This window comes from Methanolobus sediminis, from assembly GCF_031312595.1.
Taxonomy (GTDB): Archaea; Halobacteriota; Methanosarcinia; order Methanosarcinales; family Methanosarcinaceae; genus Methanolobus; species Methanolobus sediminis.
The window spans coordinates 1,787,817-1,903,159 of the sequence record NZ_CP133592.1 but is presented as its reverse complement, the minus strand read 5'-3'; the positions used below and the strand labels follow the sequence as shown (position 1 = coordinate 1,903,159).

Annotated in this window: 127 protein-coding genes and 1 tRNA gene (2 of these 128 cut by a window edge); 66 read left to right on the top strand and 62 right to left on the bottom strand. The window is 41.5% G+C overall.

The annotated features are described in order from the left end of the window. From RE474_RS09395 to RE474_RS09360, 8 genes are all read right to left on the bottom strand, one after another. Positions 1–858: the 5' portion of a glycosyltransferase family 4 protein gene (locus RE474_RS09395; RefSeq protein WP_309310119.1), read on the bottom strand. The gene continues 333 nt to the left of window position 1, outside the view; only the first 858 of its 1,191 coding nucleotides appear in the window; its start codon is at positions 856–858; the stop codon falls past the left edge of the window. Continuing rightward, positions 855–1,628 carry a class I SAM-dependent methyltransferase gene (locus tag RE474_RS09390; protein WP_309310118.1) on the bottom strand — a complete coding sequence of 258 codons (774 nt, stop codon included), beginning with the start codon at positions 1,626–1,628 and terminating at the stop codon, positions 855–857. Before RE474_RS09390 ends, RE474_RS09395 begins: the two co-directional genes overlap by 4 nt. A gap of 167 nt (positions 1,629–1,795) precedes the next feature. Further along, a complete protein-coding gene (locus RE474_RS09385; protein WP_309310117.1) occupies positions 1,796–3,232 on the bottom strand; it encodes a flippase in 1,437 nt (478 codons plus the stop codon). Positions 3,233–3,340: 108 nt separating this feature from the next. Next, positions 3,341–4,375, bottom strand: coding sequence for a GDP-mannose 4,6-dehydratase (gmd, locus tag RE474_RS09380; protein ID WP_309310116.1), 1,035 nt, complete (start codon positions 4,373–4,375; stop codon positions 3,341–3,343). A gap of 23 nt (positions 4,376–4,398) precedes the next feature. Further along, positions 4,399–5,337: a UDP-glucuronic acid decarboxylase family protein gene (locus tag RE474_RS09375; RefSeq protein WP_309310115.1), complete on the bottom strand. Its 939-nt coding sequence runs from the start codon at positions 5,335–5,337 to the stop codon at positions 4,399–4,401. An 11-nt stretch (positions 5,338–5,348) separates the two neighbouring features. After that, positions 5,349–6,359, bottom strand: coding sequence for a sugar phosphate nucleotidyltransferase (locus RE474_RS09370; protein WP_309310114.1), 1,011 nt, complete (start codon positions 6,357–6,359; stop codon positions 5,349–5,351). A 13-nt stretch (positions 6,360–6,372) separates the two neighbouring features. Then, positions 6,373–7,335 (bottom strand): NAD-dependent epimerase/dehydratase family protein, encoded by a 963-nt coding sequence (locus tag RE474_RS09365; RefSeq protein WP_309310113.1) that lies wholly within the window; start codon positions 7,333–7,335, stop codon positions 6,373–6,375. A 60-nt stretch (positions 7,336–7,395) separates the two neighbouring features. After that, positions 7,396–8,808, bottom strand: coding sequence for a mannose-1-phosphate guanylyltransferase/mannose-6-phosphate isomerase (locus RE474_RS09360; RefSeq protein WP_438861591.1), 1,413 nt, complete (start codon positions 8,806–8,808; stop codon positions 7,396–7,398). A 253-nt stretch (positions 8,809–9,061) separates the two neighbouring features. Here RE474_RS09360 and RE474_RS09355 point away from each other — a divergent pair, with 253 nt between their 5' ends. From RE474_RS09355 to RE474_RS09315, 9 genes are all read left to right on the top strand, one after another. Beyond that, positions 9,062–9,910 carry a sulfide/dihydroorotate dehydrogenase-like FAD/NAD-binding protein gene (locus tag RE474_RS09355; protein WP_309310112.1) on the top strand — a complete coding sequence of 283 codons (849 nt, stop codon included), beginning with the start codon at positions 9,062–9,064 and terminating at the stop codon, positions 9,908–9,910. After that, on the top strand, positions 9,910–11,280 hold the full coding sequence (gene gltA, locus RE474_RS09350; RefSeq protein WP_309310111.1) for an NADPH-dependent glutamate synthase: 1,371 nt from the start codon (positions 9,910–9,912) through the stop codon (positions 11,278–11,280). Before RE474_RS09355 ends, gltA begins: the two co-directional genes overlap by 1 nt. A gap of 143 nt (positions 11,281–11,423) precedes the next feature. Further along, a complete protein-coding gene (locus tag RE474_RS09345; RefSeq protein WP_309310110.1) occupies positions 11,424–13,502 on the top strand; it encodes a phosphoadenosine phosphosulfate reductase domain-containing protein in 2,079 nt (692 codons plus the stop codon). A 124-nt stretch (positions 13,503–13,626) separates the two neighbouring features. Further along, positions 13,627–14,724, top strand: coding sequence for an AI-2E family transporter (locus RE474_RS09340; RefSeq protein ID WP_309310109.1), 1,098 nt, complete (start codon positions 13,627–13,629; stop codon positions 14,722–14,724). Positions 14,725–14,818: 94 nt separating this feature from the next. Continuing rightward, positions 14,819–16,726: a threonine--tRNA ligase gene (locus tag RE474_RS09335; RefSeq protein ID WP_309310108.1), complete on the top strand. Its 1,908-nt coding sequence runs from the start codon at positions 14,819–14,821 to the stop codon at positions 16,724–16,726. Between the two features lie 23 nt (positions 16,727–16,749). Next, the gene (locus tag RE474_RS09330; RefSeq protein ID WP_309310107.1) at positions 16,750–17,052 is read left to right on the top strand and encodes an acylphosphatase; all 303 of its coding nucleotides are present in this window, start codon (positions 16,750–16,752) and stop codon (positions 17,050–17,052) included. A gap of 94 nt (positions 17,053–17,146) precedes the next feature. Next, positions 17,147–17,461 carry an acylphosphatase gene (locus RE474_RS09325; RefSeq protein WP_309310106.1) on the top strand — a complete coding sequence of 105 codons (315 nt, stop codon included), beginning with the start codon at positions 17,147–17,149 and terminating at the stop codon, positions 17,459–17,461. An 83-nt stretch (positions 17,462–17,544) separates the two neighbouring features. Further along, entirely contained in the window at positions 17,545–18,723 is a 1,179-nt protein-coding gene (gene thiI / locus RE474_RS09320; RefSeq protein ID WP_309310105.1) for a tRNA uracil 4-sulfurtransferase ThiI, read from the top strand. A gap of 467 nt (positions 18,724–19,190) precedes the next feature. Next, on the top strand, positions 19,191–21,854 hold the full coding sequence (locus tag RE474_RS09315) for a FlaD/FlaE family flagellar protein (RefSeq protein ID WP_309310104.1): 2,664 nt from the start codon (positions 19,191–19,193) through the stop codon (positions 21,852–21,854). A gap of 100 nt (positions 21,855–21,954) precedes the next feature. Here the strand turns inward: RE474_RS09315 and RE474_RS09310 are convergent, their stop codons facing one another. From RE474_RS09310 to RE474_RS09300, 3 genes are all read right to left on the bottom strand, one after another. Further along, positions 21,955–22,497 carry a hypothetical protein gene (locus RE474_RS09310; protein WP_309310103.1) on the bottom strand — a complete coding sequence of 181 codons (543 nt, stop codon included), beginning with the start codon at positions 22,495–22,497 and terminating at the stop codon, positions 21,955–21,957. Between the two features lie 124 nt (positions 22,498–22,621). Next, complete coding sequence (locus RE474_RS09305; RefSeq protein WP_309310102.1) at positions 22,622–23,107, bottom strand: type IV pilin N-terminal domain-containing protein; 486 nt, start codon at positions 23,105–23,107, stop codon at positions 22,622–22,624. A gap of 26 nt (positions 23,108–23,133) precedes the next feature. Beyond that, positions 23,134–23,340, bottom strand: a complete 207-nt coding sequence (locus RE474_RS09300; RefSeq protein ID WP_091711067.1) for a DUF5371 family protein — start codon at positions 23,338–23,340, stop codon at positions 23,134–23,136. 459 nt (positions 23,341–23,799) lie between these two features. Here RE474_RS09300 and RE474_RS09295 point away from each other — a divergent pair, with 459 nt between their 5' ends. The 3 genes from RE474_RS09295 to RE474_RS09285 are packed head-to-tail and all read left to right on the top strand — an operon-like array spanning position 23,800 to position 26,006. Next, positions 23,800–24,078: an ACT domain-containing protein gene (locus tag RE474_RS09295; RefSeq protein ID WP_309310101.1), complete on the top strand. Its 279-nt coding sequence runs from the start codon at positions 23,800–23,802 to the stop codon at positions 24,076–24,078. Positions 24,079–24,087: 9 nt separating this feature from the next. Beyond that, the gene (locus RE474_RS09290; RefSeq protein WP_309310100.1) at positions 24,088–25,449 is read left to right on the top strand and encodes a PFL family protein; all 1,362 of its coding nucleotides are present in this window, start codon (positions 24,088–24,090) and stop codon (positions 25,447–25,449) included. Positions 25,450–25,493: 44 nt separating this feature from the next. Further along, positions 25,494–26,006: a shikimate kinase gene (locus RE474_RS09285; protein ID WP_309310099.1), complete on the top strand. Its 513-nt coding sequence runs from the start codon at positions 25,494–25,496 to the stop codon at positions 26,004–26,006. 27 nt (positions 26,007–26,033) lie between these two features. Here RE474_RS09285 and RE474_RS09280 read toward each other — a convergent pair whose 3' ends face one another. Next, positions 26,034–26,246 carry a hypothetical protein gene (locus tag RE474_RS09280; protein ID WP_369076077.1) on the bottom strand — a complete coding sequence of 71 codons (213 nt, stop codon included), beginning with the start codon at positions 26,244–26,246 and terminating at the stop codon, positions 26,034–26,036. A gap of 13 nt (positions 26,247–26,259) precedes the next feature. Here RE474_RS09280 and RE474_RS13840 point away from each other — a divergent pair, with 13 nt between their 5' ends. Continuing rightward, positions 26,260–26,376, top strand: coding sequence for a PEF-CTERM sorting domain-containing protein (locus RE474_RS13840; RefSeq protein WP_369076076.1), 117 nt, complete (start codon positions 26,260–26,262; stop codon positions 26,374–26,376). A gap of 63 nt (positions 26,377–26,439) precedes the next feature. On the opposite strand, the gene priL is transcribed toward RE474_RS13840, so the two are convergent. The 4 genes from priL to RE474_RS09260 all read right to left on the bottom strand — a co-directional run bounded on the left by priL (position 26,440) and on the right by RE474_RS09260 (position 29,058). Further along, positions 26,440–27,504 (bottom strand): DNA primase regulatory subunit PriL, encoded by a 1,065-nt coding sequence (gene priL, locus RE474_RS09275; protein WP_309310097.1) that lies wholly within the window; start codon positions 27,502–27,504, stop codon positions 26,440–26,442. Between the two features lie 3 nt (positions 27,505–27,507). Next, a complete protein-coding gene (gene pcn, locus RE474_RS09270; protein ID WP_309310096.1) occupies positions 27,508–28,245 on the bottom strand; it encodes a proliferating cell nuclear antigen (pcna) in 738 nt (245 codons plus the stop codon). A gap of 104 nt (positions 28,246–28,349) precedes the next feature. After that, on the bottom strand, positions 28,350–28,664 hold the full coding sequence (locus RE474_RS09265) for a transcription factor S (protein ID WP_309310095.1): 315 nt from the start codon (positions 28,662–28,664) through the stop codon (positions 28,350–28,352). Next, positions 28,642–29,058, bottom strand: coding sequence for an NUDIX domain-containing protein (locus tag RE474_RS09260; protein ID WP_309310094.1), 417 nt, complete (start codon positions 29,056–29,058; stop codon positions 28,642–28,644). Before RE474_RS09260 ends, RE474_RS09265 begins: the two co-directional genes overlap by 23 nt. A 280-nt stretch (positions 29,059–29,338) precedes the next feature. Here RE474_RS09260 and artA point away from each other — a divergent pair, with 280 nt between their 5' ends. From artA to RE474_RS09240, 4 genes are read left to right on the top strand one after another with little or no spacing between them, the layout of a single operon-like run. After that, entirely contained in the window at positions 29,339–30,154 is an 816-nt protein-coding gene (artA, locus tag RE474_RS09255) for an archaeosortase A (protein ID WP_309310093.1), read from the top strand. Beyond that, entirely contained in the window at positions 30,155–30,763 is a 609-nt protein-coding gene (locus RE474_RS09250; protein ID WP_309310092.1) for a phosphatidylserine decarboxylase, read from the top strand. It begins immediately after the preceding gene. A 5-nt stretch (positions 30,764–30,768) separates the two neighbouring features. After that, on the top strand, positions 30,769–31,476 hold the full coding sequence (locus tag RE474_RS09245; RefSeq protein WP_309310091.1) for an archaetidylserine synthase: 708 nt from the start codon (positions 30,769–30,771) through the stop codon (positions 31,474–31,476). Then, positions 31,451–31,810 (top strand): dihydroneopterin aldolase family protein, encoded by a 360-nt coding sequence (locus RE474_RS09240; RefSeq protein WP_309310090.1) that lies wholly within the window; start codon positions 31,451–31,453, stop codon positions 31,808–31,810. The genes RE474_RS09245 and RE474_RS09240 overlap by 26 nt, the downstream gene beginning before the upstream one ends. A gap of 16 nt (positions 31,811–31,826) precedes the next feature. Here the strand turns inward: RE474_RS09240 and hisC are convergent, their stop codons facing one another. From hisC to RE474_RS09190, 10 genes are all read right to left on the bottom strand, one after another. Then, the gene (gene hisC, locus RE474_RS09235) at positions 31,827–32,924 is read right to left on the bottom strand and encodes a histidinol-phosphate transaminase (RefSeq protein WP_309310089.1); all 1,098 of its coding nucleotides are present in this window, start codon (positions 32,922–32,924) and stop codon (positions 31,827–31,829) included. Beyond that, complete coding sequence (locus RE474_RS09230; protein ID WP_309312236.1) at positions 32,911–34,017, bottom strand: acetylornithine transaminase; 1,107 nt, start codon at positions 34,015–34,017, stop codon at positions 32,911–32,913. Before RE474_RS09230 ends, hisC begins: the two co-directional genes overlap by 14 nt. A 189-nt stretch (positions 34,018–34,206) precedes the next feature. Next, positions 34,207–34,548 (bottom strand): hypothetical protein, encoded by a 342-nt coding sequence (locus tag RE474_RS09225; RefSeq protein ID WP_309310088.1) that lies wholly within the window; start codon positions 34,546–34,548, stop codon positions 34,207–34,209. 45 nt (positions 34,549–34,593) lie between these two features. Continuing rightward, complete coding sequence (locus RE474_RS09220) at positions 34,594–35,424, bottom strand: acyltransferase (protein WP_309310087.1); 831 nt, start codon at positions 35,422–35,424, stop codon at positions 34,594–34,596. 141 nt (positions 35,425–35,565) lie between these two features. Continuing rightward, complete coding sequence (locus RE474_RS09215) at positions 35,566–36,039, bottom strand: PUA domain-containing protein (protein ID WP_309310086.1); 474 nt, start codon at positions 36,037–36,039, stop codon at positions 35,566–35,568. 421 nt (positions 36,040–36,460) lie between these two features. Further along, positions 36,461–37,927, bottom strand: a complete 1,467-nt coding sequence (locus RE474_RS09210; RefSeq protein WP_309310085.1) for an RtcB family protein — start codon at positions 37,925–37,927, stop codon at positions 36,461–36,463. 132 nt (positions 37,928–38,059) lie between these two features. Continuing rightward, complete coding sequence (locus RE474_RS09205) at positions 38,060–38,860, bottom strand: alpha/beta fold hydrolase (protein ID WP_309310084.1); 801 nt, start codon at positions 38,858–38,860, stop codon at positions 38,060–38,062. A gap of 49 nt (positions 38,861–38,909) precedes the next feature. After that, positions 38,910–39,353 (bottom strand): archease, encoded by a 444-nt coding sequence (locus tag RE474_RS09200; protein WP_309310083.1) that lies wholly within the window; start codon positions 39,351–39,353, stop codon positions 38,910–38,912. 72 nt (positions 39,354–39,425) lie between these two features. Continuing rightward, entirely contained in the window at positions 39,426–40,037 is a 612-nt protein-coding gene (gene pgsA, locus RE474_RS09195; protein ID WP_309310082.1) for an archaetidylinositol phosphate synthase, read from the bottom strand. A gap of 112 nt (positions 40,038–40,149) precedes the next feature. Further along, positions 40,150–40,710 (bottom strand): aldolase, encoded by a 561-nt coding sequence (locus RE474_RS09190; protein WP_309310081.1) that lies wholly within the window; start codon positions 40,708–40,710, stop codon positions 40,150–40,152. A 98-nt stretch (positions 40,711–40,808) separates the two neighbouring features. Between RE474_RS09190 and RE474_RS09185 the strand changes: the two genes are divergently transcribed. From RE474_RS09185 to RE474_RS09155, 7 genes are all read left to right on the top strand, one after another. Then, a tRNA-Thr gene (locus tag RE474_RS09185) sits at positions 40,809–40,882 on the top strand. Between the two features lie 114 nt (positions 40,883–40,996). Then, positions 40,997–41,179 carry a hypothetical protein gene (locus RE474_RS09180; RefSeq protein ID WP_309310080.1) on the top strand — a complete coding sequence of 61 codons (183 nt, stop codon included), beginning with the start codon at positions 40,997–40,999 and terminating at the stop codon, positions 41,177–41,179. Between the two features lie 84 nt (positions 41,180–41,263). After that, entirely contained in the window at positions 41,264–41,686 is a 423-nt protein-coding gene (locus tag RE474_RS09175) for a hypothetical protein (RefSeq protein ID WP_309310079.1), read from the top strand. A 14-nt stretch (positions 41,687–41,700) separates the two neighbouring features. Then, a complete protein-coding gene (locus RE474_RS09170; protein WP_309310078.1) occupies positions 41,701–42,933 on the top strand; it encodes a hypothetical protein in 1,233 nt (410 codons plus the stop codon). A gap of 86 nt (positions 42,934–43,019) precedes the next feature. Then, positions 43,020–43,385 (top strand): DUF3795 domain-containing protein, encoded by a 366-nt coding sequence (locus RE474_RS09165; protein WP_309310077.1) that lies wholly within the window; start codon positions 43,020–43,022, stop codon positions 43,383–43,385. Next, positions 43,369–43,677, top strand: a complete 309-nt coding sequence (locus tag RE474_RS09160; protein WP_309310076.1) for a nucleotidyltransferase family protein — start codon at positions 43,369–43,371, stop codon at positions 43,675–43,677. Before RE474_RS09165 ends, RE474_RS09160 begins: the two co-directional genes overlap by 17 nt. An 81-nt stretch (positions 43,678–43,758) precedes the next feature. Continuing rightward, positions 43,759–43,962: a YwbE family protein gene (locus RE474_RS09155; RefSeq protein WP_309310075.1), complete on the top strand. Its 204-nt coding sequence runs from the start codon at positions 43,759–43,761 to the stop codon at positions 43,960–43,962. A 33-nt stretch (positions 43,963–43,995) separates the two neighbouring features. Here RE474_RS09155 and RE474_RS09150 read toward each other — a convergent pair whose 3' ends face one another. Both RE474_RS09150 and RE474_RS09145 read right to left on the bottom strand, forming a co-directional pair. Next, positions 43,996–44,184: a hypothetical protein gene (locus RE474_RS09150; RefSeq protein WP_309310074.1), complete on the bottom strand. Its 189-nt coding sequence runs from the start codon at positions 44,182–44,184 to the stop codon at positions 43,996–43,998. A gap of 144 nt (positions 44,185–44,328) precedes the next feature. Continuing rightward, positions 44,329–44,526 carry a CxxC-x17-CxxC domain-containing protein gene (locus RE474_RS09145; protein ID WP_309310073.1) on the bottom strand — a complete coding sequence of 66 codons (198 nt, stop codon included), beginning with the start codon at positions 44,524–44,526 and terminating at the stop codon, positions 44,329–44,331. A 547-nt stretch (positions 44,527–45,073) separates the two neighbouring features. Here RE474_RS09145 and RE474_RS09140 point away from each other — a divergent pair. The 8 genes from RE474_RS09140 to RE474_RS09105 all read left to right on the top strand — a co-directional run bounded on the left by RE474_RS09140 (position 45,074) and on the right by RE474_RS09105 (position 52,112). Continuing rightward, the gene (locus RE474_RS09140) at positions 45,074–45,469 is read left to right on the top strand and encodes a cupredoxin domain-containing protein (RefSeq protein WP_309310072.1); all 396 of its coding nucleotides are present in this window, start codon (positions 45,074–45,076) and stop codon (positions 45,467–45,469) included. Between the two features lie 69 nt (positions 45,470–45,538). Continuing rightward, positions 45,539–46,354, top strand: a complete 816-nt coding sequence (gene ygiD, locus RE474_RS09135; RefSeq protein WP_309310071.1) for a 4,5-DOPA-extradiol-dioxygenase — start codon at positions 45,539–45,541, stop codon at positions 46,352–46,354. A gap of 131 nt (positions 46,355–46,485) precedes the next feature. Then, entirely contained in the window at positions 46,486–47,286 is an 801-nt protein-coding gene (locus RE474_RS09130) for an ABC transporter ATP-binding protein (protein WP_309310070.1), read from the top strand. A 120-nt stretch (positions 47,287–47,406) separates the two neighbouring features. Beyond that, a complete protein-coding gene (locus RE474_RS09125; protein WP_309310069.1) occupies positions 47,407–47,952 on the top strand; it encodes a hypothetical protein in 546 nt (181 codons plus the stop codon). Positions 47,953–48,114: 162 nt separating this feature from the next. Beyond that, complete coding sequence (locus tag RE474_RS09120) at positions 48,115–49,374, top strand: anhydromevalonate phosphate decarboxylase (protein ID WP_309310068.1); 1,260 nt, start codon at positions 48,115–48,117, stop codon at positions 49,372–49,374. 31 nt (positions 49,375–49,405) lie between these two features. Next, positions 49,406–50,590 carry a phosphomevalonate dehydratase large subunit gene (locus tag RE474_RS09115; RefSeq protein ID WP_309310067.1) on the top strand — a complete coding sequence of 395 codons (1,185 nt, stop codon included), beginning with the start codon at positions 49,406–49,408 and terminating at the stop codon, positions 50,588–50,590. Beyond that, entirely contained in the window at positions 50,580–50,984 is a 405-nt protein-coding gene (locus tag RE474_RS09110) for a phosphomevalonate dehydratase small subunit (RefSeq protein ID WP_438861573.1), read from the top strand. The genes RE474_RS09115 and RE474_RS09110 overlap by 11 nt, the downstream gene beginning before the upstream one ends. A gap of 21 nt (positions 50,985–51,005) precedes the next feature. Further along, positions 51,006–52,112 (top strand): TIGR04013 family B12-binding domain/radical SAM domain-containing protein, encoded by a 1,107-nt coding sequence (locus tag RE474_RS09105; protein WP_309310065.1) that lies wholly within the window; start codon positions 51,006–51,008, stop codon positions 52,110–52,112. 20 nt (positions 52,113–52,132) lie between these two features. Here RE474_RS09105 and RE474_RS09100 read toward each other — a convergent pair whose 3' ends face one another. Then, entirely contained in the window at positions 52,133–52,843 is a 711-nt protein-coding gene (locus tag RE474_RS09100; protein WP_309310064.1) for a YkgJ family cysteine cluster protein, read from the bottom strand. 200 nt (positions 52,844–53,043) lie between these two features. Here RE474_RS09100 and RE474_RS09095 point away from each other — a divergent pair, with 200 nt between their 5' ends. Together RE474_RS09095 and thsA are read left to right on the top strand one after the other, a co-directional pair. Beyond that, a complete protein-coding gene (locus tag RE474_RS09095) occupies positions 53,044–53,217 on the top strand; it encodes a DUF5350 domain-containing protein (RefSeq protein ID WP_023844664.1) in 174 nt (57 codons plus the stop codon). 193 nt (positions 53,218–53,410) lie between these two features. Further along, positions 53,411–55,054, top strand: coding sequence for a thermosome subunit alpha (thsA, locus tag RE474_RS09090; RefSeq protein WP_309310063.1), 1,644 nt, complete (start codon positions 53,411–53,413; stop codon positions 55,052–55,054). A gap of 102 nt (positions 55,055–55,156) precedes the next feature. Here thsA and RE474_RS09085 read toward each other — a convergent pair whose 3' ends face one another. From RE474_RS09085 to RE474_RS09075, 3 genes are all read right to left on the bottom strand, one after another. Then, a complete protein-coding gene (locus tag RE474_RS09085; protein ID WP_309310062.1) occupies positions 55,157–56,269 on the bottom strand; it encodes an ORC1-type DNA replication protein in 1,113 nt (370 codons plus the stop codon). 246 nt (positions 56,270–56,515) lie between these two features. Beyond that, positions 56,516–57,694, bottom strand: coding sequence for a cysteine desulfurase (locus tag RE474_RS09080; protein ID WP_309310061.1), 1,179 nt, complete (start codon positions 57,692–57,694; stop codon positions 56,516–56,518). A 40-nt stretch (positions 57,695–57,734) separates the two neighbouring features. After that, positions 57,735–57,875 (bottom strand): hypothetical protein, encoded by a 141-nt coding sequence (locus RE474_RS09075; protein WP_309310060.1) that lies wholly within the window; start codon positions 57,873–57,875, stop codon positions 57,735–57,737. Between the two features lie 332 nt (positions 57,876–58,207). Between RE474_RS09075 and RE474_RS09070 the strand changes: the two genes are divergently transcribed. Next, on the top strand, positions 58,208–59,485 hold the full coding sequence (locus RE474_RS09070) for a YcaO-related McrA-glycine thioamidation protein (protein ID WP_309310059.1): 1,278 nt from the start codon (positions 58,208–58,210) through the stop codon (positions 59,483–59,485). Between the two features lie 2 nt (positions 59,486–59,487). Continuing rightward, on the top strand, positions 59,488–60,144 hold the full coding sequence (locus RE474_RS09065) for a TfuA-related McrA-glycine thioamidation protein (protein WP_309310058.1): 657 nt from the start codon (positions 59,488–59,490) through the stop codon (positions 60,142–60,144). 8 nt (positions 60,145–60,152) lie between these two features. Here the strand turns inward: RE474_RS09065 and RE474_RS09060 are convergent, their stop codons facing one another. From RE474_RS09060 to RE474_RS09045, 4 genes are all read right to left on the bottom strand, one after another. Next, positions 60,153–60,968 carry a metal ABC transporter permease gene (locus tag RE474_RS09060; protein WP_309310057.1) on the bottom strand — a complete coding sequence of 272 codons (816 nt, stop codon included), beginning with the start codon at positions 60,966–60,968 and terminating at the stop codon, positions 60,153–60,155. A gap of 10 nt (positions 60,969–60,978) precedes the next feature. Beyond that, positions 60,979–61,728, bottom strand: coding sequence for a metal ABC transporter ATP-binding protein (locus tag RE474_RS09055; RefSeq protein WP_309310056.1), 750 nt, complete (start codon positions 61,726–61,728; stop codon positions 60,979–60,981). After that, complete coding sequence (locus RE474_RS09050) at positions 61,729–62,652, bottom strand: metal ABC transporter solute-binding protein, Zn/Mn family (protein WP_309310055.1); 924 nt, start codon at positions 62,650–62,652, stop codon at positions 61,729–61,731. Between the two features lie 132 nt (positions 62,653–62,784). Next, on the bottom strand, positions 62,785–63,207 hold the full coding sequence (locus tag RE474_RS09045; protein WP_309310054.1) for a metal-dependent transcriptional regulator: 423 nt from the start codon (positions 63,205–63,207) through the stop codon (positions 62,785–62,787). A 141-nt stretch (positions 63,208–63,348) separates the two neighbouring features. Between RE474_RS09045 and RE474_RS09040 the strand changes: the two genes are divergently transcribed. Further along, positions 63,349–64,758, top strand: a complete 1,410-nt coding sequence (locus RE474_RS09040; protein WP_309310053.1) for an MBL fold metallo-hydrolase — start codon at positions 63,349–63,351, stop codon at positions 64,756–64,758. 34 nt (positions 64,759–64,792) lie between these two features. Here the strand turns inward: RE474_RS09040 and RE474_RS09035 are convergent, their stop codons facing one another. The 5 genes from RE474_RS09035 to RE474_RS09015 all read right to left on the bottom strand — a co-directional run bounded on the left by RE474_RS09035 (position 64,793) and on the right by RE474_RS09015 (position 67,788). Next, positions 64,793–64,978: a hypothetical protein gene (locus RE474_RS09035; RefSeq protein ID WP_309310052.1), complete on the bottom strand. Its 186-nt coding sequence runs from the start codon at positions 64,976–64,978 to the stop codon at positions 64,793–64,795. 195 nt (positions 64,979–65,173) lie between these two features. Beyond that, positions 65,174–66,067 carry an ATP-binding protein gene (locus RE474_RS09030; RefSeq protein WP_309310051.1) on the bottom strand — a complete coding sequence of 298 codons (894 nt, stop codon included), beginning with the start codon at positions 66,065–66,067 and terminating at the stop codon, positions 65,174–65,176. Next, the gene (locus tag RE474_RS09025; RefSeq protein WP_309310050.1) at positions 66,067–66,945 is read right to left on the bottom strand and encodes an ATP-binding protein; all 879 of its coding nucleotides are present in this window, start codon (positions 66,943–66,945) and stop codon (positions 66,067–66,069) included. Before RE474_RS09025 ends, RE474_RS09030 begins: the two co-directional genes overlap by 1 nt. A gap of 21 nt (positions 66,946–66,966) precedes the next feature. Continuing rightward, on the bottom strand, positions 66,967–67,365 hold the full coding sequence (locus RE474_RS09020; protein ID WP_309310049.1) for a NifB/NifX family molybdenum-iron cluster-binding protein: 399 nt from the start codon (positions 67,363–67,365) through the stop codon (positions 66,967–66,969). A 60-nt stretch (positions 67,366–67,425) separates the two neighbouring features. After that, positions 67,426–67,788 (bottom strand): NifB/NifX family molybdenum-iron cluster-binding protein, encoded by a 363-nt coding sequence (locus RE474_RS09015; protein ID WP_309310048.1) that lies wholly within the window; start codon positions 67,786–67,788, stop codon positions 67,426–67,428. Between the two features lie 178 nt (positions 67,789–67,966). On the opposite strand from RE474_RS09015, the gene RE474_RS09010 reads away from it, so the two are divergent. The 5 genes from RE474_RS09010 to RE474_RS08990 all read left to right on the top strand — a co-directional run bounded on the left by RE474_RS09010 (position 67,967) and on the right by RE474_RS08990 (position 72,712). Beyond that, the gene (locus RE474_RS09010; protein ID WP_309310047.1) at positions 67,967–68,767 is read left to right on the top strand and encodes an undecaprenyl-diphosphate phosphatase; all 801 of its coding nucleotides are present in this window, start codon (positions 67,967–67,969) and stop codon (positions 68,765–68,767) included. A gap of 93 nt (positions 68,768–68,860) precedes the next feature. After that, positions 68,861–69,166, top strand: a complete 306-nt coding sequence (locus RE474_RS09005; protein WP_309310046.1) for a DUF134 domain-containing protein — start codon at positions 68,861–68,863, stop codon at positions 69,164–69,166. A gap of 58 nt (positions 69,167–69,224) precedes the next feature. Further along, positions 69,225–70,058: an Mrp/NBP35 family ATP-binding protein gene (locus tag RE474_RS09000; protein WP_309310045.1), complete on the top strand. Its 834-nt coding sequence runs from the start codon at positions 69,225–69,227 to the stop codon at positions 70,056–70,058. Between the two features lie 111 nt (positions 70,059–70,169). Next, positions 70,170–71,984 (top strand): anaerobic ribonucleoside-triphosphate reductase, encoded by a 1,815-nt coding sequence (gene nrdD / locus RE474_RS08995; protein WP_309310044.1) that lies wholly within the window; start codon positions 70,170–70,172, stop codon positions 71,982–71,984. A gap of 23 nt (positions 71,985–72,007) precedes the next feature. Continuing rightward, positions 72,008–72,712: a prenyltransferase/squalene oxidase repeat-containing protein gene (locus RE474_RS08990; protein ID WP_309310043.1), complete on the top strand. Its 705-nt coding sequence runs from the start codon at positions 72,008–72,010 to the stop codon at positions 72,710–72,712. On the opposite strand, the gene RE474_RS08985 is transcribed toward RE474_RS08990, so the two are convergent. Further along, positions 72,713–74,707 carry a PAS domain S-box protein gene (locus tag RE474_RS08985; RefSeq protein ID WP_309310042.1) on the bottom strand — a complete coding sequence of 665 codons (1,995 nt, stop codon included), beginning with the start codon at positions 74,705–74,707 and terminating at the stop codon, positions 72,713–72,715. Between the two features lie 284 nt (positions 74,708–74,991). Between RE474_RS08985 and RE474_RS08980 the strand changes: the two genes are divergently transcribed. Then, on the top strand, positions 74,992–75,423 hold the full coding sequence (locus RE474_RS08980; protein WP_309310041.1) for a bactofilin family protein: 432 nt from the start codon (positions 74,992–74,994) through the stop codon (positions 75,421–75,423). Between the two features lie 8 nt (positions 75,424–75,431). Here RE474_RS08980 and RE474_RS08975 read toward each other — a convergent pair whose 3' ends face one another. From RE474_RS08975 to RE474_RS08965, 3 genes are all read right to left on the bottom strand, one after another. Then, entirely contained in the window at positions 75,432–76,190 is a 759-nt protein-coding gene (locus RE474_RS08975; protein ID WP_309310040.1) for an ABC transporter ATP-binding protein, read from the bottom strand. After that, positions 76,191–77,018: an ABC transporter permease gene (locus tag RE474_RS08970; RefSeq protein WP_309310039.1), complete on the bottom strand. Its 828-nt coding sequence runs from the start codon at positions 77,016–77,018 to the stop codon at positions 76,191–76,193. It abuts the gene before it with no gap. A gap of 91 nt (positions 77,019–77,109) precedes the next feature. After that, positions 77,110–78,117, bottom strand: a complete 1,008-nt coding sequence (locus RE474_RS08965) for an ABC transporter substrate-binding protein (RefSeq protein ID WP_438861590.1) — start codon at positions 78,115–78,117, stop codon at positions 77,110–77,112. A 167-nt stretch (positions 78,118–78,284) separates the two neighbouring features. On the opposite strand from RE474_RS08965, the gene RE474_RS08960 reads away from it, so the two are divergent. After that, complete coding sequence (locus tag RE474_RS08960; RefSeq protein WP_091708943.1) at positions 78,285–78,806, top strand: helix-turn-helix domain-containing protein; 522 nt, start codon at positions 78,285–78,287, stop codon at positions 78,804–78,806. A 52-nt stretch (positions 78,807–78,858) separates the two neighbouring features. Here RE474_RS08960 and RE474_RS08955 read toward each other — a convergent pair whose 3' ends face one another. The 6 genes from RE474_RS08955 to RE474_RS08930 all read right to left on the bottom strand — a co-directional run bounded on the left by RE474_RS08955 (position 78,859) and on the right by RE474_RS08930 (position 88,263). Beyond that, positions 78,859–82,662: an MA0829/MM1976 family S-layer protein gene (locus RE474_RS08955; RefSeq protein WP_309310037.1), complete on the bottom strand. Its 3,804-nt coding sequence runs from the start codon at positions 82,660–82,662 to the stop codon at positions 78,859–78,861. 67 nt (positions 82,663–82,729) lie between these two features. Next, on the bottom strand, positions 82,730–83,722 hold the full coding sequence (gene thiL, locus RE474_RS08950) for a thiamine-phosphate kinase (RefSeq protein ID WP_309310036.1): 993 nt from the start codon (positions 83,720–83,722) through the stop codon (positions 82,730–82,732). 133 nt (positions 83,723–83,855) lie between these two features. Beyond that, positions 83,856–84,719 (bottom strand): DUF4349 domain-containing protein, encoded by an 864-nt coding sequence (locus RE474_RS08945; RefSeq protein ID WP_309310035.1) that lies wholly within the window; start codon positions 84,717–84,719, stop codon positions 83,856–83,858. Positions 84,720–84,785: 66 nt separating this feature from the next. Then, positions 84,786–85,574, bottom strand: a complete 789-nt coding sequence (locus RE474_RS08940) for an anaerobic ribonucleoside-triphosphate reductase activating protein (protein WP_309310034.1) — start codon at positions 85,572–85,574, stop codon at positions 84,786–84,788. A gap of 10 nt (positions 85,575–85,584) precedes the next feature. Next, positions 85,585–87,876, bottom strand: coding sequence for an anaerobic ribonucleoside-triphosphate reductase (nrdD, locus tag RE474_RS08935; RefSeq protein WP_309312235.1), 2,292 nt, complete (start codon positions 87,874–87,876; stop codon positions 85,585–85,587). 135 nt (positions 87,877–88,011) lie between these two features. After that, entirely contained in the window at positions 88,012–88,263 is a 252-nt protein-coding gene (locus RE474_RS08930; RefSeq protein WP_309310033.1) for a glutaredoxin family protein, read from the bottom strand. A 716-nt stretch (positions 88,264–88,979) separates the two neighbouring features. On the opposite strand from RE474_RS08930, the gene radB reads away from it, so the two are divergent. After that, complete coding sequence (radB, locus tag RE474_RS08925) at positions 88,980–89,645, top strand: DNA repair and recombination protein RadB (protein ID WP_309312234.1); 666 nt, start codon at positions 88,980–88,982, stop codon at positions 89,643–89,645. A gap of 43 nt (positions 89,646–89,688) precedes the next feature. Here the strand turns inward: radB and RE474_RS08920 are convergent, their stop codons facing one another. From RE474_RS08920 to RE474_RS08910, 3 genes are all read right to left on the bottom strand, one after another. Beyond that, on the bottom strand, positions 89,689–90,441 hold the full coding sequence (locus RE474_RS08920) for a tRNA (adenine-N1)-methyltransferase (RefSeq protein WP_309310032.1): 753 nt from the start codon (positions 90,439–90,441) through the stop codon (positions 89,689–89,691). Then, complete coding sequence (locus RE474_RS08915; protein ID WP_309310031.1) at positions 90,441–92,285, bottom strand: HD domain-containing protein; 1,845 nt, start codon at positions 92,283–92,285, stop codon at positions 90,441–90,443. Before RE474_RS08915 ends, RE474_RS08920 begins: the two co-directional genes overlap by 1 nt. 91 nt (positions 92,286–92,376) lie before the next feature. After that, complete coding sequence (locus tag RE474_RS08910) at positions 92,377–92,964, bottom strand: VIT1/CCC1 transporter family protein (RefSeq protein WP_309310030.1); 588 nt, start codon at positions 92,962–92,964, stop codon at positions 92,377–92,379. Positions 92,965–93,154: 190 nt separating this feature from the next. On the opposite strand from RE474_RS08910, the gene RE474_RS08905 reads away from it, so the two are divergent. Then, positions 93,155–94,174: an S-methyl-5-thioribose-1-phosphate isomerase gene (locus RE474_RS08905; protein WP_309310029.1), complete on the top strand. Its 1,020-nt coding sequence runs from the start codon at positions 93,155–93,157 to the stop codon at positions 94,172–94,174. A gap of 127 nt (positions 94,175–94,301) precedes the next feature. Further along, positions 94,302–94,481, top strand: coding sequence for a preprotein translocase subunit Sec61beta (locus RE474_RS08900; protein ID WP_309310028.1), 180 nt, complete (start codon positions 94,302–94,304; stop codon positions 94,479–94,481). Positions 94,482–94,565: 84 nt separating this feature from the next. On the opposite strand, the gene RE474_RS08895 is transcribed toward RE474_RS08900, so the two are convergent. Next, positions 94,566–94,850, bottom strand: coding sequence for a signal recognition particle protein Srp19 (locus RE474_RS08895; RefSeq protein WP_309312233.1), 285 nt, complete (start codon positions 94,848–94,850; stop codon positions 94,566–94,568). A gap of 107 nt (positions 94,851–94,957) precedes the next feature. Here RE474_RS08895 and RE474_RS08890 point away from each other — a divergent pair, with 107 nt between their 5' ends. Then, positions 94,958–95,230, top strand: coding sequence for a hypothetical protein (locus RE474_RS08890; RefSeq protein WP_309310027.1), 273 nt, complete (start codon positions 94,958–94,960; stop codon positions 95,228–95,230). Between the two features lie 42 nt (positions 95,231–95,272). Here RE474_RS08890 and RE474_RS08885 read toward each other — a convergent pair whose 3' ends face one another. Next, a complete protein-coding gene (locus RE474_RS08885; RefSeq protein WP_309310026.1) occupies positions 95,273–95,743 on the bottom strand; it encodes a DUF5806 family protein in 471 nt (156 codons plus the stop codon). A gap of 116 nt (positions 95,744–95,859) precedes the next feature. Here RE474_RS08885 and RE474_RS08880 point away from each other — a divergent pair, with 116 nt between their 5' ends. Beyond that, positions 95,860–96,276, top strand: coding sequence for a universal stress protein (locus RE474_RS08880; RefSeq protein WP_309310025.1), 417 nt, complete (start codon positions 95,860–95,862; stop codon positions 96,274–96,276). A 37-nt stretch (positions 96,277–96,313) separates the two neighbouring features. Here RE474_RS08880 and RE474_RS08875 read toward each other — a convergent pair whose 3' ends face one another. Beyond that, complete coding sequence (locus tag RE474_RS08875) at positions 96,314–97,129, bottom strand: sugar phosphate isomerase/epimerase family protein (RefSeq protein ID WP_309310024.1); 816 nt, start codon at positions 97,127–97,129, stop codon at positions 96,314–96,316. A 91-nt stretch (positions 97,130–97,220) separates the two neighbouring features. On the opposite strand from RE474_RS08875, the gene RE474_RS08870 reads away from it, so the two are divergent. The 11 genes from RE474_RS08870 to RE474_RS08820 all read left to right on the top strand — a co-directional run bounded on the left by RE474_RS08870 (position 97,221) and on the right by RE474_RS08820 (position 104,549). Next, positions 97,221–98,240, top strand: a complete 1,020-nt coding sequence (locus RE474_RS08870; protein WP_309310023.1) for a U32 family peptidase — start codon at positions 97,221–97,223, stop codon at positions 98,238–98,240. Positions 98,241–98,266: 26 nt separating this feature from the next. Further along, positions 98,267–98,653, top strand: a complete 387-nt coding sequence (locus RE474_RS08865; protein ID WP_309310022.1) for a DUF5402 family protein — start codon at positions 98,267–98,269, stop codon at positions 98,651–98,653. A 255-nt stretch (positions 98,654–98,908) separates the two neighbouring features. After that, a complete protein-coding gene (gene mtrE, locus RE474_RS08860; protein WP_309310021.1) occupies positions 98,909–99,823 on the top strand; it encodes a tetrahydromethanopterin S-methyltransferase subunit E in 915 nt (304 codons plus the stop codon). Then, a complete protein-coding gene (gene mtrD, locus RE474_RS08855) occupies positions 99,820–100,539 on the top strand; it encodes a tetrahydromethanopterin S-methyltransferase subunit D (protein WP_309310020.1) in 720 nt (239 codons plus the stop codon). Before mtrE ends, mtrD begins: the two co-directional genes overlap by 4 nt. Further along, positions 100,540–101,349: a tetrahydromethanopterin S-methyltransferase subunit MtrC gene (gene mtrC, locus RE474_RS08850; protein WP_309310019.1), complete on the top strand. Its 810-nt coding sequence runs from the start codon at positions 100,540–100,542 to the stop codon at positions 101,347–101,349. Then, positions 101,346–101,660, top strand: a complete 315-nt coding sequence (locus RE474_RS08845) for a tetrahydromethanopterin S-methyltransferase subunit B (protein ID WP_309310018.1) — start codon at positions 101,346–101,348, stop codon at positions 101,658–101,660. The genes mtrC and RE474_RS08845 overlap by 4 nt, the downstream gene beginning before the upstream one ends. 1 nt (position 101,661) lies before the next feature. Continuing rightward, positions 101,662–102,390 (top strand): tetrahydromethanopterin S-methyltransferase subunit A, encoded by a 729-nt coding sequence (gene mtrA / locus RE474_RS08840; protein WP_309310017.1) that lies wholly within the window; start codon positions 101,662–101,664, stop codon positions 102,388–102,390. A 1-nt stretch (position 102,391) separates the two neighbouring features. Further along, positions 102,392–102,619 carry a tetrahydromethanopterin S-methyltransferase subunit F gene (locus RE474_RS08835; RefSeq protein ID WP_309310016.1) on the top strand — a complete coding sequence of 76 codons (228 nt, stop codon included), beginning with the start codon at positions 102,392–102,394 and terminating at the stop codon, positions 102,617–102,619. A 1-nt stretch (position 102,620) separates the two neighbouring features. Further along, on the top strand, positions 102,621–102,857 hold the full coding sequence (mtrG, locus tag RE474_RS08830) for a tetrahydromethanopterin S-methyltransferase subunit MtrG (protein ID WP_309310015.1): 237 nt from the start codon (positions 102,621–102,623) through the stop codon (positions 102,855–102,857). A gap of 17 nt (positions 102,858–102,874) precedes the next feature. Continuing rightward, on the top strand, positions 102,875–103,831 hold the full coding sequence (mtrH, locus tag RE474_RS08825; RefSeq protein ID WP_309310014.1) for a tetrahydromethanopterin S-methyltransferase subunit H: 957 nt from the start codon (positions 102,875–102,877) through the stop codon (positions 103,829–103,831). Between the two features lie 151 nt (positions 103,832–103,982). Then, the gene (locus RE474_RS08820; RefSeq protein WP_309310013.1) at positions 103,983–104,549 is read left to right on the top strand and encodes a hypothetical protein; all 567 of its coding nucleotides are present in this window, start codon (positions 103,983–103,985) and stop codon (positions 104,547–104,549) included. A gap of 35 nt (positions 104,550–104,584) precedes the next feature. On the opposite strand, the gene RE474_RS08815 is transcribed toward RE474_RS08820, so the two are convergent. The 4 genes from RE474_RS08815 to RE474_RS08800 all read right to left on the bottom strand — a co-directional run bounded on the left by RE474_RS08815 (position 104,585) and on the right by RE474_RS08800 (position 108,693). Further along, positions 104,585–104,863 (bottom strand): DUF1894 domain-containing protein, encoded by a 279-nt coding sequence (locus RE474_RS08815; RefSeq protein ID WP_309310012.1) that lies wholly within the window; start codon positions 104,861–104,863, stop codon positions 104,585–104,587. Positions 104,864–104,878: 15 nt separating this feature from the next. After that, positions 104,879–105,883 (bottom strand): phosphoribosylformylglycinamidine cyclo-ligase, encoded by a 1,005-nt coding sequence (purM, locus tag RE474_RS08810; RefSeq protein ID WP_309310011.1) that lies wholly within the window; start codon positions 105,881–105,883, stop codon positions 104,879–104,881. Beyond that, positions 105,880–107,292: an aspartate kinase gene (locus RE474_RS08805; protein WP_309310010.1), complete on the bottom strand. Its 1,413-nt coding sequence runs from the start codon at positions 107,290–107,292 to the stop codon at positions 105,880–105,882. The genes purM and RE474_RS08805 overlap by 4 nt, the downstream gene beginning before the upstream one ends. Before the next feature lie 111 nt (positions 107,293–107,403). After that, complete coding sequence (locus tag RE474_RS08800) at positions 107,404–108,693, bottom strand: hypothetical protein (protein ID WP_309310009.1); 1,290 nt, start codon at positions 108,691–108,693, stop codon at positions 107,404–107,406. 106 nt (positions 108,694–108,799) lie between these two features. Between RE474_RS08800 and RE474_RS08795 the strand changes: the two genes are divergently transcribed. The 3 genes from RE474_RS08795 (at position 108,800) to RE474_RS08785 (ending at position 111,878) form a co-directional block, all read left to right on the top strand. Beyond that, positions 108,800–110,005 (top strand): cofactor-independent phosphoglycerate mutase, encoded by a 1,206-nt coding sequence (locus RE474_RS08795; protein WP_309310008.1) that lies wholly within the window; start codon positions 108,800–108,802, stop codon positions 110,003–110,005. A 144-nt stretch (positions 110,006–110,149) separates the two neighbouring features. Further along, a complete protein-coding gene (locus RE474_RS08790; RefSeq protein ID WP_309310007.1) occupies positions 110,150–110,611 on the top strand; it encodes an Hsp20/alpha crystallin family protein in 462 nt (153 codons plus the stop codon). A gap of 508 nt (positions 110,612–111,119) precedes the next feature. Next, positions 111,120–111,878 carry a coenzyme F420-0:L-glutamate ligase gene (locus RE474_RS08785; protein ID WP_438861572.1) on the top strand — a complete coding sequence of 253 codons (759 nt, stop codon included), beginning with the start codon at positions 111,120–111,122 and terminating at the stop codon, positions 111,876–111,878. On the opposite strand, the gene RE474_RS08780 is transcribed toward RE474_RS08785, so the two are convergent. After that, the gene (locus RE474_RS08780) at positions 111,864–112,325 is read right to left on the bottom strand and encodes a deoxycytidylate deaminase (RefSeq protein WP_309310006.1); all 462 of its coding nucleotides are present in this window, start codon (positions 112,323–112,325) and stop codon (positions 111,864–111,866) included. The genes RE474_RS08785 and RE474_RS08780 overlap by 15 nt on opposite strands. 114 nt (positions 112,326–112,439) lie before the next feature. Between RE474_RS08780 and RE474_RS08775 the strand changes: the two genes are divergently transcribed. The 3 genes in view from RE474_RS08775 to RE474_RS08765 are tightly spaced (at most 11 nt apart) and all read left to right on the top strand, a layout consistent with a single transcriptional unit that may run on beyond the window. Further along, positions 112,440–113,342: a protein translocase subunit SecF gene (locus RE474_RS08775; RefSeq protein ID WP_309310005.1), complete on the top strand. Its 903-nt coding sequence runs from the start codon at positions 112,440–112,442 to the stop codon at positions 113,340–113,342. Then, entirely contained in the window at positions 113,339–115,036 is a 1,698-nt protein-coding gene (locus RE474_RS08770; protein WP_309310004.1) for a preprotein translocase subunit SecD, read from the top strand. Before RE474_RS08775 ends, RE474_RS08770 begins: the two co-directional genes overlap by 4 nt. A gap of 11 nt (positions 115,037–115,047) precedes the next feature. Further along, positions 115,048–115,343, top strand: partial view of an AAA family ATPase gene (locus RE474_RS08765; RefSeq protein ID WP_309310003.1) — the beginning only. 739 nt of this gene lie beyond the right edge of the window; the window shows 296 of its 1,035 coding nt (coding positions 1–296); its start codon is at positions 115,048–115,050; the stop codon falls past the right edge of the window.

Here is a 115,343-nt window from a genome sequence, read left to right as displayed (position 1 = left end):
TGAAGGGAAAAGAAATAGATCTGCTTCATGATACGCAGCAACAGTCTCTTCTCTTGACAAAAATTTAACTATTATATGTTTATCAGTAAAGTGCAAAAGCTTACAAAAATGGTTTGTTATTTCAGCAAGATGGCAATTGAGAGTGCATCTAACATTAATATCATTGGCAACGATTAATAAAGTAGCATCTTTTATATTCGATTTTTTGAAAATCGTTATGGCTTCCCTGTGTCCCTTTAATCCGGTATGGGATCCAACGTGTAACAATAGAAAGTGATTATGTGGAATTTTAAGTTTAGCTCTTATATCAATATTAACTTTTTTACTAAATTCATCTTCTCCTGCACCATTTGGAATAATTATGCTTTTGTTGTCAACTCCATTTTTTTTGGCAAAGTTGATGTCCCTGTAATCATTTGACAGATAAACACAAGCATCATATTTTTTCAGCCAAATTTTCATTTGTTCATAATACTCTCTATATTCTGAAGAGTATAAACCAGAAAAACCGCAGGGGACAAGAACTTTTTTACTAGGTATTTTGTCCAACATCGGCAACATCAGATCAGTTGTCCATTGCTGTGCAGCATAATTCATTATCACATCAAAATCAGATTCAAGAATAAATTCTTTATATCTTTCAATTTCACCAGAAAAACCTCTTACAGCATTTCCAGATATACTAAAATCTTTAATCTTAACACCGTTAAAAATTGTGAAATCTCTTTCTGGCAATCGTGTTGTTGCAACAGTTACGTCATGTCCTAATTGAGCCAACCTCTCTGAAAGCTGCCTTACCACTTCCTGAGCTCCACCTACGGACGGATGATAAAATTCAACAGTGTGTAATATTTTCATAATATCTTCTTTACATTAGTAGAATTATTGGGGCTATTCTTTTTTTTTGCTATGCATATCATATATGGAGAAAGCCATGAGTTAGGTTTATCAACATATTTATTTATAATACTAAAAACATATGTGATGCATTGAGATAGCACAGGTTTTAAAAAGCTTTGATGGTTTGAATCTATCCAAAAATCCGCTGTTTTGAAATATCCTTGAAAGAGTACTTCCATATCATATTTTTCTAAAATCTGAGTCATTTTATGTAAATCCATAGTTTCAAGCACATGGCGTTCTAAATTATCAGAATCTAACAATTTATGGAGTATATATTGAATTTTTCTATAATTTGGACAGGATATTATCAATGTTCCATCTGGTTTAACAAGTTCAATATGTTTCAGCATAACATCATCCATATTTCTAAAATGTTCTATAAATCCAAATGAACAAACCAAATCGTAGGTAATCCCTGGGTTAAAACTCATAAAATCTTGTTGAAAGAAATCACCAATAGATATGTTGTTATTTTTCAGATGAGGTACTAACTTAGTATTAATATAGGGCGTAGTATCTACGCCGTTAGCAATATATTTAAATTTGCTACATATGTAGATTAAAAAGTTTCCGGGGTAACAACCAATTTCAATACAGGAACCTTGTGGGTTGTGGCGTAGATATTTTTCAAATATCTTTTTAAAAAGTACCTTCTTTTCATCATATTCAAGATTTAAATTGGAATATGATGAATCCCAATATTCTTGATTAACAACATTACTCATTTAAAATCCTCTCTAACTTGGATTTAGTGCTTTAACAATTTTATTCAAATTGTCATGAGGTTTTACCCCAATATAATACTAACGACCATAATAATTTAGTATATATTCTTCTTCAATCACTTTTATTGTACTCGTACAAGTGGCAAGTTTATAATTGAGCTTATGATTTATTTGGTATTTTTTATTAAATTTGTACATATCATGTTGAATTCTCCTAAAATCTTTCTATCAAAATTCAACACCAAAATCCCATAGATACCTCCGCCCACTATAACTGGAACCAGTACCAGCCATATATTAGACAAAGGTACAATCATTCGATATCCACCCACAAACAACGACATCAAAAAAGATGCCTTAAGAATATTCATCAAGCTTTCCGATTCCACTCTTATTGTCAGTATTTTTGATAATACCCACATTGCCAGAACCGCATTTAATCCCATGGTGATAAACGTAGCAATTGCAGCTCCTTCAATACCTATTACAGGTATCAATATTGCATTCAACACAATGTTTGCCACAACTGCCACCATAGTGATTCTTAACAGGTCTTTAAGATGATCCAACGCACTCAGATATGATGTGGAAATGAACTGAAATATATTTACAAGTTGTACAATGAACAATAGCACCATTGTCATATAGCCTCGTCCAAATTCCGCACCGTAGAAATAATACAGGAGTTTATCCCCCAGTAAAACCCCACCTACAAATATTGGTATTGCTAGAACAAGTGAGTATGTAAATGCACGAGAGAGCGAATCTTCTATTAATCCAATCTCTCCAACTATTCCCCAGCGGCTGACCCTTGGCCACAAAGTCACACGAAGTGCATCTGTTGCAAATGTTGCTAGTGCTGTAAACTGTAGTGCTATGCGATACACACCCACGTCTGCATTACTAAGATAATAACCTAACATAATTGTATCTGCAGTAGAATACACAATCATTCCAGCTGATATTAAAAATGTCCACAACGAAAAACTCCACAGACTTTTAACATGTTTCCACTCAAAACGTACAAAACGAAGATCAAAAAAATGCAATTGAACTATAGAGCCTACAAACAATCCAAAAACAAACCCCCCTGCAAGCCCCGAAATACCAAACCCTAAAAAAACGGCGAAGACTTGAAAAAAAATTCGTGAAATGTTATTTATGAATGTAGCTGTGGACTGTATTCCAATCTTGCCACATCCTGCCATGCTGCTTGATACAGCTCCATGCAACAGTGAAACTATCAATGCCAGTATAAGCCAGATAAATATGCCAGAATTGTTGAGTTCTTCAAAACAAGTTCTAAGTACTATAAGAGTTACCAATACCAACATCATAAAAAACGAGCGTAAGACGACGAATGCGCTGAAATAAGTATCTGGTTCTTCACCTTCACTTATGCGCTTGATCGCAGCCCCTCCTAATCCTCCATCTGTCATTAGAGAAATGATACTGAGGTATGCAAGAAATAGGAAGTATTCTCCCAGAACACCTGCTCCAACTGTGCGTGCGAAATAAATTGTGCTTAAAAGACCGACGAAGGTGAATGTAATCTGCCAGACGAAAGAAACTATGGCCTGTCGCTGGATTGAACCTATACTCATTATATGTGAAACAAAGGTGGTTAATTTGAACATGGTTTGTAGGATATCTTTTATGTATGAACTATAGTAATATGAATAAAACCAGTTTAATTGGTATATATGTAGTCTTCAGAATTTCCTTAAATCTTCATCAACCATCATCTTCACCAAATTTCCATACTCAACCTTTGATTCCCATCCTAGCTTATTCTTAGCTTTAGTAGGATCACCTACAAGAATATCTACTTCAGTTGGTCTGTAATATCGTGGATCAATCTCAACCATAGTCTCACCAGTTGCAGCATCCAATCCTACCTCATCAACACCTTTGCCTTTCCATTCAATTTCAATTCCAACTTCCCCAAATGCAAGCTCCACAAACTCTCTTACTGAATGAGTCTTCCCGGTCGCGATTACATAATCATCAGGTTCATCCTGTTGCAGCATCAACCACATGGCTTCCACATAGTCGCCTGCAAACCCCCAATCTCTTTTTGCATCAAGATTTCCTAGATATAATTTCTCTTGAAGACCTTTCTTGATATTGGCCACAGCCATTGTTATCTTTTTTGTAACGAAGGTCTCGCCACGTATGGGGGATTCATGGTTGAACAGTATGCCATTACAAGCAAACATGCCGTAAGCTTCACGATAGTTTATGGTGATCCAGTAGGCATATAATTTAGCTGCTGCATAAGGGCTTCTTGGATAGAATGGTGTTGTTTCACTTTGTGGGATCTCCTGTACCTTTCCATAGAGCTCACTTGTGGAGGCCTGGTAGAATTTCGTCTTCTTTTCCAGACCGAGTATGCGTATAGCTTCCAGGAGCCGGAGAGTTCCTAAGGCATCAGAATTTGCTGTGTATTCCGGGGTTTCGAATGAAACCTGCACATGACTCTGGGCAGCAAGGTTGTAGATCTCATCGGGCTGTGTTTCCTGTATGATCCTTATAAGATTGGTAGAGTCTGTCAGGTCACCATAATGCATGAAGAAGTTCACGTTCCTCTCATGCGGATCCTTGTAAAGATGATCAATGCGTGCAGTATTAAATGAAGATGCCCTCCTTTTGATACCATGCACAATATATCCTTTATTTAAGAGAAATTCTGCAAGATATGCTCCATCCTGACCGGTGATTCCGGTGATCAATGCGATTTTTGTCATTTGGATATCCCCTGATAACTTATTTAGTTTTTATTGGATTCTATGTTCTCAAAATATCTGATAGTCTTCTCTAACCCTTCCCTCAATCCGACCTTTGGTTCCCATTTGAGAACCTCTTTAGCTCTGCTTATATCAGGTCTTCTTACTTTCGGATCATCAACTGGTAAGTCTTTGAATACGATCTTTGATTTGCTTCCAATTATATCAATAACTTCTTCTGCAAACTTCAACACTGTCATTTCGGCAGGATTGCCTATGTTCACAGAATCTGTAAAATCAGACATCATCAGTCTGTATATTCCCTCTATGAGATCGGAAACGTAACAAAAGGACCTTGTCTGGCTTCCATTACCATACACAGTGATATCTTCCTCCTTTAGTGCCTGGTTTATAAAATTCGGGACAACCCTTCCGTCATTTGCACGCATACGTGGCCCATATGTGTTGAATATACGTACGATTCTGGTATCTATGCCGTGATACCTGTGATACGCCATAGTAATAGCTTCAGCATAACGTTTCGCTTCGTCATAGACTCCTCTGGGTCCAATAGGGTTCACATTCCCCCAATAGGTTTCAGGCTGAGGATTGACCTGAGGATCTCCATAAACTTCAGAAGTAGAGGCAATAAGCAATCTTGCACCTTTCTCTTTTGCCAGCCCTAGCATATTATAAGTACCCAGAGCTCCCACTTTTAATGTCTGAATTGGTAATTCGAGATAATCAACTGGGGAAGCAGGACTTGCCAGGTGGAATATATAATCGATCTTATCATCAAAATATATTGGTTTGGTTACATCGTGTTTCAAATAGGTAAATTTATCCGAGTTAATGTGGTCAAGATTCTTTGTATTCCCCGTCACAAGGTTATCTATGCAAACTACCTCATGTCCTTTCTCAAGTAGGAGATCACACAGATGTGATCCTAAAAAACCTGCACCACCGGTTACTATTGACTTCATATTATCACTTTTTAGAACTCTATTGAAGAAGAGTCTCCTATATTTAAGGAGTTATGCTTACCAACCACATGAGCTTCATCCCCAACTATGGATGACTGCAGGTTCACTTTGGATATGCATGCCCTTGACCCGATCACACTGTCTGATATTATGGAATTCTCGACAGTTGTTTCATCAGCAATCGATGCATGTGGTCCGATTACAGAATTAGTAATTTTTACATTGTTTCCTATTGCCACAGGATGTATGATAACAGAATCTACGCTTTCGTAATCATGGCTTATATTTTCTTTTTCGTTCAACAGTACCTGATTCGTTTCAAGGAGAGATGTTGCATGCCCGCAATCATACCAGCTGGATACCTCGAATGTCTTAAGCTTGTTGCCCTGTTGTATCATTTCCTGGAGTGCATCAGTCAGCTGGAATTCTCCGCGTGAGCGTATATTGTCCTGTATCATCCTTTCAAGGATTTCGAACAGGATTTTTGTATCTTTGATGAAGTATACTCCTGCAATTCCAAGATTGGATACTGGTATTTCTGGTTTTTCCTCAAGTTTCCTGATGCAAGGCGAATTCTGCTCAAGCTCAACGATTCCGTATTTTCGGGGTTCATCAACTTCTTTTACTCCTATCGAACCTGCACATTTCTCATTTCCAGTATGTCTTTGATAGAAATCCAGATATCCTGCTTTAAAGATCATATCTCCCAGAGCGATCATGATGTCCGAACCATTCACATATTCACGTGCTATGTATATAGAATGGCCAAGTCCAAGCCTCTTTTCCTGCTCCACATACGTGATGTTAAATATGTTTCTATAGTTTTCGTTGACGTATGAAATTAATTGATCTTTGTGGTATCCAACGATAAGTATGATCTCTTCAGGTTCAAGGTCTATCATTCTATCAAGAATATGTCCTATTATGGGTTTACCTGCAATGTAAACCATGGGTTTTGGTTTTGTGTGAGTGTGGGGAAAAAGCCGTTTTCCAGTACCTGCTGCGGGGATAATTACTTTCATAAATAGTCACTTTTTAGTCATGTATAAATGATTTCACAGTTTCTTTTACACTTCTTTTTGATGAATACTCAGGATTCCATCCCATATTTTTCAACTTATCAATTCCAAGCAACATCCTTGGTACATCGCCTTTCCATCCGCGTTTGCCGCCTGTATATGTGAAGTCGACATTCTGAAGTCCCATTTTCTCTACAACAATCTTCCCAATATCAGTGGTATTTATCGTATCCTCTGAACCAACATTGAATATATTAACAGATTTATTGCTGCTGTTTATAGCAAATATTATTGCCGTGACACATTCATTCACATGAAGATATGATTTAGATTGTCTACCATCACCAAGAATCTCAAGTTGATATGGATTGTCCTTTAGTTTCTGAATGAAATCTACAATGATCCCATGCGTGCTTCTTTCTCCTATAATATTCGCAAACCTAAATATCCAGGATTTGATGTCAAATGTATGTGAATAGGAGGTAATAAGTGCTTCACATGCAAGCTTTGATGCACCATAAAGCGATATTGGTATCAATGGACCATAGTTCTCAGGTGTGGGAATAATCTCTGCTTCACCGTAAACTGTTGATGTGGAAGTGAAAGCAATATTTTGTACATTGTTCTTGCGCATTGCTTCAAGCAGATTGTACGTTGCTGTGATGTTCTGTTCAAAGTGCACTTTTGTGTTAACTACTCCTAGCTTCACATCTGGATTTGCTGCAACATGAAATACAAAATCAATGTCATTACATGCCATGCTTATTTCGTCGGTTGCAAGTAAATCTCCATTTATGAACTCAAAATTAGGATTTCCGGTATGGTGTTCAATAAACTCCATGCGTCCCGAACTCAAGTTATCAAAAACTATGACTTTACACTCTTCTTTCATCAATATGTCCACAATATGACTACCGATGAATCCCGCACCGCCGGTGACAAGTATTTTTTTGTTCTTAAGTTTTGATTCAGTTTGCATTGTAATCTTCTAACGTCTTGATTTTATATAAATGAGGAAATTTGCTAAAGATGCAATCTTTTACTCTCTCCCATAATCATCGTCAAACCTGATAATATCATCCTCTCCTACATAGTCTCCTAGCTGTACCTCAATAATTTCAAGAGGCACTTTTCCTGGGTTAGATAATCTGTGTTTCATTCCTGCCTTGATGAAAGTACTCTCACCCTGTCTCAGGAAATATTGTTCACCATCCACCTGTACGCAAGCCATTCCCTTCACAACTACCCAGTGTTCACTTCTATGGTGATGTAATTGCAAACTCAACTTTTTCTGTGACAGAACAACTATGTTCTTTATCTTGTGCCTTTCAGAATCTTCCAGTATTGTGTATGATCCCCACGGCCTGTACACTGTCTGATGCAATTGTGCACGTTCATCTTTTCTATCTTTGAGTGAAGATACAACATCCTTTACTTTCTGGCTACTCTCTTTTGGGCAGACCAACAATGCGTCAGGAGTGTCCACAACGATTGTATCGTTAATATCAATAAGTGATACTACTTTGCCGTTTTTTGAATGAATTAAGTTGCCGGATGAATTAATTAGTACATTATCGCAATTTAATATGATATTATTGTTCTCATCTTTCTCAAATTCATCATGGATGGCTTTGAAACTGCCAAGGTCACTCCATCGTTCATCAAGCTTTATGACTGCAACCCGATTCGATTTTTCCATTATTCCGTAGTCAATAGAAATTGAGGGGATTTCCTCAAAAAGTTTTCCTATGTCCTCTATTTTATTGAATGCAGCATTGATCTCTGGAGCATATTTTTCAAGTTCTTCGAAAAAAATATCCGTGTCAAACAGGAATATTCCACTGTTCCAGAGGCACCCTTCTTTAATATACTTCTCAGCATTGAATATATCTGGTTTTTCTTTGAACTCCGATACCTTGAATCCATTTCCAATTGGATTTGCTGGTTTAATGTATCCGTAACCTGTATGTGGTGAAGTAGGTACTACTCCGAACGTCAGTAGATATTCAGAGGCAAGTTCCTCTACATTTTTGATAATTTCCATTGCTTTTTTATCCAATATATGGTCGGATGAAAATATGCCTACTGTAGACTTTCCAAAGCGTTGCTTTATCTCATGCATTCCAAAAGTGATTGCAGGAAGCGTGTTCTTTCCAACGGGTTCCAGAAGTATGTTTTCAGGTGGTATTTCATAGCCCAGTTCTTCTATCTGACCTATGACAAAGAATTTCTGCAATTCGTTTGTTACAATGAATATCTCTGTGATGTTTGATATCTCAAGACATCTGAGTACTGTGTCCTGAAATAAGGAGGTATCATTCAATTTCAGAAACTGTTTAGGATACATTTCACGACTAAGTGGCCAGAGGCGTGTTCCTGATCCACCAGCCAGTATCATTGATTTAACAATTATTCCTCCGTATGTGTCTATAAATGATGTGTGCTTGCCCATAAATGGACATACAAATATATAAACGAACTGCATTTATTTTGGAATCGCAATATGTTGCTCTTGAAATCGTTAGAAGTTCAAGGATTTATAGGCAATTCTATCAAACACAAATATTTAATTATTGCATGAATGTTTTTAGCATAAGGTTATTTTTATCATTTTTTAAATCATCTAATATCAATTCTTAAGTACTATTAACTTAATCATACCCCCAAAATCCTATTATTTCTAACATAACATATTACGTGATCACATGTCATATCAAATCATAGAGAAAAAAGAAATAGCATCATCAGTGCATATGATGAAGATCAAAGCACCGGATGTTGCCAAAGCCGCAAAGGCAGGCCAGTTTATCATTTTACGTATTGATGAGACCAGCGAAAGAGTCCCACTGACCATTGCTGATTTTGATGCAAATGAAGGAACAGTTACTATTATCTTCCAGGAAATGGGCAAGACAACAAAGCAGCTTGCAAAGATGTCAGCTTCAGATGAGCTTCAGGATTTTGTAGGTCCACTGGGAACTCCTGCAGATGTCAGGGAACTTGGAACTGTGATCCTTGTAGGTGGTGGAGTAGGAATTGCTCCGGTATATCCACAGGTAAAAGCATACCGTGAGGCAGGCAACAAAGTAATCTCCGTAATCGGTGCAAGGAACGAGAGCCTTCTGATTCTCGAGGATGAGATGAGAGCAGCTTCAAATGAACTCCATGTTGCAACAGATGATGGTTCAAAAGGTCACCACGGTTTTGTTACAGATGTCGTCAAGAATATCCTTGACAGCGGTGAAAAGGTTGCAAGAATCGTGGTCATTGGTCCTCCAATTCTCATGAAGGTAGCAGCAGGTATGACTGAGCCTTATGGCGTTGAGACAATTGTAAGTCTTAATCCTATCATGATCGACGGAACCGGTATGTGTGGCGGATGCAGAGTATCCGTTGGCGGTGAGACAAAGTTCGCATGCGTTGACGGTCCGGAATTCGATGCTCACAAGGTTGACTTCAATTTGCTAATGAGTCGTCTGGCACTATACAGAAGTGAGGAATCAAAGTGTCAGGAGAATCACGATCACAAATGTACCTGCAGGGGTGAGAACTAATGACAGACAGGCAGGCAATGCCATTGCAGGATCCTAAGGAAAGAGCGAAGAACTTCGATGAAGTTGCACTTGGTTACACCGATGAAATGGCTCTTGCAGAAGCTTCCAGGTGCCTTGAATGTAAGAATCCGAAATGTGTAGACGGATGTCCTGTAAATATTGATATTCCCGGATTCATAGCTCACATAAAGGCTGAGGATTTTGACGGTGCTATTGAAACCATTAAACTTACCAATGCGCTTCCTGCCGTATGTGGACGTGTGTGCCCTCAGGAAGTCCAGTGCGAGGAATTGTGCGTACTGGCAAAGAAGGGAAAACCAGTTGCAATTGGCAGACTTGAGCGTTTCTGTGCTGATTACGAAAGAAAGAAAGGTGTAACTCCACCAGTTCGCCCGGAATCAACAGGAAAGAAGGTTGCTGTCATCGGTGCAGGTCCGGCAGGACTTACAGCAGCAGCAGATCTGGCAAAAGAAGGCCACGAAATTACAATATTTGAATCACTTCACGACACTGGTGGTGTGCTGACTTACGGAATTCCAGAATTCAGGCTTCCAAAGGCAATTGTAAAGGAAGAGGTAGAGTACATTAAACAGCTTGGTGTCGATGTCAAGGTTGACTATGTTATCGGTAAGATAAAGACTCTTGATGAGCTCAGGAATGAGTACGATGCTGTTTTCCTTGGAACCGGTGCAGGACTCCCAAAGTTCATGGGCATTGAGGGAGAGAACCTTAATGGTGTTTATTCCGCAAACGAGTTCCTCACAAGAGTTAACCTGATGAAAGCATACCAGTTCCCTGACTATGACACTCCTATCAAGAGAGGTAAGAATGTCATCGTAGTGGGTGGCGGTAATGTTGCTATGGATGCTGCAAGAAGTGCACTCCGTCTTGGTGCAGATGAAGTAAGCATAGTCTATCGCCGTGGTGAGGATGAACTTCCTGCAAGAAAGGAAGAAATAGAGAATGCAAAAGAAGAGGGCATTGTCTTCAGACTTCTGACCAATCCTACAAGGATACTTGAGGGTGAGAACATGACTGTCAATGGCGTGGAATGCATAAAGATGGAACTTGGCGAGCCTGATGAGTCAGGTCGCAGAAGTCCGGTTGCAGTAGAAGGTTCTGAGCATGTGATACCTGCCGACATCGTTATCATTGCCATTGGAACTTCTCCAAACCCGATGATATTCTCCGGTTCAGAGGGACTTGATACTAATTCCAGAGGAACTATTATAGTTGATGAATCCGGCAAGACATCACTTGATAATGTCTATGCAGGTGGCGATGCTGTCACAGGTGCTGCAACAGTCATCAGTGCAATGGGTGCCGGAAAGGTTGCTGCAAAGGCAATCAATGAGTATCTCAGCAACTGAGGCTATTATTTGTAACTCGATTATCCGGTTTTAACCGGATTTTCTTCATTTTTAGCCATTTTTATTCATTTCAGTCATATTCCTGTAATTATCTTCATTTTCAGTTTCTTTCCCGGACAGTTTTTTAAGCTGGTGAGCGCTACATGGTATCAATGAAAAAAGGCAAATCCTCTTCCAGCAGTTCTGGAAAATCCAGCAGACAAAGTAGTTCTGCCGGTAAGTCACACATGAGAAGTGCAGGTTCACTCTCATCCGGATACAGGAAGTCTTCCAGTCATTCACAAAAACAGGATAGAGGAGCAAGCCACAGTAAAAATGTTCAAAAGTATGCCAGTAATGAGAAAGATTACATTTTCTGGTGTCAGAAATGCAATGCACCACTAATAGAAAAGGAATGTAGCATTTGCGGTGGCGATGGTACAAAGATAGATCTGTCACAACCAGCAGATGTGAGGTTTTGTTCCACCCATGAAAGGGAAGTTCTCCACGATGCCCTGATTGCAGAATTCAGAGCTGATCCTCTGGGTGACAGAATAATCCTTCTGAACAAAATACCAGGAGATGACAAGACCGATGAGGTTATTGTTGATGCTTTTGTGTTCGGTATTCTTCGTTTTGACATGCAAAAGCTGGATTATGTATTTGAGCCTTCTGTATTAGGTGCCCACATACTTCTTGAGAGCACAGAAAAGAAAACCGTAATTCTGAAAAAGAACTCCAGACATCTTAATGGTAAGAAGGTCAGTTACGATATGGTTGAATCCATGTCTGATGATATCAGGGTAAATGATATTGTCCTGATAAAGTCAGGTAATCTTACAGGGTTTGGGGTAGCTTTATGCGATGCAAAAAAAGCACCAACTTTTGCTGGCCCTGTGCTAAGGGTCAGAAAAGTAGACTCGCAACACGCCTCATTGAATCAAAAAGTTCCAACCATGGATGATGTGGTGGCTGCAAATGTTCCTCACATACGCAATCTTGGCAGGAATGCAATGAATACCATAAAGGGAATTGCAAACCAGAAAGAGTACAAAGATCTCCCGGTTAATGTCTCATTCAGTGGTGGAAAGGACAGTCTTGTTGTGCTTGATCTTACTGTGAGTGCACTGAAGAATCAGGTTGACAGGGAAATCCATGCGTTTTTCCTCAATACTGGTATCGAGTTTCCTGAAACAGTGGAATTTGCCCGTAACTTCTGCAAAGACAGTAACATTGAGCTAATAGAAAAGAAAGCATCTTCTGATTTTTGGGATAACGTAGAGGCATTCGGTCCTCCTGCAAAGGATTTTCGCTGGTGCTGTAAGATATGTAAACTTGCACCTGCAAACGAAGCAATAGAAGAATGCCTGGCAAAAGCTCCTACATGTATAACAGTTGACGGGAAACGCAGGTATGAGTCGTTCTCAAGGGCACGCATCTCTACTAGTGAGAACAATCCATTTGTACCCGGGCAGCTCAATATTTTCCCAATAAAGGACTGGAAAGCGATAGAGGTCTGGCTTTACATTTACTGGAGAAAACTAGACTATAATCCTCTTTACGATTTAGGTTTTGAAAGAGTTGGCTGTTATCTTTGCCCGGCAGCCCTTTCAGCAGAATACCAGCGTTTGAAGGACTTACACCCCGAGTTACATGAAAAGTGGGAAGGATTCCTTATGCAATGGGCAAAGAAGAACGGTCTGTCAGATCCATTTATAGAACACGGTCTCTGGAGGTGGAAGGAACTTCCCCCCAAGATGGTCAAACTCTGTGAAGAAATGGGTATATCTGCCTGTGCAACGACAGCAGAATCAGAATTCAGTATTAGCATCACATCAGGTATATCTCCATGCAAGGCAGGAGGTTATACTATTGAAGCATCTATCCGTGGTTTTTCCATGAAGAAAACCCAGGACGTAATGAACATAATGGGAGAAAACGTATTTTCAGAGGAGCTTGGTCTTCTCATGGTCCGGGGGAAAACTTCAACGATAAAGATATTCTCGTCAGGTAATGTTGTTGTGAACTCAGATGACAAATCTTCAGCAGATTCAATTTTTGCAGAAACCTCGCGTCAGTTATTGAAAGCTCACAGGTGTACAGGATGTGGGATATGTATCAAAGCCTGTCCTATGAATGCGATTTCAATAGAGAATCGTCATGTATGTATAAATGAAAGCTGCACACATTGCGGTAAATGTACTGATTCCTGTGTTGTTCTAAGATATAAAAACAAGCTGTGATGAATCTTACACAAATTTTTCAATGGTCCGATAAATTCATGTATTGAAATTATAGGGATTATAGGGATGAATTATTAATAGCTTAAATATTATATAAACAAACAAGAATCTTTGAAGGGTAAAAATGGTTAATAACGAAGATGGAATTTCCCGTATTATTGCTGCAAAATGGAAAATAGCTTCCTTCGTAGTAGTTTTGCTTCTTTTTCTCCTGTTTTGCTATATACTATTTCCTCTTGCCGATGGTATTGTGCTTGGTCTTGTATTTGCCTATATAGCACGTCCGATCTTCATGAAACTCAGACGTTTCAGACGGGTAGGTGCTCTCATAGCAACACTATGTATCGTCGTTCCTGTAATATTCATTATTGGATCCGGTATGGTGGAGATATTTCGCCAGATCGTATGGGTATTTGAGAACCAGTCTTATGTAATGAACACAAGTCTTGACATTTTAAGATCCATCGATATCCCCGCCAGATATAGTAATGATGTGCAGCAAATGGTGTGGGACCTCTCCACATCTATCCTTCCATTACTTGGTAGAATAGGACTCATTTCCTATGCCCGTAACCTGATGATGTTCAGTATCAATCTTTTCCTGGCCATATTCCTGTGCTATTTCCTGCTGGCAGATGGCGATGGACTCTACAGGGCCGTATATAAGGTAGTTCCTTCCAGACATGAACAAGATTTTGAATGTTTTGCGTTGCATCTTGATGTGATACTGCAGGGAATTTTTGTAGGAAACGCTTCAGCAGCATTAATTGTCAGTGTCCTGTCTTTGATTGTGTTCTATGCATTTGGTTTAACTCATATACTGGCGCTTTCAGCGCTTATATTCGTGGCATCGGTAATTCCGATGTTTGCGGGTTATATGGTTCTACTTATGCTATCTGTTTATCGATATATGCAACAGGGACTTGAAAGTGCTGCCGTGTTCTTTATTGTTTCATCCATTGTGATTTATGCACCACCAGAACTTGTCCTGCGTCCATATCTTGCAAGTATAAAATCCCAGATCCATCCTTTCCTTATTCTTCTGGCTTTCCTGGGTGGTGGTTTTGTAGGAGGCGTTGCAGGTTTCTTCCTGGCTCCTATAGTACTTGGTGCAGTCATTGCAGCATACCGGGTGTATGTAAATGACAATACTGCTATCTGCTCACAGATGAACATGTCAATCTGCAAGGATGATGCTGAATCCAAAGGCGTAAATGAATAGGATTTTGATACTTCCTTGTTTCTGTTTTTTCATGAATTGAAAAAGGTTAATAAGGATTGGTCTAATAAGGTAGCAGAATCTTAAAGGTGATTTTATGCAGTTATTACTCATTCATTCTGATTATATTGAATATGAAGTGAAAAAGAGCACTCCTGTTGCTGAAAAAATCGAAGATTCCTTTAAACAGGGAAGACTTGAGGAGGCTCTTACAGCTTTCATAGCAGTTGAAAAGGTCGACGAGGCAAATGTGGAAGGTGCCATCTCCAAAGCTGTGGAAGAGATTAAGAGTGTAGCTACACAGGTGAAGGCTGAGAATATTATGGTTTACCCGTATGCTCATCTCAGTTCAGACCTTTCTTCTCCAAAAGCAGGCGTTGCGGTTCTTAAAGGTATCGAAGCTGCACTTTCAGATGATTATACTGTAAAGAGGGCACCATTTGGCTGGTACAAGGCATTCAAGATCAGCTGTAAAGGACATCCACTTTCCGAGCTGTCACGTTCTATTGTTCCAGATGAATCAACTGGTGCAGAGTCTTCAGCCTGCGGTGAAGTGGTAAAGGAGGAAGTTGTCTCTGAAGCACTCAAAGCAGAAAGCACTGCCAAATCTTACTGGCATGTCCTCACACCAGATGGTGGGCTTCATGATGCAGCAACCTTTGATTTCACAGGTCATGATAATCTTGGAAAGTTTGTGGACTATGAGATTTCCAAGAAGAGGGCTGTTGAAAAGGCTCCACCACACGTAGAGCTCATGCGCAGGCTGGAACTGGCAGACTATGAGCCAGGGTCAGATTCCGGTAACATGCGTTACTATCCAAAAGGACGCCTTATGAAATCACTCCTTGAGAACTATGTACTCGAAGAAACTTCAAAGGTTGGTGCAATGGAGGTAGAAACACCTCTGATGTACGATATGAATCACCCAACCCTGAAGAAATATCTTGACAGGTTCCCTGCACGTCAGTATTCAATTGAATCTGACAAGAGGCAGATGTTTTTGAGATTCGCCGCATGTTTCGGTCAGTTCCTTATGAACCACGACATGACCATTTCCTACAAGAACCTGCCACTTAAGATGGTCGAGATGACCAGGTACAGTTTCAGGAAGGAACAGCGTGGTGAACTCGTAGGTCTTAGAAGGCTCAGGGCTTTCACAATGCCAGATATGCACAGTCTTTGTGCCGATATGGAAGGTGCAATAGACCAGTTCGGCAAGCAGTACAACATGTGTATCGCTGTACTTGACAAGATAGGCATCAAGGTAGATGACTTCGAGGTTGCTATCAGGTTTACCAGGGATTTCTATAATGAGAACAAGGATTTCATCACACAACTCGCAAAGACCGTGGACAAACCGGTACTTGTTGAGATGTGGGACACCCGTTTCTTCTATTTCGTGCTTAAGTTCGAGTTCAACTTCGTTGATGCTCTTGCAAAGGCAAGTGCACTCTCAACCGTACAGATAGATGTTGAGAATGCTGAAAGGTATGACATTAATTACATCGACTCAGATGGAAGTGCCAACAGGCCGGTAATTCTTCACTGCTCACCAAGCGGTGCAATAGAGCGCTGTATCTATGGTCTTCTTGAGAAAGAGGCTATGAAGGCTGAAGAAGGTGGAGTTCCAATGCTTCCACTCTGGCTCTCCCCAACTCAGGTAAGAGTTCTCCCAATAGCTGACAAACATATGGATTATGCCATGCAGGTTGCCGATAAACTTAACTGCCGTGTTGATATCGATGACAGAGAAGATACAGTCGGTAAGAAGATACGTGAGGCAGGCCGCGAATGGATCCCATACGTTGTTGTTGTCGGTGACAGCGAAGTTGAGAGCGGAACTGTTAATGTGACCATTCGTGCAGAATCAGAGCCAAAGAAGCCGATGAAGGTTGAAATGACTCTAGAAGAGCTCAATGCAAGGATTGCCGCAGAAACTGAAGGCATGCCATACAAGGGCCTTTGCCTTTCAAAGATGCTTTCACAGAGGCCAAAATTCTTATAAGGCCGTTCTGCAAATTAAAGTGTATGCAGGATAACTTGTCCAACGCAGAGGATATTTCCTCTGCAATAATAGTTGTTACGGGAAGAGTTCAGGGAGTTTATTTCCGCAGGTTCACTGTGGACAACGCACAAAAACTCGGGCTTGTCGGGTTTGCCAGGAACCTGCCTGATGGAAGGGTTGAGGTCTTTGCAGAAGGTAAAACAACCTCTATTCAGAAACTAATTGATTTTCTTCACATAGGTCCGGCTCTTGCAAATGTGGAGGATGTTAGTGTTGAGTGGTCAGAACCTGCAGGCGAGTGTACTGATTTCTCAATAAAGCGCTAGATTTCTCTATTTTCTTCATTTCATCTTTTTTGTTTTATTTCCTTAGATTTTCCTGTTCAAAAATATTATATTCTTACTACTCGTATCTGTCTTCATGTCAGATGAGACAAACTCTGAAAACTTATCCGCTGCAACGATTCTGGTAAAGCTCAGAAGCCCAAAAGGTGATTTTCATGAATATGCATCCAAAATTGCCAGCCAACGATCTTTAAAAGGTTATTCTCAGGATATATCTGATGGCCTGTACAAGGTAGTTGTAGAGGGGGAAAAATCTTCTATACAGGCACTGATAGGGTATATGGAAATGAACAAGACATTTGATAAATCAGATACTGTAGCAGTCGATGATGTTATTGTTTCCTGGTCATCTTATTCTTCAACTTATTCTGACTTTAGCGTCAAGGAATAATTAAGAAATATCATATTCATAAGATGTATTCAATAATTGCCGTTTCCGATTACCTTTAATAGTCTTAAGTTGATTGCTTACCAATGGAAAACATTATCATTGTAAGATATGGCGAACTTGCATTAAAGAGCACAGGTGTTCGTAACTGGTATGAGAAAACCCTTGTAAGGAACATATCTGCGATGCTGGATCATCGTGGCATTCCTTATTCCGGTATTACCCGTGAATGGGGCAGGATATTCGTTAAAAGTGATGATGTAATGGCTGCAAAAGCAGCAGCAGATGTTTTCGGAGTTGTTTCCACATCATTTGCGCAGGTAACTGATGCTACCATAAAAGCAGCAGGGATTTTATGTGCAGAGATTGCCGACGGTTATATCTCAGAAGGGCAGTCCTTTGCAATAAGGTCAAGACGCACAGGCAATCACTCATTCTCATCACGTGATATTGGGATGAAATGTGGGGATGCTGTCTGGCAGATGCTTGAATCAAAAGGATTCACGCCTTCCGTTGATCTCACAAATCCGGACAGGGAAATATTTGTGGAAATGCGTCAGAGCAAGTCTTATGTATTCACAGAGACTGTGGAAGGTGTCGGGGGTCTGCCACTGGGTACCCAGGGAAAGATGATCTCACTTGTATCTGGTGGTATCGATTCACCTGTGGCTACATGGCTGATGATGAAACGTGGGATCGAGGTAATTCCGGTTTACTGTAATAACACTCCTTTCAATGACGATCGTGCACATAACCGTACAATGGATTGTCTCAAAGCTCTTCAGGAATGGTGCCCTGGTCATCCGTTCAAGGTATATGAAGTCCCTCATGGTGCGAATCTTCAGTCTTTCATAGATAATTGTTCCAAGAACAAGACATGTCTGTTGTGTAAACGTACAATGTACAGGATTGCCTTGAAGATCATGAAAAAGGAAGATGCAGCAGGAATTATTACCGGGTCATCTATAGGTCAGGTTGCCTCGCAGACGACTTCCAATATGTATGCCGAACTTTACGGACTTTGTGTCCCTCTGTATCATCCATTGATAGCTTTTGATAAGAATGAGATAATTGACATCGCCAGAAAAATAGGGACTTATGACATCTCTATTCGCGAAGCAGGTGGATGTGGAGCTGTACCTGTACATCCTGAAGTGAAAGCAGCAATGGATTCAATGATTGTTGAGGAAGCTAAGATTCCTATAGAAAATCTTGTGGATGCTTCTGTAGAAAATGCCCGTATATCCAGGATTGGTAACGAGTAGTTATACTATGTAGGATGATTGCACTTTTGCGTTTATTTGTGCGCCTTTTGCACAAATATATTTTTACATATTTTACTTTTAATTACTATATTTTTATTATTATTGATTAACAGCTTAGTGATTTCATCATGCCATCATAATTGTGTTCATTTTTGGAAGTAGTGCAAAATACTTATATACTATTGTTAACAATGCACACTTAGGCGCACAAACTCACAGCAAAGTGAATTTTTAGCACAAATTTCATCCTTTATCTCTCGTCCATTCCCTCAATTATTCCCGTGCGCCTAAACTCTTTTTAGCATCAGTTTACGTTGAATTTCTTATGATATTTTCATTATCATTTGTAATGTTTTAAAATATCTCGAACTTTTCTTTTTTAGCCAAGAGTAACTCTTATATAAATATCCTGCATATAATAATCCCGTAATTATAATAATATCAATACTTCTTATCAGTTGGTTTTTATGAGTGAACTTCCATGGGAGAATAAAAAGATAGCAGAGATTATGTCTTCTGTTGAAGATGAGCAATCTTCTGTGAACGCATCCGGCGAAAAAAAGAAATCTGCACCACCGATTCCCGACATACTGGCAAATGCTTTTGCCGACATACCAATGGAAGAGGCAAAAATAGAGGTATCTGAGGAAAATCCATCCTCAACAAAGGCAGGGGCACTACAAACAGCTTTTCCTTCATTTGGTGATCTTCCTGACCTTTCGGTATTAGGTAGCACTCCTCCAAATGCTCCTTTTTCAGAGGAAAAAGAAGCTCCCCTGGAGATGCCGCCATTTATGAACTCACCACCAAATACAGATGAGTTAGATATAGTCTCACCTTTGGACCAATCATCTGGATCCTCGCCTGTTATGGAAATTCCTGCAAAGAAAAGATCACCTCCTCCATTATTTGAACCTTTTATCAACTCAGACGAACCATCCGGACTATCTTCTCCTGAAATAGGGGAATCCTTACCTTTTGTTCCTGAATCAAATCAGTCCCAATCATTTGCTTCACAGGTACAGACTCCACTGTTTCCAAAGCCTGATCACTTTCCCTCTGCTGGTTCTGTAGAATTCAATCCCTTTGAATCCACTCCTGTCAATGTTCCATCTGCTGATCCTTTTGCTCCTGCAGGTGTCCCTGTAGAATCCAATCCCTTTGAGTCCACTTCTAGGGATGTTCCACCTGGCAATCTTTTTTCTTCCGCTGGTGGTCCGGTAGAATCTAATCCCTTCGCATCTAGTCCTGGTGCTGTTCCTCCAGCTGATCCTTTTGCTTCAGCCGGCAGCCCGGTAGCATCCAATCCTTTTGAACCAACTCCTGGAGTTTTTCAGTCTCAAAATCCATTTGGTGATCAAGTTGCTTCTGATGCAGGGTCATTTGAAAAGAATACACCTTCACAAAAGCTTCCTGTTAAATTGCCAATTGATATGGGTTCATTTAAGAAAAACCTGGAAGGCATCTCTGGCATCACAAGAGGTTTCCTCAAAAATCTGACTAAAGGCAAAAGTCTTATTGAGCGGATGGAAGACATGCGGGGGGAAGTGGATATTGCAGAGTCTTTAAGAGACACTGCCGAATCAAAACCGGAAATTACTTCGAGTGCTTCCCCATTTGATGCTAATCCCTTTGAATCCTCGGAAAATAATGTTGATTCTAGTCCGTTCTCTTCTCCTTTTGCTGAGAACGAAAAGGTTGTTGAGGAAAATGCCAAAGTATCCGTGGATCCTTTCATAGAAAATAAAGATGATGGGACAGTTAGTTCTATACGCCAGGTAACTCCTATTGAGAATCCAATTATGGAAATGAAAGAGGAATATCTACTTGATAGTGATGATTTTGGTAATGATGATTCAATTGGTGCATTTACAATGGCTTCTTTTCCTGATAATATGCCAAAATCTGATAAGCGATTTATATTGGAACATAATCAAGATTCATTATCTGAAGAAACAGAACCTGAAGTTGAAGCTTGTATTGAAAATGAAGTTTCAGATGTGTCTGAAAGTATGAGTGTACAGGAAAAGACGTCTTCCACATCAGGTATGGAACTCTCAAAAAAGGTGTTCACCAAAGAGTTGAAGGAGATAAAGTCAACTACTGATAAGAAGTTTGAAAATCTTGAAGGTGACCTTGGTGGACTGAAAACGAGTCTGAATGATATGAACCTTCAATTCTCCTCTATGCATTCTGAAGTTGAAGATTTTTCAAACCGAATCTCAGAGATTACTGAATCTGTAGCTTCCGCTGTAAATTCAAGTGAAAATATTCTCTCCCAAACCAATTCCCGTTTTGATCTTGTTGACGGTAAAGTTTCACAGGTTGAAACCAGGATTTCTGAATTTGATTCTTCAATCGGTATGTTGAATTCTGATACTGCTTCAATGAAAACTAATATGTCACAAATAGAAGAGAACATATCTGAACTTGTTGGTTCTTATATGGCCCTTCTTGCTCAGTTGCATGAGTCATTGCAGGAGAACGAATCAAAATTTGCGATCCTGACTGAATTGTCATCTAAGATCGATTCATTTGGACCAAGAGTTGAGCTTATCGAAAAGATGCAGGAAGAATCAAGATCTACATCAAAAGAATTTTCACGTTCGATATCATCAATGGTTGATAATCTTGGAAAGGTATCTTCAGAGTTCCAGGAATTCAGGGAAGAATCCGAGCAGAAAAATACTGCTGTTCTGGAAAAGATCGATTCACTCACAGAATATATGGAAAGTGAATTAAAGAAACTTGGTGCAAGAAGTTATAAGGGATTCGGACAGAATGTTCACCTTTCCAATATCGTTAAAAATTCCAGTAACATGAAGCTCTGTATGGAGTGGCTTGAGTTTTTGATGGAACTTGTTGGTCGCAACAACCTTCCTGATATATTGTCGTATTATGAAGAGCTTGGCTGGATCACTGAGAAAGTAAGGATGGAGCTTCTTCATTATGCCGAAGGTATCGATTTCTATATGGAGAAACCTGACTGGAAGCTCACTCCCGATGACCATGTAAAATCTATCTGGTTCATCGAAAGCCTTGCAGGTATGAAAGTTGATAAGAACAGACTTTCTGTAATAGAAAGGGATATCGAGAAAGTTAAGAAAGGTTCTGAGATATACGGAATATAACTATTTTTTGTATATCCGTATAAAAAAGAATATGTTGTAGTATTTTACTACAACTTATTTTATTTGATCAATTTTGATCATACTATTTTTAATTACTATATTACTCTGCCATCTCTAAGGTTGCATAAACCAGGAATACTGCGCTTATAGGTGCAGTAATAAGTACTCCTATTCCAAGAAGTAAAATGCCGATCACGTTGAGTACGAGCGTTATAACATAAACAATAATACTTTCTACCGGGGCAGCTTTCACAATTTCGACACTTTCTGTAATTGCTTCAATTCCACTGTTTGTCCCTTTTATAGCAAGCAATGGCATTGAAAACATGAAGAGTATTCCTACTATGGTGCTGAGTATTGATGCTATCTCTCCAAGCACTCCTGCAATAACCAGATATATGATCATAAATGTCCAGCTTCTGATTATATTATCCTTTTTGAATCCTTCAAAGACATCGCCAATTTCTATTGCTCCTCCTCTTGCACCCTTTACAGCCATCGAGGTAAATCCATAAAACAGAGGTGCCATAGTAACAATAAAAACAGATCCAATTACAGTTATCAAAAGACCAACAATAAATGTAACAATGTTTTCTTTAACCACATTCCATGAATTCTTTAATGATGATTCATAGTCCAACATACCACATCCTGAATATAATTATTTACAATGACGTGTGATTTAGAAAGTATATATAATTATCTATATATGGTTGCAAAATCAAAAAATAAAAAAGATGACGCAAGATGCGTCATTAAGTTTGTGTTTAGAACCTGACGCTCAGGTCAGCAATCATCTGCTGGCTTCCGACATCAATGATGGTTATATCAACAGTCTCGGTTGAATTGCCAATGTTTGCGGCAGCGTTTGTACCAGCTGTTGTGTTTGCAACTGTATAAGTGCCGTTACCATATGTCCCAATGTAGAGACGGTCTCCTGCAGTGAAGTAGTCCTGCACGTCGCCATATATTGCTCCTGTTCCACCAACACTAAACTTGGTAGCTGATGTTGTAAGTGTAACTTCGTCTCCGCCCTGATGTTCAAGCTGAACGATTGAATAATCATTAGCTCCTACCGTTACTTCAGTTGCACTTGCTCTAATACTTGCCTGTGGTGCCTGTTCTGGTGGTCCCATGCCGAATACGAATGCTGCAATAACTGCAGCAAGGATTACAGTGATTGCGACCATCAGGATAACACCGATGACCGGGGATACTGCATCCTCATTTAAGAATTGGTTTGCTTTGCTCATTAGTTGTTCCTCTCTTGTTCAGAAATCTATACTTTTTTCTGCTTTTTTTTCTGGACTACTTTTTCAAGTTTCTTGGTCCACATTTTATCATCGAGGTCGGTGTATTCGCACTCGAGATAATGTTGCACCGCCATACTCAAGGCTTCTTTTGTTGACGACTCATTACATTTCTTCTTTAAAGCCGCCAGTTCATCTTCCGTGAGTACAGTTTGTGCGTGTACAATTTTAACCATTGTATCTCCTGATTGTTTGAATCATCTGATGAACTTAGCCGTTCAAACCATCATCATAATAATCATGATGAAATTTGTATATAAACTTTGTTACCTGCTCAAAAGCGTTTTCAGGGGTTATCTGACTTTTACGTAGGCTATTATATATTTAAGAAAATATATTCTTTTTGGGAATATTATGTGCCTGCATCACTCAAAATTTTCCATCATGTCTGTATTTGACTAACTTTTGTTTGTACAAAGCTGGCAAAGCGCTCAGGATGATTTTTATTTGTTATAGTAATTAAAGAAGATTTAGCCACTGGCAAATATACTTTTTCATTGAATTAATATTGTACTTTTTTCAGGCGATGTTTTTTCACCGGCAAAGTCAAAATAGCATTTCATATATTATGCTACTTTATAATTAGTCAATCACTTTAAACTCCATTCAAAAAACCATATATAGAAGGAAAATTCATGTCATCCAGTCGTTTTATAATTACTGTTATTGGTATCGATAAAGTTGGTATCGTTGCGGGTATCACGCAGACTATGGCAGAGTACAATGTCAATATAGTTGACATAAGCCAGACAATTATGGATGACCTGTTCACCATGATTATGTTAGCGCAAATAACCGAAGAGAACTTTGACCTTTCAGCTTTCCAGCAGGCAATGTCTGAAAAAGGCACTGCCCTGGGTGTGGAAGTTAAGGTTCAGCATGAAGATGCTTTCCGTTTTATGCACAGGATCTGAGGTGCTTCCATGTTAATCCATCCTGAAGAGATCCTTGAAACAATAAAAATGGTAAGTAGTGAGAATCTTGACATAAGGACAGTCACCATGGGTATCAGTCTTCGCGGCTGCAGTCATCCTGATATCGATATTTTCAATGAGAATGTTTATAACCGGATAATGCATTACGCAAAGGATCTTGTAAAGACCACCAATGATATCCAGAACCTTTACGGCATTCCTATTATTAACAAACGTATTTCAGTAACACCAATAGCTATTGTCGCAGAGAGTTGCGATACTACTGATCTGACATCAGTTGCCCGGACTCTTGACCGGGCGGCTGAGGATGCTGGTGTTGACTTCATCGGAGGTTTCAGTGCACTTGTTCAGAAAGGTATGACTCCTGGTGACCTTAATCTTATCAACTCTATCCCACGAGCTCTTGCTAATACTAATAAAGTATGTTCCTCTGTGAATGTAGCAACTACTAAAGCAGGTATTAATATGGATGCTGTTGCCCTGATGGGTAAAGTCATCAAAGAAACTGCAGAGCTGACAAAAGATAATGCCGGTATTGGTTGCGCGAAACTTGTGGTATTTGCAAATGCACCGGAAGATAATCCATTCATGGCAGGTGCTTTCCACGGTGTTGGTGAACCGGATTGTGTAATCAATGTCGGTGTGAGCGGTCCCGGAGTCGTCAATTCCACTGTGCGCTCTCTTCAAGACCCTACATTGGGTGACATTTCAGAGTGCATCAAAAAGACTGCTTTTAAGATCACCAGAATGGGTGAAATGGTGGGACGTGAAGCTGCCCGCAGGCTCAATGTCCAGTTTGGTGTGCTTGACCTATCTCTTGCCCCGACTCCTGCTATAGGTGATAGTGTTGCCGCCATCCTTGAGGCCATGGGTCTGGAAAGCTGTGGTACACACGGTACGACTGCTGCACTGGCACTTTTGAATGATGCTGTTAAAAAAGGAGGAGCTATGGCATCTTCGTCTGTTGGTGGCCTGAGTGGTGCTTTCATTCCAGTCAGTGAGGATGCGGATATGATCAGAGCTGTTCAGCGAGGTTCTCTTACATTGGACAAGCTGGAGGCTATGACAAGTGTATGTTCTGTTGGTCTTGATATGATAGCAGTTCCTGGAGATACTTCATCCTCCACCATATCCGCTATTATTGCAGATGAAATGGCTATCGGTATGATCAATAAAAAGACAACTGCTGTCAGGGTAATCCCAGCTCCGGGCACAAAGGTCGGTGACATGATAGAATTCGGTGGCCTGCTTGGAAGCGCACCGGTAATGCCAGTGCATAATTTCAGTTCCGAACAGTTCATTTCAAGAGGCGGACGCATTCCTGCACCTATACAATCGCTTACTAACTGATCAAACCGTCCATTATTTTTTGTTCAAAGATACGTGATGATAATATGATTATAACTCTCATCGGCATGCCGGGCGCAGGGAAAAGTTCTGCGGGAATGAAACTTGCTTCCTTACTTGGCTATGAGTTTATCGATACGGATAAATTAGTTATCGATAACTCCGGAAAAGATTTGCAGGATATAGTTAATGACCTGGGGGACATAGCATTGCTGAAAGCCGAGGAACAGAGTATCATCAACATGGAGCTGAAGGATAATTGTATCATTGCTACTGGTGGGAGTGTTGTCTACTCAGAAAAAGCAATGAATTTCCTGAAAGGGCACTCCGTTATTGTTTATCTTGATGTTCCTTTTGGAACAATTGTTTACCGCCTGTCAAATCTTGCAACCCGCGGCGTAGTAGGCCTTAAGGAAAAAGGTCTTCGTGGTCTTTATGAAGAGAGGACAGGGCTTTACATGTCTTTTGCGGACTATACTATAAACGTTTCCCGAAACGATAAAGTGATGGGGGTTGTAAAAAAGATAATGAGTGAAGTTATGCCTGAGTCTGACTCCTGATAAATCATCTCATTTATCCTGAGTATTTCACCATATTTTTACACGCTTTGAGCAGGCATCGTAAATATAGTTCCCATTTTCTTTTTGAAGAGTCTTTTCCAGATATTGTTCCAGTATCTTCTTTTGATCATCATTCTTAAGTGAAAAATGGCTTGACAGGTTGTCAACTGCTTCATCAAGTGTTTCATATGCCTCAGTTCTTCCAAGTGTGAAAGTTTCCATATTCGGATGAATTCCCATCTGGTACAGCACATTGAAGAGTACATCACATTTTGGCTCTGTAGAAATCCCTGAGTTCCCAACAATTGCAATCCCTGTCGCAGCAATTATCGGACTTGCATTCTTCATGCAGCGCAGAAAGGACTGTTAAAAAAATAATTAATGGGACAAATTATGTCCTTATTATTCTTTTTTAAAAACCGAATACTAACTTTCACTCATCCGGACTCTTTTCAGGAGCATTATTCCCAGCAGCCTTTTGAGTATCTCTTTTCCTGAACCAGACCTTGCGGCTGTAATAATTGAGAGGATGGCTTATTTTCTTGCACATTTCATCAGGAGCATAGCAATTACCATAAGTCTGCATTGTTGAGCAAGATGGTGGCTTGTAGTGAGTACCTGAAGAACCAGCAATATGCTCGATCTGATACCTGGCCTTTTCGATATCAAAATCAGGCGATGCAGTAAAGAGATTCATAATGTCATCAACGGTCATACCTATAGTTAGCAGGAATGCAGTCATGGCAAATCTCATGGAATGAGCAAGGTTCACACCTGCCTGAGTATTAGCTATAGCTTGTGTAATACACGGAGGGAAAAGATCAGTTTCAACTGATTCAAATTCCGAATCACCAAAAGTGCTCTTTCGTTCCTCAAGCAACTCCCGGATATCTGCAAGATAAGGCTCACATGACTGTACAAGTTCTTCATTCACAGGCATGGGCAGATTGTGTTCAACACGTTCCTTGATAAGTTCCTGTAAAAGACGGGAGAACTCTTCTTTTGAAACGTTCACGTTTCCATGATGAAGCTTGCGATTAACAAGTTTCCATTCAATTGCTTTTAGGGAACTTGCCATTCTAATGTATGAGGTAAAATGCAGCTTAAATCCAGAATCACTTGTATCAGGATACACAGAAAAATCAGATGCAAACTCCTCAAGGAAATCAAGGTTCATTGTCTTCAGGAGTTTGTATGAGGCAACAGCCTCTGCAAGACAGTACCTGCGAATCAGAAAAGGATCATCGATACATGAAACAAGTATTCTTGAAAATGGGTAGGAAAGCAGTTCCAGCAATATCTTCTGTTCATCTGATACAGAAAGAGAAGGCTTGAACAGCTCACCTTCGATCGCCTGCATAACACGTTCTTTTCCACGGATTCGTGCAGATTCCATGGCTCTGGAAGTAACCAGGCGATCAAGGGATATTCCGAGGTTTTTTACATGTGCTGATGCCCCGGAAATGTAAGGATATAGTGCAAAGTCTTTTTCATCCATAGATCAGTCAGACTCGATCCTCGGAGCCAGAAGATAACCGACCTTTCCTGCACCGTTTGCAATCGTGAACCCAATCTTCACAGGGAAGTCCTTTCCAAGCTCTACGGTAACTTCATTAGAACGTGAAGCAGGTTTGACTATATCGGACAGGTAATCCAGTGAGAAAAGTGAACGTGCCTCACCTGATTTCAGGTCAATAAGACTGTCACGCGTCATGTCAAGGCGTACGCGGTCTGTGTCACCTTCAGCTTCCATATAGAAGACATCTTCATCAATACCAAGCAACATGTGGTCACTTATCTTCTCGGCGGCTTTTACAGCCCTCTGGAGATCCTTTCCATTAAGGACAACCTCAGCAGGCAACTCTAGCTGTGGTATCCTTGGTTCTGCCCTGATAGTAGATGGATCAAGCAAGGCAAGAGTATATGAAAGACCACCAAGATGAAGTGACATTTTCTGTGACATCTCATCTAATTCCATGACAACTTTCTCATCCCTGCCTGCAACACTGAAAATATCACTGATCTTTGAGAGGTCCATACCAATCTCGGAATCATCAGCATTGAACTCATCAAAAGCACTTGAGCTAAGCTCAAAACTTACCATAGCCACATTTGCAGGGTCTACAGCCCTTACAACCAGGCCTTCAGGAGAGATCCTGAAACGTGCTTCATCAACAAGAACCGAAAGAGTTTCAATTGCAGTCTTTAAAATATCTGCATCAATAGTTGCCTTGAACATCTGGATTCGCCACCAATAAATTGAATTTTTAGGTCATTATATCTAATAAGTAATATAAGTTTTCTTTTAAATATCCGAAACGAAGAAAAATGTATCAGATATCTTTAGTCGTATTCACGCCAGGTACAGCCACACTTTGTACATTTGAAGAAACGTGTCTCTGATTCATCAGCAGATCTAAGCTGGCGCAACCACCAATATGCAACGTTGTGCCCACATTCCTCACATCTTACAGTGGTTGTAGGAAGACCCTGATCTACATTACCTTCAAGCACAGTGACATCCCTCTTTTCCCTGGATTCTTTTGATACAAGTGCCTCAGAGCCTTGCTGTTTTCCCTTTACAAAACCACATTTTCTGCACTTAAATGAATCACCTGCAGGGAACATCATACTTTTACATTCGGGACAAAATTCCATAAATATCACTTCTCGCATTATCTATTATTAAGTTATGGTCAAAAGCCATTTGCGGTATATCCGAAACATCGAACAAATGTACCGCCTTAGCATCTGAATCGGCTCTGGGTTCACCTTTCCCCAGAGTCAGGTAAACTACGCTCACCGTGTGTCCGCGGGGGTCGCGCGAAGGTTCAGAATATACTCCAAGTAACTTAACTATTTCTATTGTAAGGCCTGTTTCTTCAAGAACCTCACGCACAACAGCCTCTTCTGTTGTCTCACCAATGTCCACAAAACCTCCGGGAAGTGCGAATTTTCCCTGAAAAGGAGCGTTTTTTCGTTCTATCAGTACAATTTGCCTGTTCAATACGATTACTGCATCAACTGTTAATTTCGGGGTTGTGGGGGGCATGATGAACAGAATTTAACTTTTGGGATTAAACTATGGAAGCCATACATATTAAAGGTGCGCTTTAAGTGAACCGTACCAACACCATAATTAGTTGTACATGAAATAACATAGTTATGTATTGTAAGAACTACTTTCAGAGTTAAAGAAAGATATCCTATTAAGTGGCCATTGCTTCGACAAATACTAAAGACAATAGAAGAAAGCAAACATGGGATAGGAACAAAAACTTAATAGACTACATCAAATATATAGGTGCCATACCTATAATAGGTGTACTTGAATGATCGAAAATATTCTATGGATTGCAGTTGCCCTCATGCTTATCGGATCGATTTTGCCGAAAACTGTGGAGGTGCGCAGAGCAGTATCTGCAGCAGGATGGGGATTTTTCTCCATACACTGGTTCTATCAGCCATTGCACTATATCGAAATCAGGGATTACGTAAATGTTGCCTTGGTTATAACAGTCGGAATAACCTGCTTGATCATAGATTATACTATGTTTAGAGAATACAGGAAAAAGAACATCCCTTCACCTGACATTACAACAATGGCTACCAGCGCGACAGCGCTTGGCTGTCTGTTTTACTTCCCTTTTGCACAAATGGAAGTCCTGAATGTAGGAATCATATCCCAGGTCACGGATACCGTACTTCTTACCCTGCATTACCTGAACATCCCAGCTGAACTGGTAGCATGGAACAAAATAACACTTAACGGATACACAGTAGAGATTATACTTGCCTGCACTGCTATTGAGAGTATAGCACTTTTCATAGGCCTCATCGCATCAGTAAACGCACCAATTAAAAGATTGGCAGCAGCATTCATAGCTTCAGTGCCTGTTATATATATATTAAATATACTAAGAGATGCTTTTGTAATTATAGCCTATGGGTACCAGTGGTTCGGTCCTGAAAGCTTTGAAATAGCCCATAATACTATTGCAAAGATAGGATCAGGATTTGCATTATTTGTAATCGCTTACATTGTCATGCGCATACTACCGGAGCTGGTAGACCTGATAGAAGGAATCTGGTTTTTGGTTACCGGATTTGTTCAGAAGCTATTCTATAAAGTAGTAGGAAACCAGTAAATGCTTGCAAAAGGTTCTTTTCCCTGGATACTAACATCCATCACTGTAAGTGTGGTAAGCTTCTTTGCATACCTGCTATACAAAGTTCCATATTCCGGAATGATTGCTGCACTTGGAATATCAGTCACAATATTCTTCTTATTCTTTTTCAGAGACCCCGAAAGAGAAATAAAGGAACACGAGAGCCACATGCTCTCACCTGCAGATGGCAGAGTAGTGGACATAAGAGATCGGAAAATCTGTATTTTTATGAACTTCCAGAATGTTCATGTAAACAGATTGCCAATTACCGGTAAGATACACACTATCGAACATAAAAAAGGTGGATACATCCCTGCATTCTGCAAAGATTCACATCGGAACGAAAGAAGCCATACGCTTATAGAAACAGAGCATGGCCTGGTAGAAGTGATACAGATAGCAGGAACAGTCACACGTAGAATTGTCTCCTATGTGCAGGAAGGAGATCACATGAAACAAGGGCAGCGTTTTGGAATGATACGCTTTGGATCAAGAGTTGATGTTACAATTCCAGAAAATTTTGATATATTAATAAAAAAGGGAGACCGCTTATTTGCCGGTGAAACAGTAATTGCCAGAATAAAATAAAGGAAGTGAACCAGATACTCCATACATTAAAACTACCTGATTTTGTCACTTTACTGAATGCATTGTGTGGAGTTATTGCCATTATAATTGTGCTTGATGGTTTTACTTATCTTGCACCACTGCTCATACTAATTGCTGCAATTGCAGATGGCGCCGATGGTCATCTTGCCCGCAAATTCTCATCCAGTGAAATAGGAGGTAACCTGGATTCACTTGCAGACGTTATTTCATTTGGAGTCGCACCCGTTATAATCACATACTCATATATCACTGGAGCACAAGCACAGTATATTCTGCTTCCTGCAATGTTATTCTATTTCATATGTGGCATACTGAGACTTGCAAGGTTTAACACAATGCATCTGGGTATGAATGCATTTAGCGGTTTACCAATAACTGCCGGAGGCATAGCCGTATCTTCATATCTACTCATTGGCGAGCGATTCTTTGATACATATACTATGGCTTTGCTGGCAATAGTACTCGGTTTTCTCATGATCAGCAACGTGACATACATCAAAGCAAGAAATAAGAATATACTTGTTTCACTCACACTGATATTCGCTGCAACCATTGTTTCATACTTTGTAAATATCGAATACACCCACATTATGGCATCAATACTTTCCGGACTGATGACATTTTACATAATCTCACCTATCATCAAGAAGAACAAAGAGGTACAATATGCAGGAAAACGAAGTAATAACTGACAGGGATAACGTACTTTTTGAAGCAGGTATCAAGCTTGGTGCACTTTATCACCAGTTCACAGGCTCACCGGTCAATCTGGATACAGTCGATAGTCTGGAAAAAGGAATACAGGAAAGTATTTCAGTTCAGCCCTGCGTTGAGAAGATAAGTGTCTCCATCAACAGGGACATGATAAGTTCCAAGCTAAACGGCAAGTACGGCTACTGCGAACTTGAAGGGCGCATGCTGGATGTTCATATCACAGCCATATTCAAAACTGCAAAAGTGGATGTCAGCCTGGCATTTGACACAGAACTTGACTACCCACTTATGAAAATAGAAAAAATATATTGATTTTTGCTAACTAGATTCAGTTAGAACCGGCCTTTGCTTCTTCAAAGGCTGACACTACTTTCTCATTCTGTTCCCGGGTTCCCACGGTCACACGTATCAGTGATTCACCGGCATTTTTGAAAGAGCGACAATCCCTTACAATGATGCCTTTTTTCATAAGAGACTCTGATACATCCTTTGCAATCAATGGTGAAACATCCACAAGGATGAAATTGGCCTGAGATTCATACACCTTAAATGGTATCTTCTCTGTCAGGAACTTACGGCCTTCCACAGTCATTGAGATACTCTCCTTCAGATATTCCGAATCAGAAAGTGCAGCCACTCCTGCCATAACAGCAGGCAGACTGACATTGAAAGGAGTTGCGATCTTCATATACTGGACTTTGAGCCATGCTGGCATCAAACCATATCCGATTCTCAGACCCGCAAGTCCGAATGCCTTTGAGAAGGTTCTGCCGATTACAAGGTTATCGTACTCAAGCACCAGTTTTGAGAGATTGCAGTTCGCAAAATCAACATATGCCTCATCCACAAACACAAGTCCCTTTGTAGATCCAAGAAGAGAACGGACATCATCTTCTGAAGTAAGCATGCCGGTAGGGTTGTTTGGGGAACAGAGGAATACAACTTTTGTCCTGTCAGTAATAGCTTCCTTTATGGCAGCTACATCGAATTCCAGCCCTTCACCGGGAGCTACATGAATCGCAGTCGCTCCGTTTGCACGTGCTGCAATCTCATAATAGGAGAATGTTGGGGTTGGAATTACCACTTCATCCCCAGGCTCGATAAGTATACGCATGAGGTTGTCAAGCAAACCGTCCATGCCCGGACCGGAAGCACATATGTTCTCAATAGGAAGACCTGTGTATACAGAGAGAGCTTCCACAAGCTCGGAAGCATCAGCTGAAGGATATATATTCACTTTTGAAGCAGTAGATACAAGAGCTTCAACTGCCTTAGGAGACGGACCAAGAACATTCTCATTGGAACCCAGCTTTATGATATCCTTTGGATTGATGCCGTATTTCTTTGCAATTTCCTCTATGGATTTTCCAGGAACATATTCTGCAATCGAATTTACAACGCCCTTGATTAGCTCAGGCCTGCTCAAGTACGCCCACCACCCTATCGATCTGCTCTTTTGTGATTACCAGTGGAGGAGCGATACGCAGTACTGTTTCAGAGGTGCAGTTAAGAAGAACACCATTTTTGCGACCGTGTTCCACAAGGTCAGCGCATTTACGGTCAAACTGGACACCAATCATAAGACCCTTTCCACGAACTTCTACAAAGCCCTCGGTGGAAATTTTGCTTAGTTCACTGCGGAAGTATTCACCCATTTCCTTTGAGCGCTGGATGAGATCCTCTTCACGGATAACATCGATTGATGCAAGTGCAGCGGCGCATGCAAGTGGACTGCCTCCGAATGTTGCAGCATGTTCGCCACGGTTGAAGGCTACACCTTCACGGGCAGCGATAGCACCCATTGGGAAACCTCCACCAATTGCTTTGGCCATTGTCATGATGTCTGGTTCAACACCAAAGTGTTCTTTACAGAACCAGGTTCCTGTCCTACCAAACCCGGTCTGGACCTCGTCAAAGATGAGGAGAACTTCATTCTCGTCACATATCTTGCGGACCTCTTTCAGATAATCCGGCGAAGGAACGTTAATGCCGCCTTCTCCCTGTATTGGCTCAACGATAACAGCAGCGGTTTTTGAGGTGATCGAATCGGATACTGCCTGCGCATCATTGAATGGTACAAACTTTTCTTCCTGCACAAGTGGTTTGAACGGAGCGCGGTAAATGTCTTTGTATGTCAGGCTCAGTGCACCCATAGTACGACCGTGGAAGGAGTGTTCCACTGCTATGAAATCGGTCTTTTTGGTTGTTGCCCTTGCAAGTTTCATTGCAGCTTCAACTGCCTCAGTTCCAGAATTACAGAAGAACACACGGTCCATGCCTGTGACATTGACCAGTTGCTCGGCAAGCTCTGCCTGTGGCTGCGTATAATAAAGATTGGAAACGTGAATGAGTTTCTCAGCCTGCTTTTTAATCGCTTCTGTAAGACGTGGGTGGCAGTGACCAATATTGTTCACCGCAATTCCGGCAACACAGTCAACATATTCCCTGCCTTCGATATCATAAACCAGAGAACCTTTGCCGCTTTCAAGGACCACTGGCTGGCGGCCGTATGTCTGCATTACATATTTTGAGTCCTTATCGAATATGGATTTTGACTCAGATGATGATGAAGTATAATCCTGTTGCAAATTAACACCTGTTCACTATAATTATTAGAACCGTTTTTAAATCTGACTATCGCTCAAGAAAAAAACAAAAAGAAAATAAATGTGACCCTGACCAGCCTTCAGCCAGCCGAATGCCACTTCTTAAAGAATGCGTCTGTCAGGTACCTTTATCGCCACGTAGAGATGATAAAGGAAAACAAGCATTGATATCTGGAAAACAAGCAGCATCAAACTTTTAACATTATCAGACTCTGTGCTTCCAGGTATTGAATTTATCGTTACAAGTACCTCTAAAAGATATAGTACAAAACCTACTGTCAGAAAGACAAAATACTTTTTCAGATTGTTAAATGATACATAAATTCGCGAGCGTATGACATCGGGATCGATCTTCATCAGGAGATAAGATGTCAATAGCGCCAGAATCACTATACAAAGACGTATTGCAAGATCCAGAAAATGGAACATTGAACTTAGACTCATAGCCATCCCCTCATATTTTTGTGTAACCCTATACCTTAAAGCCAATCAGACATCCAGTTGCATCAGTTCATTGTCACTCAAAGCATCATCTTCCTCACGCTCAAAGATGATACCACCCGGTGCACGCATCACGCCATCTACACGGGCACTTTCATGTATCTTTATTGACTGCGAGTTGATCTCTCCCAGAATATGTGTTCCGGCAGCAACGTAAACATTGCCCCTGGAAATAATATTTCCGTGAATCACATTATCTGTTCCGAGTTTTACATCCTGAATGGTACGTATGCTTCCATAAAGTGTAGTCTCATTTGCCATATCAAGGGATGTTGCACGTATGTTCCCTACAAGTCTGCACTTGCTTCCGATAATAGCATTTGAAGGAACCCTTATGGAATCCATGGATATCTTGGAACCGTTTGGAATGATCATGGAATTAAGCCCTATGGACTCCTCATCATCCTCAAACAATTCTTCTAATGCCTTTTCAACTTCCTCATCCTTTCCAAGCCTCAGAAGCTCGCTGATATAAAGGAAAAGATAAACTATGACCGGTACGGGATTTCTTACAACTATCCAGCCCTTGGCTTCAAAACCGCCATTGATCTTCACATCGTTACCAATATCCAGATCACCCTTTACCACCAATTTCCCATCGATAGTAACGAATTCCCCGATATAGGCATTCTCATCTGTTTTGACGTTACCGCCAATCTCAGACCAGATATCGATCCGTGTGTCTCCGGTGGTTACCAGATCACCTGTGACGTTGACCCTTTCACCAAGTATTGCTGAATGTGCAATGATACCGTACTTTATTTCAGAGTGATTGCCTGCAATAACATCCCCATCTACGACTATTGTACGCTCTTCCATCCTTGTATTGTCTGGAATTACAAATGTCTTGAATATCTCCTCTTCTATGCTTTCACTCTCCGGTCAGGGATTACTGTATCAAAGGCACTAATGACTTTATTTTCATCGTATTTAATAGAGATAGATTTATAAATAGTTATTCTAAGATTGTGCTATCCCTCGCCTTACATCAACGGCAGGACCACGGTCCATGCGGATTGCTTCAGCAGGTGATAGTAACAATTGCCCTGTTGCAAGGATCTCATCCTTTCCATCTACTAAGATCACCTCATCCCCTGCTCTTAGTTCCGGGTCTACTGCAACTACGTGTTTTGCAAAAGCGGTTTTGCCTGCTGAGACAAATGGAACTGCATCATCACATACCACGACTCTTGATGCAGGCTTTTCAAGTCCCTGATGAAGTGCAGCGGCTCCGTCTATACTGAGTGTGAGCATTCCGTCCTTTGCACGGACTGTTGCCATATGCTTTCCGTTGAACTGGACCTGTCTTACACGTTTTGTCCTGGAAAGCAGGAATGTGACACCGTCAGGAAAAAGGATCTCTCCACAACCCTTACCGAACTGAATATCGGCCATTGTCCTGACTCTAATGAGGTTTTTATCTGCATTGCTCATAGTTGCTAAATAAAGTATAAGTTTTAAAATGATAGCGGTTAAATTGATATCAGATTATCTCTTATTTAAGGAAGTGAACTTTGTTTGCTATATAAATAATGTCAAACAGATTTATATATAATAATGACCAATTATAAGTTGAGGAAACGGGAACTACTGCTTGTAACTGTATTCAAAGGTATAGTAACTGTAACCAAGCAAAACCATTCATCCCCTCAAACATGTCCCCGTTTCCTCGTTGCTCAATTACAGAGCGAGACTTCTTTTATGTTGTTTTACTGACCAGTGTTAACTCTGATTTTCTTTGCTTTAGGACGGATTAAGGTTATGTAATAAAATCAATTTTCAATTTGAAAATCAGAAACAAAACAGAATCTGTTTTGAGAAAAATAAAAAAAGGAAAGTTAAGCCAAAGGTCAGATCAACCTTTGACAACTCCCATTGGAAGTACACGTGCAACTTTTGTAGCAATGCCAAGGTTATGTACGACATCCACTACATCACTGCTGGATTTGTAGACCTCTGGCGCTTCCTCAGCAATCAGTGATGGCTGTGTCGCTCTTACAATAATTCCCTGTGACTTCAGTTCATTCTGGATCTCTTCACCGCGCAGCTCTTTCTTAGCACTGCTTCGACTCATAACCCTTCCTGCACCATGACAGGCGCTGCCGAAAGTAAGTTCCATGGCAGCAGGGCAGCCTTTCAGGACATAGGATGCTGTTCCCATACTTCCAGGAATTATGACCGGTTGTCCAATGTCTTTGTAATCTTCCGGAATCTCAGGATGACCAGCAGGGAATGCGCGTGTTGCACCTTTCCTGTGGACATAGACTTCTTTTTCCTCGCCATCGATCATGTGTTTCTCAAGCTTTGCAACATTGTGAGCAACATCATACACAAGGTCAAGTCCCAGGTCACCATGCTGAGCCTTGAAGAACTCATCAAAGACCTCGCGAGCCCAGTGCATTATCATCTGGCGGTTTACCCATGCATAGTTTGCCGCACATATCATTGCCTTGAAATAATCCTGCGCCTCCTCAGAACTTGCAGGGGCACATGCAAGCTGTTTGTCAGGTAAAGGAATCTTATACTTCTTAGAAGCCTGAGTAAGCTTCTGGAGATGGTCAGTGCATATCTGATGACCTGCTCCACGTGAACCGCAGTGGATCATGAAAGTGATCTGTCCTTCCTTAAGACCGAAAGCCTTTGCAGCTTCCTCGTCATAGACCTTATCCACATACTGCACTTCAAGGAAATGGTTTCCACTTCCAAGGGTTCCTATCTGCGGACGGCCTCTTTTGCGGGCTTTTATACTGACCTTTGATGGATCAGCACCTGGCATCATTCCATTGCTCTCACAATGGCTGAGGTCTCCTTTCATACCATAGCCATTCTTAACAGCCCAGTTCACTCCGTGGATGAATACGTCATCCAGTTCCTCATCAGTAAGCCTCATGCGACTCTTGGAACCAACACCGGAAGGTATCGCTTCGAACAATGAATCGAGAAGTTCAGCAAGTCTTGGACGGACATCATCTTCCATGAGATTGGAGCGAATGAGACGGACTCCGCAGTTGATATCAAAACCCACACCTCCCGGACTTATCACACCTTCATCTTTATCAAAAGCTGCAACTCCGCCAATGGAGAAACCATAACCAAGATGTGCATCCGGCATTGCCATGGAGTATTTCTGGATGCCTGGCAGGGAAGCTACATTTGCGACCTGATCGATGGTTTCAGGTTCCAGAATTTCAAGGAGAGGTTTTGATACGAATATCCTTCCAGGAACATTCATCCCTGGTTTGTAATTACCGGGCACCTCCCATGTATTATCATTTACTTTTGTGAGAATATCGAGAATTGATGTTGTATTTTTATCTGACATATTATTTCCTCTTGTCATTCTTCCTGTCAATCATCTATAATGAAGACTATGCGCTCTAATCGTATGAATATATTGATTCCCAATAATTAATTAATGAACTGGAAATGGGAAACGTCCAGATGTGTATGATTACTAATAACCCTTTGTCATATCCCGTAGAAAATCACTGACGACCTGTATGAAATGTTCAGTTTCATCATAATGTATGCCATGACCACTGTTATCAAATACATGATATCTGGTATTGGGTCTTTTATCAGCTATTGCTTTTATATGATCTGCATTTGTAACATGGGAATGCTTGCCATGCAACAGGAGCATAGGACAATCAGTTTCAAGCAGATCATCCCACCAGTTGCCATTCAGTGACTCCTGTGATACAGGAAGGTTATTTTTGTCAAATCTTAAATGCCATCCGGTCTCATCTTCATACGCACTTTCCAGAAAATAACGAGGGTCATCTATACCAAATGAACGGATATTATCAGAAAGGGCTTCCAGCGTAGGAGCAGTATCAGGGAAGAAACTTGCAAATGACAGATCATCATTGATCTCAGCCCCGATATCCTCGATGATCAAAGAACGTACCTTATCCTTATTCCTTGCTGCATACTGATATGCATTGACTCCGCCAAGAGAATGACCTAAAATTACCATCTGATGTTCGTCGCCTGTTACCTGAGATGAAAACTGCTCTATGTCATGGATGTAGTCTTCACGCCTGTAATGGTCGCTGTCTGCATGATCACTCCAGCCATGACCGCGCTGATCCAGAGCATAGACATGCCAATCCTTTAGAGATTCCGCAACTTTATTGAATGTCCTCGCATTTCCAAAATGCCCATGAAGCAAAAGAAGGACTGGATTGCCATCACCACCATAATCAAGATATGACAGCCTCAGATCATCACTATAAAAATACGAACGTTTCATATTCACCGCTCCAATGCAGTTACAATTCTAACTCTATCCAGATAAACCATTATGTGTCAACTGTTGCCTGGATCATCCAGCCATCATCTGAGTTCTCGATCCTCATGTCGTTATAAGTTGCAGCCTTTACCTCGGTATCAAAGACATGGACTGAAAGATCGATGGTTTCTCCGTAAAGTGTTGCTTTAAGGGAGCATTCTTCATCGCCAACAGTGATCTTATTGACCTTTACACGACCAAACACCATTTCATCTACTTCGAATATGAAAAGTATCTCAGAAAGCCAGTCAAAGAGCAGGCTGTCAAGATCAAAGGATGTAAGTTCAATGTTTACTGAAAGGCTGTTGTTGACAGAAGAGGTTTCAACCATTACGTTAAGCATGGCAAGGGCGGCATTCTCAAACGCCTGCTCAAGGCTTTTCCCATAAGCCCTAAACCTTACATCAGCAGTGTGTTCCAGATACTCGTAGTCGATATCCATCTCAGATGACATGAACCTTTATTGACCTCAGGATAATTAAATTACTTGGTTCTGGGGTTTACTGTTGTATTGTTATATTTTGGATTATTCCAGTTGTTTCCATATGTGAGCTATACGCTGGAAAGCTGTGATATGACTGCCAACTCCGATAATAAGTATCATCCATCCAAGAGATGAGAATCCAAGTACTTCAGCCTGGTAAAAATAGTAGATCACTGAAGACAACATGATAAGGACCAGCCTGTCTGCCCTTCCTATGATTCCGCCATAGTAGCGTCCGAGATGCAGTGCCTGTGCCTGAGTGCCCAGATAGCTTGTGAGAAGGACACCGACAATGGTTATGACACCTATCTGCCAGTCCACATAGCCTCCGAAGAAGATACCGCATATGATGAACACGTCTGAATAACGGTCAATGACATGGTCAAGGAAGTCACCTCTTGCACTTGATGCGTTGAGGTAGCGTGCTACAAGGCCATCCATTGCATCTAATAATGAGTTTAATGCTACCAATAAACCTGCTACGAGAACAAGAAAAGGATTAAAGGCTGACTTGTAGTACAATATGCCTGCAAGTGCTGCAAAGAGGAGTGATATAATTGAGATTGTGTTAGGGGAGATACCCGTCTTTGCGATTCCAACAGCCATTGGCTCCAGTATTTTTGATGCTACCGGTCTTAGAGCATTGAATGTCATGGATATTGTACCAAATGAGCATTTTTATGATTTAACGTTTTCCGGGATTTATAATATTTCAGTATAATTTCAGGCTAATTATAAGACAAAAAGGAGACAAAAAGGCAAAATTTTATGCCCTGGCGTTTTTGGCAAGGTCATACCAGTATTTGATCTTGCATGAATGTTCAACCTGCGTGGTGAGTACATAGGCCTCATCCAGTACTTTTCCTATGGCAAAGGTGCCGTGACTGTAAATTATGGCGGTTTTGTTATGCGCAAGAGCTGAGGCGAGATTATCAGCAAGCTCGTCTGAACCGATACCGCCTTTGACTACAGGCACTTTTCCGAGGAAGTATTGACCCTCGCTGTCGGCAGGTGTTATACTGTCGCCTTCTGCCAGCAGAGAGAGTGTCACTGCAAAAGGGCAATGTGCATGAACGATAGCAAGAGCAGGAGTTTTACTGTAGATAGCACGATGAACGATGGCTTCGGATGAGGCAATCATATCAAGTGGAGATGAGCCGTCGATACGCACCTCTACTACATTGTCCTCCGTTATTTCATCCAGCGCGCAACCGCTGCGTGTAATGAGCATACGGTTGCCAATCCTCACACTGATATTCCCAAAGTGGGATTCTACCAGTCCGTTCTCCACAAGTTTTTTTCCAATCCTTGAAATTTCACGCCACATAGGATATCTCCGTGTAGTCTGCTACCATAAAATTTATCTGCTATTATGGTATGTAAGGGAATGCTTTCCATAAAAAGATGTGGAATGCGCATCATGTTGCCTCAGTGGCTCAGCCCGGCAGAGCGAGTGATTTGTAATCACTAGGTCGCGTGTTCAAATCACGCCTGAGGCTCATTACTCTTATTCTAACATTGGTTTATAATCCATTAGTGGAACTTTTTCTCATGGCCGGATTCTCAAAACGATAAAATAATAAAAGTCTTAATAGAATGGCAGGTGCATGTCAGTGGACGCTAAAGAAATTATTCTGGTGATCGTAGTAATTATAGCTGCTTTTGCCTTAGTAAAAGCTATTCTTAATTTCATGGGAGCTTTTTTCCACCTGGCATTCAGCTTTGTGTATCTTCTAATTGTGTTTGCGGTAGTTGTGCTGGCAATTATGGCTGTGGCGAAGTTGTTGTTTAAGTGATGTTGGGACTTCAGCAAAGCACTATATATTACTGACCATATAATTTCATATAGCTCATTATCTAACGTGGGAGGAGGGAGTAAAATGAGTGATATCATTAATTTTCGTCTGGATATGACAAAAGAAGACCTAAAAACAGAGCAAGAAGTTTCCGGAGATATAGACGAATTTAGTATCGAAACTATCAAACCTATTACGAGTCTACCCGGGGAACCACTGGAAGAAGCACGTTTTGTGGAGCCGATAACCGCACTAGTTGGTACAACTGTCCTTTACCTCGCAAAACGTATGATAGATCATTGGTTTAAACAAAAGGAACAGGGGGTTATGATGGATCTGAGGGAAGTACCACCACTCGTATCCCGCATTGCCGGTATACCAATGGGTTTTCTTGTGATAATCGATAAGAGCGGAAAGGCCACAACTCACAAAGTAGAATATGATAAAGGCGACGATGAGGCATTGAAATCCATGATGGCCACACTAAACCTTGCACTCAACCAATAGAGGATCTAAGCTCAATGAGCAATAATTTTGAATACCTGAGTGGAGCAATTAATATTTCAGCACCACTGCCGGATACTTTGCAGGAAAATGGATTGGACCACTTCTATGAAGATCCGAACAATGCACAATGGGGAGATGTTCTCTGCCGTGTGCTCTATCATGAATCTATCCATTTCTGGCAATTTCTTGCCTCTGGATATATAGCCAACCTGGTTAGTGAAGAATGGAGACGTTTAAATCATTTTGAACAAATGAACGAGATAATTCCTAAAAGTGATTTTTTAAAGAACTTCACCCTTCATTCTGACGATAAACCATTTTCACCTTATGAACTTACTGAATGCTGGGCCCGGTACTGGGATGTTCATACTCGCAGTCCTGCCCGGATAATACAGGAAGAGAAGATTGAAATTGAGAGGTTAGAACCTATTGATAAAAGGTTGATCGGCACATATTCATGGATCGAATATGACACAATAATGCAAAAAGGAGAAGATTCTCATCTCTATGCTCAGCCCTATCAATGGCTTTTGGAAAAATCTTCCGGTAATAGTTATCTTATTGCACTTCTATTTCCAATAATAACCCACGCTTCTTTTGGCAGTCCTGACCCGGTTAGTTTTTTTACCGGTTGTTTTGAGCGGGCAACACAGGCAGATATAACAAAGGAGATAATGGAACATCGCTCTGGCAATATTAATTTTGACTGGATCAATAGCTGGACATTCGCCTGGTATCAGATCGTGTTACCAACACTTGAGGAGAAAAACTTACCCATTTTTACAAGCGGTTTTGATGTGATACAGCGAGGAATATTAGGAACTCATCCAATATACCATCAATATCTTGAAAAAGCACAGGTATTGTGGAAATTTGTGAAGCTGGCAAATATATTCGATGCATCGGACGAAGACAAAAATAATAGAACTGATTACTCCATGGAGCAGATCGAAAATCATGCAATAACAGAAATGGCTGCAAATAATCCCTGGATTATTTTTGCTCTGCCGGGTCAGCCACATTACCGGCATTTATTAGGTCACTACTTGTCGCCGCCAATGATAAACTTCAAGAATTTTACATATTCATCCGACAAAGTTTCCAGCATGTGGGAATCTGGAGATAAAGCGAGTGAATCTCATGTGACTTTTGAATCACAATCAAACGAATTAGAAATTAGAATCAAGCGTTTTCGGGCAGCAGAAAAAGCTCATTCTCTGGGACTGCCACTAAATGCATTCGAATAAACATATTCTTTTTGAGCTTATCAGTAATTTAATTTAATTTAATTTAATATTGGAAAACATAAAACCAGAACAAACTTGAAAATCAAATGTCAAAGATTGATTCAGAAAACATGTCTGTTAAAGAGATTGGCTGTTGCGGTGCCTACTGCAAAACCTGTAAACCATTCAACACCGGAACCTGCAAGGGATGCAAAATAGGTTATGACACCGGTGAAAGAGACCTTAACAAAGCCAGATGCAAAATAAAAGTCTGTTGTATCGGCAAAGGTTACGATAGCTGTGCCGATTGTCCTGAAATTGAAAACTGTTCTGTGATTAATGAGTTCTACGGTAAAAACGGGTACAAATATGGAAAATATCGGCAGGCAATAGAGTTTATCAGGGAAAACGGATATGAGGAGTTTTTGAAGATTGCGAATAACTGGACGAATGCTTATGGTAAATACAAGTAATATTGAAATTGATATGTACATAGAACAACTTCACAAGTTGCTGCCGGAACTGGAAAAAAGATTCGACGTTAGATCTCTTGCAGTATTTAGGCCTTATGTCAAAAATGAACAAGACAAAAAAAGTGACCTTGAATTGCTTGTAGAGTATACTGAAATGCCGGGATTACTTGGCTTTATTGAACTTGAGGATTATCTTTCTGACACATTAGGAATTAAAGTTGGTCTTGTGCTCAAACCTGTCCTGAAGCAAAAGGTTGGAAAAGATATATTGAATGAAATAATACCAATATAAAAGGCATTCGTAGCTGGAATGGACACATTCTGAATTTTCTTTGGTAAACAATCTTATATAATCTCAAACTCTCCTGCCACCATGAATCCCGGAAGTACACGAAAGAACATCAAAATAGGACTTGGTGTTGGAATCGTTCTCAAACATGATCAGAAAACTGGTAAGATAACCAGAGGTGTTGTCAAAAGGATCCTGACAAATTCCTCATCTCATCCACACGGAATAAAAGTCCAGCTGGAAGATGGTAGTGTTGGAAGAGTAAAAGAGATTTATTCCGGTGAATAACTTAAAATGATTTAGTCTTATTTTCATCCGTGATCATTCGTTCTTAGTATAGCATGCAAACATCTTATTGCAGCTCGTACACCTTGAACTGGATTTATATGCTGCTCCAAAATCACCCGGTTTACCGGAAGTAACTGAAACACATACAATGATTTGTCCCAGCGGCACGCCTGCAAGAATATGAGAACCACATCCGGGACATAGGACCTTTTCTAACTTCATACATACATTCCTCCCTAGCTTTGCTTACGGAAAGTGATCGTATAAAAACAAGGATCAAAAAAAGTTGTGTTGACAGATACAAATCGTATCAGATCGATAACAACATAGGTATCTGTCTGGAATATACTGAATTATACAGAATAATTAGTATCTTTTAGGTGGTCTGTGGTTCTGGAAACATTCCCTGCAGTATACAGGTCTGTCACCGGATGGCTTGAAAGGAACTTCAGTCTCCTGTTTGCAGTCAGAGCATATTGCCTTGTGCATTTCTCTTGGACCGTTGTTTGATCTAAATCCGCCACTGCCGCCTCTACTGTTTCCGCCTCTGTTATTGAATGCCATTTTATATTTCTCCTTAATTTGTACATAGTTCGCACAGCAGAACCGAGACTGAGAATTATTGTATGAACAGGCTATCTGTTAAAACCAAATCGCTCATTCCGATACGGCTACTTCTTACTGTCAGCAATTGTTAAAAGAAGCACGCAAAAATAGAGTAACCCTTTATAAATCGTTGAGCAATCGAACTAGCTTTTAGTAGGCACCTATGGTATAAATAACCGATGCTATCAATTTAGAAAGATTCCAATCAATTTGACTGATTGAAAAAAATGCTTTACTGCAACTCAAGCAAATTCATAATTCTATGACAATTACAGGTTGTAGCAATAAAGAAAACACGATCCTCAATTGAACATGAATCCATCATGACTCCCTATTTTCAGAAACTGACCTCACATAATAAAAAGAACAGATAAAACAGTTGGACCAGGAGTTCTATTTGATTACTGCTCCAGATGGATTTGATAGTCTCCCTGAAAATAATTAAAGTAGAATGCTTTGTGAAAAATTATATCAAGGTGAGACCCTAAATGGAAATGGGGTTAATATGAAAAGAAAACTGATTATATTCATACTTCTGGTCGCTGCATCTCTGGCAATGGGATGTACCAGTTACGACAACACAGAACAGCCTGCAGATTTGGCCAATGAAACTACGATAAGTCCGGCTAATGAGACACCTGCCATGACCTCAGAAAGTATGACTGTGGAAGTATCCATCCAGAACTTCGCTTTCAATCCGCAATCAGTCACTATCTCACCGGGTGATATGGTAAAGTGGACAAACTTTGATTCGGTACCTCACACAGTAGAAGGAGCAGATTTCGCATCCGATGCACTCCAAAATGGCGATTCGTTCAGTCATACCTTTACCGAGAACGGAACCTACGACTACAAATGCTCGATCCACCCTTCAATGACAGGGGAAGTCATAGTGCAGTAAAGCAACAGATAAGGTTTGTATAAGCTGGTATATACAAGATAGCCACCAAGCTCATACAAGGAGTACGAAATGAGTGGAAAATTACCTGAAACGGAGAAAATGCCTGTACTTTTTATTGGACATGGTTCTCCAATGAACATCATCCTTGACAATAGTTACACCCGGAGCCTTGTGAAACTAGGCAAAGAACTTCCAAGACCTGAAGCTATTATGGTAATATCGGCTCACTGGATGACCGACGGGACTTTTGTTACCTGCAATGAAAAGCCAAAGACGATCTATGATTTCTATGGTTTTCCACGGAGATTATATGAACTTGATTATCCAGCTCCCGGAGCTCCATCAGAAGCTGAACTTGCATGCAAAACCGTAAGAAAAGTGCCTGTTGAGTGCAGCAACCAGTGGGGACTGGACCATGCGTCTTGGGCTGTTCTCAAACATATGTATCCTGAAGCTGATATTCCAGTATTTGAGATGAGTATTGATTACTCTTTCAATGAATGGCACCCTAAAATGATGCAATATCACTATGACCTTGCATCAGAACTCAAAGAACTTCGGAATCAAGGTGTGCTTATTATTGGCAGCGGTAACATCGTCCATAATCTGGGTCTTATTGATTTCCAGAATGTAGATGCAGAACCCTATGACTGGGCCGTTGAATTGGACGAGAAGGTCAAGGAAAATCTTCTATCCGGTAACCACATAGATCTCATTGAATACCTGAACATGGGTGAAGTTGCCAAACTGGGTGTTCCCACACTGGATCACTACTTGCCGATGATCTATGCAATCGCATTACAGGAAGAAGGCGAAACTCTTGAGTTTACACATGAAGGCTTCCAGCATGCATCTATTTCAATGAGAGGCTTTAAGATCGGATAAAACACTTTCCGGTTGCTGAAAATCAAGTCCATGGAAAAGATTCGATCTCTATACTCAAAAAGATTATTAGTGTTAGTTCATTAAGAGGAAGCGATTATCCCTGGATTTTCACAATACCGGAAGTTGCTCAAATGCCTGAAAAAAATATCCCTGAAACACTTATTGAAATGGAAAATATCATAGTTCGCAAAAACGACAGGATAATTCTTGACTCAATGAATTTCAACATGAGAAAAGGCGAGAATATAGCTATCATCGGACCGAATGGTTCCGGCAAGTCATCTATCATCAAAACAATTATAGGAGACTATCGCCCAATTGCAGACACTGAAGGCATGGTTTTCAGGATCATGGAGAAGGACAGGTGGGTAATCTCTGACCTGAAAAATCTCATGGGAATCGTATCAGGTGACCTTCAACTTGACTATACAAGGGATATCTCAGTTGTAGAAGTGGTGCTTTCCGGTTTTTTCAGCAGCATTGGTATCTATCCTAACATGAAGATCGAACCTTACATGCTGAAAAGAACAGCAGATATCATTGACTTCCTTGAGATAAGACATCTTGCCAGCAAGAACATATCACACCTTTCAACCGGTGAAGCAAGAAGAGTTCTCATCGGAAGAGCACTTGTCCACGACCCCATGATACTTGTCCTGGACGAACCGACAAACAGCCTTGACCTGAAAAGCAAACATGTGTTCAGGGAAACTGTGAGCAAGATTGCCTCTGCCGGAAAGAGCATAATCCTTGTAACCCACGACCTTGAGGATATTGTCCCTGAAATCAACCGTGCCGTTCTTCTGAAAGACGGCAGGATCTTTGCAGATGGAGATATTGAGGATATTCTTACTGCCGAGAAACTGACGGAGTTATTTGGCATTCCGGTTGAGGTTGGTAAGGATAAGGGATATTATCATGCCTGGTGCTGAGAGAGAACCATTTCAAACAGATTATTCAATTGTTACTATCTAAATATCGAAAAAATACAGAATGGACAAATCAAATATTAGATAATTACTAATAGATTTTGAAAGATAATATATCATCTAATGAGTTTAGAATTTACTAACCTTGATTTTTCAATAACTGGCATATTTTTGGTTTTAGCTTTGATAGGATACTTATGTAAAAGTTCATTTGATTTTACATACCATTTAAAAGCATACTCACCTTCTGAAAATAAAACAAGTTTAATTCGTTCTTTAAATCATATGGCATGGGGAATAATTTTTGCCTCCATAATTGCTTATTTTTTAATAATAATGTTCCTTGTTTTAGGTTTAACACTTAAAATTGCTATACCAAATTACATATCATTAATTACTGTAGTCATGACATTCATGTGGGCAGCAGTTGCCATATCTATGATAGCTGGATACTTTATGAATGAAAAACAGTCTGCTTGGACAAATCACATTAAAATAACAACAAAAAATGATAGGATGATTCAAGCCAGAGAGATATATGATGATGACAAAGACTTTTTTTATTACATAAATACTGAAGGAGAATGGTGTTTGATAAGAAAAGAGATTGTAGAGTCTATAAAGTGGGTAAAAACTAAAAAAAACAATTCACATGAAGTTACCAAATAAATATAAGGCTTACAATAACGCGCCTAATCACATAAATTTCAAATCAGCAAATCCACACAATCCTCTTTTAGTATATGCATTCAAATATAATTGGCTCATATGCTAGTCCAAAATGAGATAACTCACTAATATATTACTTACAACTTTTACACGGATGATACCATGAGGGAATTTATCGACCAGCTCAGGAAGAACGGGAAACTTGTTGAGATTACAGAGCCTGTTTCAAAGGTGTTTGATGCACCGCGTATTGCAAAGAAAACACCCGGACCGGTGCTATTCCATGACATCGATGGCAACAAGGCCATCATGAACGTGCTCGGTTCAAGGGATGAACTTGCAACAATGTTCGGTGTGGACAAGGATAAGATCATCAAGAAACTCTCTGAGGTATCACCGGATGGTGAGGTCGTTATTGTAAAAGACTCACCAACAATGGAAGTCATCGAGGATGAAGTTGACCTCACAAAACTCCCCATAATGACACACTTCGAGAAGGATGCAGGACCATATCTTACAGCAGGAGTTGTTGTAACTGAATACGATGGTGTCATGAATGCAGCCATCCACAGGCTCCTTGTAGTCGATAAAACAAGACTTGCAGCACGTCTTGTAGCTCCAAGACACAGCTACGTCATGCACAAGAAAGCATCCGACAAAGGAGAAAAACTCCCTATTGCAATCGTTCTTGGTGCTGATCCTACAGTTACTTTCGCATCAACCACACGTGTACCTGCAGGCAAGGAATTCAACTACGCTGCTGCACTTCGGGGCAGACCTGTGGAACTCTTTGAATGCTCAAACGGAATCAAAGTCCCTCATGCAGAGATAGTTCTTGAAGGTTACATAGACCCGGTCGAGAGAGTCGATGAAGGACCATTCGTGGACATCACAGGAACCTATGACCTTGTGAGAAAGGAACCTGTCATACACATCACAAGAATACTACATCGCAAAGACCCGATCTATCACGGAATCCTTCCTGCAGGCCCTGAACACCTGCTCATGATGGGAGTTCCATACGAACCAAGGATATTCAACGCAGTAAGTGAGGTCACAACCGTCAAGAACGTAGTGCTCACCGAAGGCGGATGCTGCTACCTGCATGCAGTGGTTCAGATAGAGAAACAGACAGAGGGTGACGGAAAGAACGCCATCATGGCAGCATTTGCAGCTCACACAAGCCTGAAGCATGTGGTTGTAGTTGATGATGACATTGACATCTTTGACCTACATGATGTTGAATTTGCCATTGCCACCAGAGTGAAAGGTGACATGGACGTTATGATAATACCAAACGTGAGAGGAAGTTCACTTGACCCACGTGGTGCACCTGACGGAACCACAACCAAAATGGGCATAGATGCAACCAAGGTTCTGAAAGAGGCACAGAACTTTGAACGTGCAAAAATGCCAGAGTGAAAGAGTGAAAATAACAGCATGGTGAAAAAGAATGTATCTTACACCTGAAGAAGAAAAAACACTCGATGGTGAATACGGTCGCAGCCTCCAGAAAGCCATCGAAATCCTTGTAGCACTGGGAGATATCTACGGTGCTGACAAACTTATTCCAGTAAAGAGCGCACAGATAGCCGGAGTATCTTATAAGACAATTGGAGATGCAGGTCTTGAATGGATATCTGACCTTGAAGGGAAAGTGAAGATCCCATCAATTCTCAACCCTGCCGGCATGGATATTGTACGCTGGGATGAAATGGGTATTGACCCTGTTTTTGCAAAGAAGCAGCAGGAAATAATTGAGGCTTACGCAAAACTCGGCATCCAGACAAAGTGCACATGCACCCCATATTACCTTGAAGGATTCAACGTCACACTGGACGACCATATAGCATGGAGTGAATCATCTGCCGTATCTTACGCTAATTCAGTTATCGGTGCAAGGACAAACCGAGAGGGAGGTCCTTCTGCACTCTCCGCTGCACTTGTTGGTAAGACTGCAAACTACGGATATCACCTTGACGAAATGAGAGAACCTGTGGTAGCCGTGGAAGTAGATTGCGAACTTTCAGGCTCTGACTTTGGTGCTCTTGGTTACGTTGTTGGTAAGACTATTGGAAGCAGAGTTCCAATATTCTACATGAAGAATGAGCCTTCAAAAAATGAGATGAAATCTCTTGGTGCAGCACTTGCAGCATCCGGGGCTGTGGCACTCTATCATATAGAAGGTGTCACACCTGAAGCTGTCAGGAACAAGTTTACAAGACCTGATGACATTATTCCTGTTGAGAGAACACAGATAGACGAGGTCTATGAAACTAATAAGGACATACAGTCCAGCGAGATAATCACCGTTGGATGCCCTCACTGTTCTGTTGAGGAACTGGAAGAGATCGCAGGTCTGGTTGAAGGGAAGAAACTGCAAAAAGAGATGTGGGTATGCACTGCAAGGGAAGTTGCTGAAAGGAATCCTGATCTTGTGCAGAGAATTGAGAAAAGCGGTGCAAAGGTCGTATGTGACACCTGCATGGTGGTTTCACCCTCCACGAACAAGTACGCTTCCATGACAGTGAATTCAGGAAAGGCTCTTGCCTATGTTCCAAGCATGTGCAAGGTAGCGGCAAAATATGCGAGCATTGAGGACTGCATAAACGAGGCAGGTGTTGTCGATGAAAATTAAATGCAGGACAATATCCAGAGGCATTGCTGAAGGTGAAGTTCTTCTTACACACGATGCGATATCTTTCCTTGGAAATGTAGACCCTGAGACCGGAGAAATTGTAGAACCCCAACACGAGCTTTACGGACAGTCTATTGCCGGAAAGGTTCTTGTTTTCCCTCATGGAAAAGGTTCAACCGTTGGTTCATACGTAATTTACCAGCTTTTCAAGAACGGTGTTGCCCCTGCTGCAATGATAAACCTTGAATCAGAACCTATCGTAGCTGTAGGTGCAATAATATCTGAAGTACCTCTTGTTGACAGGCTTGAGAAGGACCCTTATGAGTTTCTGAAAAATGGTGACAGGGTTATTGTCAACAGCACAGAAGCTTTTGTTGAGTTAAAAAAAGAATAATCAAAATATAGAGATTAATTCATGGATGTCTGCTTTCGCTGGAATAAGAAGAATACGTACAGTCTTGCTGCACTGGCACCTCTTGTGCCGGAGGCTTTGAAGGTCAAAAAGCCTCACGATGGAGTAATGATATACAGCTTTGCCACCAGGCAGAAAGACCATATATTTAAAGAAGTCAAAAAAGCAGACACTGAATCTATTTTTATTGCAGGTGGCCCTCACCCTTCAGGAGCACCGGAGGAGACACTTGATCATTTTGATTATGTTGTTATGGGTGAGGGCGAGGAAACTTTACCAGAACTTATCGAGGCAATCAAATCAGGAAGAGATGTTTCCACTGTCAAAGGAATAGCCTATAGGAATGATTCCGGAAAAATAATTATCACTGACAAAAGAGAGCCTGTTGACCTTGATATGTATCCGTGCTTTGATCCGGATGTAGTGATGGCACCTCTTGAAATAAGCAGAGGATGCCCATTCAGGTGCAGGTACTGTCAGACACCACGTCTTTTCGGGAACAAAATGAGACATAGAAGTATAGATACCATAGTAAAATATGCAAAATACTATCGTGATCTGAGATTTACGTCTTCAAATGCCATGGCATACGGAAGCGATGGTATTCATCCACGTCTTGACAAGGTTGAAAAACTCCTTACAGCACTGAAAGAAACAGGCGACAGGAATATCTTCTTCGGCACTTTTCCATCAGAAGTTCGCCCGGAATTCATCACGGATGAGTCACTGGAGCTTATCACAAAGTACTGCACAAATACAAAAGTGAGCCTTGGTGCACAATCAGGAAGTGACCGCATCCTGAGAGAGATTCTCAGAGGGCATACAGTTGACGATGTTGTTCATAGTCTTGAACTCTGTTTTGAACATGGAATCACACCAGTTGTGGATTTCATGGTGGGTTTCCCTGATGAAACGGAAGAAGAACAGGATATGAGCCTTGAGCTTATTAAGTGGATCTGCAAAAAGGGAGGAAATGTGCATTCACATTACCTGACACCACTTCCGGGAACTCCTTTTGCGGATGTGAAAACATCACCTGTAAGTAAGCGTTACAAAAAACTGATGGGAAAGCTGGCACTTACAGGCCAGGCTACCGGCACATGGGAATAATCTTTAATTTTTGATTTGATTTATTCCGGGCCCTTGAACTTGTGCTCTATGAATTCACCATTATAATAGACAAATACTGTAATTTCCGCACCTTTGTTGAATTTCCTCATTTCCCGGTCATACACACCCTGAACGTGTTTCAGTTTGTTCTTGTTGAAGTGTTCTTCTGCTTTTTTGAAGAAATCAATAAGCTGGGAAAGGTAACCGGCTTCGTATGATTTTATCTGGTCTGCAATCTCACTGGCTTCTTCATCACTAATCTCAGTATGATAGCAGCCGTGCTGGTTAAGGCCGCTTATCTGCCTCCAGTCTACATTGCCGTTCTCGTCTGGTTCGCGGTGAAGCATATAAGGGTAAAGACTACAAATCGTGGGACGCTGATCATAGATTTTGCATCGCTTATTTTCATTAAGGAAGATGCATGAACCATCTTTTTTTGCTTTTAGCGCATAGCCGGAGACATAAAAACGACCTTGTTGGTCACATAGTTCAAAATATGGTGCAGGCTCCATGCAATTATTATCTATCTGTTTCATTCTGATGGCATCTTCATTTAGAAGGAAAACATGGCCATTGAACTGCCTTGTACAGCAGCGGGCACAAAAATCACATTCAAAACCAACTTCCTGTATAATAGATATGAGCTCTCCAATGGGATAATCATGCACGCCCTGAAGCTCGTCTTTTACTGCTTCCAGCTGTTTCTCGATTGCCGGGATTATTTTGATCAACTCCTGCTAATATGGATGCATAATCTCTGCTGTCTACAAGTAATTTTGCTCTGATTTTCCCGTAAGCTTTAATACCAAGCATTACGTCTAGAAGTAAACTCAACGACTAGAATTATATATCTAGGTTAAACTAAAAATAACTTAAAATTAACAATTAATTTACCAATAATTTACAAATAATAATTCAAGAGGATTTTATCATGGGTAAAACAGGCAGCATTGAATGGTCAAAAGTAAAGGGACGTAAAGGAAGAACAATTAAGGTACCAAAGTGCAGGGAAGGAAAGGCTCATCCGGGACCAGCACAGAGATACACATCATCTGGTGCTAAGAGGAGATTCCTCAGCAGATCACCAAAATCAATTGTAAGATGAGTTTCTCACTTACAACAATCTTTTTTTCTTTATTTTTCATTAATCTGATATCTTTTTTTCAATTGTAAGTAGCTTATTCTTTCTTCGTGAAGAACTTATCCAATGCGATACGTTTATATAGAACTACAAACATTAAAAAACGACTTGAAAGTAAATGTCATTCTAATTTCATAACATAGGAGGATAGACAATTATGGCAGGACAGATGGCTGGACAGCCAATTTTCATATTAAGAGAAGGAAGCCAGAGAACCAGAGGCAGAGAAGCACAGAGCAACAACATCATGGCTGCTAAGGCAGTCGCTGAAGCTGTCAGAACAACACTTGGTCCAAAAGGAATGGACAAGATGCTTGTAGACAGTCTCGGAGATGTAGTAATCACAAACGACGGTGCAACCATCCTTAAGGAAATGGACATCGAGCACCCAGCAGCAAAGATGATCGTCGAAGTATCCAAGACCCAGGACGACGAGGTCGGAGACGGAACAACAACAGCTGCTGTAATTGCCGGCGAACTCCTCAAGAAGGCAGAAGAGCTTATCGAGCAGGATGTACACCCAACAATCATCGCATCCGGTTACAGAATGGCTTCAGAGAAAGCAGGCGAGATCATCAGGGCACTCGCAAAATCAGTAACCAGAGAGAACAGGGACATCCTCATCAACATTTCCGGAACAGCAATGACCGGAAAGGGTGCAGAAGCAACAAAGGAAGTCCTTACAAACATCACTGTTGACGCTATCACAAGCATTGTTGATGAAGACAACAAGGTCGACATGGACAATATCAAGGTAGAGAAAAAGGTCGGTGCACGTATCGAAGAGTCAGAGCTCATCAAGGGCATGATCATCGACAAGGAACGTGTGCACACCAACATGCCAAAGAAGGTAGTAAACGCAAAGATCGCACTCATCAACACAGCAATCGAACTTAAAGACACAGAAGTCGATGCTGAGATCTCAATCACATCCCCTGAGATGCTCCAGTCCTTCCTTGACCAGGAAGAAAAGATGATCAAAGACCTCGTTGAGAAGGTAACCAGCAGTGGCGCAAACGTCGTATTCTGCCAGAAGGGAATCGATGACATGGCACAGCACTACCTTGCAAAGGCAGGCGTATTCGCTATCAGACGTGTAAAGAAGAGCGACATGCAGAAACTCGCAAGAGCAACTGGTGGAAAACTCATCACAAACGTTGACGAGATCTCAGAAGCTGACATGGGTACAGCAGAACTTGTAGAAGAGAAGAAGATTGGCGGCGACCCAATGACCTTCGTAACAGGCTGTGACAATCCAAAGGCAGTTTCAATCCTCCTCCGTGGCGGAACAGAGCATGTAATCGACAACATAGAGAGAGCACTCAACGACTCCCTCAGAGTAGTTGGTGTAGCAATCGAAGACGAGAAGCTTGTAGCTGGTGGCGGATCACCTGAAGTAGAGGTCGCACTCAGACTCCAGGAATACGCAGCAACACTCAGCGGCAGAGAGCAGCTTGCAGTCAAGGCATTCGCAGAGGCTCTTGAAGTAATTCCAAGAACCCTTGCAGAGAACGCAGGTCTTGACCCAATAGACATGCTCATGGAGCTCCGTGCACACCACGAGAAGGGTGTAAAGACAGCAGGTCTCAACGTCTACGAAGGAAAGGTAATCGACATGTGGGAAGCAGGCGTAGTAGAGCCACTCAGAGTAAAGACTCAGGCAATCAACGCAGCAGCAGAATCCGCAGTCATGATCCTCAGGATCGACGATATCATTGCATCCAGACAGGGCCCATCAGGACCTTCTGCAGAAGACATGGTTCCAAACCTCCCACCAGGAATGGGCGGAATGGACATGTAAATATCCTGAGAAAAGGAATAAACAAACAAACTCATTTGCGCAGGTTCTTATGAATTCTGCGCAAAACCGCTTTTTTTAAATAATTAATAATTAAAAAATCAATTACTCAAGACATTTGAGTATATCTTCCGAATCATAAGCAGGAGCTACATACCTGGTTCTACCACGCATGCCCTTGCCTGAAAAATCAGCATCAATAAGCCTGGAGATGTGCATTTTTTCGATTAGCTCATAAAAACGAGTGTAACCAAGACCGGTAATCTCATGGAATGATTTGTAAAGCTCACCTGTTGGAAGACTGCTGTCCTTTGCGATCAGACCCAGTAATATCTTCTCATGATCTGAAAGGGACTTGATATTGCGACACAGATGCAGGAGTCTTGAAGCTTCATAGGCTTTGTCAACATCTTCAACAGATACAGTCTTACTTGCCCTTCTCTCTGCATTAAGACCTGAACGTTTCAAAAGGTCAATACCAATCCTCAAATCCCCTGTCCTGTCCACGTAAGTGACAACCATATCCAGTGCTTCATCAGAAACAACATCCTTGAAAAAGGCATGTTTCACACGACTGGATATAATGTCAGCGATTTCAGATATTTCATATCTTGGGAATGCAATTTCTTCCGGCAGGAATACTGAGCCCACACGTGGATCGAAACTGTAAGGAATACCAACATCACTGATGATGGCTATTACAGAAATTCTTGCTCCGGGATACTGCTCATGTGCTCTTAAAAGTGAGTACATAACCTCATCTGCATGTCCTTCCGGAAAAAGGTAGTTGATATCATCCAAGGCTACAACAAGCGTCTTATTTGAATCAAGCAGGTACTTAATTACTTTCTCGAAAAGTCTCCTGAATGAAATGCCTGATGATGGAGGAGTGATATGAACCAGTTGCTCATATATTCTGGATACAACCGCAAAACGGGTAGAATCCATCTGACAATTCACTTTTACAAAAGCAACATTATCAGTATATTCCTTCACCTCGTTGAAGACTTTCATCACAGCAGTTGTCTTTCCGGTACCAGGTGGACCTTTTACGAGACAATTTACCGGACGCATACCTCTTAAAGCAGGTTTAAGGCTAAAACGAAGAGCCTGCATCTGGGAATCCCTGTGTGCAAAATGCTCCGGCAGGTAATCAAATTCAAGAACCTCACCGTTGCTGAAAATTGTTTCATCCCACAAAAGCATGTCTTTGCTCAATTGAAGTCCCCTCTTGCCAGATAATTAGTCCTCATTACTCATAACCATTATTAATTGCCGTCATTAATTGTCTATTATTAACTGCCATTTTTCATAATAAGATAATATTATGTGTTTTAAGAATACTACTTTTCAAGACTAATATAATTATTTGCGCATAATAACCTTTTGCTTTTGTCTTGTTATAAATCAGATACAGCAAGGAATTAGAAGTATGACAAAACCAGCATTGATAATGCACATATATCATACAAGTGCAGTGATATCTGATACAGTCTTCACAAGAGATTCAAGCTCATCTTCTGTATTGTACAATCCAAATGATGCTCTCACAGTACCATTGACGCCAAGATTAGACACTCCCGGCATTGCGCAGTGGTAACCGCTTCTGACACATATTCCTTTGGTCTGGTCAAGTATCATTGCAACATCGTGTGCATTCATACCAATGACATTGAATGGAACAACACCTGCACGCTTTTCCGGGCCATAGACATCAACACCTTCAATATCATTAAGGCGTGAAGCTGCTTCTCTGGCAAGCTCAGATTCATGTTTTTGTATAGAATCGATACCCAGTTCCGCAACATATTCTACTGCACGCCCAAGGCCAATTACACCGGGAATATTTGGAGTTCCTGCCTCAAACTTTGAGGGACTTGGCTCCATCTTGAAGGTTTCCCTTGTAACAGAGCTCACCATTCCACCACCAAGGAACAATGGTTCAATTTCATCTGGTTCTTTGATGTACAAAACACCTGTTCCTTGCGGACCAAGCAAACCCTTATGTCCCGGACATACAAAGAAATCAGGGTCCAGAGATTTCATATCAATTGACAGATTCCCCGCGGACTGTGAACCATCCACAAGTATCTTCACACCTGCCTGTTTTGCCATTTTAGCTATCTTTTCAACATCCTGTATAGAACCGAATACATTTGAAACATGATTCACAGCTATAAGCCGGGTATTGTCTTTAATAGCAGTGCGAATGTCTTCCGGGTCGACGACACCTGTGATATCAGTATCGACAACTGTCACTTCAACACCGATTTCCTTCAGGCGCATCCATGGAAGCAGATTGGAATGATGTTCTACAAGTGTAACGATAACATGGTCCCCTTTTTTCCATGGGAAACCACGGGAAACAGTATTCATGCTTTCCGTTGCATTCTTTGTAAAGATCGTTTTGTCAGCATCAATGTTAAGGAAGGATGCCACAGATTCCCTTGCATCTTCATAATGATTGGTTGTTTCCCTTGCAAGCCTGTGGGCCCCCCGACCGTGGTTTGCAGCATACTTGAAAAAATAGTCCTGCATTGCATAAACAGCCTGAACCGGGGTCTGGGTAGTGGCTGCGTTGTCAAGATAGATAACTTCTTTCAATACGGGAAAATCTTCCCTGACACTGAGAACATCATACATAGCAAGCACTATGCAGAGAAAATAAAAATAGTTTTGCAGGCTATTTTGCCTGCACACCGCCTACCATGAAGCGATAAAGCTCCATATCCTCAGCGGAGAGTTTGTCTTTTGATATTCCGTCTATTACTGCATGGCAGTCTCTGGAAATATCAGTCTTTCTATATTTTTTCGTGTCTCTCATATTTTACCTCCTGTCTCTCATTTTAATATTGCATTGTTGGAACTCGGCATACTGCTAATTTGTATACACATCCCAACAATATTTATACACTTTTTGCGTGTTAAACACTATTGTTGTTGCGCATAATATAAATACCTTTTGAAATTGAATTTTGAAGCTGCGGTTAAAAAAATAACAATCGTATACAATATAAAAGAGAACAGTTTGTACTAATTAATAGATGGAAACTGCACACATTAGATATTATCAGTCAGTATTACTACGAACACACCATACAGAATAAAGTCATCTTGTCGTAAAAGATATAATACATGCAGAGACTCTCGATAATCATGCCAGAGATAAACATCGACAGATCACTTAGCTTCATGGAAGGTACCCAGCGGGTGCTTGATGAAACCAGCACCCTTGAGAAAACAAAAGATAACCTCAAAAGCATAGGTGTTACCAGAATAGCCAGCATTACTGATCTGGACAGACTTGGCATACCTGTTTTTTCCTCAATAAGACCAAGTGCAGCAGAAGGCGCTATCTCAGTATATTCCGGCAAAGGAAGCACTGAGACACAGGCAAGGATATCATCCATGATGGAAGGTTTTGAGCGTTGTCTTGCTGAAAAAAGTGGTATTAACGAAAACGTGAAGGACGAAATACAATCAATTCACATAGTAGATAGTTACGAAAACATCACCAAAGAGAATCATGCAGTAAACCCACCATCTCTGCTCATAGCCGAAAACTACAACCCAAATGCATTGATCGAATGGGTACAGGGATGGGATCTTTTGAAAAATGAAGAGACCTTTGTTCCTGCTAATTCAATATATCACCCTTATGAAGCACCCGGAAGGACATTAAAACTTTTCAGAAGCAATACCAACGGACTTGCTGCAGGCAATACCGTTGAAGAAGCAATATTCCATGGGTTGCTTGAAGTTATTGAAAGGGACGCGCTCAGCATTGCAGAATTTAACAGGAACCCGGGAAAAGAAATCATCCTGACAGAAGAAGACGGAAAGAACTATGAAATTCTTCGTAAGTTCACAGATAATGAAGTTGACGTCAAACTCTGGGCTTTACCTCATGACACCGAGATTACAACAGTGGTTGCAACTACAGATGATATAAGACTCAAAGATGCTGCACTTCTTGTAATGGGAGCCGGTGCACACCTTAATCCTGAAATTGCAGTAAGGAGAGCGTTAACTGAAGCTGCACAGTCAAGAGTAGTGCAGATACACGGTGCACGTGAAGATACCGAGCGTGAAAAGTTTGTCAGGGAAATCGGATACGACAGGATAAAACGCATGAACATATACTGGTACGAGGACGGGGAAAAAACATCCATGTCCGAACTGAAGGACCTGTCAAAAACCACACCTGCTGAAAGCATTGATGTTATTATCGAGCAGCTCAAAAAAGTAACCGATTCCACAGTTGTCGTAGACCTCTCACGTGAAAGTATCGCCGTTCCGGTTGTAAGAGTAGTGATCCCGACCTTCGAGATGTACACTCTTGACAGGGAACGTGTTGGAAAAAGAGCAAAATCCAGCCCCAGAAAGAAAATGGCTCCACAGGAAAGACCCTGGAGAAAAGGACGCAGAAGATGAGTATGAAATCTAAAGTCCTTATATTCGCAGGTTCAAGTATCAGCCATGAAGATGCATCAAAAATCCTTGATGCCACATACTGGCCACCAATATCCAGAGGAGACATCGGCAAAGCTGCCAGCGAAGGATACAAAATTATAGGCATAATAGACGGCATCTTTTTTAGCAGGGCAGCTGCAGCCCATAAAGAAATAATAAACGTAATGAAAGAGGGAGTTACTGTTATCGGGGGCTGCAGCATGGGAGCTCTGAGGGCATCTGAACTTGATGTTCATGGAATGGAGGGTGTCGGGACGATTTACGAGTGGTACAGGGATGGAGTTATCGAAGATGATGACGAGGTTGCTGTTGCTACAAACCCGGACACATTCGAAGCGGTTTCAAGTCCCATGGTCAATATCAGAGAAACATTGAAAGCTGCGAACTCAGCAGGCATAATTGATGATGAGCAGTGCAGGCTCATAATCCAACTTGCAAAAAATACACATTACACGGAAAGAAGCTATTTTGGAATTTCAAGAACGGCAGAAAAAGAAGGAATTATATCAAAAGAAAAGGCTGAAAGCCTCTTTCAATTCTGCAAAGAAAATGAACGTGACATCAAAAGAGAAGATGCCATTCTTGTCCTTGAAAAGATAAAAGAGATCATTTCAGAATGATCATATTTTCATGATGCTATTTTTGGTTTAAGGCCGTCATAAAGGAAATGGAGTATATAGACTGTTGACATTGCCAGGATTATCGTTGCACCGGACGGAGCATCAAAAATATATGACAGATAGAGTCCTGCCAGACTGAAGATTACTCCGAAGATGATTGAAAGGTACATCATTTTTCCAAGGTTATTGGTATAGTGCCTGCTAAGTGATGCCGGCATTGTCAGAAGTGCGATTATCAGGATAATACCAACTACTTTTATCAGAAGTACTACTGTGAGTGCGATGAGACAAAGAAGAAGCAGGTAAAGTTTCTCTGCTGACAGTCCTGAAACCTTTGTGAATTCCTCATCAAAACAAAGTGACATGAAATGTTTATAATAAGCATATACCACGAATATAATTACGGCATCAAGTCCCAGCATGAGATATATATCAGACATTGGAACTGTAAGGATATTACCAAAAAGATAGGTCATTAGATCCGGTGCATAGCCCGGGGTCCAGTAGATCAGAATAATACCAATGGCCATTCCAAGAGACCACAAAATTCCTATTGCAGTATCTTCGGCCACTTTTGTACGTTTGCTTACAAGACCCATTACTATTGCAGAAAAAAGACTGAACGGTATCAGACCGAATAGCGGATTAATTCCAAGGAAATATCCAATACCTATTCCACCGAATGATGCATGTGTGATACCACCGCTGATGAAAACTATTTTTTTCACGACTACATAAACGCCGATTATACCGCATGCGATGCTGGCAAGAATAGCGGCCAGAATTGCATTCCTCATGAAGTCATACTGGAGTATTTCAAGCATAGTTTTCACCTCAGTGCTCTTTCAGTACCCTGTGTGGCACACCATGTGCAATCAGTTCTACAGGACACTGATATGATACTTCCAGATCATGCGGACTTATTTCTTTATCATCGTGATAATGGAACTTCCTGTTCAGACAGCCAATCTTATCTACATAAACTGAAACTGCACTGATATCGTGAGTAACCATTACAATGGCAATCTCTGATTTCAGTTTATTGAGAAGCTCATAGAACTCCTTCTGCATTCTGGAATCTATACCAGTGGACGGTTCATCTAGTATTAACAGTTTCGGTTTCGTAACAAGGGAACGGGCAATGAAAACCCTCTGTTTCTGACCGCCTGATAGCTCACCGATCTGCCTGTCTTTAAAATCAAGCATACCTACCGTTTTAAGAGCTTCAAGAGCTGCATTACGATCTTCTTCATTATATCGTTGCAAAGGACGTTTATGACTCAGACGCCCCATCAGGACAACATCCCATACAGTTACGGGAAAATCAAGATTGGAAGAATGATATTGGGGGACATAACCCACATACCTCCTGGTTTTTGCAGGCTTGCCACCCAATAAGCTAACTGAACCTTTATCAGGTTTGATCAATCCAAGAATGACTTTCAGCAGAGTGCTTTTTCCTCCACCGTTGGGACCTATGATAGCCAGAAAATCTTTATCCTGTACGGTCAGGTTCACTGACTCAAGAACCCTTACACCATCATAACTTACCCATACATCCTTAAGATCGATCACATTTTCCATTTAAGCCAGTCCTTTTTCAAACGCTTCTGCTACTTTTGCAAGGTTATCTATATAATCTTTTGCCAGCGGATCGAGCTCTACTACCTCTCCGCCAATCTCATTTGCTATAGCATCCGCACTTACTGTACTAAAACCTGACTGCACGAAAATAACCTTGATACCTTTCTCATTTGCCAGGTCGATCACAGACTGCATATCCTTTACACTTGGTTCTTTACCTTCTATCTCTACAGATACCTCAGTTAATCCATAATGATTGGCAAAGTAACCCCATGCAGGATGGTAGACCATGAAACTGCTTCCTTCTTTTCCTGCAAGTGCGGTCTGTATCTGCTCATCAAGTGCATTAAGCTCTGCAAGATATGCATTCTTGTTTGCAAGATAAGTTTCCTGATTATCAGGATCGATTTTCACAAGCCCCTGATAAATGTTCTCCACCATTATTTCCACATTAGCAGGAGAGGTCCATATGTGCGGATCGAGACCACCTTCTTCCCCATCGTCGTGCTCTTCACCTTCATGCTCATGGGCATCCATTTCAAGGAGAGTGATACCTTCTGAACAATTTATAATCTGCATATCAGGGTTCAGGTCTGCAAGCTTGCTCATCATAGTATCTTCCACTGTGATACCGGAACCGACCATTGCATACATTTTTGCTTTGCTAAGAGCGGTTAGCTGGCTTGGAGTAGGCTCATAAGAGTGAGGATCAGCACCTGGAGGAACCATTACAACAACTTCAACATTGTCACCTGCAATTTTTTCAACAAATTCCTGTTGAGGAAGAATGGTCACACCTACAATTAGTGTACCTGAATCAGTACCTGAATTAGCACTCGAAGAGCTTTGTTCATCTACACAACCGGCTGTCAGGACGACACCCATTAAAATAAATGCACTTATTAACATTGATATTTTTTTCATTTTAATAAACCACCTTACAATGATATTGAATTACGCATATCTTTGAAGTATCCCCAAAATGTTTGCATATACTCCAAAAATTAGAAAGATTACCTTGCTTCAACCATTCGAATAAAAACCACACCAAGCGAATTAATGGAAATTACATGAAGAATGTTTGATCTTCCCACAAACGCTTACAGTAGGATGCCCCATTGCACCACAGATAGTGTCGATAGCATCCTTTGAAACAAAAGCCTCAAAGCGGGATACTTCAGCACATGCATCTTCCGAAGAAAGACCATAATGACTCAACATCAGACTCAGTATATTGTGCCGGTTCACAAAGAATTCTGCAAATTCCCTGCCCACCTCGGTAAGACGAACCCCCCTATAAGGAACGTGATCCACATACCCTGATTCCGAAAGATCATTGATTGTCTTTGTAGACGTAGAAGGATCAACATTCAGTTCTGTAGAAATATCTGTAGTCTTTACCAGATCACCCTTTTTAAGGAGGAATTTCAGATATTCCACTTTTTTTGGAGATAGCTCCAGACCTGTAATTTCCTGCATGCTTATCCATAATATCGAAGAGATATATATGCTTTTTGAAAATTAGTCAAAAATAACTCATACTTTTTGCACTTATACCAAACATTAACACAGCATAAAATACTAAAGTAAAACTGCCAGATAAACAGAGGGGAGTTAAAAATGTTAATACAACAGATATTTACCGAAAAAATAGCCCATAGCTCTTACATACTGGCAGGTGACAAAACCTGTGCGATAATTGATCCAAGAAGAGATATTAATATTTATCTGGAAATTACAAGAGAACTGGGAGTGAAAATTACACATATCCTTGAAACACACCTGCATGCAGATTTTATTTCAGGGCACATAGACCTCGCAAAGAGAACAGGGGCGCCAATATACGCGCCTGGAAAAGCAAACTGTGATTTTGAACATACTGCCCTTTCAGAAGGAGATTCTGTTGATATAGAGGATATCAGACTCAACATAATAGAAACTCCGGGCCATACACCGGAACATATATCCTACGTAGTTACGGATACAAGCAGAGGAAAAAAGCCCATAGCTGTTTTTTGTGGTGATACGATGTTTGTAGGAGATGTAGGAAGACCTGACCTGTTTCCCGGAAAAGCTGAACAACTTGCTTCAAAATTATATGACACACTAAATGGAAAATTACTGAACCTACCTGAATTCTGCGAAATATATCCCGCACACGGTGCTGGTTCACTTTGCGGAAGAGCAATGGCATCAAAGAGAAGCAGCACAATGGGATACGAAAGAAAATACAACTACGCACTCTTAATAGATGATAGGAAAGAATTCATAGAATCACTTACAAATAACATGCCTTCTGCACCAGATCATTTTAGCAGGTGCACAGAGATAAACCGTAAAGGACCTGAATTGCTAAAGGAACTGCACATTCCCGAAGCTCTGAACAATGCCACTTTCAAGAATAAAATGAAAGATGCAATAGTTCTTGATGTCCGCAGTTTTGAATCATTTGGAGGACAACATATCCCGGATTCCTATAATATAGATATTAATTCAAATTTCCCGACCTATGCAGGATGGCTACTTTCACCTGATAAAAATATACTGCTGGTTTCAGAAAACTATTCACAGGCTTTCGATGCATGCCAGCAGCTGCACCGCGTAGGACTTGACAAGGTAGAAGGGTATCTTGAAGAAGGATTGTACGGATGGGTTACCGAAGGATTCGCTGCAAAGCATGTTCCTCAGATATCAGCACCAGAGCTTAATGACAGAGTACACAAAGGAAGGAAAACAACGATAGTAGATGTCAGGGAAGCTTCCGAATATGAAGATTACCATATAGAAGGAGCGGTGAACATCCCCGTTCATGAATTAAGAGGAAGATATAATGAACTTGACCCTGAAGCTGAAACTGTCCTTATATGCGGTTCCGGACAGAGATCGGGAATGGGATGCAGCCTGCTACTCCAACATGGTTTTCAAAAAGTAATGAATGCTGCAGGAGGAATGAGAGGCTATGCAGCAGCAGGATTTGGACAGGAATGCCCCATGTGTGTTCTTCCGTGGGCACCTTTTAAGAATAAATAATTGCCTTTCCTGAAAGACATATCTTATTTTAGCTTCAGCTAAAAGGCATGCTGTTGTAAGTGAAGAGTTCCCTTACCATATACACGAAATGCATAATTTCGTCCATTGAAAGCAATAGCAATATCAGGATCAGCAGAGCTATGATAAGCTCGGAGTAATCAGGAAGAGACTGTACAATATGGGCAAAGGAGCCCATGTTTCCATTTGCAGAGTGGGCCATTATTTTCACCTAAATAAAACTGTGACAATATGGAATAAAAATATATCGAGAATTTATCATGGTTTATTATGATAATAAATACATGGCTAAAAATAGAACAGTTGCTCAAAATACCGAAAAATAAAGGGAGAACAATGAGAAGATGAAAAACACACAATACAGATTAATGAAAATCGTTATTTCTGACTTATGATATCACAATAATTCAACAAGACCTTCTTTTTCCTGAACCAGAAGATTTTCAAGTTTACCCCAGACTGACCTGATCCCTTCTGAGAATTTCCCACCAGAATATTCAACTACAGATCTTCCTTCCACCATTGCTTCAATAACAATATTGTCATACGGAAGCATTCCTATAACAGGAATATAATTGATTTTACAGTATTCACCGATAGAAACTGAAAGCCTGTCGTTGATATCGCGTTTGTTTATGCAGACTGCAACAGGTATTCTGAAATGTCGTGCCACCTGCACAACCCTTTCAAGGTCATGAATGCCTGATTTTGTAGGTTCTGTGACCACAAGTACCATATCAGCACCTGTGATAGCAGCTATGACAGCGCATCCTGTTCCCGGCGGACCATCGATTATTATCAGATCCTTTCCACTTTGTTCTGCGAGCTCAGAAGCACGACGTCGCACATCAGAGACAAGTTTGCCACTGGCCTCTTCACCAGCACCAAGTTTTGCATGAACCAGCGGACCAAATCTGGTGTTTGAACAATAGTATTCACCTGCCTTCTTTGCGATCATGCTGACAGCATTTGCAGGACAGACATATTCACATACGCCACATCCCTCACATTTGTATACATCTACCACTTTGCCAGAGCCTATTGCAGCGAACCTGCAGGAAGAAACACAAATTCCACAATCTGTACACAATTCCTTGTCAATAGTGGCAACATCCAGGCCATAGAAATCATGAATCTCAAATATTTCAGGTTGTAATATCAGATGCATGTCGGCAGCATCCACATCACAATCTGCAATCACTGCATTTTCTGCAAGGGCGGCAAACGATGAAGTGAAAGTAGTCTTGCCGGTTCCGCCTTTCCCACTGATCACGGTCAACTGCTTTACCATTAATTCCTCACTCCGGAATAAGAGTCTTGTAATGTGTTTTCCGATGAAATGGAACAAATCTCATGATACATTGCCCTGAAATTTTCTTTCCACTGCGGCATACGCTGCACAAAAGGAATTCCTTGCGAATAGAGAACTGCTATTTTCCGATCATATGGAATTTTCATAAGGATTGGAATATTCTCAGAATAACAATATTTCTCTACGCCATTATATCCAGAGCCATGCCGATTAATGATAACGCCGAATGGAACTTTCAGTTGCCTTACAACTTCTACAGCAAGTACAAGATCGTTGAGTCCGAAAGGCGTGGGCTCAGTTACAAGCACACAGTAATCCATTTCCCCGACAGTTGCTATTACAGGACATGCAGTCCCGGGAGGAGAGTCGACGACAACAACCGCCTTTTCATCGATGTGTGCCTGTAACCGCCTTATAACAGGAGTCGCCATTGGTTCACCAATTCCAAGGGTTCCCTGGAAAAAACTTATTCCTGAACCGGCGTGCACCCCTTTTTCAATTATCCCAATTGGCCTTTTTATTTCTGATATAGCATTTTCAGGACAGACGATCTGACATCCTCCGCAGCCGTGGCAGAGTTTTGGAAAGATCATAACACGTTGAGGAAGTTTTGCTATTGCATTATAACAACAGAATTCTGCACAGCTTCCGCAAAGACTGCATTTTTCAGAATCGATTTCTGGAATAGCAATACTGACATCTTCCTGTTTATCAAGATCTAAACCAAGAAAAAGATTGCAATTGGGCTCTTCAACATCACAGTCAAAGAGCTGGGTATTGCCGATCGCAAGAGCAAAGTTCACAGCAACTGTAGTCTTCCCTGTACCACCTTTGCCACTTGCGATAGCTATTTTCATGAACTGTACACCTATTGTAGTTTAGTGGCAGTGACCGTGCTCATGGTTGTGGTCGTGGTCATGACCGTGACCTGCACAGGAGTTATCCTGAGTTGCCTTTGAAAGCTTGCTTGCTTCCCATGCAGCAACAGCATCCTGAATGCTACCTGTTGCACCGATAAATACATCGATACCATACTGCTCGAACATCATGACAGCTTTTCTTCCAAGTCCACCGCAGAGCATTATATCGACATTTTCGTTTGCCATGATCTCAGGAGGAAGTCCTGTACCACCGTTGTGCTCGCTTGTATTTGATATTACTGTAGATTCCCTGGTTTCTGTATCATACAATGTGTAGTAAGGTACTTTTCCAAAGTGCTGACCGACAGTGTCTTCCATTCCGTTTTGTCCCATTGAAGGTATACATAATTTCATCATTCACACCTCTTTTGATATGATTATTTGATCATCGATCAATTAAAATTGTAAACATATGGCTCAATTTCCAGGCTTCCCACCGGAATTCGGAGCATCGATACTCTCCAATGATCCTGATTTGTAAGCTTCAATTGCCTCTTTCACAGAACCACCGGAGATTATCTTCATCTCAATGTTCTCGGATTCCAGTAATGAGAATGCGTTCGGACCTACACTACCTGTTATCAGTACGTTGATACCTTTACCGATAACTTGCTGGGCTGCCTGGACACCTGCACCCCCTGATGCGGAGCCCTGATCATTTCCAATGGACTGAAATTCCATGGTCTCAGAGTCTACTACCAGAAAGTTTTTGCATCTGCCAAAATGATGATCAACAGAGGCATCCAGATCAGAACCTTTTGCTGTAACACATATTTTCATTGATGAACTCCTGAAAACAAATAGATGATTATTACACACATACGAGACAAAATATAAAAGCTTTACTGGAATTGTTTATATATTTACTCACAAATGAGCTATAAAAGAATATTTAAAAGAAAAAAAACACAAGTATAACCATCCCTTATATATACAAAAAAAGTAAAATTGGGACTGGATGTTAACAATTTTAGAAGCAATCGTACTAGGAATTGTGCAGGGGTTAGCAGAATGGCTCCCCATTAGCAGTGAAGGCATGACCACACTTGTAATGTTGAACTTTTTTGGAAAGACACTTTCGGACGCCCTCCCTATAGCTATATGGCTGCACACCGGGACATTGCTCTCTGCAATCGTATATTTCAGAAAAGACATCCTCAGGATTATCGCAGATATCCCGCAATATGTTAAAAGCAGGGATATCGAAGAGAAGAAAAGCAGCATCATCACATTCTTATTAATAACAACTGCAATAACCGGAATTATCGGACTTCCATTAATACTCTTTGCAACAAATGGTAATGATTTTTCCGGCAGGCTAGCAACCGCGATCATTGGAGGATTGCTTATATTCACCGGTCTGCTCCAGATGTCTGCAGCAAAGAGGACTATTCACAGGGAAACGACAGGTATCGTGGATGCGGTAATTGTTGGTATCACACAGGGATTTTCAGCTCTGCCGGGCGTCAGCCGTTCAGGGATCACGGTTTCAACCCTGATTCTGCGAAACATTGAACCAGCACAGGCACTGAGACTTAGTTTCCTTATGAGCATACCTGCAGTACTGGCTGCAAATGTTGGAATGGAAGCCATGGGACTGCTGGACATCACCGCAAATTCAATAGTTGCTTTGATCTTTGCTTTTGTTACCGGAATACTTACTATTGACCTCTTCATAAAAGCGGCCAAAAAGATAGATTTTTCAAAGTTCTGTATTGCATTGGGACTTCTCAGTATCCTGGCATATTTTGTAGGATAAACTTACATAAGCAGAATATCGCACAAAAGAGATTAAATATATATCTTTTTCTGCCAAGATATAAATAAGAAATCAAGTATTGAGTGCATAACAATGACTTGCAGAGGAAGACCCAAATCACCCAGAAGAATAGAGTGCTCCCCTGATGTATTATATTTTAAACCACGAGGAGTGCCACTAAAAGAACTTGAAACCGTTACTCTTGCCATTGAAGAGCTGGAAGCCCTGCGTCTTGCAGATCTTGAAGGATTGCAGCAGGAAGAAGCAGCTATCAGCATGGGCATTTCAAGGCGGGCATTCTGGCAGGATCTTCAGAATGCAAGGAGAAAAGTGGCTTCTGCACTTATCGAAGGCAAAGCCATTGAAATAACTGGCAAAGATTCCCCGGACACGGAATAGTTGCCAGACCGTTATTTGTTGTCCACAATTACCATATCTAAATCATGAAGGAGATCATATGACACAGAATATCCAGAGTACAGAGGACCTTTTAAAAAAGCCTGAGGTTCCAAAGCTTGTCAGGAACATGAGAGCCATTAAAAAGAAGATAATGGTCATGAGCGGCAAAGGCGGAGTAGGAAAAAGTACTGTTGCTGCAAACCTGGCTGCAAGGCTTGCTGAACGCGGACACAAGGTCGGACTTCTTGACGCGGACATCCACGGACCAAGCATCCCGAAGATGTTCGGTATCGAGGATACAAGACCTGAGGTCGATGAGAACGGTATCGTACCTATCAGCGTCACAGAGAACCTTGTTGTAATGTCTGTGGCACTTCTTCTAGAGGATAAGGATGCACCTGTCATATGGAGAGGACCTGCAAAGATGGCAGCTATCAAACAGTTCCTTGAAGATGTATCATGGGGCAAACTCGATTACCTTATCGTTGACCTGCCACCTGGAACCGGTGACGAACCACTGAGTATCGCACAGCTCATCGAGAAGATGGAAGGTGCTGTTGTTGTAACAACCCCACAGGATGTTGCTCTTGTAAGTGTCAGGAAATCCATCAAATTCGCAGAGATCCTTAAAGTACCTGTAATCGGTATCGTAGAGAACATGGCAGGAATAATCTGCCCACACTGTGACGAAAAGATAGAGATTTTCGGAAGAGGTGGAGTTGAGAAGGCAGCCACAGATTTCAATGTAAATATTCTTGGCGAACTTCCAATGGACCCAAAGATAGCAGAGATCGAGGACAGCGGGAAAGTCCACACCGACATCAACGAAGAAATGCTCTGGGGCAAGGAATTCGCTGCTATTGTTGATTCTGTCGAGAATTTCAAGAAATAAAACCACAGGAAGATTATTCTTCCTTTGATTCTTTTTTATTCGTTAATTAGTTATATATCCAGAATCTGATACCTCAATCAGTATTTATACTAAAAACACAGACTTTTCTTTATGGGAACGGGGAGCCATGAGAATATTGACAGGCTTGACTTCATAAACCCAATAGAACTCGTAGAAGATGTCCTGCTGGACAGAAGCTGGCTGCTAAAGGAAAACTCAAACACACGCCTGAGTCCGTCTGTTGTAGACCTGCACATTGCGTCCCAGATTAAGAAACAATACGCTCTGGAGAAACTCTACTCACCGGAAAGTGCCAAGGCACACAGAGAAGGACTTATTCATATCCATGACCTGCAAAATCCTTTCAAACCATATTGTAACGGAATCGATGCAAGGATATTCCTGAAGGACGGACTGAGATTTCCAGATACAACCAGCCTTCCTGCAAAGCGTTTCCAGTCTGCACTCTATCATTCAATGTCCTTTATGCTGCACTCACAACAATTCTTCGCAGGAGCACAGGCAATAGACATGCTGAACTGGATGCTTGCACCACATCTACATCACGATAACATCACTGAAGAACAGCTCAGGCAAATGATACAGGGATTCATGTTCCAGATGAACCAGTCCAACCGCCCGGGAGCACAGAGTGCCTTCACAAACATTGGACTGCGAATTACATGCCCTTCCCTCATTGCAGACCAGAAAGTAATCTTCGATGGAAAGGAACTTGATGATACATATTCCTCATTTGAGGAAGAAGCAAGAACAATCTATAGAGCATTTATGAAGGTTGCCACAGAAGGTGATGGACAGGGATTGCCATTCACTTTCCCATTGATGACAACTGCAATTACCAGAGACCTTGATCCTGATGATCCTCTTTGGAAACTTACAATGCAGGCAACTGCCTCAACCGGAGCCCCATATTTCCTGAATCTGAAAGCGAACTATCTTTCCGACGAGACCGTGCACGCAATGTGCTGCCGACTCTTTGCCAGACATACCGGAGGGATATGGAGTGCCGGAGGAATGGGAAATGGTTCCAATAAAGTTGTTTCAATAAACCTCCCCGGTGTCGCCCTTAAGGCTAAAGAGACGGATGATTTCTTTACAGAACTGGACAAAGTCCTGGAAATAAGCAGGCTGGCGCTTGTTGAAGGAAATGAGATTATCAATAAATCTCTCCATGTATGGAAAATACTTCCATGGCTTCTGAAATCAACTGATGACGGAATGCCTTATTATGAATTTGAGAAAAGACACCTGACATTTGGTGTTGTCGGACTGAACGAGTGTCTCATGAACCTTACCGGCGAAGGGATCATTGAGAAAAAGAAAGAAGGTATCGAAATAATACGCTACATGGCAGACAGGATACAGGAATTTGCCATTGAGGACAACATCGAATACACTCTGGAACAGACACCTGCAGAGAGCACTGCCTACCGTTTTGCACTGATGGATAAAGAACGGTACAGGGAAAGGGCAAACGTACAGGGAAACAATGAAATCCCGTATTACACTAATTCTACACATGTACCTTACAAAACTGAGACATCTCTTGTCAACCGCATAGCAACGGAAGCAGAGTTTCATCCATATTTTACAGGCGGTACAATATGCCACATCTGGATGGGAGAAAGTTTCCCTGACACTGACGGGCTTTCAGAATTCATTAACCGGCTAACAGAGACAGAACTTGCATACTTCTGTTTCTCACCGGATTTTTCCATATGTGAAAACGGTCACAACTCCAGAGGACTACAGGAAAAGTGTCCATATTGCCATGCAGAAATCATTGATCATATATCCAGAGTCACAGGTTACTACGGACATGTGAACAACTGGAATCCCGGAAAGGTCATGGAATACAAAGAACGCCGCAGGTACAGGATGCAGTGCACGCAGAAAGATAAATAAATCCGCAGGCCGTCTGGAAGATTATGATTTTTAAGAGTGAAGCATCGTTCAAGTGGCTTTATTCGCAGGAGATTACGAAAGTAAAAGACCTTGCACGCGTGACACAGGCAAGTTATCTCTGGAATGAGGTTAATAATTTCACAGAACAGCTTATCGGCCTGCGCACAGGAAACTCCTGGAATAATGATTTGAGAGATACTTCACGTGCTGCATCTGTTCTTGCGCTGACTGGAACCATGTTTCCTGAAACTGGCAAATGGATCCTTGAAAAGCAAAACAATGGTTCCTGGAATGAGGACGTCTATGACAGCACATATGCTCTTGCAGCACTCGCAGATCTTGGCTTCTTCAATCCTCAAGGATGCTGGTGGCTTATTGAGAATTATAGGGAAAAATGGGAACATCCCGGAACAACAGCCCTTGTAATCACAGCCCTGATAAAACAGGGAAAAACTGGCAACACAAACGAATATGATATATTCATTGAAGAGAAAGCTAAGTGGATTATCTCACGGAAAGAAAAGAACAATTCCTGGAAAACACCTGCAACCAGCAACCTTGTTATCCAGTCACTGATGCTTGCAGGACATAAAGATGAAGTCAGTGAATCTGTGGAATGGATACTTGACCAGATGAATGACAATGGTTGGTGGGGAAAAGATGTCGGAGACATCAATACAACTTCTCTGTCGCTTATCTCACTATACGAATACATGAACAGTCAGTAATCACTTGGTTGGAAGAAGTACATGAATAGTGGTGCCTGAATTTTCCTTACTCTCAGCCCATATGGAACCATTGTGAGCTTCTATAATCTTTTTACATATGTACAGTCCAAGCCCATTGCCACCATATTTACGTGTTGACGAACCATCAACCTGATAAAATCTGTTGAAGATATTAGGCAGTTTCTCTTCGGAGATACCTATACCTTCATCATTTATTTTGATATGGATCTTGTTATCATCCTGAAGTATACCTGTTATTTTGATCTTACCACCATCATGCATGAATTTAACAGAATTATCTAAAATGTTAATAAATACTTCTTCCAGATAATCAAGATCACCATTTATCAATGGAACGTCACAGGGAATAGATTTTTCCACAACATGCTTCTTACGTTTGATCTCAGAATCCCTGTTATACAATGCAGAATCAATAACCTCGCATATCCTCAGAGGCAAGAATGTATATTGTACATTGCCACCCTCGGTAATACTGACATACAATAATGAATCGATCAGCCTTCTGAGCCTCTCTGAACTGAACATTATCTTTTCGACTGCATCTTTCTGCTTCTGAGTAAGTTCTCCCATAGCTCCTTCATACATCAGCTCACTGTATCCTTTGATAGGAATAAGTGGCGTCTTTAACTCATGTCTTAGGTTGGAAATGAACTCATCCTTCATACGATCAAGAGATTTCAATTCCACATTTGCCCTTGCAAGATCTTCTGCATATTGATTAAGGGCTTTTTCTGCAGCCTTGCGCTCAGTGAAATCCTCAACAACACAGACCCCACCCATGAATTTACCTTCATCAGATATTACCGGACTGAACTCTGCTTTTATAGGAATCACTTTGTCTGAAAAAGGAGACTTAAAGTCATCCTCATATCTGGCAGGAATGCCTGCAAGGACCTGTTTTATAGCTTTCTTGATATCATTTTCATCGCTAAAAGAATTAATTATATTAAACCCGATGACCTTTGATATCACCTGCTCTTCAGGAACTCCAAGAATTCGGACAAGAATCTCATTACACTGAGTGATAACTCCATTCTCATTGAAGTGGAAAATACCAAGAGGCGATTTTTCGAACATCAGGCGATATTTGTTCTTTGCAATACTTGTGAGCCTCTCTTTCATTTTCCTCTGTGAAATATCATTGATGATAGCTCCATGGAAAATATCGCCTTTATATCGGGTAGTTGTAACGGCCAATTCAAGAGGGAATTCAGTGTTGTCCTTGCGCAGACCGGTAACTTCAATGATCTTACCAACGACAGGAGATTTTCCTATGGAGATAATTTCATCCCAGCCTTCATGTGCCTTACGATAACGTTTTGGCATAACCGTATTGATGTTTTTCCCGATAATTTCATCTTTGCTAAAACCAAAAAGAAGGGTTGCCTTGCGATTCCAGAAAGTGATCTCACCGGACTGATCAGAAAAAACAAGTGCATAGGGAATTGAATCAAGATGTTTGAATAATTTTTCAATATCGTTTAGCATTTCATTTTCAAAATCGTTTTTATTCTGGATATTCGCAAATGAAAGAAGCACTGCTTTTTTAGAAGAATCCGTATCCTTTAGAAGACTGACATTGATAAGAAACGTTGATATCATGTTATTTGAAGCTTTAATCAGAAGTTCAGTAGAAAATGGAAATTCCGCTTCATCTGTATTTTTCAGGAAAAAAGAAGATAAGAAAGATGTAGCAAATTCCTTTTCTTCATCGGGGATACATAATTCGATGAAGTCTTCATTTGATGTTCCCTTTTCAAGGCCAAAATGTTCTTGAGCCTTTGTATTTGCCAGGATGATGCAATTGTTTTCATCAACTATCATAATTAGCTGGTCGACCATATCATAAAATGCCTGTGATTGATCAATATCGGAAAAAGAGATTTCACTTACCCGTAACAAAGATGTCTCTATGTCGGATGAATGACCATTATTGCCATTCTCGAAATCAAGCATTTCTTTGTTTACAACCATCTATACACCTTTGTATCCGACAAACAAACTGTGGAAACTACATCAACAGGTTTCAGATACCATATAATTGTATTGAGTATATAATATATAATAGTTAGTATCCATTGTCTATTGTATATAAGTGCTAATAAAATATAGGAACTCATTCCACATATATTGCATACATAGATATTCACACCAGATAAACTATAAGAAAAGAAAAAACAGACAGGATAAAGAATACCTGTATTCAGAAGAGCATTTATAATCTGAAAAAACTATTGGAGTATATATGGTGACCTTAGATGAGTGAAAATCCAATAAAATATCATGAGGACTCTAACACTTACATTACCCGAAAAAACAGCTATTTTGAAAAGGACATCAATGTAGACGGGAACCTTATAGTCGGACAGGGTTCCAATTTCTGGAAAGACATCAATGTAAAAGGAGTACTGAAACTTGGAAAAGGTACTTTTGTTAAAGGCAATGTCAGAGCAGATGAAGCTATTATAGGTGCCAGGTCTGAGATAAACGGGAACGTTGAAGTGGATGGCGATCTTAAGATATTTGATTCTGTAAAAATAGAGGGATCAGCGATTGCCGGAGATGATATGCACGTACGCCCCGGATCAAAGATAGGATTTGCAAAAGCCAGCAGCACAATAGAACTCGTAGGTAAGGTCAGCATCAAAGAAATTGAGTCTGGAACTAAGGTAATTGTGCGTTCTGAGTGAACGCATCATCAATGCCCTTGTTCTTTCAGAAGAGATTTCAGTATATGGTCACGAAGCCTGTTTGCTTCGGGACTTGTCCTGTCCCTTGGCCTTGGAAGGTCAACATTGATTATTTCCTTGATCTTTCCCGGACGGGCACTCATCATCACTATTTTATCTGCAAGGAAAACTGCTTCATCAACACTATGTGTGACAAAAAGAATGGTGATATTCTTTTTCTGCCATATTTCCAGTAATTCCTGCTGGAGTATGTTACGTGTCTGGGCATCCAGTGCACCAAAAGGTTCGTCCATTAAAAGTACTGCAGGTTCGTTGGCAAGTGCCCTTGCAATTGCAACCCTCTGTTTCATACCACCTGAAAGTTCGTATGGATAACTATCCCTGAACTGCTGAAGGCCAACAAGATCGAGATACATTTCACCTTTGGCAATAGCATCTTTCTTTTTTATGCCACTCATCTGCGGACCGAATATGATGTTATCGATAACAGTTTTCCACGGGAAAAGTGAGTATTCCTGGAAAACCATGCCCCTGTCAGGGCCAGGCGAATCTATCTTGGAACCATCCAGATAAATTTCACCACTATCAGGCTTATCAAGACCGGAAATTATCCTTAACAATGTGGTTTTACCACAGCCGGAAGGACCGATAAAACATACAAAATCCTTGTCATCAACTTCAAGGCTTACATTATCCAGCGCCAGTGTAGATTTATCTTCGTCCTTAGTGAACTTGCGGGATACATTGGTTACTTTTACACCGCCCATTCAGATCACCACACCTTTGCGCCATTTAAGGAGCTTACCATCGATATAGTATCTCAGCAACCTGTCAATGAAGAGTCCAAGGAAACCAAGTATCAGCATATAAACAAGTACAAATTCCATTCTGTGAAGATCGTAAAAATGCCACATCTGATAACCAAGGCCGTTCCTGCTGACTCCAAACATCTCGGCAGCAACAAGACACATCCATCCGACACCCATTGCTATTCTAATTCCAGCCGCAATGGAAGGAAGAGCTGAAGGAAGGGCTACGTACCGTATGAGTTCAAGATTGGTGTTACAACCCAATACTTTTGCTGCTTCCACATACACTCTGGATACGCTTTTAAAACCTGTAAAAGTATTGATCATAATAGGGAAAACTGCACCGATAAATATCAGAAAACCTGCTGCAAAGGGATTCAGACCAATCCATATTATGGCAAAAGGAATCCATGCCAGAGGCGGAATCGGACGTATTATCTCTACAATAGGGTCAACCATACGGTCAATTGTACGGAACCAGCCCATTATCATGCCTATTGGAATCCCTATAATAAGGGCTGAAACAAGACCTATACTAAAGTGCATCATACTAAACAGAAAATCAACCACTAACATTGGAAGCTGCAATTTAAGACCCATTATAGCCAGACTTGAGTCTCTGGACATAATTTCAACCAATGCACCAGCCACATCCGTGAAACTTGGCAGATATAACTTATTTCCTACAAAATAGACTGCTATAATTTGCCAGAGAACTATCGCAGAAAATATAGAGATGATTTCTACACTTTTCTCTTTCAGTACTTGGATGTGTTTTTTCACCATGGGTCCTCCGATAGTTGGAGATAATAAGACTCCGAACAAAGATAGAAATGTCTACTTATTATTTAAGTTAGTATCAAAAAAGAAAAAAAGATTATTGATCTAGAGCATCATAGAAGCTCAGATCAAATATGTCATCCTGCGTGAGTGGTGTGCTTATGTATCCAAGTTCATACTGAACCTGTGCATAATCAACTGTTGAATTGACTATAAGGTTTGGATCAGCTACCCAGGAACCATCCCAATCTGCAATTGATTTGTTTACCAGCTCAACATCCCAGTCCTGATCATCAGCAAATATCTGTGCTGCTTCACCAAGGTTCTCTGAGTTGTATTCAGTTGCACGGACATGGGTTGCAACTATCTGCTGCACAATATCAGGATGATTTCTTATGAGGTCGCCACTTACAGCAACCACACAGCATGCATGATCCTGAAGCATTTCACCTGATGATACAACTGACCTGCCAGTACCTTCACTTTCGATCATTGTTGGTGAGGGGTGAGGAAGGAATACTGCATCTACCTGACCTGCTGAGATAGCTGTCATTGCATCCCCTGGACCCATGCCCTTGATCTCAACATCTGTATCAGGGTCAATTCCATTCTCTTTCAACCAGTTCCTTAACAGAGTATCCTGAATGGTTCCAGCAGGGAATGTTGCTATAGTAAGTCCTCTGAGATCTTCCGGACTCTCATATGGAAGGTCTGTTCTTAGTACCAGGTCTGAACCCTGTATCTGAACAGCAGCCACGATCTTTGCATCAAGACCGTTTGCAAGAGCAGCGATAACAGGAGCTGCACCTACATATGCAACATCGATCTCACCTGCAAGCATAGCCTGCATTTCAGGTGCACCAGTTGGGAAAACATTGTCATTGATTGAAACTATTCCATAAGGCTCAAGGTCTTCAAGCCACCAGCCTTTTTCCCTGGCAGTAAGATAGGCTATCTGATGAGTACTTGGCTGATAACCAAATGTTAATTCAGTAATATTATCTGCCTGCTCTTCTTCCTGATCAGCTGTGTCCTCTGCGCATCCTGATACGAATACAGCAAGAACAAGTGCAATCACAAGAAATAAAGTAGAAGCTAATTTAATTGTCTTTGTGTGATTCACATTACCACCTGTAATAATATTAGATAATTTGTTTGCATGATCCTATATATTATATATATTTCTACAATCCAGAAAGTTTATATCCTTATAAGGATAATTATATTTATAAATTAACCTTTGGGGGCTATTTGTGTATGAGGAGATAAAAGATGAGCACTGTAGAAAAAATAATAGATGCTGTTTTTGAATCTGATGAAGATTTCAGACGAATCCTTTCTACTACTATAAAAGAAGACCTGAACATGAATATGGCAGAGTTTGCAGAGCAGGCAGGTGTACCTGCCAGTACTCTCTATAAGATCATGTCCGGAAAAAGAGAACCTAATGTCAAGACACTAAGACAAATAATTAAAACGGTAAAAAGACTGGAAGGTTCTGAAAAGGGAGAATTCATTGCGGTGATTGCTGCAAGACCGGTGCTGGACAATATCAGTGAAACTAAAAGAAAGATATGCGGAAACCTTTGTACTATCAGAGAGTATTCTGCAACTTCCATGGAAGAAGCCATTATTGCTGCCGTACGTGCAGAAAGAGATGGAGCAAAAGCACTTGTGTGTGCACCCATAGTCAGCCCTACAGTGGAAAAAATACTGAGAATACCTGTTGCAACCATCATGCCAAAGAATAGTCTTTTTGAGGCTATCGAGCTTGTGGCCAAGAAGATAAGTTGATTTTGATAAAGAATAAAAATTAGAATAAAAAAAGGTAAAAAGAGTTTATCGGTTATTTCCCGATCAACTCTTTGATTGCTGCTACTGCTTCTGCAGCCTTTGCCTGTGCTATTTCTACTGTCCATCCACCTGCTGTGAACAGATATGCAACTCCACCAATTGCTGCAAGACCAATTGCTCCGAGAACATACCATATCGTGCCTGATTTCTCAAAGACCTCATATGTTGTTGTAAGATCTCCAAGCTGTACTTCATAAGTACCAGGTTCTTCTTCTTCGTGGGTAAACTCAACTGTTGTAGAATTACCAACTGAAAGTGTTATTGTCTGGGAATCTACTATTACGTCATCAACCTTGAGCTCAACATTATAGGAACCTTCTGCTGTACCTGTGTTGGTGACATCAGCGGTAATTGTTGCTTTCTGTCCCTGTTTGATCTCAAGAGGGCTTATTTCCAGATTGCTGAATTCAAACTCTGCAGCAAGTTCATTGACCTTAAGATCAAGTTCGGCATCATTCATACCGGACTTTGTAGCTTCAATTGAGTGAGTACCCGCTTCTGTTGCTGTGTAAGTTACAGTACCATCGCTGTCAGTCGTGCCAATGGATTTTCCGTCAAATGTGACAGTTACTCCAGAAATTTCATCGCCGCCGATTGCCTGCAAGACATAGATGGTAATAGAATTACCCACATAAACCTTATCAGGTGAGACCTCGATGCTCATCTTCCTGGTTTCATCATCAGGATCAATTACCTCAAGATCTTCAGAAGCAGATGTGTAACCATCCTTTTCGGCAGTTATCTCTAGAGTACCAATCTCATCTGCGTCATAATCAATTGTACCTTCATCATCAGTGGTTCCGATAGTAGTTCCTTCCACCTTAACAGTGGCATCTGCTATTCTTGAACCGCGTGAAGTTACGGTGATTGTTACCTCATCGCCTTCTGACACAGTAGAGTCACTAAGGCTAATGGTCAGTGCCTGGGAAGCAGCGGTTGTAACTTCAACATATGGATAGTATCTTAGAGTACCTGAGTCAGCTACCCTTATACCAACTTCTCCCATGAGAGTGATATCCTTGTCTTTTGAAAGACTGATTGAATCCTCATTCTTCATGACAATGGAATCTTCACTATAACTGGTAACCTCCATCTCGCCATAAGTATCTCCATCTTCCAGACTGATATAATCTTCTGATATCTGGAAAATACCCTCTACGAAGACAGCGTTTGATTCGCTACCGGCAAATACCTCGTTGAAGTGTATTATTATGATAGGCACATCATCTGCATCACCAAGGTCTTTCTCATAGACATAATCATCGTTCGCAGATACGATTTCAGTATCTACTTCATCTCCGTCCTGATACAGTTCAATAAGTACACTGTCACCACTAGTGTCGACTTCAATTATATCCAGAGTATAACCTTCCTCAAGGATCAATGAGGAACCGGAATAAACTGATGCTTTATCATCGTCGTCAAGCAGAACTTCCGAGAGCTGGCCGTTGGACATGAGGCTTACGTCATCAACACCATCGACATCTGTATCATCTGTATAACCTGCGAAGTATTTCTCGGCCATAAATCCGATTACCTGGAATTCTCCCCAGTCTGAGTGTTCAAACTCAACAGGCTTAGGCACACTAGTGTAAACAAGGTCACCATCGTCAATTGTTCTGCCGGATATAGCTGTCAGTTCAAGTTTCTCAGTTTGTATACCCTCATCAATATCATAGTAGAAACCTTCAAAGTTAAGAGGCGTCCATGTGAGAAGCTCATCTTCTTCTGCAACTGTACCACGGAGTTCGTATGTACCTGGGTCAGACATGTCAACATATGGAGCAAATCTGAGATCATCGTTGTCAGCAACTATGAGATTGATACTGCCCATAAGATTAATTGTCTTGCCTTTTGAAAGTGAAACTGTCCCATCGTTTTCCATTTCAATGAGGTCGTCACTTATGGATGTGATTTCCATCTCGCCATAGGATTCACCGTCTTCAAGTTCAACATAATCATCTGATATTTGGAAGACACCTTGGATGAAGACAGCATTTGATTCAGTACCACTGAATACATCATCGATGTGAACAATTATCAATGCTACATCATCTGCATCGCCAAGATCGGTCTCATATACATAGTCATCTCCACTGGAAATTACTGCACTATCAAGTTCATCGCCATCTTGTGTGAGGGTTACATAAACACTGTCTCCATTGACGTCAACTTCAACGACATTCAGTTCATAACCTTCCTCAAGTATAAGTGAAGAACCAGAATAAACAGACTCTTTGTCATCATCATCAAGAAGAACCTTTGAGAGCTGACCTGCAGACATAAGACTTACTTCATCGACACCATCGATATCTGTATCATCAGTGTATCCTGCGAAGTATTTCTCTGCCATAAATCCAATAACCTGATATGAACCCCAATCCGAGTTTTCAAAGTCGGTTTCTACCGGACTTGTCTGGTAAACAATGTCACCGTCACCAAGTGAACGGTCTATGTTATAGATGGTCATGCTCTCAGAACTGAAACCTGATTCAAGGTCATAGAAGAAACCTGAGAAAGACTTTGCATCCCAGATATATTTATCTGCTGATTGATTGGCATTCTCATCCCATATCCTGTCACCTGTGTAGTAGGTCTGGGAATACACAGTAATTGTCGTAGTTGTAGAATCAGAACCATCAGCGTTGGTTGCGGTCAGAGTGACATCATAAGTGCCTACAGAATCAAAGGTATGGACTGGATTCTGAACTGTTGAATTAGCGCTACCATCATCAAAGTCCCATTCCCAAGATGTCGGATCATTATCTGAAGTGTCATTGAACTGAACTGTAAGAGGAACTTCACCTTCATCATCTGTTACATTTGTTGTGAATGAAGCATCTGGAGCAGAAGAGGAAGCAGATGTAGTAAAGCTGTCTATCGTGGAATTGGAGAATAAACTTGAGTCACTTGAATTATAAGCAAAAACACTATAATAATAAGTAGTGCCTGAACTTAGACCGGAAAGAGTTTCACTATAGCTAGATAAACCGCTGAAAATAGCACTGGAAGAACCTAAAGAGGGAGTGGTTCCATATTCGATCTGAGTATCTGCATCACTTTGGTTCACATCATAACTAATCACTGCACTGTCCGAAGAGATGCTACTAGAACCTACATTAGAGAGGACAGGAGCACTGTCAGTACTGGCAGCAGTAGTAGTAAAGCTGTCTATCGTGGAATTGGAGAATAAACTTGAGTCACTTGAATTATAAGCAAAAACACTATAATAATAAGTAGTGCCTGAACTTAGACTGGAAAGAGTTTGACTATAGCTAGATAAACCACTGTAAATAGCACTGGAAGAACCTAAAGAGGGAGTGGTTCCATATTCGATCTGAGTATCTGCATCACTTTGGTTCACATCATAACTAATCACTGCACTGTCCGAAGAGATGCTACTAGAACCTACATTAGAGAGGGCAGGAGCACTGTCAGTACTGGCAGCAGTAGTAGTAAAGCTGTCTATCGTGGAATTGGAAAATTCACCTGGATTACTTGAATTGTAAGCAAAAACACTATAATAATAAGTAGTGCCTGAACTTAGACCGGAAAGAGTTTCACTATAGCTAGATAGACCACTGTAAATAGCACTGGAAGAACCTAAAGAGGGAGTGGTTCCATATTCGATTTGAGTATCTGCATCACTTTGGTTCACATCATAACTGATTACAGCACTGTCCAAAGAGATGCTACTAGAACCTACATTAGAAAGAGTAGGAGCAGAACCTAATGCCAGTCCTGTGAATATTATTAGGGATAATCCAAATAAAATTAATTTAAGCTTATTTCGCATTCTAAACCTTCCTTAAATCGTAAATTGAACTGTATTATTAAATATCGTAAACTAATCCTGCCTAATCTTAATTCCCCAATTGTAGATAACCTTTTCGATTTATCGTCAGGTTTTCTCCGTTATGGCACCTAAGTGTAGTACCAACTTCCCGGTCAACTACTTCTCCTATAACATTTAAATAACATGCGCTTTGAGCAGCTTCCAGCATATCAGGGGAAACTGTGCAAAGTAGCTCAAAATCACCACCTGTATAAAGTGCAAAATCAGTAATAACAGAGCGTTCTGAACTTATAAAATCTACGATTTCCTGCTGTATAGGAAGAGATTTCTCATCTATTTTGAAACCCACTTTATTAAGGTCTGCGAGGTCATGAAGCGACATTGCCAGTCCGTCACTGGTATCCATCATACTGGTCACGGCACCTGTACGGGAGAGTTCCTGAGCTTCATTAACCCGTGGAACTGGTTCAAGAAGAGTATTCATAAGACTATCCGGAATATCAATATCATTTTCAAGGGCATGCAACGCAGCTCCTGCTGAACCTGCAAAACCAGTTACACATATAATATCGCCGGGTTTTGCACCTCTTCGGGTCAGAAGTTCCGATTTGCTTACTTTTCCAAGGGCTGTACCGGTGATCGTAAGTTCATCGTGAGTATCGATATCGCCACCTATAACTGAAGTCCCACAGAACTTTGCACAATCGTTCATTCCCCTTGAAATTTCATCAACAAATGAGAGTTCAGTATCCTTAGAAAAACCCATGGCTGATAGAAAACCTATTGGCCTGGCACCCATTGACGCAACATCACTGAAATTAACCGCAGCAGACATCCACCCAATCTGCCACGGAGTCATGCAAAGAGGAAAATCAGTCTTGCGGTGCAACATATCTGTTGTTATCACCATATACTCATTTTCAGAAATATCAACAACAGCACAATCATCAGGCCCTGCACCCAATGGAACATCAGGGTTATAGACTGAACCGAAAATACCGGATAAACGACTTATAAGAGGACGTTCACCCAGTTCGGATACGGAAATAGGATCATTCATAGTTATCTGCTATTTTAATGTGCTATATATAATTACTTGACAGAGAAGCATTGGTAACTAAAGCCTAATACTAAAAGCTGAAAATTAATTTTGCTGGCAGTTCAATGCCAGCTTAAAAAATCCAACTAAAAACCTATCTTCTCATTCTTCTCCTGATTAACACACCAGCTCCGCCAAAGAAAATCAAAACGATTACAAGTGGCAGAAGATAACCGACAAGGATTATCAGTGCATTGACAATTGATATGAAACCGTTAACAGATTCAGATATTGCATCCCTGATACCCCATGAATGAGTTATTGGCCTTGGTTCTGTTACACGGATATTGATGGTTGAAAACTCAACACGATCATCAAGATAATTCAGCCTTCCTGTAAGGCTTTCAATATCACCACGAACCCTTTCAAGTTCCTTTTCAACTGCCAGAACATCCTCAACAGTTTCAGTCATATTGAGAATCTCCTGAAGACGGGTTTCCTGTCTTTGAAGATTATCCAGACGTGCACTTACATCAATATACTCTTCCGTAACATCCTGTGCACTTACACTTTTACTTGTTACTTCACCCAGTTCACCTACATTCTCAAGGAAAGAGGAGGATTCAGATTCTGGGATCCTGACAGTAATATAGCCTTCCTTGCCTTCATTGGAATCATAATATGAATCATATATAGAGGAACTGGAAACATATCCACCTGATGCTTCTACCATTTCAGAGATATCATCAACACCTTTTGCAGCATCGCTGACCTGTATGGTCATGTCCACAGTGGCTATTGTTTTTCGATCCACAGAAGCAGTTGAAGTTCCGCCATAATCAGCGTATCCGGATTCATCCAGAACGGCATTCCTTGCATACGAATCATCATACTCTTCAACCGTCATGTAATCAGCAGACTGTATAGAGGATTCTTTATAGCTGCTCACACAGCCGGATATAAAAGTAGCTGCCAGTAAAATGATTAGTACAGCAATGCTAACAAATTTTGCTTTCATTTAATCACACCTTTTTAAAGTATAATTAAATGATTAACAGGAAAGTATTAAAAAATTGTTTAAACTTCAAATCGATTCGAAGTTAAGCTTCTCATTGCCTTTCTCTTTTGTCCTGATGTAGATATTATCCAAAAATTCATGGGCAACATGAGCCAAGTCAAGAAGTTCATCACGAACTAGAGGCTTTCTGTCCCTGAGAGATTCAAGCAGGGCCCTGTCAGCAAATCCCTGCTGGAGCACATAGACAACATCTCTTCTGCCAGTAAGTTCATTGATGGAACGTGCAATGTTGTGCACATCATCCGAACTTCCCATGAAGTCACGGATAATGGTCGTCCTCAATTCAAGTTCTATACCATTATTCAGAACCAGATTGATAGATCGGGATACTTTATCTACTGCTACCTTTGGGTCAATATGCATATCAGTAAAATCCCTACACCCTATTGCTTTAGCATAACTTTCAGCATTATCCAGCGGAGCTTTCACATCGATGAAGAATTTGTCCACAAGCCCTTCACCCATAAGTTCGGCCATTACGTGAGGATAATGGCCATTGGTATGAATGCCGACGAGCAGACCAATCTTTTTTGCATATTTTGCAAGATGGATCACAGCATCCTTCTGCATCAGTGGTTCTCCACCTGAGAAAACCACACTGCTGACAAAAGGCCGTGACTTCTTCATCTCTGCTTCAAGTATGGAAGCTTCCACCATGTTGCTTTCAAAAAGAAGCTCATGGTTCTGGCAATAAGGACATCTGTAAGGACATCCACGTAAAAAGAAGACGATTGACACCTTTCCGTGCCAATCTACAGTAGATATGGGAACAGTGTTCCCATAATTTACTTTCATATACTTAGCTTCAAATCATGTCTGAGGAGCTGTAGCGCATCCTGTCAACAAGTTCCTGCCTCTTACCATTGTTCCAGCCACTTACTGCCTGCACATATCCGGTTACCCTGGACATCTGCTCGACATTGGTGGAACCACAGTTCTCACATGTGCACTTAAGACCGGACATCATGTGGAAGTCATTAAGACACACAGTCATATCCTTGGTGAAAGCAAAGTAACCAATCTGAGTGTTCTTTGCAATGTTCATTGCAAACTCCTTGAGTCCCTTTGCATCAGGTGAACCTTCACCCATCCAGATGTGACAGATGTTTCCACCATCGACTATCGGGAAGAACACATGCTCAAGGTTTATCCTGTCAATAAGTGAGATGTTGGCACCTGGTGGTACGTGTGTACCGTTGGTGTAGTAGACAGGCAGATCTGTTGTTTTTCTTAGATTCGCAAGAGCAGCTTCCTTGTCACCCTTTACAACTTCAAGGACACAGTCCCTGTACTCATCATGAAGCATGTCGGATACTGAGAATCTCTGACCTGTTGTTTCAGCAGGTGTACGTGCAAGAGCGATCTCAAGACCATATTTCTGGCTGAGCTCATGTGCATACATTTCCATCTCGGTCATTACCCTGATGGCAAACTTGAATGCATCCCTGGATTCATGCAACTGTGAACCGGTGTGGTACTGGACCATTTCATTGATACCTACAACACCGATGGTGCATACAAGTGAATCAATGTCCACTGCAACGCATCCTTTCTCACCTGTTACAGGGTCCTTTGGCCTCTGTGTTGCAAATGGCATCCTGTTGTTCTCAATGATGTTCTCCATCCAGTTACGCTTTGTCTTAAAGAGCTGAATACACTGATCCATTAGTAGTTTGAGGTCAGCAAACAGAGCAGAATCATCCCCGCCTGCCCTGTATGCCGCTCTTGGACAGTTAAGAGATACTACCTGCCAGGAACCCATTGAGAAATGTTTTCCATCCTTGAACAGGAGCTTATCGTCAAAACTGTCATCTGCATCAGCATTTGCTGAGAACTGGTATGCACAGCACTGATAACAGGATATGCCCTCACCTGCACCTCTGTATTCTGGTAACTGATTATCGAAATATGGAGTTCCGAACTTTGCTGCAAGTTCGAAGGTCATGTCATAGAGTTCTTCGTATGTTGGCAGCTCAGGATGTGCCTTGTTGAAGAATTCATCCTCTTCCATAAAGTCAGGTTCAATTGAGATCTCAGGCTTAGGGAAGTTGAAAGGTTTGCCCCAGTTATCACCCTCGATCATTACGTCCATAAGTGCCTTGAATGCAAGACGGACCTCACGCTCAAACTCTCCATAGGTGCGTTCCTGAGTACCATTCTCACCATTGTGGACACGTCCCTTGTAAACAGCAGGCTTGTCCTTCCAGAGCTTTGGCACACCAGGGGAAAGCTGGACTGAGGAGAATACTACCTGCCCACCGCGGGCTACCATCATCTGGGTCATCTCATACACGAACATCTGCATGAGCTGTTTTACATCACTGTAAGTCTTGCCCTCAAGGTAGGGAGCAAGGAATGTAAGGAAATTGTAGAATCCCTGACCACCTGCGAAGTTTGTCTGGGCACTTCCCAGGGCCTTCACTGCATGGAGGATTGCAACCTCTGCCTTCATTGCAGGACCGGCTACACTTGCCTTGGCACCTGAGCCATCCGGCATAAGACCGTAGTAGAAGAAATACCTGAGGTCCCAGTCCTGACAGAAAGCACGGGTTCCAAGGTATTCAAGATCATGAATGTGAATGTCACCGTTAAGGTGCAGGTCAGCAAGCTTTGGTGGCAAAAGTAACAGATACTGTTCCTTTGATATCTTGTCTGCCTTCTTCTTGTGAGATGTTTCAGCGTTTTCCTGGAGGTTTGCGTTATCGTTTGCCTCAAAACCGCTTCCAAGGTCTATCTCACATGCATCGTATACAGGAGTACCTATCCTTGTGGAGATGTTCCTCCATTCAACATGGCCCCTCTGGAGAAGTTCCATGTTGACGATTTCTCTGATAAGCGGACCTGAAAGGAATTTGAGATCAAGACTTCTGATACGGCGCTCTACATCCTTTGCAATTTCAAGTGCCTCATCCTTTTCGATGCCAGGCTTGCCGTGGAATCTTTCAGCAAGCTTTGTTTCCTTTAACAACTGGTTCACAATTATACTGCGATCCCATTCCACCATATGCCCGGCGGTAGTACGTACCTTTGGCATTATGGATATATCATGACCATCGAGCGTCTTCTGTATAGCATGCTGTTTTGTGAGTGTTGTCATACTGGTATCTGTCCTCTCATCTTCCTCTGCGCGAACCTGCATGTCAGTTCCCAACTCTGCATTTTCAAGTTCGACCTTGTCCTTAATATTAGTAGCACATACGTCCATCATTCCCACCTTTTATTTTGATTGCACTTAGAGTATGCTGCCCAATGCTTCCAGGTTCACGTCAGGACCACTGAACAGTTCCTTATGAGTTAAAAACTCATCGCCGATCTGGAGTACCGGGGCAGTCATGGTGAAAACACCATTGAATTTTAGTTCGGTCAAAGCTTCAGGAGTAGACATATCTGCTGTTGCGAATTCAACTCCTTTAGATTTAAGTACCTTTTTTAATTGCTCGCATTTCGGGCAAGTCTGTGTTGTATATATAACCACTTCAACCATTTTCTCGCGTCCCTAGATTGTATATAAATAAACTATTATATTAGTCCCATTCTGGAGAGGAACAACAATGCCAGATTGAAAAACGCATTCATCAGACATTGCAGTTGTTAAAACCCCTGTTTCCAGAAGGTAAATTATACAAATGGCTTTTAGCTTAATAATGGTTTTTCAAACTGCATTTGAATATACATTGAAGTATATCACACCATGTTCGTTATCAAATATGAATCATAGATTAGACAGATATGATAATAACAATGAAACATACACGATTATCATAGAGCTACCCAAGGAGAAATAAGCTATTTTAAGAAACATTTGCAAACAGATTTGCTAGAGTCATGAATAACGAGAGCCATACCGAAGGTTCCGGCGAAGCCGGCGTTTTCCAATCAGAAGAAAAACAATATGCATAATACTCGAAGATATTTTCTTTGCAGGCCTTTGTAGCATTCTAATCATTACCATAATTACATTTTGAATTATACCCATACCACATTATTGTAATGTGCCGCCTTTGGCGGATGGTAACTTTGGTTTTAAATCCTCATTGTTTTATGGAAATCAAAAATATCAATGTTTGTGCACCCATATCAACCGGAGTTCTACAGAGGTTAAAAAAGAAAAAGACATAAAAGAAAAATGCACTACCAGTGCCAAAAGATGTATATTATAAACCCCATTATAGCAGATAATCCTGGTAAAGAGGTGTAAAGATAACTGAGCAACTAAGTTCCGGCTGCAAGCCTATTGATAATCTTTTATGCGGAGGATTTGAAGCAGGCGTAGTCACACAGATATTCGGAGAACCGGGAAGTGGAAAGACAAATCTGTGTCTTCAGCTTGCAGTGGAATGTGTCAAAAAAGGAAAAAAAGCTATCTACATAGATACTGAAGCCATCTCGCCAGACAGGTTCAGGCAGATCGCCGGAGAGAATGCTAAAGAGATAGCTCAGCAGATAATTATCTTTGAACCTCACAATTTTGAAGAACAATATGCAGCCGTAAAAGAGATAGAGAAACTCATATCAGACAAAGTAGGGCTGATACTCATAGACTCTGCAACCGCTTTTTACAGGTTTGAACTTGACCAGGAAGAATCCGGCATAAGGACAAGAAGAGAGCTTGCAAACCAGATAGGACTTATACATGCTATCGCACGCAAACACAGAATAGTTGCCGTTATGACAAATCAGGTCTACAGCGACATGGCAGGTGGTGTTAGACCCATAGGCGGCAGCGGGATCGAGCATATATCTAAAACCATCATCCAGCTTGAAAAAACCGGAGATGGAAAAAGACGTGCAAAACTCTGGAAACACCGCTCACTCCCGGAAGGTGGCACCTGTGAATTTACCATCACCAATGAAGGTGTGAGGTAATTTCAAAAAAAAGCTCGAAAAAAATATATTTTAAAAAAAGAATTCAGGCTCTTGCTATTGTTATAAAGCCTGTATGACCTACTTTTGATGTTGAAGGGCGAGTTCCTCTTGAAGAAAATGAGATCTCACGTTCAGTGAACTCCATAGTCATAACCTCGTCAAAGCCCTCTGCGTCAAGTGCATCACGTATTTCCTTTGTCTGTTCGAAGAACGGAGAATAAGTTGCAATGAATCCACCCGGATAGAGTACCTTCTTTACATTGGGAATAACGTCCTTGGTGTTCTGCGTATCAAGAGTTATAACGTCGAACTTTTCATCGATGTTCTTAATCTCATCGACAATATTGCCACAGCGAAGTTCTACATTATCAAGGCCAGCACTCTGCACATTCTTAGCTGCAACCTTCATGAATTCCTCATTCACCTCATATGTTACAACCCTTTTTGCAATCGAACCAAGGTACATTGTAAGAATTCCTGAGCCTGTGCCTGCATCAAGAACAACATCATTTTTATTAAGACCGGTGTAAGCAATGATCATGCCAATATCCTTTGGCATCATAGGAGCGCCGGTTCTTTTTGCATGCCTGAAGAAATCCGGCATCTTAGGACGCTGAATTGTGAATTCCTGACCCATGTGAGATACAACTGTATCCCCTGGTTCTTTATCAACAAGAGATGACAGCTCAATTATTCCAAAATTCGTATGCAGCTGATCATCGGAAACTTTCGCAATGAACTCTTTGACCCTATCCCTATGGGAAGTCTTCAGCAAAACCAACTCGCCTGTTAACATTATTTTACACCTATGGAACGTTTTTTAGCTACATACCTGTTTGAAGGGATAGTAACTATATCCCTTTTGATAGAATGTTTGACCATTGAAAGATGAGACATCATTTCTTCAAATTCCGGACGATATGCATCTGCAAGTGTGCCTGCATATTCAACCCCTTCCCATGTAAGCACATATTCATAACTCTGCCGGAACCTTCCATCTTTTTCATAATAACGAAGATCCTCATCAACTATACCCATGGCAACCAGGACCTGAATATCCTCAAAGACCTTTTCAGAATACGGGAAACCATACCTTTCATGGAATGAATAATCAAAGAGATTCTTGAGTCTAGCGAAAGTACCAAGTTCACGGATAGTACGGTAGAGCCATGTTATGTGCCTCAGACGAGGAACTGAAACAAATCCCGGTTTTTCATCCACAAAAATACTGTGCACAGCATAGAATAACAGGATTATACCCTCAATTGGAAGATAATGATCTTCTCTTGTATAATGCAGAAGTCTTGGTGAAAGGTCATCAACAACCCTGCGAAGTTCTGAGAGTACATCAGGTGAATCTTTATCCATGACAACATCAGGATGGGAAAATGCAGTAAGTGAGAGCTGGCGTGATATTGCACGGACAAGACCATTAGCGAGTGCGGATTCATCATAGAAGAAGCCATCTTCATCATCCATTGCAACACGCATGCTTTTTGGAACACCTGATGCAACAGTCAGATCCACAAGTACATCGCCAAGTTCCTTTGCAAGCCTTGTTTCAAGTCTCTTTGTAGCCACACCATGCCGGGCAATTGTTGAAAGTGACATCCTTGTGGATGGCCTGAGTATCTTCTGGCTGAGCCTTGCAACTGGTTCATACAACCTGCCTTCACGGAGATTATCAAGCAAAGACAGGGATTTTTCAGATGCATTTGACCTTATGAAATTGAGCAGGTCGTTGTCATTGTACTCTGTGAAAAAGCGGATAATTTCATTCTTTGCCGCATCTGCCCCGGATTTGTTTTTGAATTGTTCAAGGGTATCCTCAAGTGCATATAGAAGCATCACCCTTGCAGCCTGGGTTTTTGGATTGTGAATGATTGCAGTATAGTGGTGTGCACGGGATATGAGCATGGATTCTGCGGCAGTCAATGCCATATCGTTGCCATAGCTTGAACCGTCCGTACTTCCAAGGACGATATTTTCATCCTTTATTATTAGACTACTGATTATCTGGTCTACATCGATAAGTCCGAAGGACACGCCAGTATGATAGGAGTCACGCAGCAGGAAATCTATCCGGTCAGCATCCACATCACCTGCAATTACCTGTGCCAGATATGGTTTTGATATGGAACGTGAATCTCCGGTTGCTATCTTTGAGATCTCATCAAAAAAGTCGAACGCATCTATTCCAAATTCAGATTCCACATAGCCTGCAAGGTAATTATCCTGTGGCAATATCCTTGAAATAATATCTCTGGAAAAAGCTTCGTGTTTTATGAACTTCTTTCCTTCGATCACCGGCTGCAACTGAGGGTTACGTTTGAGTACATTCTCCACAGCGTGTGAGAATGCAGAATGACCTACGTCGTGCAGAAGTCCTGCAAGTCTTATTTTGCGAATATCTTCATCTTCAAGTGAAAGGGAACGCCCTATGACAGATGCCATGTGCATAGTACCGATACTATGCTCAAAACGGGTATGATTGGCACCGGGATATACGTGATCCACAAGACCTAGCTGCTGTATATTTCTGAGCCTCTGGACATGCTTTGTGTTCAGCACCATCTGCTCGAACTCATCGAGTATGATAGTCTTGTGTACCGGGTCGTGGATTATCAGGGGTTTTCGCATTTGCTGATAATATGAATAGAGAGTATATAAATGAAAGGCAAAACAAAGAGAAAGAGAAGATCGGACAAAATACCCACAAAAAATGAGAACATTACCCGCCGATTACCACAGTTACAACAGCGATAGTCATACCAACAACAGCAGTGATAAATCCTGACCTTAACCTGTCCTTTGGGCTTTGTTCATATGTCCTGAAGTAACCGGTCACAAAAAGCAGGATTATTCCGAGCCAGTTGGATATCGCAAGAGCACGATACATATCCGGCACTACAAAAAAAGGAGAGAGGACCATTAGCCCGGCCAGAGTGGAGACAAGTAGGGTTCCTGCCACAATATCGAATGCATCTCTTGGACGCACGAATTCTTTCCTTCCGGCAGCAGACAGATAGGATATCAGGTCAAGATACAGATCCTGCCTTTTACTTTCATCAATGTTGCTGAGTATCGTATTGGACAACTGGTCATGTATCATCGATATTGCAGCCTCAGTGTCAAGACGGGACTTGCACAGGTCAATTATCTCATTCTCCATTTTGAGATTATACCTGCGTTCCCATACATAGAAAAGTCCATCTGCCAGTCCCCAGGCAATACAGCAAAAAAGTGCGGAGTACACTACGGGCATGTACGAGGTAACGGAGGCATCTGAAAAAGTTCTCAGTACACTTGTAAATGTCATTGCAAGTATTACTGCATAAATAGCTTCAGCGCCTGCCCAATACCTGCCGATGTAGTTTGAAAGACCCGTATATACTCACCTCGTTAATGGGTTAACCTGATGTAAACTACTTTTATTTATATAGGTATGGATAACTGAAGTTAACCTTTACATTTTTATCCCGGTTCTGACATTTAGAGAGACAGATACCATGAGAACCATAGACTGGAATGATGACTCTAATTCAATTGTAATGATAGACCAGACACTTCTCCCAATGGAGTACAAGGTCATTGAATGCAAAACGCTTGCTTCCCTTTGTGAAGCAATAAAGTCCCTGCGTGTGCGGGGAGCTCCGGCACTTGGAGCTGCCGGTGCCTATGGTATCGCACTTGCCGCAACCCTGAGCAGTGCAAGTGACATGGATGCACTCATAAGAGATCTGAATGTAGCTGCAAAAACCATCAAAGCAACAAGACCCACAGCAGTTAACCTTGCATGGGGAGTTGACAGGACAATGGGTGCAATCTCAGATGCATACGACCTCAGCGGTATCAAGGATGTAGTGCTGGCTGAAGCTAAGAACATCGCTGACGAGGATGTTGAGACTAACAAGAAACTTGGAAAACACGGAGCGAAATTGCTTGAAGATGGTGACACGGTAATGACACACTGTAATGCAGGCAAGATGGCATGTGTTGACTGGGGAACTGCACTTGGAGTTATCCGTTCTGCTGTCGAGGCAGGTAAAGACATCAAAGTAATCGCATGCGAGACAAGGCCACTGAATCAGGGTGGTAGAATTACAACATGGGAACTCATGCAGGACAATATTGATGTTACACTCATTTCTGACTCAATGTCAGGACATGTAATGAGCAAAGGCATGGTGGACAAAGTGATTGTCGGAGCTGACAGGATAACAGGAGATGCAGTGTTCAACAAAATAGGAACTTACACACACTCAGTCCTTGCAAGAGAACATGAGATCCCATTCTTTGTTGCAGCACCAATATCAACCTTTGACCCGAACAACTGGGAAGACACTGTCACCATCGAGCAGAGAGATGCAAATGAACTGCGTTTCTTTAAGGATGTTCAGATAGCACCTGCTGATGTGAAGGTTTACAACCCGGCATTTGATGCAACACCTATGGAAAATGTGACTGCGGTGATTACAGAGAAGGGAGTATTCTACCCGCCATTTTTGCTGGATGAACTTCTGGCATGAATGCGCAATCTTTTAAATCATTAATGACATGAGAGGGTCAGGTAAATTAATAATAACCACCATAAATGGTTAATATAAAGTTTATATATTACTCACTAAATAATCATTAACACTAAATGGAGATATTATGGCAAAAAAGAAATCCAGTGGTAATGGCTTGATGTCATCTGCCGGTCTTATGAGATATTACGAAGCTGACAAGAAAGCAATACATGTAGACCCTAAAACAGTGGTTGCAGTCGGTATTGTTATCGGTCTTGCTATTCTTATACTTGATGCGAACTTTGGAATGTGGCCAATAGCATAAGCATAAACTGCTGTTGCTAACGCAACAGCTATATTATATCCTTTTTTTGCAAATTAAATTGGAATTAAAAAATAGCGGATGCTATCAGGAACGCATTTCCTTGATAGCTGCGCATATCCTTCTGCAGTGATGAGTTTTGGGTGCAGTGTTATCAATAAGTACTCTGCCCTTTGCTTCCCACCAGCTTTTAGGATAGGCTTTGTCTGCTTCAACTTCAGGATTCAACCCAAGCTTTGCTGCAGCCTGGTTTATCTCAGTAATTGTAGGGGACTGTACAGAGGTCTTTCTGGAAACAATGCGACCATCTTTTCTTGATTTGGTCTTATCGATGTATGCCGGCCAGATGACCAGTTTACCCCTGTCTTTCATCATCATGGACTTTAGAATACAACTCATTCGATTTAAATTTGCCCTGAGAAAACACAACATTCTCAAAATGGATAAGACTTAAGTATACAGAATGCTGCCTTGTACCCATGATAGATGTACCAAGAGAAATAAAAGTTGAAACTGAAGTTGAGGATTTTATCCGCAAGGCAAAGAAAGACTACAGACTTTGCACAACCTGTGGAGGGCCTGCTATTGTTCCTGCTGAAATGAGCATGCCAAAAGATTCCGACATAAAACTCAAAATGGGTGAGAATACCCTGCATGTATCCAAAGTACAGGCAAGGTATATCAGGCAGATTGAAATGAGAATGCTGCTTGGATATCTCAATTACTGTGACAGGAATGGAATCGAACCCTGATTGCGTGATTCTGATCACTATTTTTTGATCTTGTTTGTATGTTCAGTAATAAGCCTCATCCAGAGATTCATTGATATTTCTAAGCACCTCGGCAACGAGCATCTGAACCTCAGTTGCATGCTCTTCCGGGACTTCACTGCCCTCGGTATCCATTAGTTTTTTGATATCCTTCACCATCTGATGGATGATCTGCAGCATTTCTTCCTGAGTGATAAGACCTGCATAATATGCGTAAAAGAATGTCGTACCGCTGCGCTGGACTTTTTTCTTGAACGAAGCACGTGCGTTTGAGACTTCCTGCCTGGAATATTGCTCATCCATAAATGGAACGAGTTCCGGGAGGTTCTCGCCTATCCAGGTCATTTCTGAGTGATTGGAGAGATTCTTGAAGTCTGCACACATCCTGGAGATTACCCATTCACGTGCTGTCAGATGAGTAGTTTCTTTTAAAAAACGAGTTACATCGGAGTAACTTTTGTTATCCATTTTTTTGAATTTCTGATACTTGTTCATCACCATTCACCCGTACAAGAACTTATCTGCAGACTACAAATACACGGTATTGCAGCCAGTGTATTACACAATGATTCCAACATATTTAATTATAACCTATACAATTCAGTTTTTGAATGAAACTACTCATCCCGACCGATGGTTCGATATATTCATCAAATGCCGCAAAGGTGGCTGCAAAGATAGCCCTGAATCATGATTACAGACTTATAGTTCTTCATGTAGTCCCTGACAAGGGTTTTTCCAGAAAGACCTGGCAAAAGAAAGGAGCTGACAGTGTTATTTCCACCATCACAGACATCCTTACTGAAGCCGGATGCGACGAAGATAGGATTGATACTATAATAGAGGACGGCAGTGCACCCGAAAAAATAGTGGAAATCGCAAGAAATGAAGGTGTGGACCGCATAGTCATCGGCACGCAGGGAAAGAATGGGCTTAAAAAAATAGTTGGGTCAGTTACCGAAAAAGTGCTTCAGATATCTGACGTGCTTGTACTTGTGGTGCCACCCAACTATAACATGAGCCTGTGATTTTGAACGTTTTTGATTTGTGAGTTGTGCTGAGAAACTAATCACTCAGGGCTTTTCTTATTGTTGCCTTTCCTGTACGCACATCATCCATGGAGAAAACCTCCATGTTAAATATTCCCTTATAATTATTCAGTTCCTTCAGGACAGTATAATCTATAGTACCTGCACCCGGAGCAAGGTGCTGGTCACCGTCATACTCATCTGTCCATATTCCACCATTATCGTGCACATGGACATGAATTACATGTGGAGCCATGGTCTTTGCAAACTGCCTGAGCTTATTACAGTCGCCGCCACATGTAAGGTTAGCATGACCAATATCGAAGGTTGCACCAAGAAAATCAGAATTTACCGTCTCAACTGCGCGCACAAGTTCTACGGCATCACAACATAAATTGCCAGTAGAAGTGCCTTCTTTGTTCTCAAGACCAAGCATCACTCCAGAGTCCTGCGCATCTGATGCCAGAACTTTCAGATTAGACACCATTTTGTTGAAACATGATTCACGGTCATCCTCACAGCTAAATCTACCGGGATGCAATACTATTGCACCAGAACCCAGTCGGGATGCCAGTTCAATTGATTCACGCATCAGGCGGAATTCCCTTTCACCCATTGATGCCATGTCAACCACAACATCCTTCGGATAAGTAGGGACATCTGCAAAATAAGGTGCATGAAGTGATGTTTTTAGATCAACTGTCGAAAGCTCATCGAGCAATGATTCAAGAATATCTTTCTGCAAAATAGAATCTTTATACACGCCAAGTTTAGGCATGTAAAGTTCAACTGATTGCAATTCAGAGGCTATATCGGAAAAACTTCCTGCAAATGAAGAGGCACCAAGAATCATGGATTATTGGTCATTGTACTAATTGATAAGGTTTTTGCTTTTCTAGCTGGAACCAAAATACTTATCTAAATTAAAGGGTACCAGCAAAGCAATGAAACTGTATGCGCCACACGTAGGACACCTTGAAGCACTTGAGGAGCTGCTTACCGGTTCCAAAGATATTTATGGTATCTACATGGCAGGCACACCTGACTATGTAGGCACTGGAAGAACTAACCTCAGTTCACCGGGACTTGAAGAGATTGCCGAGCAGACAGCACGTGCCCATGAAGAAGATGTGAAGATGGAAGTGGTCCTGAACAGTTCATGCATGGGTGGCCAGCACTTAACTCCTGAAGGATATAACAGAGTAAACTGGTATTTTACACAGCTCCATAACATTGGCGTTGATGCAGTAACTGTTGCTGAACCTTATTTTATAGAGATGTTGTCAAAAGATTTCGACATGGAAGTTGTCGTCTCAGTACTGTCCTTTGTGGATTCGCCTCAAAAGGCTGAGTTCTATGAACAACTTGGTGCAGACACTATAGTAATAGATCCTGTAATAAACAGGGATTTTGAAAAACTTGAAGCAATAAGAGACTCAGTATCCTGTGACCTTAAGCTTCTCGTCAACGAAGGGTGCCTTTACCAGTGTCCCTTCAGGTATGCGCACTTCAATTTCTTTTCACATGCCAATGGCCCCGGACCAAAACTGAATGTTCTGGATGACTATTATTACTACAAGTGCCTTTCACTCAGGATCAGCGACCCACAGCAACTAATCAAATCTCCCTGGATAAGGCCTGAGGACCTGAAAGAGTACAGGCACATTACAGATACCTTCAAGATCGGAGGAAGGACACACTTCCCTAACTGGATACTAAACAATGTCCAGGCCTATGCAAATGAATCTTATGATGGTAACCTTATGGACCTGCTTGATTGTCCAAGGGATATCCGTGACCTGTTCTACATATCAAACAAGGAACTGGAAGGTGCCATTAACCAGTGGAAGCAGTGCGGTAAAGTCTGCAACAAATGCGGATACTGTAAAAAGCTTGCAGAAAAGATAATCAAAGTATATACTGCAGAAGGATGCGGGAATATACTAAAACCCCTGAAATCTTAAACACCTTAGTTAGAAGGAGGGCAATTATGACAATTACAGATACACTGGCAAAGAACCGTGGTGAACTTGAGAATAAATTAAGGAACCTGCTTGCAAAGCCTGTCTTCCTTATTGAGATGGATGCTTTTGCTCTTCCATGCGGATGTAAGGGTTTAACTATTAATACAAGAGGATTACAGTTTGATGATCTGGAGATCTTTGAGGAACATATTAATGAGTACCTGAAAAAGACTTCCGAGAATTTAGAGGTTGAGCCTTCATTCCTCTTTGCAAGACTTGTGCCTGGTACGGCAGAAGTAGCATCATTAAATAGCAGAGTTCTTTGCAATAGGTGTTACATGGACTTTGCGCGGGGAACTGGCAAGCAGCCAAGACCGGACATATATATACTTAACTTCTCACGCAGGGAATAAAATCCTGCATTCCAATATTTTTTGAAATATATATTTTAACCGTTGGTTGCTACTGGTATTTTTTGAGCTGCCAAAATGAAAAGACCCGTATTTTGGCTTGTTCCATTCGAAAGGTTTAAGAAGTATTTAATATAATGCAAACCACCTGACGTTAGTCTACGCCATATTAATTATGATAAAATATTCGAAGTTAGAATATTGTAATTTTGGCACGATTTACGCTTAATTATACAACACAAAAAGGAGGAAATGTGAATGGAACCGCTCACAGGTATGGGCGTACTGGCACTTATGGGAGCAGCCGCAACTATTGCAGGTGCCTCTGAAGACCTTGAATCAGATGTTGGGTCACAGAGTAACCCTAACTCTCAAGTGCAACTTGCGCCTCAGATGATGTATCCACACAGGATCTATAACAAAGCTGTTTCTGGTGAACCACCATCAAACGCACTTATGTGTGCAATCGGTGGAACAACCGCAACCGTATTGATGAGCACTGGTGCATCTGCTGCTCTGGCATTGGCTATTGGGTCAATTGTCGCTGCAGCAATACACGGTACATACTCAGTATCATCATATTTCGGAAGATCAGCAAGTCAGAAACGTTTTAAACAACCAATTTATTTAGATATACTTAGAAGCCACACACCCGTAATCATGGGATATTCATTTATCACAACATTCTGTATCCTTGTGGTATCATATCTTATGGTAGCCGTAATGGCACACCCATTCCCACTGCCACTCCTGGCATTCATTTGGGGAATCACTGTCGGTGCTATCGGTTCATCAACTGGTGATGTACACTACGGTGCAGAGCGTGAATTCCAGGCTGTCGAGTTTGGATCCGGTCTTAACGCTGCAAACTCCGGTAACATCGTGAGAAAAGCAGAGTCCGGTCTTAGAAATGGTATCGACAACTCATGGTTCTGTGCAAAATTCGGTGGACCTGTAACAGGTCTTGCTTTTGGAATGACCGTATTCCTCAGTGGCTGGGTCACAGCAACTTTTGATCCAAGCAGAGGAGATGCAATTGGCTGGGTTTCAGTCCTTGCAGGTGTAATTATTGTACTTATTCTTATATTGTGGAACAGAAACATTGAAGTTGCTGCCCGCGCTGCATTTGGAACATACAAAGAAGACGAAGCAGAAGCAGAGGTGGCTGCATGATTGATGTAGCAGGAATTTTAATGCAGAATATACTCTACGTGATTTTGATCACATTAGGTGGAGTATTAATTTCATGGAGTGTTCACTTCGTACCAGTAGGTGGTGCTCCAGCAGCTATGGCACAGGCAACTGGTATCGGAACTGGTACCGTACAGCTCGCAGCTGGTGCAGGTCTTACAGGTCTGGTTACAGCTGGTGCAATGATGCAGGTAACAAACAACGCAGCACTTGTAATTGCATCCGGTGCAGTCGGTGCAATGATCATGATGTCTGTAACAATGATCGTAGGAACATGGGTTTACGCATATGGTGTCGGATGTCCTCCAGCATCAGCAAAGGTAAAGTACGACCCAATTACAAAGGACAGGCAGGATCTCTATGTATCACAGGGTACTGAAGGTCACGGACTTCCAACCGTATCATTTGTAAGTGGTGTGATCGGTGGTGCTCTTGGTGGTATCGGCGGTTCACTTGTATACTACGCACTTATGAGCGTTGAGAACGGACTTCCACTCGCAGACCTTGTAGGTATTGCCAGTGTTTTCGCAGTAGGTATCTTCTTTGTGAACGCAGTAATTCCATCCTATAACATTGGAGGAACTATCGAAGGTTTCCACGACCCTAAGTTCAAGAGATTCCCAAAGGCAGTTCTCGCATCACTTATAGCAACTTTCTTCTGTGCACTTATCAGTGTACTGTCAATAGGAGGTCTGTAAATGTCAGCAGGCGGAAGTGGAGCAGCCGCAGAGGCAATTCCACAGAATAACATAATCGCCTTCGGTGTATTAGGCGGACTTATAGGAATATACGGAGCATACTTCCTCGTAGGTATGGTCGGACAGTATATGTCCTTCATCGGTGCCCTTGGCGCAATATGCGGTATGGTATGGGGCGCAGCAGCAGTTAGAAGAGTAGCAAGTTACGGTCTTGGTACCGGTGTACCTTCAATCGGTATGCTTGCACTTGGTATGGGAGTCATCGCAGCAACATTCGGCCTTGCAGTAGGCGGTGTTGCAGGACCAGTAATTGCACTGATAGTAGCAGCAATCATTGGACTTATGATTGGTGTTATTGCTAACAAGATCCTCAATATGGGCATCCCTATCATGGAAGTATCCATGACAGAGATCGCAACAGCAGGTACAATCACTATTCTTGGACTTGCGGTCGCAATGACAGGAACATTTGACTTCCCGGTTGTACTCAGCCAGGTAATCACTACCGGATACATTGCAGTGATTTTCATTGCAGGTGGTCTGGCAATCCTTCACCCATTCAATGCATGCCTTGGCCCAGATGAGAAACAGGACAGGACACTCATGCTAGGAGTTGAAAAAGGTGCAATCGCAATGATCGTTGCAGGAATTGTCGCAACCACTAATCCAAATGCATCAGGTGCTCTTACAATCCTCATTGGAATTGCACTCTGGTACGTAGCATTCAATGGATTCTATGAGCGTACAAAGAGAGATGCATACGATGTTGTAGGAGCTGGAATGCTGCCTTCTAAGGAGGAATTGGAATGAGCATGGTACACGCAGCCCCAGAGGCACACCTTGTACTGGACCCACTTACCTCACTCCTCGCAGCAGAGAGAGAAGATATAATCCAGTATTCAATGGATCCTATAATGGAACAGCTCGACGAACTTGACAAAATAGCTGATGACCTCATCAACTCCCTGTCACCAACAAAACCACTCATGAACTCATATCCTGGTCGTGAGAACACCTCATACAGTGCAGGTTTCTATGGTAACTCATTCTATGGAGTAGTAGTAGGTCTGGCTGTTGCAGGACTTATGCTCCTGGTCATGAGCGCATTAGGAGTGATGTGAAATGGCAGATAAAAGAGAACCAGCAGTCGGATGGCCAATCCTTAAAGGAGAATACGATGTTGGCAATGTCAACAACTGTGTTGCAGTAGTAACATGTGGTTCACACCTCTCAGCCGGTCCAATGCTGGATGCAGGTGCCTGTATAGCAGGTCCATGTAAGACAGAGAACCTCGGTCTTGAAAAAGTAGTTGCACACGTAATATCAAACCCAAACATCAGATTCCTCTTAGTAACAGGTTCTGAAGTAAAGGGACACATTACCGGTGAAGCTATTGTCATGATCCACAAGAATGGTATCAAAGACAACAGGATCGTCGGTGCAAGTGGTGCAATCCCTTATGTAGAGAACCTTTCAGCTGAGGCAATTGCAAGATTCCAGGAACAGGTCGAATGTATCGATTTCATCGGTACCGAGGACATGGGCGCAATTACCGGAAAGATCAAGGAATACGCATCAAGGGACCCTGGAGCTTTCGACGCTGACCCAATGGTACTTGAAGTAGGAGAGGGCGGCGGAGACGATGCTGAGGAAGCCGGCGGACTTAAACCAATGGCAGCCGAGATGGCAACCGTCAGAAGCAGGATACTGAGCATCAACAAGGAAATGATGGCTATCGGTAACCTCAACAAATTCCACTCCGGTGTGCACGCAGGAAAGGTAGAAGGTATCATGATCGGTCTGGCAATCACATTGTCACTTCTTGGAATGCTACTGTTCGGAGGTAACTGAGATGGCAGATGAAGAATATGGAAAAGGCGTACCAATGGTAATTAGCCCACAGATGGGACCCATTGAAACCGTAGTCGAGGATATCCGTTACAGAGCCCAGCTTATTGCAAGGAACCAGAAACTTGATTCTGGTGTTTCCGCAACAGGTGTCGCTGGATTCATTGCAGGATTCATATTTGCAATTGTAATGGTAGTTATCATCCCTATGTTCGCTTGGAAGGTGATGTAAAATGGCCGATGACAGAAGCGACAGGGTACCAAGTGTAGTCACTAACCCGGAAGATTTCCAGGCAGTTCTTGAGAAACTCAACAAGATTGATGAGAAGATCGAGTTCGTAAACAGTGAAGTTGCACAGCGTATTGGTAAGAAAGTTGGAAGAGACATAGGAATACTTTACGGAGCTGTTGCCGGAATAATCATGTTCCTGCTTTATGTACTGTTCCTTGCACCTATGCTCGGTATTTAATAAAAGAGGTTATTCATATGTTCAAATTTGACAAGAAACAAGAAGTATTTGATGTCGGTGGCGTCAAGTTTGGTGGCCAGCCAGGACAATACCCCACAGTACTTGTAGGAACAATGTTCTACAACAGGCACAAGATTGTGACTGATGAAGACAAGGGTGTCTTCGATGTAGAGGCTGCAAACAAACTCTGGCAGGCAATGGTTGACATGGGCGAAGTTACAGGTAACCCAATCGTAAACCAGATTGTCGGAGAAACCCCAGAAGCAATCAAGAAGTACATCGACTGGTTCGTAGAGGTTGACAACAAAACACCTTTCCTTATCGACTCATCCGCTGGTGACGTTCGTGCAGCAGCAGCAGAGTATGTAACAGAGATCGGTGTAGCTGACAGAGCTATCTACAACTCCATCAACGCCAGTGTACATGCTGACGAGATCGAGGCAATCAGAGACAGTGATATCACTGCATCTATTGTACTTGCATTCAACGCAACAGACCCAAGCGTAAAGGGTAAGCTTGAGATCCTTGAATCCGGCGGTACCGGTCAGGAGAAGGGTATGCTCGAAATCGCAAAGGAATGTGGAATCACAAAGCCACTCATCGACGTAGCAGCAACCCCACTCGGAGCAGGTTCCGGTGCATCCATGAGAGCAGTCATTGCAATCAAGGGACACCTCGGACTTCCTGTTGGTGGTGGATACCACAACATGGCATCCGCATGGGACTGGATGAAGGCATACAAAAAGCAGTTCGAAACAAAGGAAGAGAAGCAGGCAATCTACATGCCAGCTGATATCGGAACAAACCTTGTACCACAGGTACTCGGATCAAACTTCCAGCTCTTCGGTCCTATCGAGAACACTGACAAGGTATTCCCTGCAACAGCAATGGTTGACATTATGCTTGCAGAGACTGCAAAGGAACTCGGCCTTGAGATCATGGACGAGAACCACCCAATCAACAAGCTGGTTTAAACCAGCTTTTTTCTTTTATTTTCTTTTCTTTTTATCACAAAATACAGAAATAAAAGAGCCGCAGGCATTATTGAAATCTCCCCTAAACCTGCATCTGCTATGCAACATTAATAGCAGAAAATAATTAAAGAAACAAATACTATCAACAAGCATGACTGAGGTAATGCTTGTATGGGATAATCCTTTGTTGTTTGAAAAACTATTCACTGAACACGGCATCAAATGCCAGAGAATTGTATCCGACTCTATTGGCACACCTTTTACCCCTCCATGCAAATGTGTTGTGATCCCTACAGGATTCGCAAATAAAGCATATACCAGCATACTGCCTGGCATTGAGAGAAATGCCAAAAGTTTTGAGAAATTTGTAAAAGCAGGAGGAAATCTTGTAGTATTCAGCCCGGCAGTTCCTGAATATGACTTCAAGTGGCTGCCAATGGAACTTGAATACAAACAAGAATACCAGGTTACCCATATCTGCAAAGAAAAAGAGCATGAAGCCCAATGTCTTATTGAAGACACATGCTCTGAAATCGAGTTTGATGGTTATTTCACAAAAACAGACGGAGAAGTTATATTCAGAAGCGATGAAGGTAATCCCCTAATGGTAGTGAAAGAACTGGGAGAAGGAAGAATAATTGCCACAACTATCCACGAATTCCCCTCTGGAAAATTCCTTAAATGGATTAATGAAACTGCAAAAAAGAGCAAGTTATAGTTATAATTAGAATCATAACTATAATTTCGATTTACTTATTTTTTGAAATCCTTCTTTAGCTGCTCTGCAATATCTGCAGCTTCAGCAACCCTGAGAACGAAAATACCAAAGCATGGCTTGATGAACTGGAAGAAAACCTCATCACCCTTTACACCTACAGGAATATTATCCCCCATCAGTGCCACGCCACGCAGCCTGTAACCACCAGGAACCTTATAAAATGTATCTGACTTTTCCTTGATAAGCTTCTCAGACTGTGCAGGAGTAGCTCCTTTAAGAAGAATCTCAAAGGGAATGTCATTGATACATGCCATGATAATACCTACTGGTTACTCCACCATTACAAGGTCGCCAACTTTAATACCTTTTTCTGTAATACGACCAACTATTTTACCACCAGTCATACTGGCAGCTTTCTCTGCCTGATCCTGAGGCAGAATTATGACAAAGCCCATACCCATGTTGAAGGTCTTATACATCTCAAAGTCATCGACATTACCTTCTTCCTGAAGGAACTTGAAAATATCATTTGGCTCGATAGGGTCGTAGAAATCAAATCCGAGACTTGTAACTCGCTTCAGCTTTAACAGGCCACTGCCTGTTATGTGAGCAAGGCCGTGGACATCACATTCTTTGATGACATCAAGAACTTCCATATAGATCCTTGTAGGGATCAGAAGCTCATCACCAATGGTTGTGGATTCATTATATGGGAACTTGTCATGATAAGAGTATGATGACTGCTCCATGATATTTCTCACAAGGGTGTATCCGTTACTGTGAACACTGTCAGCAGGAATACCTACAATTGCATCCCCAAGCTGAACTTTTTCTCCTGTGATGATATTTTCTTTCCTGACCATACCAAGACAGGTCCCTGCAAGGTCAAAGCCGTTTATAATATCAGGAAGTGTTGCAGTCTCGCCGCCAACTATAGACATACGGGAAATCTCTGCACCTTTTCTCAAACCCTCACCGATCTGGGCAGCGAAATCCTCATCATGCTTCTCAAGTGCAAGATAATCCACAAATGATATTGGCTCTGCACCTATCGCAAGAAGGTCATTGACATTCATTGCGATACAGTCGATACCCACTGTGTTCCAGCGTTTCATCTCATTTGCAATGAGAACCTTTGAACCAACACCATCCGTAGCAAGTGCAAGGGCGTATTCTCCAAAGTCGATTAGTCCGGCATAGTGACCTATACCGGTCAAAGGTGCACCCAGGCCCTCACGCTTATAATCCATACCCTTTGTGAGTGCCTTGATAGTCACTTCTTCCTTTTCGATGTCTACCCCAGATTCTGCATACGTAAGGTGTTTATCTTTCATTGATATCCCCTGCATTGTTTGTCTAATTCAAATTCGCAGTGTAAGGTCTTAACAGCTTCCAATGCATGTTCGGAACTTACTACAAAAGAAATATTGTGTTGTGATGAACCCTGACTTATCATAATAATATTAATACCGGCTATGCCTAGTGAATTGAATACTTTTCCTGCAACTCCCGGAATGCCATCCATACCTGCACCGACAACAGCTACAACACATACATCACGATCATAAGCAACATCGCCCACAACATTTGTTGTAAACTCTGATCTGACAGCTGCAACTGCTGCTTCAAGATGATCCTCATTGACTACCAATGACATGTTTGCCTCGGATGAGCCCTGGCTGATCATGATAATATTAACACCGGCGTTTGCAAGTGCGGAAAATACCCTTGCAGCCGTTCCTATGGTGCCAACCATGCCTGCACCACTTATATTGATAAGTGCAACTTTGTTAATGAGAGTTACAGCCTTAACGACATCCTCCTTGCACTGTTGCTCAGCAACAATAAGAGTTCCCGGGAAATCCGGTTCAAAAGTGTTCTTCACACGTACCGGGATCTTGTGCCTGATAGCAGGCTCGATTGTCCTTGGATGAAGTACCTTAGCTCCGAAATATGAAAGCTCCATAGCCTCGATATATGAAATCTGAGGAATAGGACTTGCCTCAGCTACGATCTTAGGATCGGTTGTCAGGATACCGTGAACTTCTTTCCACAGCCATATTTCATCAGCATCGACTGAAGCACCGATAATTGATGCAGAGAAATCAGAGCCGCCTCTTCCAAGAGTTGTGATGATTTCCTGTTTGTCCTGGGCAATGAAACCTGTTACAACAGGTATGTGATCTGCAAGCAGGGGACAGAGCCTTTCATGAACCCTGGTATAGCTGTCCTCCAGAGGCTTGGCATCACCATACTTGGAATCTGTTATAATACCTGCCTCTCCACCCGTAAATGCCTTTGATGGAGTGCCAAGTGAACGAATTGAACCGCTTACAATAGGAGCAGCAAGACGCTCACCGTATGAAGAAATATAATCAATGGAACGGTTGGTGAGTTCACCAAGATAGCAGATACCGATCAATGCTTTCTCCAGCTCATCGACTCTGCTGTCTATTACCTCAACACACTCGGACCTGATATTCTCATCATCAATTGCAACATTGATAGCATCGTAATGTTTTTTACTGAGATCTGCGATGAATTCCTTTACCTGGCTAACTTTACCATTTTTAGATACATCTTTTGCTGTGTTCAGTAAACCATCTGTAACGCCACCGAGCGCAGATGTTACTGCCACAAGTTCATTGCCATCCATGTGGAACTGTCTTAACAGTTCTGCCACATGTCGGATCTTTTCGCCGTTTTCCACGGAAGTCCCGCCGAACTTCATTACGATTCTCATGATACAACCTGTTTAGTTTGTCAGCTAATTGCGTCTATAAACAATAAAGAGTAATATAAAGATTATGTGTAAACCTATGTTCTAAAAAAGTACCAATAGAAGAATATTGGCTTACCGGAACTTGTTAAAGAACGTAAAGAACAACAGGAAAACACCTGCTGTTATTATGAGAGAAACAGCATTAGACACGCCTGTAGATGAAGTCCATAATGCAGGCGATAAACCTGATTCCTGTGATTCAGACGATTCCCCGGCATCTGATGATGAATCCTTTGTAGAATCATCGGATTTGGATGTGTTCGAGGTCATGTAATAGGTTTTTGAGATTTCAGCTGCTGCCGTATTTGCAATCTCGACAATAGACTCTGTGATATTGTCTTTGATATTTACGGATACAGAAAAATCCTCTGAATAATAAGAAGACTCATCATCCTCATTTATAGTTCGCAGGGTTGCTTTGTGGATACCAGCATCCATTTCACCGCTTACGGCCTTGTATACGCCCGGACTTACATTATATCTGGAATCCAGAACTTTACCGTCTACTAGAATACGTACCTCTGAAAATGACTCGTTCAGAGAATAACTGACAATTGCAATCCTTCCGGCTTTAAGTCCCCCATCTACCGGTGAAGATACATCAATATCCAGGCCGTCAGGAAGTTCATCTGAAGAAGAAACCTGACTTTGTTTCAATGATACATGATTTATGAATACAGATACTTCATCGCCAGACTCAAAGAATGCTTTCACGTTAGCAAGGAAAAGAGTTTCAGGATTTCCATCTGAATAAACTGTGTAATAGAAGTAGTCATCAGCCTCTACCTCATCCTCTTTCAGCAGTTTTCCATCAATCCTCAGCTCAAGAGTAACTTCATCATCGTCCACATCTGTGGCTTCCAGAGTGTAGAGACCTGACAGTTCCAGTTCGGAATCCATTGTCAAGGAGTAACTTTTGTCAAGAAGCAGATAGTTTTCCATATCTTCAACCGGATCCATATACTGCTCAACGTAGATGGTGGAATACACCACTCCATCATCTTCATCCACATCGCCTTCAGGAGTTATCCGAAGAATGAAATAATCCACTTCTTCCTCTTCATCATCATCCTCATCTTCAACTACCGAGCGAATGTATTCAAGTGGTTCGTCCTTCTTGGCAAAATTATCATCTAACTCCACCTCTTCCCCGTCAAGATAGAGTTCGATCCAGATATCTCCACTTTTGCTATTCATATCCAGCACTTTGAACGAGTAACCTTGTTCAAGAAATATCTCATCCTGTACTGTTACCTGAGGTTCCGAATAATGAATCATTGTCTTTGTCCTCACACCGGATGCAGGAGACACACATAATAAAAGGATACATACAGAGATAATTACAAAATGTATATATTTCATCGAAACCTCACTCATAGAACCAATAAAATGACAGGACTTCTACCATTTCCATGGCATTATTACTGTCTTATGGTTTTTATTGATTTCTATTAATATAGGTGAAAATATGAAATATGTAGTACTCATCGGAGATGGCATGGCAGATGAGCCTCTTGAGGAACTTGGCGGCATGACGGTTCTTCAGAAAGCCAACACATCCAACATGGATTACCTTGCTGCTTACGGCAGGGCAGGACTTGCACAGACAGTTCCGGAAGGTATGCACCCCGGGAGCGATGTGGCCAATATGTCAATTGTAGGGTACGATCCGAAAAAGTACTATACAGGCAGGTCACCACTTGAAGCTGCAAGCATGGGTGTGGAACTCGAAAAAGATGATGTGGCCTTCCGCTGCAACCTGATAACCATCAAAGATGACTTGATAGCTGACTACAGTTCCGGGCACATTACCAACGAGGAAGCTAAGGAACTGATAGAAAGCATTGATGCAGAACTTGGAGATGAAAAGGTCCGATTTTATCCGGGAATCAGTTACCGTCACCTTATGGTAGGAAAGAAAGGACTTGGAGCAAACACCGAGTGTGTGCCACCTCACGATGTAATTGATGAGAACAGGCACCAGCATATGCCAAAAGGCGAAGACAGTGAACTACTCTGTGAACTGACTGAAAAGTCCATGGTAATACTGAAAGACCACCCTGTCAACCTCAAGAGAATTGAGGAAGGTAAGAACCCGGGAAATTCCATATGGCTCTGGGGACAGGGATACGCACCTGCATTCACACCTTTCGGTGAATTGTATGGACTCAAAGGAGCCATTATATCAGCTGTAGACCTTGTTATGGGAATAGGCATCTATGCAGGACTTGATGTTATCGAAGTGCCCGGTGCCACCGGATACCTTGATACGAATTATCTCGGTAAGGCAGAATATGCAATTGACGCACTCAAAGATCACGATTTTGTTTTCGTGCATGTGGAAGCTCCTGATGAAGCAGGACACATGGGAAATATGAATGCAAAGATCCAGGCTATTGAGGATTTTGATGAGAAGGTAGTAGGCACTGTTCTTAAAGCAGCAAGGGAAATGGATGAAGAGGTCACTATAATGGTACTTCCTGACCATCCAACACCAATTGCACTTAGAACTCACACATCCAACCCCATTCCAGTAGCTATTTACTGCACCTCAGAAAAAGTATCTGATAAGGCAGATGCATTTAATGAAGAATCTGTAAAGAAAGGTGCTCTTGGAATAATTTACGCAGCAGATCTTGTGAGACAACTTATTGACGGCGAGTGGGCTCAATAACCCACTGCACAACGCCTTTTGCATTCTTTTTTTGCGTGATGGGAACACTCATTATTTATAAATAGAACCACTTAGATATTATTTATTGTGGGAGTATCTGTTTTCCGGATAGTTCCATCTATATATAAGCAAGAGAGTGGTAAAATGAAGTTTGGACTAACACCATGGTCCCCATCCACAACCTCAAGATGGGATCCCTTTGACGACATGAGGCAGATGCAGCAGCGTCTTAACCGTTTGTTTGGGGATAGCGAGCAGAGTAAGGAAATGATAGATATGGATACCCTTTCCCCTCTGATTGATATCAAGGAGGACGATAAAAATATTATCGTTACAACAGATCTTCCTGGCGTCAGCAAAGAGGATATTGACATAGACATAAAGAATGACAGGGTTTGGATCAAGGCGAACACGCACAAGGAGTCAAAAGAGGAGAAAGAAGGCTACCTTATGCGTGAAAGGACATACAGCAGGTTTGCACGTGCATTCAATCTTCCATCAATGATAAAGGAAGACGAAGCAAGTGCAAAGCTTGAGAATGGCGTGCTTACGATCACAATGCCAAAAGCAGAGATAGAAGAAAAGCACAGGATAATGATCGAATAGAGTTTTACTTCATGTCCGACCATTCGGACTTCCTTTTTTATTACCCCTTTGGTATTCTTTTTTATTCGATTATTTTAGATTGCGGCATCAGTCAGAAATATCATCATCCTTTGCTCAGTCGGGGTAACTATCATCATCGCCGCAAAAAAGTACAATGCAAATATAGTATATTACTTTTCGCTGACAAATAAATAATAGAGAATTAATTCAAGGGCATCAATGCTACATATTTAATGAACAAAAGATATTAATTAAGGAAAACGACTTTTAGACCATTTTGTGATGGTAAATGAAGTAAGTACAAGGGTTATTATGACTTTGCTTCAATTTAACTGGTTGGTTGATAGTTTATAGATTGAAACTTGTACTTACTTCGGTAAGTCACTCCCAATATATACTATTAGACGTTTCACATATAAACCAAACTTGTATGAATTTAACATAGCATTGTTAATTAACATTTGAGCATTATTCGCAAATCATTACCATACATATTGGAGAATCCAAATTGAAAATGCAGGTATTTACTGTAGAAAATATCCCCTTGATAAAAGAAGGGGACGATATTGCATCGATCATCTGTGAAAATACCACCATTGAAGACAATGACATTGTTGTAATAGCTTCAACAATCGTTGCCAAAGCAGAAGGCAGGATGTTCAGACTTGAAGACATCATCCCCGGAGAAAGAGCATTGTCTATTGCTTCCATGCATGACCTTGATGCAAGATTTATACAGGCGGTCCTTGATCGCAGTAAGGAAGTACTGGTCGATTACCCGATATTCCTGGTTGAAACACATAACGGACACGTTTGTATCAAAGCAGGAATTGATGAATCAAATGTTGATATTGGCTATCTGGCAGATCTGCCATCTAATCCTGATGGAAGTACAGCCCAAATCGGAGAAAGTATTGAACTGATCACTGGAAAGAAGATCAGCGTTATACTCACAGATACCAACGGCAGGGCATTTAAGATAGGACAGACCGGAATTGCCATCGGTGTTTACAAAATACACCCGATAAAGAACTGGAAAGGACAAAAAGACCTGTTTGGAAACACACTTGAGATCACTGAAGAGGCAATTGCAGATGAGATTGCCGGAGCTGCAAATCTGCTCATGGGAGAAGGTGACGGCGGATATCCAGTAATAATTATAAGAGGACTGGAAATGCGGTCAGAAGAATCATCCATTCAGGAAATGTACCGTAGTGACCGTGAAGATATAATTAAAAAAGGACTTCGCTGTTTAAGCAAAGTCTGATATTGGGATGTTTACCACTTCTACCCCGGACTCCTCGAAGAAAACAAGTGAGTCTGCATCCGGGTAAGGCTGGATATAAACAACCTTTTTGATATTTGAATTGATGATCATTTTTGCGCAGAGTATGCATGGCTGGTGTGTACAGTAAAGTGTGGCACCATCTGTGCTGACACCATGCAGGGCAGCCTGAATAATAGCATTCTGCTCGGCATGTACCGCACGGCATTTTTCGTGACGGGTACCTGAAGCAATGTTATTTTGCTGCCTGATACAGCCTATATCAAGGCAATGCTTCATATTTCTCGGTGCGCCATTGTAACCTGTGGAAAGTATACGTTTATCCCTGGCAATCACAGCTCCAACCCTGTTTCGCAAGCAAGTGGAGCGTTTGGCCACAACCGTAGCGATTTCAAGAAAATACTCATCTATACTTGGCCTTTCAGTCATCTTTTAAATGAAGCAGTAAGTGGTATATATAAGTTGTAGTGTAAGAGTGTAGGTATCAATTTTATTTTTTATATAGACGAAATTGAGAAGCTATTATTTCTGGAGTATAGAAACATGAAAGTCGGTTTGACTGAACGTTTAGATTCTTTTGTTAGAAAACATGACGATCGTCAGCTTGCAGCATTACCGCTTGTTTTATTTGTTATTTCATTAATTATACTTGCAATCACTTTTGCAAGCAGCGGATCACCTGTAAAGCTTGGAATGGATTTTGAAGGCGGGACTATGGTCTCAATGGCGAGTCAGGAAAGTGTGACAGCCATTCAGCAGAAGTATGCAGATTACCCTATCACTGACGTCAGACAGGCCGGATCACGTATCATTATGCAGTTTGGACCCATGAGCGATGAACTGCAACAAGAACTTACAACTGATGTGATCAATTCCTATGATAATGTAGAGATAAACCAGGTCGGACCAGTATACGGTGCAAGCCTGCAGAAACAGGCAGTAAAAGCAGTTATTGTATCATTCATTGGAATGGCAATTGTTGTCTTTTTGATCTTCAGGACATTTGTCCCTTCGGTAGCTGTCGTTCTTTCTGCATTGTCCGATATTATAATCGCAGCAGCATTCATGAACATTGTAGGAATTGAACTGTCCCTTGGTACAGTTGCAGCTCTTCTGATGCTTATCGGTTATTCGGTAGACAGTGATATTTTGCTTACAACAAGGGTTTTAAAACGACGCGGAACCCCACAGGAGAACATTAGTAATGCAATGCATACCGGTGTCACAATGACAACAACAACACTTGCAGCACTTGTGGCAATGTACGTTATTTCAACATTCTCCTATGTCCTTAGCCCATCATTCTCACAGATAACTCTTCTTTCAAACATTTCCATCGTCCTCATCTTCGGACTGGTGGCTGATATGATGAACACCTGGATGCTTAACACATCAATTCTCAGGTGGCATGTTACAAGTGTCGGCACAAGGAGGAGAAAAGCATGAGGGACGATGAAAAACAACAGAGCCTGTTAAAAGACGTAAGAGTGATAGTGTTCATTCTTGCAATACTTGGTTCCATAATATTCATACACCCGTGGTACACGTCTGATGAAGGATTTACAACTAACCTTAATTATGGACTTGACCTTGAAGGTGGTTCCTGGCTTCAGCTGAAACTCCAGGGTGCTGTTGCACAGCTTGATGCTGACAGCGGCCTTCTTGTAAAAGAAATAGTCAATATCAACCTCGCAGAAGACATCACTATTGCATCCACAGATGAAGGAGAAGACGAGGTTACAGTAACTTTCACATCGGCTTCAGTGCTAACCAATAACCAGATGGACCAACTTGGCGTTGGCCAGACGACCATCTCACGAAGCAATAACGTTACCCAGGTAGTACTTCACTCCACTAAAGAAACACTCATCAGCACATACCTTGGAGATACACTGAAAACAGAAGTAATTCCAACACTTATTTCCGATGGTGTGGAATATGAGATCAGGACTGCAATTACACAGGAAGAACTTGAAGCGCTGATGGAAAAGGTTGGAGGTTCCATTGTAACTGACATCAATGGAAATCCTGTCTACAAGGAAGGAGTAACAACCGAAACAAGAGACCTGACAAAAGAGATCCTCAGTGACAAGCTCAATTCTCTGGGACTTAAGGACATTCCGGTAAAAACAGTCGGTGATGACTATATTCTTATTGACTTTGCGGGTGTAGACCTTGCAACAGCCAAGAACATCGCAGAAAAGCCAGGTAAATTCGAGATAAGGATAATTACACAGGGCAATGAGTCAAAGCATGTTCTTTACGGAGATGAAATCGAATCTGTAAGTATTGTAGGATATCAGGAGGATTCAGGTTCATGGTACGTACCTTTCACATTGACAGATGAAGGTGCCCAGGCACTTCAGGAGATCGCTATTGAAACTGGTGCTACACAGGATCCAATGTCACATAACCTTGTGATGTATCTTGATGAGAACGAGGTTTACAGCGCACCTCTTAGCTACTCAGCAGCAGCCAAACTGGAACAGGCTCCAATATATTCATGGCAGGCTTCAACCGGTGCGGATGAGGACAGCAAGACAAGAGCAGAGGAATTACAGATCCACCTGCGTGCAGGTGCATTGCCTGTGAATGTCGAACTTATGGGTTCAGGACATGTAGATGCAGCCCTTGGACAGCAGTTCAAGACACAGGCTGTTATCGCAGGAATGATCGCACTTCTTGCAGTTGCTTTTGTAGTATTCAGGAAATATAACAAGCCTGCTATACTGATACCAATGGTCAGCACTTCGATCAGTGAAGTGATAATGATCCTTGGATTTGCAGCAGCAATCGGATGGCAACTTGATCTTGCAAGTATCGCAGGTATTATAGCAGCCATAGGAACAGGTATTGACCACCTTGTCATCATCACCGATGAAGTGCTGTATGAAGGAAAACTCCCACCAAGAAAAGTTTATCTTTCAAGGATAACAAAAGCATTCGGAATCATATTTGCAGCATCTGCGACAACCATTATCGCAATGTCACCACTTGTTATAATGGGATTTGGAAGCCTGAAAGGATTCGCAATCACAACAATTGTTGGGGTCCTGATTGGAATACTGATCGCAAGACCAGTGTACGGAAAAGTAATCCACGAAGTACTTGCAGCAGGCTCAGAGGCTGAAGCCGAATAAGGAGATGAATAATGAAGGATTTGTGGACTGTAAAATACCGGCCAAAGACCTTTGATGAGATTATCGGTAACGAGCAATCCCTGGACATGATCAGGAAGCTGGCCATGTCTAACAACCTTCCTCATCTTGTATTCCATGGCCCGGAAAACTCAGGCAAGTCAAGCACAGCCTTTGCACTTGCCTTTGAACTCTATGGAGAAGATTTCGAGCGGAACCTTGCTTATTTTAATGCATCGGATTTCTTTGAACAGGGTAAAAGCTACCTTGTGCGTGATAAGAGATTCCTGCGCATCATAGGCACCGATGA

Excerpts from the sequence above, each read along its gene's own strand:
- RE474_RS09025 (WP_309310050.1), bottom strand. The coding sequence starts at position 66,945 with ATGAAAATAGCTATCGCAAGTGGCAAAGGTGGTACAGGGAAGACTACA.
- purM (WP_309310011.1), bottom strand. The coding sequence starts at position 105,883 with ATGAAAGATAAACACCTTACGTATGCAGAATCTGGGGTAGACATCGAA.
- artA (WP_309310093.1), top strand. The coding sequence starts at position 29,339 with ATGATCGAAAATATTCTATGGATTGCAGTTGCCCTCATGCTTATCGGA.
- mtrG (WP_309310015.1), top strand. The coding sequence starts at position 102,621 with ATGGCCGATGACAGAAGCGACAGGGTACCAAGTGTAGTCACTAACCCG.
- RE474_RS09330 (WP_309310107.1), top strand. The coding sequence starts at position 16,750 with ATGCAGGATAACTTGTCCAACGCAGAGGATATTTCCTCTGCAATAATA.
- RE474_RS08895 (WP_309312233.1), bottom strand. The coding sequence starts at position 94,850 with ATGAAAGACAGGGGTAAACTGGTCATCTGGCCGGCATACATCGATAAG.
- RE474_RS08885 (WP_309310026.1), bottom strand. The coding sequence starts at position 95,743 with ATGAACAAGTATCAGAAATTCAAAAAAATGGATAACAAAAGTTACTCC.
- RE474_RS08955 (WP_309310037.1), bottom strand. The coding sequence starts at position 82,662 with ATGCGAAATAAGCTTAAATTAATTTTATTTGGATTATCCCTAATAATA.
- RE474_RS09215 (WP_309310086.1), bottom strand. The coding sequence starts at position 36,039 with ATGAGCAATGCAGATAAAAACCTCATTAGAGTCAGGACAATGGCCGAT.
- thsA (WP_309310063.1), top strand. The coding sequence starts at position 53,411 with ATGGCAGGACAGATGGCTGGACAGCCAATTTTCATATTAAGAGAAGGA.
- RE474_RS08905 (WP_309310029.1), top strand. The coding sequence starts at position 93,155 with ATGAGAACCATAGACTGGAATGATGACTCTAATTCAATTGTAATGATA.
- RE474_RS09020 (WP_309310049.1), bottom strand. The coding sequence starts at position 67,365 with ATGATGAAATTATGTATACCTTCAATGGGACAAAACGGAATGGAAGAC.
- RE474_RS09130 (WP_309310070.1), top strand. The coding sequence starts at position 46,486 with ATGCCTGAAAAAAATATCCCTGAAACACTTATTGAAATGGAAAATATC.
- RE474_RS08900 (WP_309310028.1), top strand. The coding sequence starts at position 94,302 with ATGGCAAAAAAGAAATCCAGTGGTAATGGCTTGATGTCATCTGCCGGT.
- RE474_RS09190 (WP_309310081.1), bottom strand. The coding sequence starts at position 40,710 with ATGTGGCGTGAAATTTCAAGGATTGGAAAAAAACTTGTGGAGAACGGA.
- pcn (WP_309310096.1), bottom strand. The coding sequence starts at position 28,245 with ATGTTCAAGGCAACTATTGATGCAGATATTTTAAAGACTGCAATTGAA.
- RE474_RS09220 (WP_309310087.1), bottom strand. The coding sequence starts at position 35,424 with ATGGAAGAGCGTACAATAGTCGTAGATGGGGATGTTATTGCAGGCAAT.
- RE474_RS09140 (WP_309310072.1), top strand. The coding sequence starts at position 45,074 with ATGAAAAGAAAACTGATTATATTCATACTTCTGGTCGCTGCATCTCTG.
- RE474_RS09365 (WP_309310113.1), bottom strand. The coding sequence starts at position 7,335 with ATGCAAACTGAATCAAAACTTAAGAACAAAAAAATACTTGTCACCGGC.
- RE474_RS09055 (WP_309310056.1), bottom strand. The coding sequence starts at position 61,728 with ATGGAAAATGTGATCGATCTTAAGGATGTATGGGTAAGTTATGATGGT.
- RE474_RS08775 (WP_309310005.1), top strand. The coding sequence starts at position 112,440 with ATGAAAGTCGGTTTGACTGAACGTTTAGATTCTTTTGTTAGAAAACAT.
- RE474_RS08845 (WP_309310018.1), top strand. The coding sequence starts at position 101,346 with ATGAGCATGGTACACGCAGCCCCAGAGGCACACCTTGTACTGGACCCA.
- RE474_RS09375 (WP_309310115.1), bottom strand. The coding sequence starts at position 5,337 with ATGAAGTCAATAGTAACCGGTGGTGCAGGTTTTTTAGGATCACATCTG.
- RE474_RS08820 (WP_309310013.1), top strand. The coding sequence starts at position 103,983 with ATGACTGAGGTAATGCTTGTATGGGATAATCCTTTGTTGTTTGAAAAA.
- RE474_RS09030 (WP_309310051.1), bottom strand. The coding sequence starts at position 66,067 with ATGGTAAAGCAGTTGACCGTGATCAGTGGGAAAGGCGGAACCGGCAAG.
- RE474_RS09050 (WP_309310055.1), bottom strand. The coding sequence starts at position 62,652 with ATGAAAAAAATATCAATGTTAATAAGTGCATTTATTTTAATGGGTGTC.
- RE474_RS09345 (WP_309310110.1), top strand. The coding sequence starts at position 11,424 with ATGGTATCAATGAAAAAAGGCAAATCCTCTTCCAGCAGTTCTGGAAAA.
- RE474_RS09360 (WP_438861591.1), bottom strand. The coding sequence starts at position 8,808 with ATGGGCAAGCACACATCATTTATAGACACATACGGAGGAATAATTGTT.
- RE474_RS08835 (WP_309310016.1), top strand. The coding sequence starts at position 102,392 with ATGGCAGATGAAGAATATGGAAAAGGCGTACCAATGGTAATTAGCCCA.
- RE474_RS08815 (WP_309310012.1), bottom strand. The coding sequence starts at position 104,863 with ATGGCATGTATCAATGACATTCCCTTTGAGATTCTTCTTAAAGGAGCT.
- RE474_RS09385 (WP_309310117.1), bottom strand. The coding sequence starts at position 3,232 with ATGAGTATAGGTTCAATCCAGCGACAGGCCATAGTTTCTTTCGTCTGG.
- RE474_RS09065 (WP_309310058.1), top strand. The coding sequence starts at position 59,488 with ATGAAATCTAAAGTCCTTATATTCGCAGGTTCAAGTATCAGCCATGAA.
- RE474_RS08910 (WP_309310030.1), bottom strand. The coding sequence starts at position 92,964 with ATGACATTTACAAGTGTACTGAGAACTTTTTCAGATGCCTCCGTTACC.
- RE474_RS09060 (WP_309310057.1), bottom strand. The coding sequence starts at position 60,968 with ATGCTTGAAATACTCCAGTATGACTTCATGAGGAATGCAATTCTGGCC.
- RE474_RS08930 (WP_309310033.1), bottom strand. The coding sequence starts at position 88,263 with ATGGTTGAAGTGGTTATATATACAACACAGACTTGCCCGAAATGCGAG.
- RE474_RS09260 (WP_309310094.1), bottom strand. The coding sequence starts at position 29,058 with ATGCCCCCCACAACCCCGAAATTAACAGTTGATGCAGTAATCGTATTG.
- RE474_RS09295 (WP_309310101.1), top strand. The coding sequence starts at position 23,800 with ATGTCATCCAGTCGTTTTATAATTACTGTTATTGGTATCGATAAAGTT.
- RE474_RS09105 (WP_309310065.1), top strand. The coding sequence starts at position 51,006 with ATGGATGTCTGCTTTCGCTGGAATAAGAAGAATACGTACAGTCTTGCT.
- RE474_RS09160 (WP_309310076.1), top strand. The coding sequence starts at position 43,369 with ATGGTAAATACAAGTAATATTGAAATTGATATGTACATAGAACAACTT.
- RE474_RS08945 (WP_309310035.1), bottom strand. The coding sequence starts at position 84,719 with ATGAAAGCAAAATTTGTTAGCATTGCTGTACTAATCATTTTACTGGCA.
- RE474_RS09125 (WP_309310069.1), top strand. The coding sequence starts at position 47,407 with ATGAGTTTAGAATTTACTAACCTTGATTTTTCAATAACTGGCATATTT.
- RE474_RS09165 (WP_309310077.1), top strand. The coding sequence starts at position 43,020 with ATGTCAAAGATTGATTCAGAAAACATGTCTGTTAAAGAGATTGGCTGT.
- RE474_RS09315 (WP_309310104.1), top strand. The coding sequence starts at position 19,191 with ATGAGTGAACTTCCATGGGAGAATAAAAAGATAGCAGAGATTATGTCT.
- RE474_RS08985 (WP_309310042.1), bottom strand. The coding sequence starts at position 74,707 with ATGGTTGTAAACAAAGAAATGCTTGATTTCGAGAATGGCAATAATGGT.
- RE474_RS09355 (WP_309310112.1), top strand. The coding sequence starts at position 9,062 with ATGTCATATCAAATCATAGAGAAAAAAGAAATAGCATCATCAGTGCAT.
- RE474_RS08870 (WP_309310023.1), top strand. The coding sequence starts at position 97,221 with ATGAAACTGTATGCGCCACACGTAGGACACCTTGAAGCACTTGAGGAG.
- RE474_RS09310 (WP_309310103.1), bottom strand. The coding sequence starts at position 22,497 with ATGTTGGACTATGAATCATCATTAAAGAATTCATGGAATGTGGTTAAA.
- RE474_RS09095 (WP_023844664.1), top strand. The coding sequence starts at position 53,044 with ATGGGTAAAACAGGCAGCATTGAATGGTCAAAAGTAAAGGGACGTAAA.
- RE474_RS09335 (WP_309310108.1), top strand. The coding sequence starts at position 14,819 with ATGCAGTTATTACTCATTCATTCTGATTATATTGAATATGAAGTGAAA.
- RE474_RS09240 (WP_309310090.1), top strand. The coding sequence starts at position 31,451 with ATGCAGGAAAACGAAGTAATAACTGACAGGGATAACGTACTTTTTGAA.
- nrdD (WP_309310044.1), top strand. The coding sequence starts at position 70,170 with ATGGGAACGGGGAGCCATGAGAATATTGACAGGCTTGACTTCATAAAC.
- mtrH (WP_309310014.1), top strand. The coding sequence starts at position 102,875 with ATGTTCAAATTTGACAAGAAACAAGAAGTATTTGATGTCGGTGGCGTC.
- RE474_RS09015 (WP_309310048.1), bottom strand. The coding sequence starts at position 67,788 with ATGAAAATATGTGTTACAGCAAAAGGTTCTGATCTGGATGCCTCTGTT.
- RE474_RS08795 (WP_309310008.1), top strand. The coding sequence starts at position 108,800 with ATGAAATATGTAGTACTCATCGGAGATGGCATGGCAGATGAGCCTCTT.
- mtrE (WP_309310021.1), top strand. The coding sequence starts at position 98,909 with ATGGAACCGCTCACAGGTATGGGCGTACTGGCACTTATGGGAGCAGCC.
- RE474_RS08805 (WP_309310010.1), bottom strand. The coding sequence starts at position 107,292 with ATGAGAATCGTAATGAAGTTCGGCGGGACTTCCGTGGAAAACGGCGAA.
- mtrC (WP_309310019.1), top strand. The coding sequence starts at position 100,540 with ATGTCAGCAGGCGGAAGTGGAGCAGCCGCAGAGGCAATTCCACAGAAT.
- RE474_RS09205 (WP_309310084.1), bottom strand. The coding sequence starts at position 38,860 with ATGAAACGTTCGTATTTTTATAGTGATGATCTGAGGCTGTCATATCTT.
- RE474_RS09070 (WP_309310059.1), top strand. The coding sequence starts at position 58,208 with ATGCCAGAGATAAACATCGACAGATCACTTAGCTTCATGGAAGGTACC.
- RE474_RS09080 (WP_309310061.1), bottom strand. The coding sequence starts at position 57,694 with ATGTATGATGTTCTCAGTGTCAGGGAAGATTTTCCCGTATTGAAAGAA.
- RE474_RS09290 (WP_309310100.1), top strand. The coding sequence starts at position 24,088 with ATGTTAATCCATCCTGAAGAGATCCTTGAAACAATAAAAATGGTAAGT.
- RE474_RS08975 (WP_309310040.1), bottom strand. The coding sequence starts at position 76,190 with ATGGGCGGTGTAAAAGTAACCAATGTATCCCGCAAGTTCACTAAGGAC.
- RE474_RS08865 (WP_309310022.1), top strand. The coding sequence starts at position 98,267 with ATGACAATTACAGATACACTGGCAAAGAACCGTGGTGAACTTGAGAAT.
- RE474_RS08920 (WP_309310032.1), bottom strand. The coding sequence starts at position 90,441 with ATGTTAACAGGCGAGTTGGTTTTGCTGAAGACTTCCCATAGGGATAGG.
- RE474_RS09305 (WP_309310102.1), bottom strand. The coding sequence starts at position 23,107 with ATGAGCAAAGCAAACCAATTCTTAAATGAGGATGCAGTATCCCCGGTC.
- RE474_RS08890 (WP_309310027.1), top strand. The coding sequence starts at position 94,958 with ATGATAGATGTACCAAGAGAAATAAAAGTTGAAACTGAAGTTGAGGAT.
- thiI (WP_309310105.1), top strand. The coding sequence starts at position 17,545 with ATGGAAAACATTATCATTGTAAGATATGGCGAACTTGCATTAAAGAGC.
- RE474_RS09150 (WP_309310074.1), bottom strand. The coding sequence starts at position 44,184 with ATGAAGTTAGAAAAGGTCCTATGTCCCGGATGTGGTTCTCATATTCTT.
- RE474_RS08960 (WP_091708943.1), top strand. The coding sequence starts at position 78,285 with ATGAGCACTGTAGAAAAAATAATAGATGCTGTTTTTGAATCTGATGAA.
- RE474_RS09010 (WP_309310047.1), top strand. The coding sequence starts at position 67,967 with ATGTTAACAATTTTAGAAGCAATCGTACTAGGAATTGTGCAGGGGTTA.
- RE474_RS09040 (WP_309310053.1), top strand. The coding sequence starts at position 63,349 with ATGTTAATACAACAGATATTTACCGAAAAAATAGCCCATAGCTCTTAC.
- RE474_RS09005 (WP_309310046.1), top strand. The coding sequence starts at position 68,861 with ATGACTTGCAGAGGAAGACCCAAATCACCCAGAAGAATAGAGTGCTCC.
- RE474_RS08800 (WP_309310009.1), bottom strand. The coding sequence starts at position 108,693 with ATGAAATATATACATTTTGTAATTATCTCTGTATGTATCCTTTTATTA.
- mtrA (WP_309310017.1), top strand. The coding sequence starts at position 101,662 with ATGGCAGATAAAAGAGAACCAGCAGTCGGATGGCCAATCCTTAAAGGA.
- RE474_RS08990 (WP_309310043.1), top strand. The coding sequence starts at position 72,008 with ATGATTTTTAAGAGTGAAGCATCGTTCAAGTGGCTTTATTCGCAGGAG.
- RE474_RS09325 (WP_309310106.1), top strand. The coding sequence starts at position 17,147 with ATGTCAGATGAGACAAACTCTGAAAACTTATCCGCTGCAACGATTCTG.
- gmd (WP_309310116.1), bottom strand. The coding sequence starts at position 4,375 with ATGACAAAAATCGCATTGATCACCGGAATCACCGGTCAGGATGGAGCA.
- RE474_RS08780 (WP_309310006.1), bottom strand. The coding sequence starts at position 112,325 with ATGACTGAAAGGCCAAGTATAGATGAGTATTTTCTTGAAATCGCTACG.
- RE474_RS08970 (WP_309310039.1), bottom strand. The coding sequence starts at position 77,018 with ATGGTGAAAAAACACATCCAAGTACTGAAAGAGAAAAGTGTAGAAATC.
- RE474_RS09265 (WP_309310095.1), bottom strand. The coding sequence starts at position 28,664 with ATGGAATTTTGTCCCGAATGTAAAAGTATGATGTTCCCTGCAGGTGAT.
- RE474_RS09200 (WP_309310083.1), bottom strand. The coding sequence starts at position 39,353 with ATGTCATCTGAGATGGATATCGACTACGAGTATCTGGAACACACTGCT.
- RE474_RS09170 (WP_309310078.1), top strand. The coding sequence starts at position 41,701 with ATGAGCAATAATTTTGAATACCTGAGTGGAGCAATTAATATTTCAGCA.
- gltA (WP_309310111.1), top strand. The coding sequence starts at position 9,910 with ATGACAGACAGGCAGGCAATGCCATTGCAGGATCCTAAGGAAAGAGCG.
- mtrD (WP_309310020.1), top strand. The coding sequence starts at position 99,820 with ATGATTGATGTAGCAGGAATTTTAATGCAGAATATACTCTACGTGATT.
- RE474_RS09390 (WP_309310118.1), bottom strand. The coding sequence starts at position 1,628 with ATGAGTAATGTTGTTAATCAAGAATATTGGGATTCATCATATTCCAAT.
- RE474_RS09175 (WP_309310079.1), top strand. The coding sequence starts at position 41,264 with ATGAGTGATATCATTAATTTTCGTCTGGATATGACAAAAGAAGACCTA.
- RE474_RS09155 (WP_309310075.1), top strand. The coding sequence starts at position 43,759 with ATGAATCCCGGAAGTACACGAAAGAACATCAAAATAGGACTTGGTGTT.
- thiL (WP_309310036.1), bottom strand. The coding sequence starts at position 83,722 with ATGAATGATCCTATTTCCGTATCCGAACTGGGTGAACGTCCTCTTATA.
- RE474_RS09285 (WP_309310099.1), top strand. The coding sequence starts at position 25,494 with ATGATTATAACTCTCATCGGCATGCCGGGCGCAGGGAAAAGTTCTGCG.
- RE474_RS08875 (WP_309310024.1), bottom strand. The coding sequence starts at position 97,129 with ATGATTCTTGGTGCCTCTTCATTTGCAGGAAGTTTTTCCGATATAGCC.
- RE474_RS09230 (WP_309312236.1), bottom strand. The coding sequence starts at position 34,017 with ATGCAGACATACGGCCGCCAGCCAGTGGTCCTTGAAAGCGGCAAAGGT.
- RE474_RS09370 (WP_309310114.1), bottom strand. The coding sequence starts at position 6,359 with ATGAAAGTAATTATCCCCGCAGCAGGTACTGGAAAACGGCTTTTTCCC.
- RE474_RS09035 (WP_309310052.1), bottom strand. The coding sequence starts at position 64,978 with ATGGCCCACTCTGCAAATGGAAACATGGGCTCCTTTGCCCATATTGTA.
- pgsA (WP_309310082.1), bottom strand. The coding sequence starts at position 40,037 with ATGACATTCAATGCTCTAAGACCGGTAGCATCAAAAATACTGGAGCCA.
- RE474_RS09045 (WP_309310054.1), bottom strand. The coding sequence starts at position 63,207 with ATGCAGGAAATTACAGGTCTGGAGCTATCTCCAAAAAAAGTGGAATAT.
- RE474_RS09000 (WP_309310045.1), top strand. The coding sequence starts at position 69,225 with ATGACACAGAATATCCAGAGTACAGAGGACCTTTTAAAAAAGCCTGAG.
- RE474_RS09115 (WP_309310067.1), top strand. The coding sequence starts at position 49,406 with ATGTATCTTACACCTGAAGAAGAAAAAACACTCGATGGTGAATACGGT.
- RE474_RS08770 (WP_309310004.1), top strand. The coding sequence starts at position 113,339 with ATGAGGGACGATGAAAAACAACAGAGCCTGTTAAAAGACGTAAGAGTG.
- RE474_RS09110 (WP_438861573.1), top strand. The coding sequence starts at position 50,580 with ATGAAAATTAAATGCAGGACAATATCCAGAGGCATTGCTGAAGGTGAA.
- RE474_RS09145 (WP_309310073.1), bottom strand. The coding sequence starts at position 44,526 with ATGGCATTCAATAACAGAGGCGGAAACAGTAGAGGCGGCAGTGGCGGA.
- RE474_RS08915 (WP_309310031.1), bottom strand. The coding sequence starts at position 92,285 with ATGCGAAAACCCCTGATAATCCACGACCCGGTACACAAGACTATCATA.
- priL (WP_309310097.1), bottom strand. The coding sequence starts at position 27,504 with ATGGATGAAAAAGACTTTGCACTATATCCTTACATTTCCGGGGCATCA.
- RE474_RS09210 (WP_309310085.1), bottom strand. The coding sequence starts at position 37,927 with ATGTCAGATAAAAATACAACATCAATTCTCGATATTCTCACAAAAGTA.
- RE474_RS09225 (WP_309310088.1), bottom strand. The coding sequence starts at position 34,548 with ATGAGTCTAAGTTCAATGTTCCATTTTCTGGATCTTGCAATACGTCTT.
- RE474_RS09340 (WP_309310109.1), top strand. The coding sequence starts at position 13,627 with ATGGTTAATAACGAAGATGGAATTTCCCGTATTATTGCTGCAAAATGG.
- RE474_RS09280 (WP_369076077.1), bottom strand. The coding sequence starts at position 26,246 with ATGGGAATTCATCCGAATATGGAAACTTTCACACTTGGAAGAACTGAG.
- RE474_RS08980 (WP_309310041.1), top strand. The coding sequence starts at position 74,992 with ATGAGTGAAAATCCAATAAAATATCATGAGGACTCTAACACTTACATT.
- RE474_RS09075 (WP_309310060.1), bottom strand. The coding sequence starts at position 57,875 with ATGAGAGACACGAAAAAATATAGAAAGACTGATATTTCCAGAGACTGC.
- nrdD (WP_309312235.1), bottom strand. The coding sequence starts at position 87,876 with ATGACAACACTCACAAAACAGCATGCTATACAGAAGACGCTCGATGGT.
- RE474_RS08880 (WP_309310025.1), top strand. The coding sequence starts at position 95,860 with ATGAAACTACTCATCCCGACCGATGGTTCGATATATTCATCAAATGCC.
- RE474_RS08790 (WP_309310007.1), top strand. The coding sequence starts at position 110,150 with ATGAAGTTTGGACTAACACCATGGTCCCCATCCACAACCTCAAGATGG.
- RE474_RS09250 (WP_309310092.1), top strand. The coding sequence starts at position 30,155 with ATGCTTGCAAAAGGTTCTTTTCCCTGGATACTAACATCCATCACTGTA.
- RE474_RS08940 (WP_309310034.1), bottom strand. The coding sequence starts at position 85,574 with ATGAAAGTAAATTATGGGAACACTGTTCCCATATCTACTGTAGATTGG.
- ygiD (WP_309310071.1), top strand. The coding sequence starts at position 45,539 with ATGAGTGGAAAATTACCTGAAACGGAGAAAATGCCTGTACTTTTTATT.
- RE474_RS09300 (WP_091711067.1), bottom strand. The coding sequence starts at position 23,340 with ATGGTTAAAATTGTACACGCACAAACTGTACTCACGGAAGATGAACTG.
- RE474_RS09120 (WP_309310068.1), top strand. The coding sequence starts at position 48,115 with ATGAGGGAATTTATCGACCAGCTCAGGAAGAACGGGAAACTTGTTGAG.